General features: G+C 42.3%; 107 protein-coding genes and 1 riboswitch. Of the genes, 68 read left to right on the plus strand and 39 right to left on the minus strand.

The genetic code is table 11. The annotated features are described in order from the left end of the window. The 3 genes from AC6RV6_RS12305 to pirA form a co-directional block, all read left to right on the plus strand. A partial coding sequence (locus AC6RV6_RS12305; RefSeq protein WP_500241139.1) for a GNAT family N-acetyltransferase occupies positions 1-343 on the plus strand: 343 nt, incomplete at its 5' end. A 70-nt stretch (positions 344-413) separates the two neighbouring features. Beyond that, positions 414-1,160 carry a HEAT repeat domain-containing protein gene (locus tag AC6RV6_RS12310; RefSeq protein WP_500241140.1) on the plus strand — a complete coding sequence of 249 codons (747 nt, stop codon included), beginning with the start codon at positions 414-416 and terminating at the stop codon, positions 1,158-1,160. 231 nt (positions 1,161-1,391) lie between these two features. Then, entirely contained in the window at positions 1,392-1,796 is a 405-nt protein-coding gene (gene pirA / locus AC6RV6_RS12315) for an arginine synthesis PII-interacting regulator PirA (protein ID WP_500241141.1), read from the plus strand. 79 nt (positions 1,797-1,875) lie between these two features. Here pirA and AC6RV6_RS12320 read toward each other — a convergent pair whose 3' ends face one another. Further along, a complete protein-coding gene (locus AC6RV6_RS12320) occupies positions 1,876-2,382 on the minus strand; it encodes a DUF6653 family protein (RefSeq protein WP_500241142.1) in 507 nt (168 codons plus the stop codon). A 92-nt stretch (positions 2,383-2,474) separates the two neighbouring features. Between AC6RV6_RS12320 and AC6RV6_RS12325 the strand changes: the two genes are divergently transcribed. From AC6RV6_RS12325 to AC6RV6_RS12340, 4 genes are all read left to right on the plus strand, one after another. Continuing rightward, positions 2,475-3,830, plus strand: a complete 1,356-nt coding sequence (locus AC6RV6_RS12325) for a 16S rRNA (cytosine(967)-C(5))-methyltransferase (protein WP_500241143.1) — start codon at positions 2,475-2,477, stop codon at positions 3,828-3,830. A gap of 82 nt (positions 3,831-3,912) precedes the next feature. Further along, positions 3,913-4,347, plus strand: a complete 435-nt coding sequence (locus tag AC6RV6_RS12330; RefSeq protein ID WP_500241144.1) for a tellurite resistance TerB family protein — start codon at positions 3,913-3,915, stop codon at positions 4,345-4,347. A gap of 30 nt (positions 4,348-4,377) precedes the next feature. After that, positions 4,378-5,229, plus strand: coding sequence for a prohibitin family protein (locus AC6RV6_RS12335; RefSeq protein ID WP_500241145.1), 852 nt, complete (start codon positions 4,378-4,380; stop codon positions 5,227-5,229). 188 nt (positions 5,230-5,417) lie between these two features. After that, entirely contained in the window at positions 5,418-5,747 is a 330-nt protein-coding gene (locus tag AC6RV6_RS12340) for a cupin domain-containing protein (RefSeq protein ID WP_500241146.1), read from the plus strand. Here AC6RV6_RS12340 and AC6RV6_RS12345 read toward each other — a convergent pair. From AC6RV6_RS12345 to AC6RV6_RS12355, 3 genes are all read right to left on the minus strand, one after another. Next, complete coding sequence (locus tag AC6RV6_RS12345; RefSeq protein ID WP_500241147.1) at positions 5,719-7,101, minus strand: sensor histidine kinase; 1,383 nt, start codon at positions 7,099-7,101, stop codon at positions 5,719-5,721. The two genes, AC6RV6_RS12340 and AC6RV6_RS12345, sit on opposite strands and share 29 nt — an antisense overlap. Next, a complete protein-coding gene (locus AC6RV6_RS12350) occupies positions 7,098-9,857 on the minus strand; it encodes a hybrid sensor histidine kinase/response regulator (protein ID WP_500241148.1) in 2,760 nt (919 codons plus the stop codon). The genes AC6RV6_RS12345 and AC6RV6_RS12350 overlap by 4 nt, the downstream gene beginning before the upstream one ends. A 375-nt stretch (positions 9,858-10,232) precedes the next feature. Next, complete coding sequence (locus AC6RV6_RS12355) at positions 10,233-11,234, minus strand: C-terminal binding protein (RefSeq protein ID WP_500241149.1); 1,002 nt, start codon at positions 11,232-11,234, stop codon at positions 10,233-10,235. Between the two features lie 433 nt (positions 11,235-11,667). Between AC6RV6_RS12355 and AC6RV6_RS12360 the strand changes: the two genes are divergently transcribed. Further along, on the plus strand, positions 11,668-12,588 hold the full coding sequence (locus AC6RV6_RS12360; protein WP_500241150.1) for an alpha/beta fold hydrolase: 921 nt from the start codon (positions 11,668-11,670) through the stop codon (positions 12,586-12,588). Between the two features lie 82 nt (positions 12,589-12,670). On the opposite strand, the gene AC6RV6_RS12365 is transcribed toward AC6RV6_RS12360, so the two are convergent. Continuing rightward, entirely contained in the window at positions 12,671-14,467 is a 1,797-nt protein-coding gene (locus AC6RV6_RS12365; protein ID WP_500241151.1) for a BamA/TamA family outer membrane protein, read from the minus strand. A gap of 198 nt (positions 14,468-14,665) precedes the next feature. Between AC6RV6_RS12365 and AC6RV6_RS12370 the strand changes: the two genes are divergently transcribed. Continuing rightward, positions 14,666-15,916, plus strand: coding sequence for a nickel/cobalt transporter (locus AC6RV6_RS12370; protein ID WP_500241152.1), 1,251 nt, complete (start codon positions 14,666-14,668; stop codon positions 15,914-15,916). A 134-nt stretch (positions 15,917-16,050) separates the two neighbouring features. Here the strand turns inward: AC6RV6_RS12370 and AC6RV6_RS12375 are convergent, their stop codons facing one another. Then, complete coding sequence (locus AC6RV6_RS12375; protein WP_500241153.1) at positions 16,051-16,257, minus strand: replication restart DNA helicase PriA; 207 nt, start codon at positions 16,255-16,257, stop codon at positions 16,051-16,053. Between the two features lie 330 nt (positions 16,258-16,587). Here AC6RV6_RS12375 and menB point away from each other — a divergent pair, with 330 nt between their 5' ends. After that, positions 16,588-17,421, plus strand: coding sequence for a 1,4-dihydroxy-2-naphthoyl-CoA synthase (gene menB / locus AC6RV6_RS12380; RefSeq protein WP_500241244.1), 834 nt, complete (start codon positions 16,588-16,590; stop codon positions 17,419-17,421). Between the two features lie 36 nt (positions 17,422-17,457). Here menB and AC6RV6_RS12385 read toward each other — a convergent pair whose 3' ends face one another. Further along, positions 17,458-17,745: a hypothetical protein gene (locus AC6RV6_RS12385; RefSeq protein WP_500241154.1), complete on the minus strand. Its 288-nt coding sequence runs from the start codon at positions 17,743-17,745 to the stop codon at positions 17,458-17,460. A gap of 532 nt (positions 17,746-18,277) precedes the next feature. On the opposite strand from AC6RV6_RS12385, the gene AC6RV6_RS12390 reads away from it, so the two are divergent. Further along, entirely contained in the window at positions 18,278-19,483 is a 1,206-nt protein-coding gene (locus AC6RV6_RS12390) for an SPOR domain-containing protein (RefSeq protein WP_500241155.1), read from the plus strand. A 162-nt stretch (positions 19,484-19,645) separates the two neighbouring features. Here the strand turns inward: AC6RV6_RS12390 and tnpA are convergent, their stop codons facing one another. Next, positions 19,646-20,041 carry an IS200/IS605 family transposase gene (gene tnpA / locus AC6RV6_RS12395; protein WP_500241156.1) on the minus strand — a complete coding sequence of 132 codons (396 nt, stop codon included), beginning with the start codon at positions 20,039-20,041 and terminating at the stop codon, positions 19,646-19,648. Positions 20,042-20,086: 45 nt separating this feature from the next. On the opposite strand from tnpA, the gene AC6RV6_RS12400 reads away from it, so the two are divergent. Beyond that, positions 20,087-21,271 carry an RNA-guided endonuclease InsQ/TnpB family protein gene (locus AC6RV6_RS12400; protein ID WP_500241157.1) on the plus strand — a complete coding sequence of 395 codons (1,185 nt, stop codon included), beginning with the start codon at positions 20,087-20,089 and terminating at the stop codon, positions 21,269-21,271. Between the two features lie 72 nt (positions 21,272-21,343). Here AC6RV6_RS12400 and AC6RV6_RS12405 read toward each other — a convergent pair whose 3' ends face one another. Beyond that, entirely contained in the window at positions 21,344-22,111 is a 768-nt protein-coding gene (locus AC6RV6_RS12405; RefSeq protein WP_500241158.1) for a creatininase family protein, read from the minus strand. 128 nt (positions 22,112-22,239) lie between these two features. Between AC6RV6_RS12405 and AC6RV6_RS12410 the strand changes: the two genes are divergently transcribed. Further along, positions 22,240-22,989: a winged helix-turn-helix domain-containing protein gene (locus AC6RV6_RS12410; protein WP_500241159.1), complete on the plus strand. Its 750-nt coding sequence runs from the start codon at positions 22,240-22,242 to the stop codon at positions 22,987-22,989. 25 nt (positions 22,990-23,014) lie between these two features. Here AC6RV6_RS12410 and AC6RV6_RS12415 read toward each other — a convergent pair whose 3' ends face one another. Further along, positions 23,015-23,167 carry a hypothetical protein gene (locus tag AC6RV6_RS12415; protein ID WP_500241160.1) on the minus strand — a complete coding sequence of 51 codons (153 nt, stop codon included), beginning with the start codon at positions 23,165-23,167 and terminating at the stop codon, positions 23,015-23,017. A gap of 295 nt (positions 23,168-23,462) precedes the next feature. On the opposite strand from AC6RV6_RS12415, the gene AC6RV6_RS12420 reads away from it, so the two are divergent. The 4 genes from AC6RV6_RS12420 (at position 23,463) to AC6RV6_RS12435 (ending at position 26,852) form a co-directional block, all read left to right on the plus strand. Further along, positions 23,463-24,818, plus strand: coding sequence for a sensor histidine kinase (locus AC6RV6_RS12420; protein ID WP_500241161.1), 1,356 nt, complete (start codon positions 23,463-23,465; stop codon positions 24,816-24,818). A gap of 114 nt (positions 24,819-24,932) precedes the next feature. After that, a complete protein-coding gene (gene phoU, locus AC6RV6_RS12425) occupies positions 24,933-25,595 on the plus strand; it encodes a phosphate signaling complex protein PhoU (protein ID WP_500241162.1) in 663 nt (220 codons plus the stop codon). A 38-nt stretch (positions 25,596-25,633) separates the two neighbouring features. Continuing rightward, positions 25,634-26,377: a cation diffusion facilitator family transporter gene (locus AC6RV6_RS12430; RefSeq protein ID WP_500241163.1), complete on the plus strand. Its 744-nt coding sequence runs from the start codon at positions 25,634-25,636 to the stop codon at positions 26,375-26,377. Positions 26,378-26,426: 49 nt separating this feature from the next. Then, a complete protein-coding gene (locus tag AC6RV6_RS12435; protein WP_500241164.1) occupies positions 26,427-26,852 on the plus strand; it encodes a C6orf136 family protein in 426 nt (141 codons plus the stop codon). Between the two features lie 6 nt (positions 26,853-26,858). Here the strand turns inward: AC6RV6_RS12435 and AC6RV6_RS12440 are convergent, their stop codons facing one another. Beyond that, positions 26,859-28,118, minus strand: a complete 1,260-nt coding sequence (locus AC6RV6_RS12440; protein WP_500241165.1) for a sensor histidine kinase — start codon at positions 28,116-28,118, stop codon at positions 26,859-26,861. Between the two features lie 28 nt (positions 28,119-28,146). Between AC6RV6_RS12440 and AC6RV6_RS12445 the strand changes: the two genes are divergently transcribed. The 3 genes from AC6RV6_RS12445 to AC6RV6_RS12455 all read left to right on the plus strand — a co-directional run bounded on the left by AC6RV6_RS12445 (position 28,147) and on the right by AC6RV6_RS12455 (position 29,440). Next, complete coding sequence (locus AC6RV6_RS12445) at positions 28,147-28,416, plus strand: hypothetical protein (RefSeq protein ID WP_500241166.1); 270 nt, start codon at positions 28,147-28,149, stop codon at positions 28,414-28,416. A gap of 207 nt (positions 28,417-28,623) precedes the next feature. Further along, a complete protein-coding gene (locus AC6RV6_RS12450; RefSeq protein ID WP_500241167.1) occupies positions 28,624-29,127 on the plus strand; it encodes a Spy/CpxP family protein refolding chaperone in 504 nt (167 codons plus the stop codon). Between the two features lie 172 nt (positions 29,128-29,299). Continuing rightward, positions 29,300-29,440 (plus strand): hypothetical protein, encoded by a 141-nt coding sequence (locus tag AC6RV6_RS12455; protein WP_500241168.1) that lies wholly within the window; start codon positions 29,300-29,302, stop codon positions 29,438-29,440. A 221-nt stretch (positions 29,441-29,661) separates the two neighbouring features. Here the strand turns inward: AC6RV6_RS12455 and AC6RV6_RS12460 are convergent, their stop codons facing one another. From AC6RV6_RS12460 to AC6RV6_RS12470, 3 genes are read right to left on the minus strand one after another with little or no spacing between them, the layout of a single operon-like run. Beyond that, a complete protein-coding gene (locus AC6RV6_RS12460) occupies positions 29,662-32,427 on the minus strand; it encodes a carboxypeptidase-like regulatory domain-containing protein (protein ID WP_500241169.1) in 2,766 nt (921 codons plus the stop codon). A 45-nt stretch (positions 32,428-32,472) separates the two neighbouring features. Further along, positions 32,473-33,294 carry a fimbrial biogenesis chaperone gene (locus AC6RV6_RS12465; protein WP_500241170.1) on the minus strand — a complete coding sequence of 274 codons (822 nt, stop codon included), beginning with the start codon at positions 33,292-33,294 and terminating at the stop codon, positions 32,473-32,475. Between the two features lie 25 nt (positions 33,295-33,319). After that, positions 33,320-33,790, minus strand: a complete 471-nt coding sequence (locus AC6RV6_RS12470; RefSeq protein WP_500241171.1) for a hypothetical protein — start codon at positions 33,788-33,790, stop codon at positions 33,320-33,322. Positions 33,791-34,151: 361 nt separating this feature from the next. On the opposite strand from AC6RV6_RS12470, the gene arsS reads away from it, so the two are divergent. The 4 genes from arsS to AC6RV6_RS12490 all read left to right on the plus strand — a co-directional run bounded on the left by arsS (position 34,152) and on the right by AC6RV6_RS12490 (position 38,550). Beyond that, entirely contained in the window at positions 34,152-35,165 is a 1,014-nt protein-coding gene (gene arsS / locus AC6RV6_RS12475) for an arsenosugar biosynthesis radical SAM (seleno)protein ArsS (RefSeq protein WP_500241172.1), read from the plus strand. A gap of 96 nt (positions 35,166-35,261) precedes the next feature. Next, positions 35,262-36,038 carry a TVP38/TMEM64 family protein gene (locus AC6RV6_RS12480; RefSeq protein ID WP_500241173.1) on the plus strand — a complete coding sequence of 259 codons (777 nt, stop codon included), beginning with the start codon at positions 35,262-35,264 and terminating at the stop codon, positions 36,036-36,038. 96 nt (positions 36,039-36,134) lie between these two features. Beyond that, on the plus strand, positions 36,135-36,821 hold the full coding sequence (locus tag AC6RV6_RS12485) for a TVP38/TMEM64 family protein (protein ID WP_500241174.1): 687 nt from the start codon (positions 36,135-36,137) through the stop codon (positions 36,819-36,821). A 127-nt stretch (positions 36,822-36,948) separates the two neighbouring features. Continuing rightward, complete coding sequence (locus AC6RV6_RS12490; RefSeq protein ID WP_500241175.1) at positions 36,949-38,550, plus strand: Sll1247 family protein; 1,602 nt, start codon at positions 36,949-36,951, stop codon at positions 38,548-38,550. 90 nt (positions 38,551-38,640) lie between these two features. On the opposite strand, the gene tatA is transcribed toward AC6RV6_RS12490, so the two are convergent. Together tatA and AC6RV6_RS12500 are read right to left on the minus strand one after the other, a co-directional pair. Then, positions 38,641-38,811 (minus strand): twin-arginine translocase TatA/TatE family subunit, encoded by a 171-nt coding sequence (gene tatA, locus AC6RV6_RS12495; protein WP_500241176.1) that lies wholly within the window; start codon positions 38,809-38,811, stop codon positions 38,641-38,643. Between the two features lie 234 nt (positions 38,812-39,045). Next, the gene (locus AC6RV6_RS12500) at positions 39,046-41,091 is read right to left on the minus strand and encodes a prolyl oligopeptidase family serine peptidase (RefSeq protein ID WP_500241177.1); all 2,046 of its coding nucleotides are present in this window, start codon (positions 41,089-41,091) and stop codon (positions 39,046-39,048) included. Between the two features lie 163 nt (positions 41,092-41,254). On the opposite strand from AC6RV6_RS12500, the gene AC6RV6_RS12505 reads away from it, so the two are divergent. Beyond that, positions 41,255-41,842: a Uma2 family endonuclease gene (locus tag AC6RV6_RS12505; RefSeq protein WP_500241178.1), complete on the plus strand. Its 588-nt coding sequence runs from the start codon at positions 41,255-41,257 to the stop codon at positions 41,840-41,842. Positions 41,843-41,874: 32 nt separating this feature from the next. Here AC6RV6_RS12505 and AC6RV6_RS12510 read toward each other — a convergent pair whose 3' ends face one another. Then, positions 41,875-42,477, minus strand: a complete 603-nt coding sequence (locus AC6RV6_RS12510; RefSeq protein ID WP_500241179.1) for a hypothetical protein — start codon at positions 42,475-42,477, stop codon at positions 41,875-41,877. A 102-nt stretch (positions 42,478-42,579) separates the two neighbouring features. Further along, positions 42,580-42,749, plus strand: a riboswitch (cobalamin riboswitch). 32 nt (positions 42,750-42,781) lie between these two features. On the opposite strand from AC6RV6_RS12510, the gene AC6RV6_RS12515 reads away from it, so the two are divergent. The 8 genes from AC6RV6_RS12515 (at position 42,782) to AC6RV6_RS12550 (ending at position 47,613) form a co-directional block, all read left to right on the plus strand. Continuing rightward, positions 42,782-43,450 (plus strand): HupE/UreJ family protein, encoded by a 669-nt coding sequence (locus tag AC6RV6_RS12515; protein WP_500241180.1) that lies wholly within the window; start codon positions 42,782-42,784, stop codon positions 43,448-43,450. Positions 43,451-43,656: 206 nt separating this feature from the next. Then, positions 43,657-44,169 (plus strand): hypothetical protein, encoded by a 513-nt coding sequence (locus AC6RV6_RS12520; RefSeq protein WP_500241181.1) that lies wholly within the window; start codon positions 43,657-43,659, stop codon positions 44,167-44,169. 107 nt (positions 44,170-44,276) lie between these two features. After that, entirely contained in the window at positions 44,277-45,317 is a 1,041-nt protein-coding gene (gene cobW, locus AC6RV6_RS12525) for a cobalamin biosynthesis protein CobW (protein WP_500241182.1), read from the plus strand. A gap of 173 nt (positions 45,318-45,490) precedes the next feature. Beyond that, positions 45,491-45,643 (plus strand): hypothetical protein, encoded by a 153-nt coding sequence (locus AC6RV6_RS12530; protein ID WP_500241183.1) that lies wholly within the window; start codon positions 45,491-45,493, stop codon positions 45,641-45,643. A 24-nt stretch (positions 45,644-45,667) separates the two neighbouring features. Then, a complete protein-coding gene (locus AC6RV6_RS12535; RefSeq protein ID WP_500241184.1) occupies positions 45,668-45,934 on the plus strand; it encodes a hypothetical protein in 267 nt (88 codons plus the stop codon). Positions 45,935-45,990: 56 nt separating this feature from the next. Beyond that, positions 45,991-46,308 (plus strand): DUF760 domain-containing protein, encoded by a 318-nt coding sequence (locus AC6RV6_RS12540; RefSeq protein WP_500241185.1) that lies wholly within the window; start codon positions 45,991-45,993, stop codon positions 46,306-46,308. Positions 46,309-46,355: 47 nt separating this feature from the next. Further along, positions 46,356-47,021 (plus strand): peptide-methionine (S)-S-oxide reductase MsrA, encoded by a 666-nt coding sequence (msrA, locus tag AC6RV6_RS12545; protein WP_500241186.1) that lies wholly within the window; start codon positions 46,356-46,358, stop codon positions 47,019-47,021. A 118-nt stretch (positions 47,022-47,139) separates the two neighbouring features. After that, positions 47,140-47,613 (plus strand): hypothetical protein, encoded by a 474-nt coding sequence (locus AC6RV6_RS12550; RefSeq protein ID WP_500241187.1) that lies wholly within the window; start codon positions 47,140-47,142, stop codon positions 47,611-47,613. Positions 47,614-47,709: 96 nt separating this feature from the next. On the opposite strand, the gene AC6RV6_RS12555 is transcribed toward AC6RV6_RS12550, so the two are convergent. Next, complete coding sequence (locus AC6RV6_RS12555) at positions 47,710-48,438, minus strand: 2-phosphosulfolactate phosphatase family protein (protein WP_500241188.1); 729 nt, start codon at positions 48,436-48,438, stop codon at positions 47,710-47,712. A gap of 357 nt (positions 48,439-48,795) precedes the next feature. Here AC6RV6_RS12555 and AC6RV6_RS12560 point away from each other — a divergent pair, with 357 nt between their 5' ends. The 4 genes from AC6RV6_RS12560 to AC6RV6_RS12575 all read left to right on the plus strand — a co-directional run bounded on the left by AC6RV6_RS12560 (position 48,796) and on the right by AC6RV6_RS12575 (position 53,388). Further along, positions 48,796-50,994: a GH116 family glycosyl-hydrolase gene (locus tag AC6RV6_RS12560; RefSeq protein WP_500241189.1), complete on the plus strand. Its 2,199-nt coding sequence runs from the start codon at positions 48,796-48,798 to the stop codon at positions 50,992-50,994. 77 nt (positions 50,995-51,071) lie between these two features. Further along, the gene (locus AC6RV6_RS12565) at positions 51,072-52,154 is read left to right on the plus strand and encodes a WD40 repeat domain-containing protein (protein ID WP_500241190.1); all 1,083 of its coding nucleotides are present in this window, start codon (positions 51,072-51,074) and stop codon (positions 52,152-52,154) included. A gap of 38 nt (positions 52,155-52,192) precedes the next feature. Next, a complete protein-coding gene (locus AC6RV6_RS12570; protein ID WP_500241191.1) occupies positions 52,193-52,477 on the plus strand; it encodes a DUF3288 family protein in 285 nt (94 codons plus the stop codon). 8 nt (positions 52,478-52,485) lie between these two features. Further along, positions 52,486-53,388 (plus strand): esterase/lipase family protein, encoded by a 903-nt coding sequence (locus AC6RV6_RS12575; RefSeq protein WP_500241192.1) that lies wholly within the window; start codon positions 52,486-52,488, stop codon positions 53,386-53,388. Positions 53,389-53,521: 133 nt separating this feature from the next. On the opposite strand, the gene AC6RV6_RS12580 is transcribed toward AC6RV6_RS12575, so the two are convergent. Beyond that, positions 53,522-56,092 (minus strand): M1 family aminopeptidase, encoded by a 2,571-nt coding sequence (locus tag AC6RV6_RS12580; RefSeq protein ID WP_500241193.1) that lies wholly within the window; start codon positions 56,090-56,092, stop codon positions 53,522-53,524. A gap of 467 nt (positions 56,093-56,559) precedes the next feature. Here AC6RV6_RS12580 and AC6RV6_RS12585 point away from each other — a divergent pair, with 467 nt between their 5' ends. Further along, positions 56,560-57,654, plus strand: a complete 1,095-nt coding sequence (locus tag AC6RV6_RS12585; protein WP_500241194.1) for a hybrid sensor histidine kinase/response regulator — start codon at positions 56,560-56,562, stop codon at positions 57,652-57,654. Here the strand turns inward: AC6RV6_RS12585 and AC6RV6_RS12590 are convergent. From AC6RV6_RS12590 to AC6RV6_RS12600, 3 genes are all read right to left on the minus strand, one after another. Further along, complete coding sequence (locus AC6RV6_RS12590; protein ID WP_500241195.1) at positions 57,651-58,232, minus strand: ExbD/TolR family protein; 582 nt, start codon at positions 58,230-58,232, stop codon at positions 57,651-57,653. The two genes, AC6RV6_RS12585 and AC6RV6_RS12590, sit on opposite strands and share 4 nt — an antisense overlap. Before the next feature lie 126 nt (positions 58,233-58,358). Continuing rightward, complete coding sequence (locus tag AC6RV6_RS12595; protein ID WP_500241196.1) at positions 58,359-59,033, minus strand: MotA/TolQ/ExbB proton channel family protein; 675 nt, start codon at positions 59,031-59,033, stop codon at positions 58,359-58,361. Between the two features lie 39 nt (positions 59,034-59,072). Next, positions 59,073-59,765 (minus strand): glutathione S-transferase family protein, encoded by a 693-nt coding sequence (locus AC6RV6_RS12600; protein ID WP_500241197.1) that lies wholly within the window; start codon positions 59,763-59,765, stop codon positions 59,073-59,075. Between the two features lie 87 nt (positions 59,766-59,852). Between AC6RV6_RS12600 and AC6RV6_RS12605 the strand changes: the two genes are divergently transcribed. Together AC6RV6_RS12605 and AC6RV6_RS12610 are read left to right on the plus strand one after the other, a co-directional pair. Then, positions 59,853-60,761, plus strand: coding sequence for an Rpn family recombination-promoting nuclease/putative transposase (locus AC6RV6_RS12605; protein WP_500241198.1), 909 nt, complete (start codon positions 59,853-59,855; stop codon positions 60,759-60,761). 57 nt (positions 60,762-60,818) lie between these two features. Then, complete coding sequence (locus AC6RV6_RS12610) at positions 60,819-61,955, plus strand: CapA family protein (RefSeq protein ID WP_500241199.1); 1,137 nt, start codon at positions 60,819-60,821, stop codon at positions 61,953-61,955. Between the two features lie 10 nt (positions 61,956-61,965). Here the strand turns inward: AC6RV6_RS12610 and AC6RV6_RS12615 are convergent, their stop codons facing one another. After that, positions 61,966-63,141, minus strand: coding sequence for an acyltransferase family protein (locus AC6RV6_RS12615; RefSeq protein ID WP_500241200.1), 1,176 nt, complete (start codon positions 63,139-63,141; stop codon positions 61,966-61,968). 19 nt (positions 63,142-63,160) lie between these two features. Next, complete coding sequence (locus tag AC6RV6_RS12620) at positions 63,161-64,480, minus strand: aminopeptidase P N-terminal domain-containing protein (protein ID WP_500241201.1); 1,320 nt, start codon at positions 64,478-64,480, stop codon at positions 63,161-63,163. A 146-nt stretch (positions 64,481-64,626) separates the two neighbouring features. On the opposite strand from AC6RV6_RS12620, the gene AC6RV6_RS12625 reads away from it, so the two are divergent. Next, on the plus strand, positions 64,627-64,845 hold the full coding sequence (locus tag AC6RV6_RS12625) for a CAB/ELIP/HLIP family chlorophyll-binding protein (RefSeq protein WP_500241202.1): 219 nt from the start codon (positions 64,627-64,629) through the stop codon (positions 64,843-64,845). Between the two features lie 93 nt (positions 64,846-64,938). On the opposite strand, the gene AC6RV6_RS12630 is transcribed toward AC6RV6_RS12625, so the two are convergent. Further along, positions 64,939-65,178 carry a 2Fe-2S iron-sulfur cluster-binding protein gene (locus AC6RV6_RS12630; protein WP_500241203.1) on the minus strand — a complete coding sequence of 80 codons (240 nt, stop codon included), beginning with the start codon at positions 65,176-65,178 and terminating at the stop codon, positions 64,939-64,941. A gap of 239 nt (positions 65,179-65,417) precedes the next feature. On the opposite strand from AC6RV6_RS12630, the gene AC6RV6_RS12635 reads away from it, so the two are divergent. Then, positions 65,418-65,693, plus strand: a complete 276-nt coding sequence (locus tag AC6RV6_RS12635; RefSeq protein ID WP_500241204.1) for a hypothetical protein — start codon at positions 65,418-65,420, stop codon at positions 65,691-65,693. 112 nt (positions 65,694-65,805) lie between these two features. Here AC6RV6_RS12635 and murJ read toward each other — a convergent pair whose 3' ends face one another. Continuing rightward, the gene (gene murJ, locus AC6RV6_RS12640; RefSeq protein WP_500241205.1) at positions 65,806-67,398 is read right to left on the minus strand and encodes a murein biosynthesis integral membrane protein MurJ; all 1,593 of its coding nucleotides are present in this window, start codon (positions 67,396-67,398) and stop codon (positions 65,806-65,808) included. Positions 67,399-67,456: 58 nt separating this feature from the next. After that, positions 67,457-67,945: a TolB family protein gene (locus AC6RV6_RS12645; RefSeq protein ID WP_500241206.1), complete on the minus strand. Its 489-nt coding sequence runs from the start codon at positions 67,943-67,945 to the stop codon at positions 67,457-67,459. A gap of 407 nt (positions 67,946-68,352) precedes the next feature. Here AC6RV6_RS12645 and tcmP point away from each other — a divergent pair, with 407 nt between their 5' ends. Further along, the gene (gene tcmP, locus AC6RV6_RS12650; protein ID WP_500241245.1) at positions 68,353-69,357 is read left to right on the plus strand and encodes a three-Cys-motif partner protein TcmP; all 1,005 of its coding nucleotides are present in this window, start codon (positions 68,353-68,355) and stop codon (positions 69,355-69,357) included. On the opposite strand, the gene AC6RV6_RS12655 is transcribed toward tcmP, so the two are convergent. The 3 genes from AC6RV6_RS12655 to AC6RV6_RS12665 all read right to left on the minus strand — a co-directional run bounded on the left by AC6RV6_RS12655 (position 69,349) and on the right by AC6RV6_RS12665 (position 72,660). Continuing rightward, on the minus strand, positions 69,349-70,125 hold the full coding sequence (locus tag AC6RV6_RS12655; protein WP_500241207.1) for a DUF5131 family protein: 777 nt from the start codon (positions 70,123-70,125) through the stop codon (positions 69,349-69,351). The two genes, tcmP and AC6RV6_RS12655, sit on opposite strands and share 9 nt — an antisense overlap. 613 nt (positions 70,126-70,738) lie before the next feature. After that, complete coding sequence (locus AC6RV6_RS12660) at positions 70,739-71,614, minus strand: polysaccharide deacetylase family protein (RefSeq protein ID WP_500241208.1); 876 nt, start codon at positions 71,612-71,614, stop codon at positions 70,739-70,741. An 8-nt stretch (positions 71,615-71,622) separates the two neighbouring features. Then, positions 71,623-72,660: an acyltransferase family protein gene (locus AC6RV6_RS12665; RefSeq protein ID WP_500241209.1), complete on the minus strand. Its 1,038-nt coding sequence runs from the start codon at positions 72,658-72,660 to the stop codon at positions 71,623-71,625. A gap of 237 nt (positions 72,661-72,897) precedes the next feature. Between AC6RV6_RS12665 and AC6RV6_RS12670 the strand changes: the two genes are divergently transcribed. From AC6RV6_RS12670 to AC6RV6_RS12685, 4 genes are read left to right on the plus strand one after another with little or no spacing between them, the layout of a single operon-like run. Further along, complete coding sequence (locus AC6RV6_RS12670) at positions 72,898-73,248, plus strand: YtxH domain-containing protein (RefSeq protein ID WP_500241210.1); 351 nt, start codon at positions 72,898-72,900, stop codon at positions 73,246-73,248. 30 nt (positions 73,249-73,278) lie between these two features. Next, positions 73,279-73,728, plus strand: a complete 450-nt coding sequence (locus AC6RV6_RS12675; RefSeq protein ID WP_500241211.1) for a DUF948 domain-containing protein — start codon at positions 73,279-73,281, stop codon at positions 73,726-73,728. A gap of 25 nt (positions 73,729-73,753) precedes the next feature. Beyond that, positions 73,754-74,500 carry a hypothetical protein gene (locus AC6RV6_RS12680; RefSeq protein WP_500241212.1) on the plus strand — a complete coding sequence of 249 codons (747 nt, stop codon included), beginning with the start codon at positions 73,754-73,756 and terminating at the stop codon, positions 74,498-74,500. A gap of 39 nt (positions 74,501-74,539) precedes the next feature. Beyond that, on the plus strand, positions 74,540-75,448 hold the full coding sequence (locus tag AC6RV6_RS12685; protein WP_500241213.1) for a DUF1822 family protein: 909 nt from the start codon (positions 74,540-74,542) through the stop codon (positions 75,446-75,448). 10 nt (positions 75,449-75,458) lie between these two features. Here the strand turns inward: AC6RV6_RS12685 and AC6RV6_RS12690 are convergent, their stop codons facing one another. From AC6RV6_RS12690 to AC6RV6_RS12700, 3 genes are all read right to left on the minus strand, one after another. Next, the gene (locus AC6RV6_RS12690) at positions 75,459-75,677 is read right to left on the minus strand and encodes a HEPN domain-containing protein (protein ID WP_500241214.1); all 219 of its coding nucleotides are present in this window, start codon (positions 75,675-75,677) and stop codon (positions 75,459-75,461) included. A gap of 250 nt (positions 75,678-75,927) precedes the next feature. Beyond that, positions 75,928-76,956, minus strand: coding sequence for a DUF262 domain-containing protein (locus AC6RV6_RS12695; protein ID WP_500241215.1), 1,029 nt, complete (start codon positions 76,954-76,956; stop codon positions 75,928-75,930). A gap of 133 nt (positions 76,957-77,089) precedes the next feature. Next, positions 77,090-77,998, minus strand: a complete 909-nt coding sequence (locus AC6RV6_RS12700) for an alpha/beta fold hydrolase (RefSeq protein WP_500241216.1) — start codon at positions 77,996-77,998, stop codon at positions 77,090-77,092. A 78-nt stretch (positions 77,999-78,076) separates the two neighbouring features. On the opposite strand from AC6RV6_RS12700, the gene AC6RV6_RS12705 reads away from it, so the two are divergent. The 7 genes from AC6RV6_RS12705 (at position 78,077) to AC6RV6_RS12735 (ending at position 91,846) form a co-directional block, all read left to right on the plus strand. Then, positions 78,077-78,811, plus strand: a complete 735-nt coding sequence (locus tag AC6RV6_RS12705) for a Uma2 family endonuclease (protein WP_500241217.1) — start codon at positions 78,077-78,079, stop codon at positions 78,809-78,811. Further along, positions 78,811-79,767, plus strand: coding sequence for a threo-3-hydroxy-L-aspartate ammonia-lyase (locus tag AC6RV6_RS12710; protein WP_500241218.1), 957 nt, complete (start codon positions 78,811-78,813; stop codon positions 79,765-79,767). Before AC6RV6_RS12705 ends, AC6RV6_RS12710 begins: the two co-directional genes overlap by 1 nt. Positions 79,768-79,870: 103 nt before the next feature. Beyond that, entirely contained in the window at positions 79,871-82,252 is a 2,382-nt protein-coding gene (locus AC6RV6_RS12715; RefSeq protein WP_500241219.1) for a hybrid sensor histidine kinase/response regulator, read from the plus strand. A gap of 68 nt (positions 82,253-82,320) precedes the next feature. Continuing rightward, complete coding sequence (locus tag AC6RV6_RS12720) at positions 82,321-84,309, plus strand: response regulator (protein ID WP_500241220.1); 1,989 nt, start codon at positions 82,321-82,323, stop codon at positions 84,307-84,309. A 22-nt stretch (positions 84,310-84,331) separates the two neighbouring features. Continuing rightward, the gene (locus AC6RV6_RS12725; protein WP_500241221.1) at positions 84,332-88,732 is read left to right on the plus strand and encodes a PAS domain S-box protein; all 4,401 of its coding nucleotides are present in this window, start codon (positions 84,332-84,334) and stop codon (positions 88,730-88,732) included. Positions 88,733-88,769: 37 nt separating this feature from the next. Continuing rightward, the gene (locus AC6RV6_RS12730) at positions 88,770-90,554 is read left to right on the plus strand and encodes a putative bifunctional diguanylate cyclase/phosphodiesterase (protein ID WP_500241222.1); all 1,785 of its coding nucleotides are present in this window, start codon (positions 88,770-88,772) and stop codon (positions 90,552-90,554) included. 35 nt (positions 90,555-90,589) lie between these two features. Then, on the plus strand, positions 90,590-91,846 hold the full coding sequence (locus AC6RV6_RS12735) for a hybrid sensor histidine kinase/response regulator (RefSeq protein WP_500241223.1): 1,257 nt from the start codon (positions 90,590-90,592) through the stop codon (positions 91,844-91,846). Positions 91,847-91,873: 27 nt separating this feature from the next. Here the strand turns inward: AC6RV6_RS12735 and AC6RV6_RS12740 are convergent, their stop codons facing one another. Then, on the minus strand, positions 91,874-92,824 hold the full coding sequence (locus tag AC6RV6_RS12740) for a ribonuclease Z (protein ID WP_500241224.1): 951 nt from the start codon (positions 92,822-92,824) through the stop codon (positions 91,874-91,876). Between the two features lie 181 nt (positions 92,825-93,005). Here AC6RV6_RS12740 and cysE point away from each other — a divergent pair, with 181 nt between their 5' ends. The 4 genes from cysE (at position 93,006) to AC6RV6_RS12760 (ending at position 96,527) form a co-directional block, all read left to right on the plus strand. Beyond that, the gene (cysE, locus tag AC6RV6_RS12745) at positions 93,006-93,770 is read left to right on the plus strand and encodes a serine O-acetyltransferase (protein ID WP_500241225.1); all 765 of its coding nucleotides are present in this window, start codon (positions 93,006-93,008) and stop codon (positions 93,768-93,770) included. A gap of 165 nt (positions 93,771-93,935) precedes the next feature. Beyond that, positions 93,936-95,021 carry a Gfo/Idh/MocA family protein gene (locus AC6RV6_RS12750; RefSeq protein ID WP_500241226.1) on the plus strand — a complete coding sequence of 362 codons (1,086 nt, stop codon included), beginning with the start codon at positions 93,936-93,938 and terminating at the stop codon, positions 95,019-95,021. Positions 95,022-95,388: 367 nt separating this feature from the next. After that, the gene (locus AC6RV6_RS12755; RefSeq protein ID WP_500241227.1) at positions 95,389-95,712 is read left to right on the plus strand and encodes a hypothetical protein; all 324 of its coding nucleotides are present in this window, start codon (positions 95,389-95,391) and stop codon (positions 95,710-95,712) included. 254 nt (positions 95,713-95,966) lie between these two features. Next, positions 95,967-96,527, plus strand: a complete 561-nt coding sequence (locus AC6RV6_RS12760; RefSeq protein WP_500241228.1) for a Uma2 family endonuclease — start codon at positions 95,967-95,969, stop codon at positions 96,525-96,527. A 143-nt stretch (positions 96,528-96,670) separates the two neighbouring features. On the opposite strand, the gene AC6RV6_RS12765 is transcribed toward AC6RV6_RS12760, so the two are convergent. Continuing rightward, positions 96,671-97,249, minus strand: coding sequence for a hypothetical protein (locus AC6RV6_RS12765; RefSeq protein WP_500241229.1), 579 nt, complete (start codon positions 97,247-97,249; stop codon positions 96,671-96,673). Between the two features lie 239 nt (positions 97,250-97,488). Here AC6RV6_RS12765 and AC6RV6_RS12770 point away from each other — a divergent pair, with 239 nt between their 5' ends. Together AC6RV6_RS12770 and AC6RV6_RS12775 are read left to right on the plus strand one after the other, a co-directional pair. Beyond that, positions 97,489-97,656 (plus strand): hypothetical protein, encoded by a 168-nt coding sequence (locus AC6RV6_RS12770; RefSeq protein WP_500241230.1) that lies wholly within the window; start codon positions 97,489-97,491, stop codon positions 97,654-97,656. 73 nt (positions 97,657-97,729) lie between these two features. After that, positions 97,730-98,491 carry a class I SAM-dependent methyltransferase gene (locus AC6RV6_RS12775; protein WP_500241231.1) on the plus strand — a complete coding sequence of 254 codons (762 nt, stop codon included), beginning with the start codon at positions 97,730-97,732 and terminating at the stop codon, positions 98,489-98,491. An 83-nt stretch (positions 98,492-98,574) separates the two neighbouring features. Here AC6RV6_RS12775 and AC6RV6_RS12780 read toward each other — a convergent pair whose 3' ends face one another. Further along, positions 98,575-99,015 carry an Lrp/AsnC family transcriptional regulator gene (locus tag AC6RV6_RS12780; RefSeq protein ID WP_500241232.1) on the minus strand — a complete coding sequence of 147 codons (441 nt, stop codon included), beginning with the start codon at positions 99,013-99,015 and terminating at the stop codon, positions 98,575-98,577. 143 nt (positions 99,016-99,158) lie between these two features. Here AC6RV6_RS12780 and AC6RV6_RS12785 point away from each other — a divergent pair, with 143 nt between their 5' ends. Further along, positions 99,159-99,791, plus strand: coding sequence for a LysE family translocator (locus AC6RV6_RS12785; RefSeq protein WP_500241233.1), 633 nt, complete (start codon positions 99,159-99,161; stop codon positions 99,789-99,791). Positions 99,792-99,912: 121 nt separating this feature from the next. Continuing rightward, positions 99,913-100,902, plus strand: coding sequence for a pentapeptide repeat-containing protein (locus AC6RV6_RS12790; protein WP_500241234.1), 990 nt, complete (start codon positions 99,913-99,915; stop codon positions 100,900-100,902). Between the two features lie 43 nt (positions 100,903-100,945). Here AC6RV6_RS12790 and AC6RV6_RS12795 read toward each other — a convergent pair whose 3' ends face one another. After that, entirely contained in the window at positions 100,946-102,109 is a 1,164-nt protein-coding gene (locus AC6RV6_RS12795; RefSeq protein ID WP_500241235.1) for a GuaB3 family IMP dehydrogenase-related protein, read from the minus strand. A 204-nt stretch (positions 102,110-102,313) separates the two neighbouring features. Here AC6RV6_RS12795 and purH point away from each other — a divergent pair, with 204 nt between their 5' ends. The 6 genes from purH (at position 102,314) to AC6RV6_RS12825 (ending at position 110,368) form a co-directional block, all read left to right on the plus strand. Further along, positions 102,314-103,840: a bifunctional phosphoribosylaminoimidazolecarboxamide formyltransferase/IMP cyclohydrolase gene (purH, locus tag AC6RV6_RS12800; protein WP_500241236.1), complete on the plus strand. Its 1,527-nt coding sequence runs from the start codon at positions 102,314-102,316 to the stop codon at positions 103,838-103,840. Between the two features lie 102 nt (positions 103,841-103,942). Next, positions 103,943-104,842, plus strand: coding sequence for a CPBP family intramembrane glutamic endopeptidase (locus AC6RV6_RS12805; RefSeq protein ID WP_500241237.1), 900 nt, complete (start codon positions 103,943-103,945; stop codon positions 104,840-104,842). Positions 104,843-104,907: 65 nt separating this feature from the next. Further along, positions 104,908-105,360: a hypothetical protein gene (locus AC6RV6_RS12810; protein ID WP_500241238.1), complete on the plus strand. Its 453-nt coding sequence runs from the start codon at positions 104,908-104,910 to the stop codon at positions 105,358-105,360. Between the two features lie 272 nt (positions 105,361-105,632). Continuing rightward, positions 105,633-107,003 carry a hypothetical protein gene (locus tag AC6RV6_RS12815; protein ID WP_500241239.1) on the plus strand — a complete coding sequence of 457 codons (1,371 nt, stop codon included), beginning with the start codon at positions 105,633-105,635 and terminating at the stop codon, positions 107,001-107,003. Between the two features lie 175 nt (positions 107,004-107,178). Then, positions 107,179-108,723 (plus strand): HAMP domain-containing protein, encoded by a 1,545-nt coding sequence (locus AC6RV6_RS12820; protein WP_500241240.1) that lies wholly within the window; start codon positions 107,179-107,181, stop codon positions 108,721-108,723. Positions 108,724-108,922: 199 nt separating this feature from the next. Continuing rightward, positions 108,923-110,368: an ATP-binding protein gene (locus AC6RV6_RS12825; RefSeq protein ID WP_500241241.1), complete on the plus strand. Its 1,446-nt coding sequence runs from the start codon at positions 108,923-108,925 to the stop codon at positions 110,366-110,368. 84 nt (positions 110,369-110,452) lie between these two features. Here AC6RV6_RS12825 and AC6RV6_RS12830 read toward each other — a convergent pair whose 3' ends face one another. Next, positions 110,453-110,791: a 7(1) septoil knot domain-containing protein gene (locus AC6RV6_RS12830; RefSeq protein ID WP_500241242.1), complete on the minus strand. Its 339-nt coding sequence runs from the start codon at positions 110,789-110,791 to the stop codon at positions 110,453-110,455. Positions 110,792-110,834: 43 nt separating this feature from the next. Continuing rightward, entirely contained in the window at positions 110,835-112,124 is a 1,290-nt protein-coding gene (locus tag AC6RV6_RS12835) for a YcjF family protein (RefSeq protein WP_500241243.1), read from the minus strand. Between the last annotated feature and the right edge of the window lie 81 nt (positions 112,125-112,205).

Genomic DNA, 112,205 nt, shown 5'->3' on the forward strand with positions numbered 1-112,205 from the left:
AGTCACCAGTCACCAGTCACCAGTCACCAGTCACCAGTCACCAGTCACCAGTTACCAAAACCCAAAAATTGCCTGTTTGTGGCTGGGAAATGGCATCGATCAGGTGAACGGCGATCGCTATACTTATATTTTTCTGCTTTCCGTCCATCCCGAACATCGTAAACGCGGTATTGGTTCAGCATTAATACAGTACGCTCATACCTTTGCCCGAGAGCGCGGCGATCGTCAAATTGGCTTGCATGTTTTCAGTCGCAATCGCCCTGCCTTAAACTTGTACCAACACTTCGGTTATGAATCGCAATCCCTTTTAATGGTAAAAAAACTTATAGAGCCAAAACAGTAAGCCGTTATTGGTTGGTGGAGAATGGAGACAAGACCCCATGACAGTAACCAATAACCCATCACGATAACCAATGAATGAAGACAATCTCAGCACTTTTGATATTGAGAGCGAGCTAGAAAGCCCTCTCGACGAAAAAACCGGCCAAGAAGCAGCCGCAACCCCCAATGTTGAGGAAATGCTATCCTTGCTCGAATCTCCCGATCCCCCTCAACGGACGATCGCAGCACGAGCATTTAGCGAAATTCAGGACGAACGAGCTATTCCTCATTTAATTCACCTCTTAACCGATATTTGTCCTCTCGTGCGAGTGAGCGCTGCTTACGGACTGGGGCGAAATACGAGTGCTGATGCTGTCGAACCCTTAATCGAACAATATTATCAAGATTGGAATGGGTATGTCCGCAAAGGAATTGTTTGGGCTTTGGGCAACTGTCGCGATCGCCGTTCTGTTGGACTCCTTGTCAAAGCCCTCAGAACCGATATTTCTGCCGTGCGTCTCTGGGCAGCAAGCGGACTGGCACAAATTGCTCATTTAGCCTATGAAGATGTTATCGTGACGATCGCTCCTCTCATTGAAGGGTTGCGTCGAGATCCCGTGCCTGCGGTACGAAGTAATTGTGCGTGGGCTTTAGGACAACTCGCTCGAGAATTACCCTCTAATGTCGTCTATGCCACGACGATCGATGCCCTCCTCGAAGCTCTCGTAGAAGATGAAGAATTTGGGGTCACAGAAGATGCTAAAGATGCCCTCCTTCGCGTTGGCGATCCCCGAGGGCTGCAAACCATCGAAGAACTCGAACTTGAAGGATTGATTTAGGTAAAAAATGAGGGAGCAATTTATCGATTGCTCACATAGTTTTTTCCAGATTTTATCAAAATTTCATCAAGATTTCTTAATCTGGGCTGATTTTTATGCCAAAAATTGTCAAAATAGATACAGAATTAAATATTTGGTTCTGAAAATGCGTCTCGAATATCTGACGAGGAGCTTGCCGCAAAATTTAAAACGTTTAATAAATAAGCATTTTAAGCAATCCGAGGAAATAAAATGAAACTTTGCTATCGTGGCATTAATTACAATCGCGAACCTTTATCCTTAGAAGTCTCTGAAAGCGAGATTGTGGGCAAATATCGGGGACAAGAATATCACCGTTGCTATCCCAGACACGTCCCCAAACTTAACCCCAAACCTCCCTTGCAATATCGAGGTTTAGCGTATCAAACTTGCCCGTTAATTCAAACCGAAGCAAGTTTAAATGCTCAACTTGCTGCGATCGCTAAAGCCTGCGGACAAATTTCCTCAATAGAGGACGAGCAAACTGAAAAGGCTGCGGATGTTCATCGGGCCAACTTGCGCCATAATCTCGATCGCCGCTTAGAAATTGCCAGAAATAAAGGCGATCGCAACTTAGTCAGTTTATTAGAGAAAGAGTGCGAACAATTGGCAATATAAAAGTATAGACTTCGATCTCGTAAAATTTTGAGTTTTGCGATCGCTACTAGCAAACAGTGCGATCGCATTTTTTTTGAGATTAATATAACCAATCGCGATAGTGAGGATGTTGCTCTTTCATCTCCTCATAAAGCCATACCATGCGATCGAGAAACCAAGTTTTTCCGAGAATCACCCAAGACAATCCTAAAAAAGTCGGCCAAACATGGAGTGCGACCAGTCCCCAAATGCACATCAAAAATCCGATCGCATTAACCAGATTGGTAAAAATGATGACAGGATTGTGATGTTCGGGAATGGGAACTTGCTGGCGATCGAGCCAAACTCGTTCCCCAAAAACAGCTTTAGAAGTCCAATTGTGCGTCGTGCGCGGTTTGGGAAATAAACGCGGATTGAGCCAAATCCACAATAAAATGATTGCGGTCGGTGCGATCGCCCCCCATCCCCACCAAACTCGACTCCAAATCGCCACAATGAGAAGAGGGAGGGAAAAATATCGCGTCCAGACGCTCCAAGGGTTGGCGTGACGTTCCCAGACCTCATCGGTCATCTGGAAAAAATTGGCCAGATCTCGAGCATAATTCATGGTCAAGCGATCGATTTTGTTAATTGAAAAAACTTTAATTTTAATCCTATTCTAAGATATGTCAAAATCAATTGAGTTCTCGGTCTTCACTGATGCCCAATTCTCGCCAACTTGCCTTTAATGCCCTCAAACAAATTTACGCGAAAGGCGCATATACTGATATTGCTCTCGATCGCGCCCTGAGAGATCCGGAAATTAAACCCACCGATCGGGGACTCACCACAGAATTAGTCTATGGTATCGTTCGCAGACAAAGAACCCTCGATACTCTCATCGACCAATTGGGAAAAAAGTCAGCCAAGCAACAACCTCTCGATTTACGCATCATCCTGCAAATTGGCTTATACCAATTGCGCTATCTCTCCCAAATTCCCGATTCTGCTGCGGTGAATACTGCCGTTGAATTAGCCAAAGACAATGGCTTTAAGCGTCTTGCTGGAGTCGTTAACGGCATTTTACGTCAATATTTGCGCCTTACCGCCCGAGAAGCCGATCCCTTAAAACTTCCAGAAGATCCGGTGCAATCTTTGGGAATTTTACATAGTTTTCCCAATTGGATGATTGAAAGCTGGATTCCTCAATTTGGCCGGGAAGAAACCGAAAAACTTTGTCAATGGTTTAACCAAACCCCCACGATCGATCTGCGAATTAATCCCCTCAAAATAACCCGCGAAGAAATGCGATCGCGTCTCGAAGATGCAGGCATTGCCACAACAATTTTACCCTTACTTCCCCAAGCCTTGCGCCTACAAGGAAAGAGCGGCAATATCTCTCAATTACCGGGCTTCACAGAAGGATTTTGGAGCGTCCAAGAAAGTAGCGCACAACTCGTAACTTACCTCCTCGATCCCCAACCCGGCGAAACAATTATTGATGCCTGTGCCGCACCCGGGGGCAAAACAACCCATATCGCCGAATTAATGGGCGATCGCGGCACAATATTTGCTCTCGATCGCCTTGCTAGTCGCCTGAGAAAAGTTCAACAAAACACCCAACGCTTGCAATTAAATTCTATTGAAATTCGCGAAGGAGATAGCTGTAATCTTCCCGAATTTGTTGGCCGTTGCGATCGGGTCTTATTAGATGCTCCTTGCTCGGGTTTGGGAACTTTACACCGCCATCCCGATATCCGTTGGCGACAAACTCCAGACAAAATCCCTCAACTGGTTGCTTTGCAACAAAACCTATTAGCAAGTGCCGCAACTTGGCTGAAACCGGGAGGTATTTTAGTTTACGCGACCTGCACCCTCAACCCTCAAGAAAACGAAGAAATTCTCGAGAATTTTCTGCAATCTCATCCCCAATGGTGCATTAAAAAACCCGCGATCGATTCTCCTTTTTCTGCCTTGATTTCTCCTCGGGGTTGGCTGAAAATCTTACCCACTCAACAGGCAATGGATGGATTTTTTATGGTTAAACTCATCAAGCCAGAAAAATACGAATCTTGATTTTATTAAGAAAAAGCGCGATCGCAAAAACAAAAATGTTAAAATAATCTAATCGAGAAAAATGCTTTGCAGGTAAAGAAATATGAAAACCGCAACCGCAAATCCCCATAAAACTAAAGAATTGTTTAAACTTCTCATGGCAGCCGCTTGGCTGGATGGCGAAATTCAAGTCGAAGAACGGGAATACTTGCATAAAATGGCAGAAGAGAACGCACTTTCCAACGATACCGACATTAAAGCCTTGCTCTCAGAAGCCAAACAAATCCCGATTTCCGATTGTTACGAGTGGGCTAAGGCTTATTTGGGAGAGAATCCCGGCCAAACCGACTACGAAGAATTACTCGAGAATCTGAGCGCCCTCATCTATAGCGATGGTGACGTACATACTGAAGAAGCCAAATTTTTAGTAGAATTGCAACAACTCGATCCCGCGATGGCTGCCCCACACTCAATTTTTGATGGTATTCTAAAAACCGTGCAAAAAGTATATCGAGCCGCCCTCAAAAAGCAGTCGTAACTCATTTCAAGACAACACAAGGAGAGCGTTTTGAGAAATCAACCCACCCCCAGCTTGCAACCCCTCATTGGAGGACTGATTGCCGCACTACTCGTTTTTATTGCCTTTAATTCTTTTGTGATTATTAACCCCGGTCAAGCCGGCGTTTTGAGCATTTTAGGAAAAGCTCAAGATTCAGCATTATTGGAAGGACTGCATTTTAAACCGCCTTTAATTTCTCAAGCAGATATCTATGATGTCACGGTACAAAAATTTGAAGTTCCCGCTCAAAGTTCAACCAAAGATTTACAGGAATTATCCGCAAGTTTTGCCATTAACTTTGCTCTCGATCCCATTCAAGTCGTTAAAATTCGCCGAGAACAAGGAACATTGCAAAATGTGGTTGCTAAAATCATTGCACCGCAAACTCAAGAAGCCTTTAAAATTGCTGCAGCTAAACGCACAGTAGAAGAATCCATCACCAAACGACCGGAACTTAAAGAAGACTTTGATAATGCTTTAACCGATCGCCTAGTAAAATATGGCATTCTTGTTCTCGATACCAGTGTTATCGATCTGAATTTCTCGAAAGAGTTTGCCCGAGCGGTAGAAGACAAGCAAATTGCCGAACAGAAAGCGCAACGAGCAATCTATGTTGCCCAAGAAGCAGAACAAGAAGCACAAGCAGATATTAACCGTGCTAAAGGTAAAGCTGAAGCACAACGCTTGCTTGCAGAAACCTTAAAAGCCCAAGGTGGGGAATTAGTCCTCCAAAAAGAAGCGATCGAAGCATGGCGACAAGGAGGCGCACAGATGCCCAAAGTTCTCGTTCTGGGAGATTCAAATTCAAGCGTTCCTTTCCTCTTTAATTTGAATTCTCCAGATGCTCAAGATAATGCTTAATCTTAACCCGATACAGATACGCCAGCCTTGAAAAAATAACATTTCGGCTCTCTCCAACTTTTCAAAGGAGAGAGCTTTTTCTTTGAAACCATGTATGACAAAATATTAAGAAATAGAATTGTAATCCAAAAAATACAATAATCTGCGATACCTATAGGTTTATACTTCGAGAATTGAATTGAAAAGCCATGAATAATTCCCAATTACCAAATTTTTCGATAGAAAGCATAGCAAACAAATGGAAAAAAAAAGGGTTTACTGTTGAGATTTATCAGAGTTCTCCCGGAACAGTATGGTCGAGCGAAGGGCATGAAACCGAGGAAATTTTCATTCCTTTAGAAGGGGAATTAGAAGTATCGTTTGGAGGGAATACGTATTGTCCTACGATTGGTGAAGAATGTATTATTCCCGCTTGCGAATCTCACACATTTAAAAGTAAAACAGTCAGTCGTTACTACTGGATTGCAGGCTATGAATTTGAGGAAGGTGTTAGCGGGAGTCGGATATCGCAGTTTTGATATTTAATGTATTATTTTGGGGTTCTTGAATTGCTTCCCCACTACTGAGTTTTCCCTCTACTAAGTCTTGTTGAATCGGAATTTCTATAACAAATTTTGTACCCTTTCCTAATTTTGAGTCAAAGGTTAGCTCGCCTTGATGTTTTTCTACAATTGTTTGATAACTGGTAAATAAACCTAAGCCTACACCTCGACCTAGAGGTTTCGTTGTAAAGAAAGGCTCGAATATTCGCGTTGCAATTGTCTTTTCGATTCCTATTCCATTATCTGCAATTGCAATTTTAACAGTTTCGCGATCGGTTAATTCTGTCTCGATCCGAATCCATAATTTTTCTTCTTCTCGATCGCTTTTTTGTTTTATTTTCTCATCTAAAGAATCGATCGCATTATCTAATATACTTAAAAACACCTGATTGATAGCTCTGACATAACAGGTGACATCGGGCAAGTTTTGGTAATCGGTGATAATTTCAATGAGAGATTGTCTTTTCGGATCGTTGAGTTTGCATCCTAAAATCATCAAACTGCCTTCAATTCCGTCATTAATATTCACCTCTTTAATTTCGGTTTCATCGAGACGTGAAAAATTTCTTAATTGATTAACAATCTTAGTGATGCGTTCTGCTCCTATTGTAACGGATTGTAGTAATTCTGGCAAATCTTGTATAATATAATTAATATTTTCTTCTTCTCGCAATTCTTTCTCGCTAGGTGTAATATGGGATAGTTTCAGATTTTTGTTTTGGACAAATAATAATAAATCTTCAAAATACGACTTAGCAATCTTAACATTACCAGAAATAAAATTAATTGGATTATTTATTTCATGAGCAATACCGGAAACAATTTTGAGCAATCCAGACATTGTTTGATTTTGAATAAGTTGTGCTTGTATTCGTTTTAAGCGTTGCAATGTTTCTTGTAAAATGGAGTTTTTTTGTTGTAGTTCAAGTTGTAGCGATCGCAATTTTAATTGATGTTTAATGCGAGCGAGAACTTCAACAGTTTCAAAAGGTTTGGTGATATAATCAGAGCCACCAAATTCAAAGGCTTTGACTTTGTTTAACACTTCATCTAAAGCACTAATAAAAATAATGGGAATATCGCAAGTTTGAGGATTATCTTTTAATTTTTCACAGACTTCATAGCCATCCATGTCTGGCATCATAATATCCAAAAGAATGAGATCGGGTAAAATAGCTTGACAAGACTTGAGAGCAAATCTACCATTAGAGGCAACTCGAACTTCATAACCTTCTTGTGATAACATTTGAGTTAGTACGCCTAAATTGGCAGGTATATCATCAACAACGAGGATACTAATAGATTCAGAAGGAGACGATTTAACATTCATGAATTTTTTCCTTGTTCAATTAACTGTAATAATTTATCAAGTTCGTAGCGATCGACGAGATTTCTTAAGGCAGTTGCAATTTCTGAGTGTTGTGGTTGAATTTCTGCAATTAAGCTTTGTATTTTTTTTACATTTCCTGTCAGGGTGATTTGATGCAGCGCTTGTAACCATTGTTCTGGTAAGATATTCAAATCATTTGGCGTTAATTTTGGAGCGACAGAAGAAGATGAGGTTTTGTCTAATTCTTCATAAATAAAAACAATATTCAAATGTTGTTCTAAGGTAAAAAAGATATCTTCTTCTCGAAATGGTTTGCGAATAAACTCATCAAACCCTGATGCCAGAACGGCTGCTCTTTCTTCTTCTAAAGCACTGGCAGTAATTGCAACAATTATGATACTTTTATTTTGAGAATCAGCTCGGATTTTTTGAGTTGCTTCATAACCATCCATGACAGGCATTCGTAAGTCCATTAAAATCAAATCTGGTTGCCACTGTTGCCAAATCTCAAAGGCTTTTTGACCATTTTCAGCTTCTTTTATTTCAAAGCCAAAAGATCTGAGTAATTTAATCAAAAGCTGACGATTAATAGGCTTATCATCCACTACTAAAATACGGAAAATTGGTTGATTGGGAGCCAGAGCGATCGCTCGCCGCTTTATTTTTCCAATAGTAAGATCTCCATTTTTAGCCAGACTGACTTGCATATTAAATTGAACTTTTGTTCCTTGCTCGAATTGACTTGTGACGCTAATATCTCCTCCCATTAACTGTATGAATTTACGAGAAATTGACAATCCCAAACCCGTTCCTTCTTGAGAATTTAAACCGCTTTGAGTTTGTCCAAAGGCTTCAAAAAGGCGATCGAGTTCTTCTGGTGCAATCCCCATGCCTGTATCTTCAATTTCAAATTGGATTATTGTTGGTTGTTTCTCGTTTGACGTGACGCGGAGAATAACTCCCCCTGTTTCGGTAAACTTAATCGCATTATTAATCAAATTAATTAAAACTTGACGTAGTTTTAATTCATCTGCATGAATAAAGCGCGGCAAATCGTCGCTCCGCTCAAAATAGAGTTGCAAGCGTTTTCCTTCGGCTTTGAGAAAAAACATATCCTCAAGATCGTCTAAGAGCCGATACAGGTCAAAATCTGAAGGAGATAGGGTCGTTTTTCCGGCTTCAATTTTAGATAAATTTAAAACATTATTAATGAGCGTTAATAAATACTCGCCACTACGATTGATGAGATTAACATTTTCTTGTTGTTCTGAGTCTAGTTTTTGCGATCGCGTGAGAATTTGCGAAAAACCGAGAATGGCATTGAGGGGAGTTCGTAATTCATGGCTCATATTCGCTAAAAATCTACTTTTGGCTCGATTGGCTGCATCAGCTTTTTCTTTAGCAATTTCTAATTGTTGGTTCGATTCTTCGAGTTCTGCGGTGCGTTCTTCCACGCGTTGCTCTAAAGTGGCAAAAGAATTTTGTAACTGTGCTGCCATACTATCAAAAGATTTGGCCAATTCTCCCAGTTCATCCTCTCGTTCCGTGGCTGCAATTTTCTGCCATTGACCCCGAGCGAGATCTTTGGCAGATTGATTGAGATGCAAGATTGGTTCTGTTACCCATCGTGCGGTTAAAATACCAACGATTGTGGCGATAATTAAAGCGAGGGTGCATAAAATGATGGTATTGCGAGTATTGGCTTGGATTTGTTCCATAAAATCGCTTTCGGGAATAACGACGACGATCAGCCATTCCAAACCAAATTCGTCGGTAAAGGGATCGAGCCAAACCAATTGTCGTTTTCCTTCGATTTGAAACTCGAGAGAGAGGGCTTCTTCGACTTGGGCAAGATCGCCAACAGATTGCTGAAGATATTTTCCCGTGGCACTCAGGAGAGCATTGGTGCTATTAAGGGGTGATATCCGTTCTATTTTTTCTCCTCGAACCTCAAAAGGTTGTTCTTCTGTAGAGGTTGCAATCAAATTGCCTTCGCGATCGATAATAAAGCTATAACCGGAACGACCGATGGGGAATGTTTTCAGGAAAGCGTTAATATGATCTAACGTAAAATCCACCGAAGTTACGCCTAATAAGCGATTGTCAGAATCGTAGATAGGATTGGCAATACTGAGATAAAGTGCTTGTAGCGTCGCACCGGAATAAATGTTGCCCCAACTCATCTGTTCGGCAACAATAGCATTTTTATACCAAGGCCGACTTTTCAAGTCGTAAGGTTTTCCTTCTGTTAGAGGTTGAGTTTTTCTTATTCCATTAAAATGAGTTCCATAGTAGGTTAAATAGTAATTATTAGCGCGATCGGCAATGGCAAACTGGAGGTTTCGATCTTTTGCTTGCTGGGTAATCCCCATATAAGCGCCGCTATCCTCGGCACCTAAACCACTCCACGAAACAGACTCGAAAAGACGAATTTGTTGCCAAAGGTAGCGCTCGTTACTTTTTGCTGACTCGGGGGAGTTTAAATCAAAACTCAGTTCGCCACGCTCGATCGCATTGGCATTAAGACGATTAATCAGTTTGGGGACGGCTAGATAGTTATCTAAATGCACGGCAATGCGATCGCCGATCTCTTCCTGTAGTTGCAGTGCTAAATCATTAGTTGCTTCTCGTCCGCTTTTAAAAGAAAGATAGCCTACTATTCCCACTGTGCCAAAGATTTGCACGACGAAGGGAAAAACTAAAACAATTCGTAATGGGAGCTTCGTTAGAATCCGATGAAAAAGTAGAGAAGACATCGCTAAGATGTGGATAAGATAGTATCTCTATAAGGATAGCTTTATTATAACTACATAGAATTATTTTTGTTAAGAAATTATTTTTATTTCATTTTTTTGAATATAATTACCTAATTGTAATTACCTAATCTACAATTTTCTATTATTTTTTGTTTGTATGAAAATCAAAGGCTAGCAATGTAAAGAAAAAAATCTCGCTAGAGTTTTGACATTTCTTTCTTGTATCACTAAAATAGCAGTCCAAAATAAATTTATTCTCTGGGTTTCTGTGGTGAATTCTCTTTTTATCCTCATATATTCACATAGTGTTATAAAAGCGAAAAATGGCAGCATCTACGATCGGAAAAAAAGCACAATTTTAAAAATATACTTTTATCAGCTATCAAAGTTAACAACAGTGTCTACTCTTTTATCAAGCAAAAAATATTTGGCAAAAGTTGCGGCTTTCAAACGAAGTTCTGTTAAAGCAGCATCAGCATAGAAGGCTGAATGTGCTGTTAAGAGAACTCTTTCAGAAGTTCTTAACTCATCAGGGATATTGGGTTCATCACTGAGAACATCTAGTCCTACAAAGCCAAGGGAATCTGCAAGAATGCTCTCAATGAGTGCTTCTTGCGCGATAACTTTTCCACGGGAAGTATTAATAAGTATTGTTTCTGGAGTCATGCGCTGCAATTCTTCTCGACCGATTAGATGTCGTGTTTCTTCAGTCAAAGCAACATGAAGCGTGATGATTTGAGCCAAGTCTATTAATTCTTCTAGTGTTTCACAGCGAGCTACACCATGCGCTTTTTCGATTCCTCTCGGCACGTAGGGATCGTAAAAGGTAACATTGAGACCAAAGGCGATCGCGCGTCTGGCAACAGCACTACCAATTCGCCCAAATCCAACGATCCCCAAAGTCATCCCTCGTAGTCGAGGGACGCTCCCGATCGCTCGCCAATTCCATTCTCGATTGCGAACATAGCGATCGACGATGAGCAGTTTACGGACTAAAGCTAGAATTAGGCCGAGGGTGTGATCGGCGACTTCTTCTGTGCCGTAATCGGGAACATTACACACAGGAATCCCTTGCCGGGCAGCAAAAGCCAGATCGATGTTATCGAATCCCACTGCTGCTCGAACAATACCTCGACAACACCGCAATCTGGCGAGAATATCTGCCTGAAGTGGGATCGGATGCCACGATACGATCGCATCAATATCTTCAATGCGGCCGATCAGTTCTTCTGCTTGATTGACTCGATGGACGATAACAGTAGCTTCGGGTTGGAGAACTTTTTGCTCAATGTCTGGTGTCTGAAGATAATCTCCGGGATCGGAATCGATGATGGCGACACGGAATTGATTCTGCTTGTCTCTGTATTTTTCTATCAATGTCAATACACTCTATCAATAACTGTATTTGTTTGTACTTTTAATAGCGAGCACGGGAATTTTTTTAAAATACCATACCAAGGCTTTCGCTACCAATGCACGTCAAGCCAAGAAAGAAATTTTTAATATTCTAGCTCTGAGCTTTTGCGATCGCTGCTCGTTTTCTCCATTAGAGTATTATAGTAAAAAATTGGCGCAAAAATGTCAAAAATTCTTATTCTGGAAGAGCCAAATTCAAGCCAGCCTTTCCTCTTTAATTTAAATCCTCAAAACGATTGAAATAATGTTTGAGTTGGATACGGCACGTCTCTACGATGCCGACCTTATATTGCTTCAAGTTTTAGGCAACCACTCTTTCCAACTTAAAAAATGAGAGAGTTTCTTTTTTGTAGTAAAATCGAATTTACAAGAATCACTGCTTTTCTTTTTGTTTATGTTTGCTAGTTCTCTACCTGCTGATGTTGTTAATCTCAGCGAAGACACCTCGATCGCACTCGCGCAAAAAATTGTTGTTCACCCGATAGAAACCCCTTTAAGCGATCGCGCCATTTCTACAGCTTATGCTCGTTATGGGGAAGGAAACGCGCCGATTGTATTCTTACATGGCTTTGATAGCTCTATTTTTGAATTTCGCCGCTTGCTCCCGTTACTCGCAAGCGATCGCCAAGAATCTAGAACAACTTTTGCGGTAGATCTTTTGGGATTTGGGTTTACCGAACGTCGTTTAGAAATTCCTTTCGATACAGATGCCATTAAAATTCATCTCCATGCCTTTTGGAAAACGATAATCAAGCAACCGATCGTATTAGTTGGGGCATCAATGGGAGGTGCAACAGCTATCGATTTTACCTTAACTTATCCAGAAGCAGTCGAGAAGTTGATACTGCTTGATAGTGCGGGAATTGCTCAACCTCCCGCCCTTTGGAAGTTATTATTTTCTCCTCTCGATCGCTGGGCGACCAACTTTTTATCCAATCCTAAAGTGAGAGAAAATATTAGTAAAGCTGCCTATTTCGATCGACGTTTCGTAACCAATGATGCCAATTTATGCGCCAATTTACACTTACAATGTACCTATTGGCAGGAAGCCTTAATGGCCTTTACCAAAAGTGGCGGCTACGGTTCATTTTTACAGCATTTACCCGCGATCGCGCCACCGACCTTAACTATTTGGGGACGCAATGACAAAATTTTAGGCACGAAAGATGCCGAAATATTTCAGCAACATATTCCCAATAATAAATTAGTGTGGGTCGATCGCTGCGGTCACGTCCCTCATTTAGAACAGCCGCAAAAGACAGCAGCAGCGATCGCTCAGTTTGTTTGCGATCGTCACACTTCTGAGGTTTTATAAAAGAATTCTCCTGCAAATTTGCAAACGAAGACCTAAAGAATGATAAAAGCCATAAGTTCTGTTTACTGATAACTGATAACTGTTAAAAACGTTCGCCAATATTAAAGTAAACGGCACTATCGCCATTATCGCTAAAACTCAATTCAAAACGAAATAATCCAATCGAAGTTTTAGTCAATAATCCTATGCCAAACCCAAACCCATCACCGGGTTTTTGTCGTACTTCACCGGGTTGGCCGAGAATATTATCCCCCGTTCCTAACACGGAACCATAATCAACAAAGATACTCCCTACCAGATCTAAAGGTTCGTTAAATAACTTGATAGAAGAGACAGGAAAACGGTATTCAGCCGTCGCCAAAAGAAAACTGCGACCCGTACCAATATCTCCAACATCATAACCGCGAATCGAGCCTCCTCCTCCTAAAGTAAACCCTTCATAAGGAGGGACTTCACCCAAAATTGTTCCTCCTTGCAAATTCAAAACCAAAGTTCTCGGACCTTCAGTAAAACCAAACAGATCCACAGGAATAAACTGTGTTAAATTTCCACTCAAGCGATTAAAAGCAATATTCGCATCTCCTATAGGAATCGCTTGATCTAAACCCAAACGAATGCGAGTTCCTTGACTGGGAAATTGAGAATCATCAACATTATTGTATAAAGCAGAAATATTTAGCGTTAACAGATCGTCTTGTCCGCGATCGCTAACAGTTAATCGATTGCCCAACTCATCGATAGGCTCTAGACTCGACGAAAACAAATCATCTCGAATAGAGACTTTATGATAGTTTGCACCAAAAGCAACGCTCCATTCCGGACTAAAGATTTGCAAGTATTCTACTCCAGCCCCGAGGCTATCAAAAATAGGCTTATTGCCATTCGGTAAATTAACCTCGCGATCGCCACCATTAAAGGCGGGGTATTCTGTTTGGATATTGGCAATATTGAAAGATATTCTTGAGGTTTCATCATCGTGAAAATAACTGAGATCGAAACCAAAAGATTTCGGATCGAGAACCCAAAGATCTCCACCTAAAATTAATAGTAAATTATTGGTCGTGCCAAATTTTTGACGAAAGTAAGCAGTTGCAGGTAAGTTAGCAGAAGTCCGCGTTCCTCTGAGAACAGGTCTAGCTCGAACTTGTCCTTGTAATGCTGTCGGTTCGCCGATAAAAACCCCTAAACCAAAGTCACTCGAAAAAGGAATATTCAGATCGCCGCCTAATACTTCTTGTTCGACTTCTATTTCATTTTCTGTACCGGAATTTTCTGTTTCGTTCTCTTCTTGTGCGATGAGATCTGTAGCTTCAAAACTCACTGTCCCTAAAGAAGGTAAATAATTATCTTCTTCTATATCTGATGAGTTTATTGCTGGAGAAGGAAGCAATTCTTGTTCTTGTTTATCTTCTGCGATCGCATTATTTTTTTGCTTTTTTTTAATCAATGCTCTTGCAGTCTCAAAACTTAACTCATCTAACGAATCAAAATCACGATCGCGTTCTTCTCTCAAAGATTCCCATAACAATGACACGAAAAAATCAACCGAGTCATCTTGACCGGAAAATTCGGGGTTTTCTGCAATTAAATTTTTCTGTTCCTCTTCTAAAATCGATATATTGGCTGTCTCGATATCAAACTCTTCTAATTGTTGTTTTTCTACAACAAAAGGCGCAACTGAAGAAGATGAAACAGATTGAATACTTTTGCTTTTAGGGGAATCGGTGTGCAATCCTTCTGCGATCGCCATATCTGACCCACGATCGATATTGGGATTCATATTTTGTCCCCAAGTCTTTCCCGCAGATAAATTCACGGTCGTCGAACCAAGCAATATAATACCGAGACGAAAAATCGAAGCAGTCGATAATGTTGACATAGAAAAATCTTGACTTAATAAGTTTTGTAAAGATTTCAAGCGCAATCTCACGCTAGACAATAACAAACACCGAATAACATTCGGATCGGCTAAAAAGCGGATTGAATTGTTCTCGGAGGATTGCGATCGCTGGCAAAATTATACAACTTAAAATTACGGTATTATCGATGAAATCAAGACAATGGCTCTCAACGAAATATGAATAAAAGTTTGTGTTTGCTTGTTTCAGGGGTGATAACTTTTTTCTCAGCACTGTTGCTCTCAATTCTTTTTTCGCTTCCGAGCTACGCTCACTCAGAAGATCTGACTGTAGCAGAAATTACCGTTACCGAGACCCAAGCAGCAGTGACGCTAACTTTTCCGACCTTCTTCATTTCCGCTCTGGATGACGATCGCAGCGGCCAGCTTTCCCCGCCAGAAATTCGCAAGCATGACAACGCTCTCATTTCTTATTTAAGCGATCGCTTTGTTTTGAGCGATCGTCAAGGTCGCACGGGAAAGATTACCGTACAATCTGCCAATAACCCCCCATTGGCCGCTCATACGAATACGACCCTCTACCTCAATTACACTTGGTTGGAACCTCTGCAACGCCTGAACATTGACTATCGTCTTTTTACCCCTGAAACGCCCTCTGCTCACTGTCTTGCCACCATTCACCACGCCGGGCAATCTCAAAGCATTATTCTCAGCACCACCGATCGCAACTTTTCTCTCACTTTAAATAGTCAAGACCCGACAGATTTGCTGCATCGAGGCGGGTTGCTCGCGATCGCGGCGGCTTTTGTTTGGGGAGGCACTCACGCCCTTTCTCCCGGTCACGGTAAAACCCTATTAGGGGCGTATTTAATGGGAACGAAGGCAACCTCTCGTCATGCTCTATTTCTGGGGCTGACCGTGACTCTCACCCATACGATCGGCGTGTTTGCAATGGGTTTGATTGCGCTTTTTGCCTCTCGCTATATTCTCCCCGAGCAGCTTTACCCGTGGTTGAGTTTGACCTCTGGGATCGCCGTCGGTGCGATCGGGTTGAAATTGGTGATACAACGCGGACGAAGAGAGAAACATCATCACCATTCTCACCCTCATTCTCACTCCGATGCAGAAGTCTTAGCGACAGATAATACTTCTGTAACTTGGAAAAATCTGATTGCTTTGGGTGTTTCTGGCGGTCTCGTCCCTTGTCCTGCAGCTTTAGTTCTTCTGTTGAGCGCGATCGCTTGGGGTCAAATTGCTTTTGGTTTAGCATTGGTAATATTTTTTAGCATCGGTTTGGCGATTACTTTAACCAGTTTGGGATTATTCCTTGTGAATGCCAAACAACAGGTTGAAAAATTGCCCGGAATGCCCCATTTTTTGGAAAGATTGCCAATTTTAAGTGCTGTTGCGATCGCGATCGTCGGTTTGGGAATTTGCCTGCGAGCAGCTATCCAAATTGAAGGATTTTGAGGCTTATTGTTATGTTTTAGTGCAATTATTGCGAGAGCCATAACAACCCGCAAATCTTACTCTTTTTAACACAAAAATTGAATGCGATCGCAAAAACAAATCGCATTCAATTCTCTTGAATATTATCTTGAATGTCAACTCATGGTAATCCCCGGAGCATAGGCTTCAACGACCGAACCCGTGCGAGAACAGTTAATCATGAGATAATCGCAGGAAGGGCATTGGGTTTGTACAATTTGATGTTTGAGCAAGTAATGGCGTTCGGCATGACTTCCACAGTTCGGACATCTTACTTTTTCAATTTTCGTTGTTTCTATTTTCGTGGCTTCTATTTTTGACATTTTAAAATTTTCCTTGTTAATGAAATTGACAAATTTATCAAACTGATATTCTCAAAAAAATTGCTTGTTTTATTATTATTATTTTCATTATCTCAACAAAAAGTAAGATTGTCAATTTATTTTATCTCCTAATTTGCTTACGATTTTGGCGATCGCTAATATTGGTTAAAAGCCTGACTTGAAAAAACTCCTCGATCAATTTTTCTATTGAATAGAAAACGATGTGACTTCAATACACTTATCAAACGCGATCGCTTTAATTCATACCTTGATAGAGGAAATCATCAGCTTGTATTGTAGAAGATGAAGTTAAAACAAGGATTAAAATTAATGGCAGTTGAATGGCAAGTCGTCAAAACTTACGAAGACATTCTGTATCATAAATTAGCTGGAATTGCGAAAATCACAATTAATCGCCCTCACAAACGCAATGCCTTTCGTCCGAAAACAGTTTTTGAACTCTACGATGCCTTTTGTGATGCACGAGAAGACAACCAAATCGGCGTGATTCTATTGACAGGTGCCGGACCTCATACTGATGGAAAATATGCGTTTTGTTCCGGGGGCGACCAAAGCGTCAGAGGAGAAGCCGGGTATGTCGATGATAGTGGTGTTCCTCGCTTGAATGTTTTGGACTTACAACGTCTCATTCGATCGCTCCCCAAAGTTTCGATCGCTCTTGTTGCCGGGTATGCGATCGGTGGCGGTCACGTGCTGCATTTAATTTGCGACCTAACCATCGCTGCCGATAATGCCATTTTCGGGCAAACGGGTCCGAAAGTGGGCAGTTTTGACGGTGGTTTTGGAGCTTCTTATCTCGCTCGCATTGTCGGTCACAAGAAGGCTCGCGAAATTTGGTTTTTATGCCGTCAATACAGCGCTCGAGATGCCTTAGAGATGGGTTTGGTAAATTGTGTCGTTCCGGTAGACCAATTGGAAGCAGAAGGCATTGGTTGGGCTACGGAAATTCTTGAAAAGAGTCCGATCGCTATTCGCTGTCTCAAAGCTGCATTTAATGCCGACTGCGACGGACAGGCTGGGTTACAAGAACTTGCCGGGAATGCCACGATGCTCTACTACATGACCGAGGAAGGCAGCGAAGGCAAACAAGCCTTTTTAGAAAAACGAAAGCCTAATTTTCGTCAATATCCTTGGCGGCCCTGAACAATGAACAATAAGCAATGAACAATTGAAAATCTTTTAAGCGGTTTGGGTTTGGGTTTGAGGGGTGACGGGAAGGTGAGGATGGGATTGCGATTCGTTACTTTCCTCCGAGCAACTCAAACTCAATGAATGTTCGAGATGAACGATTTCGGCATCCCAATCTTGCCAAGATGACTGGGCAAAAGGATGAGCAGCGAGGCTACAGGCTTTCCAACATCCTTTCACGGGAACGCTCAGTTGTTGGCAGGTTCCTCCTCGTCTTCCTTCGGGAGAATAAAAAATACAGCAGCGACAGGTAGATGTAAAAATTTTTTCAGTATTCATGGGGATTATTCGGAGTATTAAAACGGGATTTATCGAGGCTTTATATGTTTCTATTGTGGTTCGCTTTCCGGAAGAACGCATCATTATGTAATAAATAGATACATATTTTGCTCGCCCTGACGAAGGAATGTGAACTTTGGTTACTAAAACCGGAGCGGCATTAAGCTAAAACTATCGGGGATCAAGCAAAAAACCATGTTAAAACACCTTGTTTGCAGAATTTAGACTTAAGCATTAAGGCTAGGATAACCCGTGAGTCAGTGCTGAAGAGTTTTTTTAATATTTTCTTTACGGTGTGTTTTGATAAACCGTGCTATCCGCAATATCACTCAATCTGAAGCAGCCCTACTCGTCGTGGTTTTTGTTAAGATTTAGCGAGGCATCGATCGCACTTTTACTGAGAGCATTTGTAGCGATCTATACAGTTATACCGAGAAAAATTTCCCCCTCTCGAGAGAAAAAATCGCAGCGAGACAGAAAGGGCAATGTATGATGTTGAAGTGAGAGTCTGTCACCGATTCGAGAGTGCGTTATGAGTCAAAATTCTACTGCTGAATCCCCCAATCCATCCAACCTTAATCCCTTATTAGAAGAGGCTTTGGGCTGTTTGGACGTACAGATTGAAGATGAACTGGCACGCTATCGAAAAGCGAGATCGCTGCAACAGCCGGAAGGAGGGCGTGTCAACCCGCAAATTACGTATCCTCAGCCCCCACCCCCGGGAACTACGGTGCTACCGTTACCGAATTTAGGACAGGAAACGATTTCAGATTCCCCAACAACTACCCACAAAGCGATCGATAATCAGATTGCTGATTTTACGCGGGAATCTACGACAGAAGGTGCAGATTCCTCAAAAAGTAGTGTTTCTCAAGAAGCAGAGACAGAAGCCCCCCAAGAATATTTGGCCTCCTCAGAACAACTTTTGCGAAATGTCGCGGCCTCGGAAGAAAAAGAACCTGTAGAGAAAAAGAAAGGGTTGAGCGATCGCCTTTTAACGCCGATGGGTGTGGGGGCAGTGTTAATGTTCGGCATCGCTATGACACTGTTAGGAACAACGTTATTTTATCCCGAGCTATTGATGCAGTTGGCTGGAGAAGAAAATAATGAGGATGTAGAAACGGCAAGTCAACCCGAAACCCCAGATTCGTCACCGACAGCACCCCCCGAATCTTCTCCTCTCAGCCTCACGGGTCCGAATTTAGCCACGGATGAATTTGCCCCAGTGAATCCAGATTCTCTCAGTACCGTGGAAACCAATCCCAATTCCTCCGCTTCTCCTGCATTACCGACTCCCGATATCGCGCTACCTTCACCGACTCCCGCACCTCCATCCCCACCCACAACGGCTTCAGACCTCACGACGGCATTATTGCCCCCCAATCTCTCTCAGTCGAACCAACCTCCTGTACCACCAGTCATTACACCTTCTCCGACCTTTTCACCGACTCCTGCACCGGAGTCCTCCCCAGAATCTTCAGCTACTCCCGATCCCTTGGTGGAAAACGCACCGACGGCTCCTGGTCGCGGCGATCGCTTTTATTATGTGGTCGTGGATTATGCTGGGGGGGCATCTCTGCAACAAGCCCGCAGGATCGTACCTGAATCCTACGTTCGTAATTTCCCTCAAGGGGCGCAGATTCAAATGGGGGCATTTTCGTTAGAACGGGATGCCCAAACCCTGATGACTCGTCTCGAACAACAGGGAATTAAGGCAACAATCTATCGTCGTCAGTAGAGAATTGAGTCTCTCGACGTTATGAGAGAGTGAAGCCCCTCATCATCCTTCGGATAGATGAGGGGGTGTATTCACGCAATTTATTTATAGATGATTCGCACAAAACCCACCAGCGAAGCGTTCTTTAGAGGTGGGATGTAGTGCGGCACCCTTTAGGGTGCGTTAGGTTTTCCCTTGCGCTTCGATATAACGTTGAATGGTAACACTCGAAACATTTCCGGCAGTAGAAACAAAATAACTACGAGTCCACATTGAAGGCATCTTTTTCAGTTTGGGAAATTCCTTTCTCAAGATATAAGAAGAGTAGCCTTTGATACGGTGCATAATTTGTTTGGGAGCAAGACCGGGAGGACAATTAAGGAATAGATGAACATGGTCAGGTTCAATTGCTAAACTTACGACAACACATTCTAGCTCTCTAGCTTTTTCTGTAATGAGAGCGGACAAACGAGCTTTAATCTCTCCAACCAAAACTTTCCGTCTTCGTCTGGGAATCCAAACAAAGTGGTAATTGATAAGAGATACTGATGTATTTTGGTGTCGATAAGGTTGATTCATAGACAGTATTGTGTCATAGTTAAACCAGATAGTCAAGTTTTTCTCATGCTCGTTCTTGAAGCCAAACTCAAAGGTAAAACTGAACAATATCAAGCGCTGGATGAAGCCATAAGAACGGCTAATTTTATCCGTAACAAAGCGCTGCGGTATTGGATGGATAATCGAGGAGTGAAGCAATTTGATTTAAACAAATATTGTGCTGTTTTAGCCAAAGAATATGAATGGGCGAAAAAACTCAATTCAATGGCAAGGCAAGCTAGTGCAGAACGAGCATGGTTTGCAATTTCTCGCTTTTTTGATAACTGCAAAAACTCAAATATCAAAAATAAGGGCTATCCCAAATTCAAAAAGTGCGGTCATTCAGTAGAGTATAAAACTTCGGGTTGGAAACTTTCAGATGACCGCAAAAAACTAGCTCTAACCGATGGCTTCAAAGCAGGCATATTTAAACTCATCGGCACTCGAGATATAAACTTCTACAACCAGAAGCAAATTAAACGAGTTCGTATTGTTAGACGCGCCGATGGTTACTATGCTCAGTTTGTCATCAAAGTTGACCGAAAAGAACAACGTGAACTCACAGGTAAATCTTTGGGGATTGATGTTGGGTTAGAGTCTTTCTACACTGATAGCGAAGGAAATCAAGTTGAAAATCCACGCTATTTAAGGAAGTCTGAAAAAGCACTCAAACGCGCTCAAAAACGAGTGAGTCGTAAGAAAAAAGGGAGTAAAAATCGACGCAAATCTATTAATAAATTAGCCAGAAAGCACCTTAAAGTTCACAGGCAACGTAAAGACTTTGCTGTTAAGACAGCAAGGGCGTTAATCCAGTCTAGCGACTTGGTAGCGTATGAAGATTTAAAAGTGCGAAACTTAGTTAAAAACCATTGTTTGGCTAAATCAATTAGCGATGCGTCGTGGCGAATGTTTCTTGAATGGGTTGAATATTTCGGGGCAATTTTTGGGATAGAAATCAGGTCGGTTCAACCTCATTTCACGAGCCAAGATTGTTCTCAATGCGGACATCGCCAGAAGAAAAGTCTGAGTCAGAGAACTCACCAGTGCGCGAAATGTGGGTTAGAGTTGCATCGCGACCATAACGCAGCACTGAACATCTTGCTAAAGGCTTTAGGAATCGAAACAAATAGCGGTGCGACCCCGGTGAATCACATTCACCAAGGGAACGCGCACCAAGATACCGTGGGGCGCACGGAAATCAACGCCCGATGACAGAACGACCTCTGCTCTATGAGTGCAAACTTGTCGAGTAAGTTGGCTGGATGATCCGGGAATCCCACCTTTTTAGCGAAGCGGAAAGGTGGGAGCGTCAATACCGAGAAATTCTAAATAGCGATCGCTTAATTCCTTCACGGCTAATTCATAAAGTTTTTTGCCATGTTCTGGGGTGGCTAAAGCAGGATTCGATCCCATGCGTCCATCGGGATAAGAACGGCGAAAATCTGCCGCGCTATAAATGCCATGACCTGAAGCCACTTCTGGGGATAAAGGGGCAATTTTAATGGAGTCAGGATAGATATATTGCGTCAAAGCCACTTCGCTAGGAGTCGCGTGAGACCCCTCCTCTTTGCCGTAGAGATCCTTGGCAAGTTTGTAAACCGAACTGCACATAAACCAATTTCCGACCCGACAGCGCACGCGATCGCTATTGGGAATCTGCAAATTAGCCAAATGATAATAAGTTTCGGAAAAAGCCGCTTTGAGGGTTGCAATATTGCCCCCGTGACCATTGATAAAAAAGAAATGGGTAAATCCGTATCGCGCCAAACAAGTCACATAATCATTAATGACTTGAACGAGAGTACTCGGACGTAGACTGATCGATCCCGGAAAGGCCGTATGATGCAATGCCATCCCGACATTAATCGTCGGTGCAATTAATGCTTGCGTCGCCTCTCCGACCCCTTTGGCGATCGCTTCAGCACAAATCGCATCCGTGCCGATCAAGCCTGTCGGACCGTGTTGTTCCGTCGAGCCAATAGGAAAAATAATTCCTTGCGATCGGGTTAAATAACTTTCAACCTCCGGCCAAGTACTTAAATGTAACAGCATAACTATTTATTTTTTGTCAAGAAAGAAGATACGAACAAAAGGAAAAAATTACATTTTCCACATGGAAAAATTTCACCTTATCCCGATATAGTGTATATGTTGCCAAGAACCCCATATTTTCTTATTTTATGCTGTCGCTAGATATACCAAAGAGCGCCACCAAACCAGAATTATCTAACCCTCCCCACATTCTGGTCGTGGAAGATGAAGAACTCATTCGCGAAATGGTCGTACTGGCTCTCAAAGAGCAAGGTTATGAAGTCGTCACGGCGATCGACGGGCGCACGGCATTAAACTTATTGCAAGAATCTGAATCCCCTTCTAAGTCCTCATTCGATTTGATCGTTCTCGATTTGATGTTACCGCAGTTCAATGGTCTCGATCTGTGTCGTCTGTTGCGCTATCAAGGCAATATTATTCCCATCTTAATTCTCAGCGCCAAAGCCAGCGAAACCGATCGCGTCTTGGGGTTAGAAGTTGGAGCCGATGATTATCTCACTAAACCGTTTAGCATGAGAGAATTGGTGGCTCGCTGTCGCGCTTTATTGCGCCGTCAAAGCTTTAGCACCACCGCCAAACCCTCAGTTTTGCAATTTAAAGATGTGACGCTTTTTCCTGAAGAGTGTCGCGTGATGATAAACCAAAAAGAAATTTCCTTATCTCCGAAAGAATTTCGCCTGTTGGAATTATTTATGAGCTACCCTCGACGGGTATGGTCTCGAGAGCAACTCATCGATCGCATTTGGGGTTTAGATTTCCTTGGGGATACAAAAACCGTAGATGTTCACATTCGCTGGCTGCGGGAAAAATTAGAAGCAGATCCCAGCAAACCCCAATATATTATTACTGTCCGGGGATTTGGCTACCGCTTCGGATAAATTCTCGTACTGAATTGTTCACTGTTCAGACCCATCGACAATAGAGATGTCCGGTTTGAGGATCTTTAAGCCATATTGCCGTCAAACGATGTTTTGGTGTCGGTGTGGGTTTGTTCGGATATGAGTAAAGAGTGGGTTTCGTGATGGGTTTGGCTATAGGTTTCGCGATCGTTTGCATAATTCTCCTTGAATATATTGAGATGTTGAAAACATAAGGATGATTGATGTTTAAACACTTCAATTAATCTTCTCTTAACTCAATCTTAACCTGATAGCTTGCAGAGAATGTGATGCAGATCTCTCTGCAACAGAATGTTAAGGAGTCTGATGTAAGAATTGCAATGAGTGTAAAGAAAATCCCATCATAATATTGTCGAGATAAGGCATGCCTTGTCTCGACTTAAAATGAAATCTGTCTACTTTTCCTTCTTCCCTTGCATTTCGATCGCTTCTATCGTTGAAATAGGAATATCTTGATTGAGTGGGAATATTTTGTCTTGGAAATTGCCTTAGCATTTATTTTGGGACTGGTCCTTGGGTTGGGGATCTGTGGGTTTAAGCAATATGAATTTAATCGTAGAGTTACACATCTCCTTGCCTTATTCCCTCATCCGGCGGACTTTGAATCGTCTCTCCCTATTTTGTCTCGCTTGCGCGGGGCAATGAGTCTGCTGGCGCGATCGCATCAGCAGCTTACAGAGCAACTACAACAACTGCAAGAAGTCATCAATACTGCCCCAGTCGGTTATCTACAAATCGATCGCTTTAATCAATTACTTTGGTGTAATGAATATTCTCGGCAACTTTTGCGGATCGATCGCTGGGATCCAGAACGTCAACGCTTGTTATTAGAATTAGTCCGTTCTTACGAATTGGATCGACTCATCGAACAAACCCGTAGAGAACAAACGCCTCAACAACAAGAATGGGTGTATCAGATCGTTCCTTTTTCGGGAGACAAGCCTTCATTTCAGTTTTCTCCAGAGCGATCGCGCGATTATTCCGTCACCTTACGTGCCTCGAGTTTGCCTCTCCCGGAAGGACAGGTGGGGGTTTTTCTCGAAAATCGGCAACCAGTCCTTGATGCGATCGCCTCTCGCGATCGGGTTTTTTCCGATTTGACCCACGAACTGCGAACCCCTCTCACTTCTATCTATCTTGTCGCAGAAGCCTTGCAAACTCGCGTCGATCCGTCCTTGAAAACATGGGTCGATCGCATCGTGGGAGAACTCGATCGCTTAATTTCCCTCATTAAAGACGCTTTAGAGGTCACCCAACTTCAACAACAAGCCAAGATCGATCTCGATCTTCAGCCTTTGAATTTAAAAGAGTTATTATTCTCAGTTTGGCAAACCTTAGAGCCTCTCGCCAGACAAAAAGCGCTAACATTAACTTACTCGGGGGAAGAATCCTTGCAACTCCTCGGCGATCGCGATCGTCTCGTGCAGGTTTTTCTCAATATTTTCGATAACAGTATCAAATATAGTCCCGATCGCAATTCGATCCAAGTTGAAGTCACGCAGGAGGAATCAGCAGAAACACCAACCGAGCCAAAATCTTGGATTACAATTGATGTCATCGATTCGGGTTGCGGCTTTCGCGAGTCGGACTTAGAGCGAGTATTTGAACGCCTGTATCGAGGGGATGCTTCTCGGCAACGAAATATTAATTCCTCTAGTTTAGATACAGCTTCTCTGCGTCGGGGGAGTGGGTTGGGACTGACAATTGCCAAAAAGATTGTTATGGCTCACGGCGGTGCGATCGCTGCCCAAAACCATCCAGAAACAGGTGGAGCATGGTTACGCATTCAATTACCAAATTTTCATTAAATCTTAACATTTAGTTGTTATTACTGTTTTATATTTACACTTTTGAGGTCTCTCTATTAGCCAGAATTTTTCCTCAATTTTGCGATCGCTCTCGTTTACTATTATTTTTTTAAAATGACACTTTCCTCTTATATTACACCTACCACAAAACTCGAACGTTCTCTCAAACAAGTCGATCAAGATGTCTTACGAATGGGAACATTAGTCGAACAGTCATTTCGCTTAAGCCATCAAGCCTTATTTGCTCGGGATTTAGATGCGATCGCGCAAATCGATGCGATCGAGAAACAAATCGATACCTATTATCGTCAAATTGAACTCGACTGTGCAAAGCTCATTACTTTGCAGCGTCCCGTAGCTTTAGATTTACGCTTATTAAATGCTTTTATGCACCTCGTGCGAGACTTAGAACGAATTGGCGATTATGCTCAAGATTTGGCAGAATTAGCCATGAAATTAGCGACCTATTCTCCTCATCCTTGCTTGCCAGAAATTGAGGAAATGTCTCGTAATGCTCAAATTATGTTAGCCACCAGTTTAGTCGCCTTAACTGAATTGGATGCCAAGGCTGGACGGCGAATTAAAGTGATGGATGACCTCGTTGACGATGCTTACGATCGCCTTTATCAAACTCTTGCAGAAGCAAAAGATATTAAGGGATCTGTAGAACCCATTTTATTAATGGTCTTGGCAATTCGCCATTTGGAACGCATGGCCGATCATGCCACTAATATCGGTCAGCGCGTCGCTTATATTGTTACGGGACAGAGACAGTGAACAGTTATCAGTTATCAGTTATCAGTTATCAGTTATCAGTGAACAAGAAACAATTACTGAGTGAAATGCGATCGAAAACTAAACTTGTACAGTTAGCCTTGCTCCTTTTAAGTTGCTTTTTTGTGGCGGAATTATTGGCAGCTACATTCAGTCATAGTTTATCGTTGGTGGCGGATGCAGGTCATGTTTTTTCCGATATTGCAGCCTTGGGAATTACTTTAACAGCAACTTGGTTAACTTCTCATTTTGAGGAACGGGGATCGCGATCGCTCATTGCCCGAGTTCCTTCTAAAATTGAAGCGATCGCAGCCTTAGTTAACGGTTTAAGTTTATTGGGGGTGGCAATTTGGGTGGGGTGGGAAGCAATTCTTCGCCTCAGTTCCCCTCACCCAGAAGTTCACGGATTACCCATGTTATTATTAGCAATTCTCGGACTGATGGTAAATGGGATTAATGCGATAAGTTTGTATCGCTGTAGTTGTGGCGATCTCAATCTTAAAAGTGCCTTTTTTCACGTTGTTGCCGATGTTGTTTCATCTGTCGGGGTAATTTTGGCCGCGATCGCCGTCATGTGGCTGCATTGGTTTTGGGCGGATGGTGTTGTGAGTTTGTTGGTTTGTGGCGCGATCGCATTATTAGCATTCCCGTTATTGGTACAAAGTTTGCAAAGATTGTTCAGTGGTAAGGTAGAGTCATTTTCTCCTCTTTGCGATCTCGAACCTGAAGCGATCGAAAAAATTCTCTATCCTTCTCTAGAAGATTTACTTAATCCAGAAAAATAGCCCTCAAATTTTGATTTACAATACTGATAACTGATAACTGATAACTGAAATGACTTCAGAAGAATACGATCGCCAAATCGAACGTGTTATTAAAATCCTCCATCACGATTTACCAACTCTATTCGAGCAAGATATTTCCTATGATATTTATACCTCAGATATAGAATTTCGCGATCCCGTCAATCAATTTAAAGGAAAATTCAACTATCGCATTATTTTTTGGACATTACGCTTTCATGCCGGACTATTTTTTAGCGAGATTTATTTTGATGTCCATGAGATTAAAACTACTCAAAAAAACTGTATTCTCGTTGATTGGACGGTGAGGGGAAGATTGCGCATACCGTGGCAAGCCAAGGTGTTTTTTAATGGTACTTCAACCTATAAACTAACAGAAAAAGCACTCATTTACGACCATTGCGATCGCTGGGATCGTTCCCCTTGGGAGATTTTAAAACAATTTGTTAATCGGTAAAGTGCTTTAAACCAGTGCAGGAATAACAATGTGAATTTGACAACCCAAACCGGGTTGAGACTGGAGAGAAAAATTTCCCCCCAAGGCTTCTACTCGTTCTCGCATTCCTTGTAAACCAAAGCCTGTCGTATTTTCTTGTGGCGCAAAGCCTTTGCCATTGTCTTGAATCTCCAAATCTATTCCCGTGAGACTCGAAGCGATCGCCAAATCTACCCGATCGGCTTGGCTGTGTTTGGTAATATTAGTGAGGGCTTCTTGAACGACGCGATAGAGAACGGTTTGAATATCTGAGTTGAGGGAGTCTTGCAGGCGAATTTGTGAGGTTACTTTGATTTGAGTAGTTTGTTGGAATTCTTGTAGTAATTTTTTTAACGCTAAATTAAGCGATCGCCCTTGTAACGGCGGGTTTCTCAAACTGGCCACAGACTGGCGCACGTCTTTGAGGGCTTCTTTACCCAAACGTTGCGCTTCTTTGAGATGATAGCGAGATTTATCCGGATTTTGGGCAAAATAGACAGAGGCGTTTTCGAGTTGGATGCTTTGGGCGGTGAGAGAATGACCGACAGAATCGTGCATTTCTCGGGCGATGCGGGTTCTTTCTTGCAATGTGGCTTGATTTTCAATCAGCAGGGCATATTTGCGGAGGCGATCGTGCGCTTGGGTTAAGGCTTGGCGGCTTTGACGTTCGGAAAGTAATGCTCCCACTAATAATAAAACAAAGGCCAAAACCAGACCAAAAAGTAAGGCAGAATTAATGGCAAAACCGAAAGCAATTCGCAACCATTCCGAGGCGATTTCTCCCGGTCTGATGGTATTGTGGCGTTGAATAGCCAGATAAATTCTCAACATGAGGCGCAGGAGAAAGAATCCGTAAGCGCAAAAGGCAACCATTAAGCGTCCAGGCCAAGGGAAGAGAATGCAGGCGCGAATAACGACAATTAATAAGAGGGCAAAAAAGAGAGATTCTCGACGACCGCCAAGAAATACGGCCAGCCAACATAACCCAAACCCTAAAGCTGTGTAAAGAACTTGTTGCAACCGCGATCGCATAGGCAAACGCAATCCCAATAACCCTAATAAGCCAATACAGCCGATCGCGCCGGTGGGGAATGGTCGCGATCGCCAACGCGGAGGGTGTACGGGAAAACGATGAGGAGGTGGCAAACCTTGGGGGGAAAGAGTGGCAATGAGAGCAACCCCCAAGAGAATCCATTCGAGGTAAAGTAAGAGACGAAAAGAGCGATCGCGCCAAAGTTCATTTTTCATTTAAAAATACCGATAATTAATAACCAAGATGACAACTGGAAAAGTCTGGCAGAATGCAATTCTTTTAAGCGGTGGTATTGCCTTAATCCTCTGCGGAGGTTGTTTTCTCATTGGGATTATGATTCTCATTAGTCCAATGAATTTGGTTGGGTCGGGATGTTCTTCTCAAGCAATAGAATATACTCCCGAACTCAAGACTTTTCTTAATGTTCTTTATTTCGGTGCTTTTGGTTGCTTTGGGGTTGCGTTTTTTTTCATCGCAACATCGGCCATCCGGTTGCTAAGCAGCAAAGAGTAAATTTACCAAAGCGAACCGTATCTTAACATTGCACGATTTTGTTTCGTTCATCTACGGGCGATCGCACCTTGCCACTCGGGTCAAAAGTCACAGAAAAACTTCACCCTCGAGTCATAGAGAACTCGAGTCCTTGGATCGAGGTTGAAAGGAAGGGATTTTTTTTAGGATAGAAGCGTAAACAAAATCAAGGTATTCGGAGCCACTTCAATGATGAAACTTCCTAAATTCTTTCTCCTCGCTGCTTCTCCTCTCGTTTTGACCCTTGGTGGTGCTGTTGCTTTGGTGGGTGCAGATGCGTTGTACTCTCAATTCGATGCTCCAGCGATCGCTCAAGAATCACCGAATGGCGATCGCGGCGGTCGCGGTCGCGGCGATCGCGGAATGCGGATGTTAGAACAACTCGACCTCAGCGAAGATCAAAAGCAACAAATTCAAGCCATTCGCGAACAAGCTAAAGCCAATTCTGAAGGATTGCGGGAACAAATGCAAAATGCGCGAGAACAAATGCGCTCTTTAATGAGCAGTAATGCTTCAGAAAGCGAGTTACGCCAACAACATCAAGTCATGGAAAATTTGCGCGACCAAAAAAGCGATCGCCGCTTTGAGACCATGCTGCAAATTCGCGAAGTTCTCACCCCAGCACAACGCGCTCAACTCGCAGAAATGGAGCCGCCTCAACGTGGAGGTCGCGGGGGTGGCAATCGCCGCTAGATTTGGTGCGATCGGGGTGCGCGTAAATCGGTATGAGGAGAGCAAAACCAGTTCTCCTCTTTAGCTTTATCTCAAATTGAGAGAAGTTTATCTCATTCGTGCGATCGCTTCTTTCTACAACCAGACAGAATCGGACGTATTAACATGGTTTTAGTGACAATATGCGCCAAAGATGACAGATTGGACGACTTATTTAGATTCGGTTTGCGAGGAATATGCCCAATGGTGGGATGATTTTACGGTAACGGATGCGCTGCTCGATTTGGAGGTAGAGCGGATCGAGGAGGTGCGATCGTATAATTTGACCAGATAAACGCGATCGCTCTCAAAATGGCAAAACTTCCAATTGAAACTACAAATCTGCTCGGTCAATTAAAACAAAAATCTCTATATATCGTTCGCAACTCCGAATTCCCGCGATTGTTTGCGTCAAGGCAATCGCCCAACAATATAGAGAAATTTTGCAGGAATGCGATCGCAGACCAGTAAAAAAAGAGACTCCAGCCCAATAATAGAATTGATAGTGAATTATTGTCACTCGATCGCTAAATTTAACTCTTGAAAACGCTCTGATGCTGACTCAAAAATAATTTCTTCGGGTCGTGCCGCCCGAGTATTAACCTTTAATTGATAAACTCCCTCTTGTAAACCTTCAATATAATAAACGCCGGCGGTATTTGTGACAGAAAAACCGCGATCGCCATTCGCTGAATTATATGCCTCTACTGTTGCCCCTGATATAGGATTTCCCTCATCATCTGTCACCACACCCGATAAACTATAAGCAGGCACAAAAGGCACATAAAGGGGTGTATAACTCCCCTCCACAACCTCGATCGCATAAGCCGATTCTAAGGGCTGCCAATCAATAGGATAACCTGCCGGATCCAAGTCGAGTCGATAGATTCCGGGAGGAAGGCGCAAGAGAACTTGTTGATTTTCAATAGTGGGACGAAAAGTTGAAATCGGTTGATTGTTGAGAATTAAAAGATATTCTGTTCCTTTGGAAAAAAAGGTTTCTCTTGCTCCTTTTTTACCATTACTATTCTCATCAAAAAAGGGTAAAATAGCAAGCCCTCCTTGGGTTCTCAATAAATCCGAACGGCGATCGCCTTCTGCCAGCCTTGGGTGTAAATTGACGCTGGAGAGAAGTTCCAAGCGGTAGGAGTCGCGATCGCTGGTGACGGAAATTCCCTGATAAATTGCCCGCACTAAAAACCCCGGAATGACAGTGGTTTGAGCCGTCGCCACCCATCCCGATCCCAAAGAGCCAAACCCGTAACCTACCTCGACTTCATAAAGATAACGCCCATCCCGCGCCCTTTCTGGGGAACGATAGCGCCATGCTAGAGTTGCTAACTCGTTATTACCCTGTAAATTGCGGGTTTCATAGCCTACTAAAAAAGAATGTCCCCAATCAAAAACAGGATTGCCAGAAAGATTAAAATCCAGTTGCGAAGTTGAGCCAATTTCAGTCCCTTGCTGAGTAAATTCTAATACTCCCAAGCGCTGGATTATATTCCAGCGTAAATTACTTTCTTCGTCTAAGATGGCGCGAACAAAACTCAAATAATTATTCCCTCCGGAAACGGTTTGAATCCCTCCTGCTAAACCATTAATATTGTCATAAATTCCCAAAAGGGAAACAGTGGGTAAAATCTGCCAATCTACATTGAGACGACGAGAAAAGCGATCGCTATTAAATCGTGCTAATAATTCTGGGAAAGGACGAAAGTAAACATCGGCATTAATATCCCAAGTTTCGTTGCGATCGGGGGTCAAAATACTCGCCCCGAGTTGAAAGTTCATCCCCGTCGGACTGAAAAAGATTTCCCCTAAACCGCGAAAGTCATTGTCAACGACAGCCCCCACACCAAAGGTAAAATTTTCGCTAATTCCCCATCTTTGTCCCACTCCGACGGCAATATTCTCGAATTTTCCTAAAATCCCATTCTCCTGCGTACCCGTTACCCGTCGAGCTCCCACAGAAGCGATCGTTGCGGAAGTTCCCGCTTCTAATTGTCCCGCAACATTGGCAAAAGTCGGCGATCGCACTTCTGGCTGTGCGGAAAGTCGTCCTTCGGGATAGAGAAACAGACGATATCCCCCGCGATAAAAGGAATTTTGCCCGACGGGAATCTCTTCAAAGCGATAAATTCCCGAAGAATCTACCAAAACTTCATCGATTAAGTTACTCGATCCGACTACGAGCTGCACTAAAGTTCCCGGATCTGCCCGTCCAACGATGGTGCGCCCGATTTGTTGTCCTCGCAATCGTTCCTCGGGATTGAATCCTCCTCGGCGAGGATAAGTCGGTGGGTTAAATCCTTGCCGTTGAATAGTGGTAAAGCCGACAAAATCCCCTCGTTCGCCACTATTCCAAAAGGTCGCTTGAGACCCTAAAACGTAATCGGCGCGATCGCTTTGCCGCAAGTATTGTCCTTCTGTGAGACTCCATGTTCGCGAATCGCTTAAGTTATTTTGATTGAGGCGAAAAAAGTAGCTCCCTCTCGCTACAGTGCCGACGATCGCGAGATCCCCTCGGGTGTTACTGGAGTTTCCTCGCACTCCCGCCGTATCGATGCGCTGTTCGATCGCAGATAAGGTAAAGTCATCGGGTTTAATTTTGTCGAGTCCTTCTATTTCTACGGGAGGGGGTTCAATTCCGATGCGAAAATCTGGCGTGATGCGGGGGGTTTGAAAATTCAGGGCGTAGTTTTCGAGGTCAAATTCTACGGAAATGCCGAAAAGTTCTTCAATTTGAGCCACAGAAAAGACTTGTCCTAATTCTGAATCTTGTTGCAAGCGATCGCGATCGATCTGAGTCACAAAGTAACGCGATCGCACTTCTAAAATTCCTGTTTCTAAGGGCGTAATTTCCAAATTTAATGCCTCGCGCACGACATCAAAAGGAATCAACCAATGGGATAAATTAATCGCTTGTGTCCCATCTTCTTGACCTCTAACTAAAGTTCCTGCGATCGCGGCTCTACGATTGATATCAATGCCGACAATAATGGTACTAAAACTAGAATTAATGGGAAAGGAAGGGATCTTATTTTCTTCTAAAAAAGGGGTCTCTGCATTGGGCTTATCTTTGTCTAGTAAGGAAGAGGGGGAAATGGGAATTTGTGGTAAATTTCCCTGCTCTGCGATCGCATCTATTGCAGGTTTATTTTTATCGAGAAGCGTGTTGGGGGAAGTTTCTAGAGAAATTTGAGAAAATGCAGATCTCGCTTTTCCTCCTGTTAAAGCGATCGTTAAACCACATAGCACAATAGATCTGATGCTGGCACGCAAAATTCAGTTCTCCCCAACAACAAATAACCAACAACCAATAATAAATTATTCGATGATAAATTCAACCTGAAAAGATTCTGTTTTCTGTTGACGATAATTATCTTCGTGCCAAATCAATTCACCCTGAAGCTGATAGGTTCCCGGGGGTGGAATTTCTGCGCCTTCGGGATAGGTAATCATCAAATTGCGATCGCTTTCGGCTAACACAATTTCTGGTGAAACTTTGCCGCGATCGATTTCCGTGTCTGCTTGCAACAAACGCCACTCAATTCCCGGTCTTGCCGATGCTCCTCCTACATTCTGCACCAAAATGGTAATCTGTTGAGTTTGAGAATTCCATGTTGCGCGATCGGCGACTAATTCGGCTTCTAACTCGCCATTTCGCACAAAAACCGTCACGGCAACTTGCTGCACGATTTTAACTGTATTTCCCGCTTCATCAACGAGGGTAAGAGGATCTAATCCTTCGACAATTAAAGCCGTGCGATACTCTCCTTCGGTTAAACTGGGAGGAAAACGACCGATCAAGCGTACTCGGCGATTTTGTCCGGGTTGAACGACTAACTCCCGAGGGGTAAATTGTAAGTAAGGACTTAAATCGAGAGGAGTGGTGGGGAGAGCTTGGAAGCCGCGATCGCGATCGTAAGTAAAGGGTTGTGTATAAACCCGAGCGCGATACGGCTCATCCCCATTATTGTAGACGCTAATAAACCCCTGACTTTGCCCGCGACGCGCTTGAATTTCGAGGACGATGGGGGAGACACCTAACTGAGCGAGAGCAAGGCTATTTCCCAACCAAGCGGATAAACCGAGAAGAAATCCACCTAGATATCGCACTAATGTTTGCTTTTTTGGGATATAAACCATTGCTCGAGTTGTTTTCACTAAGAAACTAAGGTGCTGCTGTTAGTGTTACTGTATAGGAGTATGGTCCGGGGGCAAGAGTTGCTGGTACGCTAATTGCTTCCATGTGAACATCGAGAACCTCCGCAATGGGTGAATCATCAATTGTTAAAGTTCCTCCTCCACCGGTTGGCGAGTTGATCGTTCCAGTGGCACCAATCACCCAAGCTCTGTTATTTGTTGGCACTTGAACTACTCCTGGAACGGGATCCGCAACAGTAACAGTTCCTCCACTTGGACAAGTGATTTCAATTGTTGCAGGAAATGGAGGTAGTCCATCACTCGTTAAAAGATTGGGAGTAGCCGGATTATATTGTAACTGCCCATCTGTAGCAACTCCCCAAGTACAAGAATCGGGAACAATTCCAGAAAAGTTAACGGTTTGTGCTTTGACACTCGATGTTAAGGTACAAATCCCTGCGATCGCTAAAGCAGGAATGAGAAATAAGCGGCGAAGCATTTCCTAGACTCCTATGGTAGATTTATCAATCAAGTTGACTCTATGATAACAAGGGATCTTTAAGGATAGGGAAAGTTTTACAAGTTTTTATGCGATCGCGATCGTTTTTTTCGTCAACCGACATTCTACGGATCTTGGTGTGGCTAAATTTTGGAAGAAAGCGATCGAGCCTCTCTACAGGCAAATCAATATCATTGTTGAGCGAAAAATATTCTCTGCATCTATCCAGTTCAATCTCAGGGAAATTTCAGTTAGATCCGATTGAATGGAATTCAAGTTAGAAAGCGCAACTCCGCGATATCTCATCCTCGCTATCCGTGCTATAGTTTATCCAAATTTTATTTTTCAGAACAATTCAATTATGGTAACATCCCCTCTGCAAACCAAACAATCGAACGCTCGAATTACCCCTTTCTCGCAAAAAATTAACGCCCCACTCAACAAGCAACAAATTACAGTTTTACAAATTAATTTAGGACGGCGGTGCAATTTAGCTTGCACTCATTGTCATGTCGAAGCCGGTCCCAAGCGAACAGAAGAATTATCCCCAGAAGTTTGCGACCAACTTATCGAAACGATCCAACGCTTTGAGCAAATCCAAACAGTTGATTTAACTGGAGGTGCGCCGGAAATGAACTATGGTTTTAAACCCATTGTTGAAGCTGCCAGAAAACAAGGAAAAGAAGTTATTGTTCGTTCTAATTTAACCATCTTTTTTGAACCCGGTTTTGAGGATTTGCCCGCATATTTTGCCAAGCACAAACTAAGAATTATTGCCTCGCTTCCCTGTTATCTAGAAGCCAATGTCGATCGCCAGCGAGGAGCAGGAGTTTATAATAGTTCAATTCATGCAATCAAACACTTAAACCAATTAGGCTATGGAACCAATCCCGAACTCATCCTCGATCTGGTTTATAATCCCACGTTACCAAAAAATGAGGAGTTTTCCTTAACACCCGATCAACAAAAGTTAGAAAAGGATTACAAGGTATATTTAGATGAACATTTCGGCGTTCGTTTCAATCATTTATTCACCATTACCAATTTACCTGTCGGTCGCACAAAACAATATTTACAACGTCAAGGAATTCTGCATTCTTATGTTAAATTTTTAGAAAATCACTATAATGCGAATACTCTTGAGAGCCTAATGTGTTTAAACGAACTCTCAATTGATTATTTAGGAAATATTTATGACTGCGATTTTAATCAGATGGAAGGATTACCGGCAAAAATGCCCAATGGAGAAACATTTACTGTCGCGAAATTACTCGAATTGAATAGTTTAGATATAATTCGGAACGTACAAACTGCAAAATATTGTTACGGTTGTACGGCAGGATGCGGTTCTAGTTGCGGTGGTGCTTTGGTTTAAATCAGTTACCAGTTATCAATTCACCGCAATTGAGTTGGGGAATGTTTGCCCGACAAATCACACAAATTTTGTACAGTTATTCGGAGCATTCTCAAAATGGTTGAAGCCCAGAAAAGCAACAAATTCAAATCAATTTTCAAATTTATCGCGATCGCAGTCGTCGTAGCAGGTTTAATTGTGGTAGCTAAGGTTTTAGGCATTACAGACTATATCAATACCGTTTTGCAAAATACATTAACTTGGATTGACGGTCTCGGGATATGGGGTCCAATTGTTTTTGCTGGTATCTATATTGCGGCTTCGGCAGCTTTAATTTCTGGGGCAGTTTTAACCTTGGGTGCAGGGGTTATTTTTGGAGTCGTACAAGGGTCAATTTATGTCTCCGTTGCCTCAACTTTAGCTGCAACAGTTTCCTTTCTTATCGGACGCTATTTTCTCCGGGGCTGGGTCTCCAAACAGATTGAAAGCCAACCAAAATTTAAAGCGATCGATAAAGCCGTTGCCCAAGAAGGTTGGAAAATTGTTGGACTGACTCGACTTTCTCCTATTTTTCCTTTTGTCTTTTTAAATTACGCTTTTGGCGTGACGCAAGTTTCTTTAAAAGACTATGTTATCGCTTCTTGGATTGGCATGATGCCGGGTACGGTAATGTATGTTTATCTCGGTTCTCTAGCTGGAGATTTAGCAACTTTAGGAGCCGGAGGTGGTGAAGGGAATAGTACGATAACATGGATTATTCGCATTGTCGGTTTTATTGCAACGGCTGCGGTGACAATTTTTGTCACCAAAATTGCCAAGAAAGCCCTTGACGAACAATTGGTAGAAAAAACGGATTCATCCTCTCAATTGGCGGCGGATGGTAGCGAAAATTGATAAATTTGAGGTGTCTTGTCTGTCACCTTTAAACTTAGGCAACTGGATTACTAAGCGGAGCATCCACTACTGAAAAATATAAATTAATTTCAATTTATGCGACACCGATTCCCATTTTTATGTTCTTCCTCAACCCGTAAAGTTTATCGGTTTGGGTTCTTTCTTTTGGGAATTTTCTTGTTGTTATGCGCGATCGCTCCCTTAAAAACCATTCTTCTCGATCGCGAATTTTGGCTCGCTACATTCCATCATTGCGAAGAATGGGCAGTTTGTGCTTTTATCGGTGCTTATATCGTTTTAACGGTTTTGGGCATCCCCGGAACGATTTTGACAGTAACGGGGGGTTTAGTTTTTGGCTTGATATGGGGAACGATTTGGTCGGTTTTCGGGGCAACTTTAGGCGCGATCGCGGCATTTTGTGCGGCTCGTTATTGTTTGCGGAATTGGGCAAAAAACAAGTTTCAGCAGCACCATCGCCTCAAATGTTTTCAAGAAGCTGTCGAAAAAATGCCCCTTCATTTTGTTTTAGCAGTCCGTTTTGCTCCTATTTCACCTTTCAATATTGTTAACTTTTTATTTGGACTCACTCCCATCGATCTAAAAACTTATTCTTTGGGAACATTTATTGGTATTATCCCCGGCACTCTCGCTTATACATGGTTGGGAGTGACGGGGAAAACTGCCTTAGATCGCGGTGAATATTTACCCTTGTTTATTGCTTTAGGGATTTTAACGCTCCTTTCTCTACTTCCTTTATTGGCGAATAAAAAGAGTGGCAATTAGCGAAGAACCTATAACTAATAACGAAATAATAATTTTTTCTACAAAAAAGGGAAAATCCTATCTTTATCGGTTAAGACAGGGTTAGGGGGTAGCGATCGCATCAGAAACGATCGCCAAGTAGTCAATCATGAAAGATACAGGCCATCAAATGATTTGGGAATTAGTTTCTCCACTCACGATTGAAGAAATTAATGCTCAAAGACGAGGAATGATGCAACGGTTAAAACAACTTGCCGACGATCGCCACCTCCAATTATTGGCCATTCGCCCCGAACACGAAATTTCTATCCTCAAATTCCAAAGTGACGCTCACAGTTACAGGCGCGTGAGAACTCTCTTTAAAACCTCGCAATTAGCGAACATTCTCGGGATGTTGATTAAAGATGTCAGACCGATGGAAATCGGCGATCGCCCCGCCCCTAACCCCGCCTTTCCGATACTAGAACAAATGCTTCTGAAATCGGATCGACCTTCTATCGACTTCAAGGCATTAGAGAATCATATTTTGGAGCATTTATCAGCTTGTTTGCTAGAAGATTCCCCAGAACAAATATTAAAGCGCTTTCGTCACCTGTTTATTGATGTTAACGATTACAGTGATGTTAGCGTTCAAGCCGCCCTCGAAAAAATTGCGATCGCGAAACGAGAGGAGAGCAAGTTTTACGATTTTCTCAATCGTTGTTGCTATCTTCTTATTGACACTTGGATCGTGAAGTCCAAAAATCGTCTAGCGATCGTCAAGATAATTGAACTGTTTGAGCATTTACCTGCCCCCGGATTCAAACAGGCACGAGGAGTCCGACGCTTGCGCCAATTGGTGCGGGAGTTCGTTGAAAGCAGCGAAAAGTACCAACAACTCAAGCACTTTGTGAAGGCTATTTGTCCTCAATCTGAAGAAACGCCGACTATTGGGAGTTTAATTCATCGCTACCCTTTCTTGTACCAACACTATTTACTTAATGAAGAAAGTTCTTCCGAACAAATGCAAACCCTGCGAAATTGGCAAGAAAAAAGCGAACATTATTTTGAATTTCGCCTCGTCCGTTTTCTCAATTATCAACTTCGCTTGGCCCAAGTTGCCCGCGCTAGACAGCTATCTCAAGGGGCAGGGCGCATTCTGCAACGGGAAAAAAACCCGACATTATTGAGCGATCGCGAATTGGGGAGAATCTTAAGCAAATTTTCCAGCAAAGTTTTCGATCGTTCCCGACATCCCAATGTCGCCGAACGTTTTTTGGAACATAGCTATCAATTACCGACCTATCAAGACTTTAAAGAACATCTTTATGCTTATTTGGTTGTTGCCTTCGATTCCGACTATGCGATCGAGCAATTCAACCCTCAATTAAAAGAATATCTCGATGGACTCCTCGATCGCTATAACCCACAAAAAATGAATGAATCATTATTGTTGCGAACGGCTAAAAAACTACTCAATTTTTTAACCGTAGAGAGTGCCAAACAACCCGATCATTACATCTTAATCGAGGCAATAGAAGGATTGGGAATTAATGGCATACTCGATGTTTTATTGAGAGTCATTTTATTATGTCCGTCTCTGCGATCGGAATTTGACAAACGTTTAGCCATTCTTTTCAAAAATTATGAAGTCTTTCCTCCTAATGAGGCTCTGTGGCTGATTAAACTCTTGGAAGCATATCACGTCATTTGTAGTATTCACTTTGGTTCTGCCGATCTGACTCCTTTAAAAAAATTGCGACGGCGATAGTATCAGTCACCAGTCACCAGTCACCAGTCACCAGTCACCAGTCACCAGTTTGGGAAGAGGTGACAAAAGTTCGATTCATTTCATTCTTTCCTATTCGTCTTCTAATTCCTCTTCGCGATCGCTGGGTTTCTTGACTTCATCCTGAAACCCGCGCAGGGTTTTTCCTAATGCACTACCTAATTGAGGAATCTTTTTCGGTCCAAAAATTGCCAGACCAATCACGATGATAATAATGACTTCTGCCCAACCTAAACCAAACATAATATTTTTCCTAGAGTTTTTTGTTTGACCATCGCGATCGATATTTTAACTCTACCAAAGTAATTGTTCCCAAGAGAATAATTTTTCCAATGGCAAATGCTCGACCTGCTGCAATGTGAGTTCCGTCTGCAAATTCACTTTAATTTATTTCGGACAAAAAAACAACCTCCTCGTTTTTAGAGAAGGTTTGGTAAAACTTTTGAGTTTCATCTCGAAACAAGAATCGCCTATTTTTTAACCCAAAAGCGCTTTTAAAAATGCCCAGCGATCGCTAACTTCTTCAATGATTTTAGTCGTCGGTTTTCCTGCACCGTGTCCCGCTTTGGTTTCGATGCGAATGAAAACCGGGCGATCGCCGACATGGGATGCTTGCAAAGCGGCGGCAAATTTAAAACTATGAGCAGGAACCACGCGATCGTCGCGATCGGCAGTGGTAATTAAAGTGGCGGGATAATTTGTTCCAGGTGTTAAATTATGCAGGGGAGAATAGGCATATAATGCCTTAAATTCCTCCTCATTTTCCGGCGAACCATAATCCGAACACCATGCCCAACCAATGGTAAATTGAGGAAAGCGCAACATATCCATGACTCCAACCGCAGGTAATGCTGCTGCGAATAAATCCGGGCGTTGAGTCATGCAAGCACCCACTAATAAACCGCCGTTACTTCCTCCACCGATCGCGAGTTTTTCTGGGGTAGTATATTGATTTTCAATTAACCATTCTGCGGCAGCAATGAAGTCATCAAACACATTTTGTTTATTTAATTTCATTCCTGCTTGATGCCATTCTTTTCCGTATTCGCCACCTCCGCGCAAATTTGGCATCGCATAAATTCCTCCCATCTCCATCCAGACCAGATTTTTAACGGAAAAGATAGGAGTCAGAAAAACATTAAAACCGCCATAACCATACAAGTAAGTTGGATTTTTGTCATCTCGTTTTATGCCTTTTTTATGAGTAACAAACATGGGGATTTTTGTGCCATCTTTGCTTGTATAAAAAATCTGTTCTACGATATATTCATCGGGATTAAAGTCAACTTTTGGTTGGCGAAAAAGTGTACTTTTTCCGGTTTCTATGTTATAATGAAAAATTGTTGTTGGAGTTGTAAAACTGGAAAAAGCATAAAACGTTTCTGTATCATTACGCTTACCCAGAAAACCTCCCGCAGAACCAATTTCAGGTAATGCAACTTCCTTGACAAAGGTTCCATCAAGGGTAAAAATCTTGATGATTGTATGAGCATCTTGAAGATAGTTAACGATAAAACGATCGCCCAAAACACCCACATTTTTTAAAGATTCTTCACTTTCTGGAATAATTTCTCGCCAATTCTCTTGGGCAGGATTATTAATATCGATCGCAATTAAACGACCTCGAGGGGCATCGAGATCGGTACTTAACCAAAAAAGTGAATCTTCATTATCAATAAAACCATAATTCGCCTCAAATTCAGAAATCAGTTCAATAACTTGTCCTTCTGGATCGCGTAAATCTTTATAAAAAATCAACTTGCGCGGATCGGTTCCCAAGCGGACATTAATAATTAAATATGCCCCATCATCCGTGACATGGCCGTAAAACCCCCATTCTTTGCGATCGGGACGATGATAAACCAGAATATCTTCGGATTGTTCGGTTCCGAGGCGATGGTAGTAGAGTTTTTGGAAATAATTAACATCCTCAAATTTTGTTTTTTCATTCGGTTCGTCATAGCGACTGTAAAAGAATCCTTGAGAATCGTTTGTCCACCACGCACCAGAAAATTTAACCCATTTGAGAAAATCGGGTAAGTTTTCTTTTGTTTCTATATTTTTGACCTTCCATTCTTGCCAATCCGATCCCGATCGCGAGATACTATAAGCGACAAACTTGCCATTTTCACTAATGGAAAGACCGGATAATGCGATCGTGCCATCTTCAGAGAATTGATTGGGATCGAGTAAAATTTCTGGCTCGTCTTCTAAACCTTTTAATGTATAGAGAACATTTTGGTTTTGCAATCCATCATTTTTATAAAAAAAATAGCGATCGCCTTGTTTCCAAGGAGCACTATATTTCTCATAATTCCAAAGTTGAGTTAGGCGATTTTTGATTGTGTCGCGATTGGGAATATTTTCTAAATAAGCAAAGGTTACTTTATTTTGCGCTTCGATCCATGCTTGAGTTTCTTCGCTATTAGAATCTTCTAACCAGCGATACGGATCTTTGACTTCAATGCCGTGATAAATATCAATTTGGTCGGATTGGCGAGTAATTGGATATTGAATCATCATTGTTAGTTGCTTACACTGTTTGTTTGCGTCTCTGTCGGCAGTAGTGAAGGCGAAATATCGAAAAAATCCGAAGGTATTAATCTATTATAAAAGGTTTCCAGCTATATTGTGCGATCGCATCTTTTTAAACTACAATGAAGATCATTGTGTTTTTTTTAAAACCATGATAGTAACGACTCAACGATTTACTCTTGAAGAATATCTCAGTTATGACGACGGAACAGACAATCGTTATGAATTGGTTAATGGAGAATTAGTCAAAATGGCGCTTCCTAGCGGACGACACGGTGAAATCGCCGATTTGTTGAATTTCCAATTCCGTCAAGAAATTGGACGACTCGATCGCAACTGGGTCTCTAAACAAATGGCGATTGGAATCCAATCCCCCCGAGGCGATCGCTGGGATACCTTTCGTATTCCCGATGTTACAATTATCCCTCGAGAACAATGGCAAGGTTTACAAAATCGAGAAGCTATTATCAGATTTAATGAACCCGCACCTTTTTTAGTCGTTGAAATTGTCAGTCCTTCCACAAAAAGCACCGATCGCCGAGCTAAACGTGCTGAATATAGCGTTTTAAATATTCCTGAATATTGGATAGTCGATCCTCTCGAATCCCAAGTGATTATTTGTTCTTGGGTAGAAGGATTGTACGACTCAGAAGAATTTACGGGTAGCGATCGCATTATTACCCCAACCTTCCCAGAACTTGACTTAACCGCCGAACAAATTTTGCAAGGTAATAGTTAAGGGTTTTTCTTTATCGTGAATTGCTAATGATTTTATAGATTCAATTCATTCGCCAATTTTTGCAGATCTTCTTTCAAGAGTATGGTTATTTGTCCGCTATGAGAACTGCCATCTTCATTCTTCGTTAATTCCAACCAATACGCAAAACGAATTCCCAAGCGCAATTGCCCGTCTCTTCCTCCCAATCCTGGTAAATTTAAACGCCGAGACATCTCCAAAGTTTCCGCAGAAGGATAAACGCGCAGGATTTGTGCATTTTGATAATCCGTATAAATATCCAGTCCATAAATAACGCGTAAAGCTTCTTCTAATCTCGGAATCGAAACCCCATTAATTAAGTCGTAAAGAGAAAAATTTTCGCTGCGAATAATTCCCGGATTTGCCAAAAAACTAATGCGTCCCGGTGGAAAAACAGAGGCGCGAAACTCGAAGCGTTGGGCAGCCGTATCGGTGCGCCGTACCGTCAAACCGTCGCTATCTACAGGCTGTAACGTTGGATTTCCGGCGATCCATGCGGCCACCGTTTCCGTGCGTTGACCGGGCAAACTCCATACTGGAGTCGCGATCGCACCGAAAACCAAGCCCCATAACCCCAATGCAGACAAACTGCGTAAAATCATTTTAAAATCTGCCAACTCATATCTCCCATTTTAGAAACTCCTGCTCAATTGTCTATCGAACGGATGGCGGGAGAAAAAATATATTTCTCAATATTTTGTCGCGATCGCAACGTGCTATGTTAATAACTCTGAGTTGGTTTTGATGGGGAACAGCCATCAGATGCGAAGGGGAAAGACCAGTGCAAATCTGGCGCTGTCCCGCAACTGTGATGAAATCGAAGTCTTGAAAAGCATCGTTTCAAGCCTCGTTTCTCAGTCAGGATACCCACCGACTCGAGGCAACTCAACAGAAAAATAACGTATTTGCGAGGTACAAATCGTGTTTGCAGACATTTTATTAAAAGTTAAGAATTCTCGCGAGATCCAGCGCATTTCGGTAATAGTTGGCGCGATCGCACTCTTTCTCTTCGCCGCCCAACCCGCGATCGCCCATCATCCATTTGGCGGCCAAACTCCCGCCAATTTTTTTGAAGGTATTTTATCGGGAATGGGGCACCCGGTCATCGGACCCGATCATTTTGCCTTTGTCGTCGCGATCGGCTTATTGGCAGCCCTGAAAGGCAAACAAGGTATTTTTCTCCCCATTGCCTTTGTTGTCGCTACCGTAGGAGGAACCGTCGTTCATCTCCTAGCGATCGACCTTCCCGCCCCAGAATTGATAATTTCTGCCTCAGTGTTAGCGTTTGGTGTCTTCCTTGCCCTTAAAGAAAGTCCGAATTTAACTTGGCTTTCTGGAAGTGCCGCGATCGCCGGACTTTTTCACGGCTATGCTTACGGAGAAGCGATCGTCGGGGCAGAAATGACCCCCTTAATCGCCTATTTAGCCGGATTTGCCCTCATTCAACTAGCGATCGCCCTTGCCGCCTTTAAAATTGCCCAACGTGCCCTCACAAAAGCTGCCGAACACCCCAATCTTGCCCTGCGTTTTGCCGGATTTACCATTTCTGGGATCGGTGCAGCATTCCTCTCTAGCGTCATTCTGGGTTGACAGCCACGCACCGAAAATTGCATTGTAACGATCGCGTCTTCGGCTTCATGGTGGAAGTTCCGAAAACTCCAGAAACTGCTTTTGTATGAGTCAGACTCAGCCTCCTTGGTAGAATCCAAACACTTGAAATAGATTTAAAAGAAAACAAAAGTTAAGGTTTTTTTCTGCTACTTTATGAAAAAGACTTAATATCGGGAGATTTTCTCATGTTCTTTCAAGTACCAGATTTTGAGGCTCTTGTCATTAACTTTCCCCAACCTTGGGCATGGGCTGTAACTTGGTTGGGAAAGGATGCCGAATATCAACCCAGTTACCCCCCAAAATTAGGATGGGCAGCGATTCGTGCAGGTTCTACTTGCGAAGAAGTAGGGTGCGATTGGATTGAGAAACAATTCGAGATTTCTGTTCCTAAATGCGAGGAATTGACTTACAATTCAATTGTCGGGTTTGTCTACATTTCAGAGGTCAAGTCTTATCTCGAAAAAGATGATTCTGCTTGGGGAATGCCTTATTTCAATCGATGGGAATTTCGCGAAATTCAGCGCCTCAAAAAGCCCATCAAGTTTTCAACTGAAACCGATCTAATTGTTGCTCCTTTTGCCAAAGACCTGTTTGAAGGGGATGCAACAGAAGAAGTAAAATTATCTCATACCAATCAACAAGTTACCGAGAATTTCTCTTTCTGGACAACCTACCAGAATTCTCAACCTCGACAATAACTTGTTTGGGAACGACTCGAATAAAGTAGCAAAAGCCTTGATTGCCTTTGCCGATCTCTAATTCAGATCGGCCTTATTTTTCTCTTTAACCTTCTGGGAGTAAAGCCATGCACAAAATACCCGTTACCGTTATTACTGGCTTTCTCGGAGCCGGGAAAACTACCCTCCTTCGCAATTTATTGCAAAATAATCAAGGACGCAGAATCGCCGTTCTCGTCAATGAATTTGGTGAAGTGGGCATTGATGGCGACTTATTGCGGTCTTGCCAAATCTGCGATGAAGACGAGACCCCCGAAGCCAACATTGTCGAACTGACTAACGGCTGTCTCTGTTGCACCGTCCAAGAAGAATTTTATCCCACCATGCAGGAACTTCTCAAACGTCGGGAGAATATTGATTGTATCCTCGTGGAAACCTCCGGTCTTGCCTTGCCCAAACCCCTCGTACAAGCCTTTCGCTGGCATGAAATCCGCAATGGTGCAACCGTAGATGGCGTGATTACCGTGGTAGATTGTCAGGCATTAGCTGCAGGAACGTTAGTCGGAGATTTAGAGGCTTTAGAGGCACAGCGACAAGCCGATCCCAATCTCGAACACGAAACCCCTATCGAAGAGTTATTTGAGGATCAATTGGCTTGTGCGGATTTGGTGTTATTGACGAAAACCGATCTCGTTGATGCCACCACCTTAGCGAAAGTGCAGAACTGGCTGCGGGATGAAATTCCTGAAGGAGTCAAAATTGTACCTTGTCGGGATGGCGAAATTGCTGCCGAAGTCTTATTAGGGTTTAATGCCGCAGTAGAAGACGATCTGGAAAATCGTCACAGCCACCATGACCATGAAGAAGAACACGACCACGACGACGAGATTAACTCCGTTCAGGTGATTTGCGATCGCGCCTTCGACCCCAAAACACTCACAGAAACCCTACAAACATTAGTACAAGAACAAGAAATCTATCGTATCAAAGGCTTCGTCAATGTTCCCAAGAAACCCATGCGAATGGTCTTGCAAGGGGTAGGAACTCGTTTTGATTCCTTCTACGATCGCCCTTGGTCAACAGAAGAAACCCGTCAAACCCGCCTCGTTTTCATCGGTCGCCAACTCAACCAAGCTGTTATCAACGAAAAATTAGCGATCGATAATTAACCAAGAAAAGGAAAAAATTGTCAGATTCAGTGAGTTTTATTTTCTATCTATCGATAGACTTTTTGCTGTAAGATTCATGTATATGTCAACAAATAATTCGGTTTTAATGGGAAGCAGCCATTAGACGCAAGGGGGAAAGTTTGGTGAAAATCCAACGCTGTCCCGCAACTGTAATGAGATTAATAACGATCGTCAATCGAAATTTTGCCATTTTAGCGACGATTTTGTTAGGCATTGGCTTTGGTAACGGTTGGATATTAGGAGGCGATCGCACGATTCGAGAGGGTGAAATTGCGTCTCAGCCCGTGCGAATGTTGTTAAGATGAGTCGGTAATTCACCTTTACTTTTCGTGAACTGGAGTGCAGAAGTCACAGCAGACAATAGTAAAAGCGAACTCATTGCTACCCCTCCTGCGATGATTGAAAATCAAGTCGCAAAAGTTGAGCAAATTGTTTTATTTCACCTGCATTTTTGCAGTAGGATTACTGACAGGATTCTGGAAACGGAATCGCAAAACCAAGCCGATTCTCCTCAATCTCAGCCAAGGAAATTTCTCTTGATTGGAGAATGGGCAGCTATTAATTGCTTGTTCGGTTTCACGTATAAACGTTCTTAAAAAAAGAGGCTAAAGTATAAGTAACCGCAAACATCGAAGAGTTACCTATTTTAACAATGAACGATTTATCCTCGCAAACTCCAGAGTTTTTCAATAGCTCTACCCAAGACAGAAACATACTTTGGCAATACGTCCAAGGATTAGACCAGGAACAGGCTTCTCGTCTCTCCCAACCAACTCAAGAAGCCGTACAAATCATGGAACGTAACATCATTGGCTTGTTGGGAGGATTGCCGAGCGAGCATTTTGATGTCAGTATTAATACGAACCGAGAACAATTAGGGCGCTTGTTGGCTTCGGCAATGGTTAGCGGCTATTTTCTCCACAATGCCGAACAGCGCATGGGTTTTGAAAAGCAGCTAATCAACGAATAACGAGTTACCCAGCAACAAATAACCAATAACCAACAACAAATAATAATATGTCATTACTCGGATTATTTGGCAAAAAAGCAGAAATGCCTTCAAGGGAAGACGCATTACCGGGGCGATCGCAATCCATGGCGGTTCCCGATAAACATTTTGTGAATGGCAATCCCCTTAAATCTCCTTTCCCAGAAGGTTTAGAAACTGCGATGTTTGGGTTGGGTTGTTTCTGGGGTGCAGAACGCAAATTTTGGCAGCAAGACGGGGTTTTTACAACAGCCGTGGGTTATGCGGCGGGTTATACCCCCAATCCTACTTATCACGAAGTTTGTTCGGGAAGGACGGGACACAATGAAGTTGTTTATGTAGTCTTCGATCCTCAAGTTATTAGTTACGAACAAATCCTCAAAGTCTTTTGGGAAAGCCACGATCCTACTCAAGGAATGCGCCAAGGGAATGATGCAGGTACCCAATATCGTTCTGGTGTTTACACGTATTCCGAAGAACAGAAAAAACTGGCAGAAGCCTCTCGCAAAATGTATCAAGAGGCTTTAAATAAAGCTGGGTATGGAGAGATTACCACAGAAATTATCGGCGCACCAGAATTCTACTACGCAGAGGATTATCACCAACAATATTTGGCTAAAAATCCCGGTGGTTATTGCGGTTTAGGCGGAACGTCGGTTGCTTGTCCGATCGGAAAAGCTTCCCTTCCTTCCTAAACGAGTTTTCTCGCTATTTTTTAACTGTAGGGTGTCGTTAGCGAGCGCGTAACGCACCCTTAACTTTTGCATGAGAGAGGTGCATTAGTTTCATTTTTAAATCGGCATTTTACGACTCATGTTAGATCGAATTTATGATAACATCAATCCATCTAGAGAAGAGTTGAGAGAGTTTGCTTATAATCCTGACTATTATATTGAACAAGATTGGGAAATCTGTATCGTTGACTTTGAGCATCGAAATCTCTATCTAGAATTCGCTTTAGATGAAAATTGTCCAAATCAAGAACTATTTTTAAATCTCTTGTATATTTTGGCCGGTTCTTTGGTTTACGATATCATTTCATCACAGATGACTTATGATTTTGCTACGGATAAGATTGTTTATCTAGAACCGATCGCAAAAAAAGGAGAGCCAATTCCAAAAACTGTTCAAGATAAAATTTTGACGATGCTCAGCGAGTTAAAAAGAGTAGATAATGATACAGTTCAAAATCTTTGTCAAGCGATAGAAACTAAAATCATTGAGGCAGATCGTTTTGATTATAATTTCTGGTTTAATGATGGGTGGCGATCGCACGCAAAACAATAAATCCTAAAAAACATCTTCATGCAATTAAACAAAAGAGAATGATGCGATCGCTCAATTTTTAATTGTTGTTAGAAAAGCGATCGCTTTACTCTTTCCTCAACTCGCTTGAGCTTTGATCGTGCCTTTTTCAGTTTGCATGGGGAGAATATCGAGGATATCAGTCTGGGCGCAATATTCAATATCTGCGAGCAAATTCAGCCCCAATAATCGTTTCCCATGACTCGCTTGGCAGAATAAATCCACTAATCGATCTTGCCAGCGATCGTAAAGAGCGATCGCACCCAATACTTCATCATTGCCGACAATCTCTGCATTCTCTTCATAAAATGGTAGAGCGATCGCCCCGGCACAAACCGTATCTTCGAGGGAATAATCGCCTTGCCATCCCGATCCTACTAGCCACACGGTTTCCGGCTGCTGTTGGCGTAAATATTCCACCGCCGCACGACGGTTTACCTGTGCGGCAGTGAGAACGATGGGAGAATTTTCAATCCTCTGTAATGCTCGTGTTCCGTTAGTTGTAGTGAGAAATAAACGCTTATCTTGAACTGTTTCTGGAGTACAAAAAAGAGGAGAATTGCCCATGTCGCATCCTTCGACTTGTTTTCCTCCCCTTTCTCCTGCTCGCAGGCGCTTTTCTGCCGGCCATTCGTCACTGGCAGCCATTAACCTATTAATATCGCTGAAGGCTTGCACGGCTTCAGCCCCAGCATTTAAAGCGGTCGCAATGGTTGTCGTTGCTCGCAGCACGTCGATCGCGATCGCGCAGTCGGGCAGGGAATCCGTGGGGGTTAATTCTGGGGTATGGTAAACAAAAAACTGCACGTCAATCCTTCATCTCTGCTGAAAATTTCACCATCTATCTTACAGGGGAGAGGCAAAATTTACACAGAATGATGTTCGCGATCGTGAGATTTTGGGAAATAATTGTTGTATCCGTCGCGATGGGATTTTGAGAACGATTAAATTTTGAGAACGATTAATCTATTTTAGACTGACAAAGGCATCATAATCATTAGGGTTAACCCGATCAATTTATAGTAGGGATGAGTAAGTTCCGATGCCCAAAATCCCACCGGCTAAACTGTTGTTGTTGAAAATAAATTAACTTTCATCCCCGAATCTCATCTACAATTTTAAATTGTATAATTTGGCACTCCTCGATCTTTTACCCTCTCAGCAATGAAATTTGCAATCCCTCGCCCCCAAATTCCCCCTTGTGCTTGGCAGCGACCCATCGGCCTCGGCTGGGATCGTCCTTACACTGCCCGCAACAACGATGATGGGGTATGGCACGGAATGCCTCTCGGCGGTTTGGGGGCAGGGTGTATCGGGCGATCGCACAACGGGAATTTTAATCTCTGGCACCTCGACGGGGGCGAACATATTTTTCATCATTTGCCAGCCTGTCAATTTAGCATTTACGAACAGATAGAAGGGGAAACCCCCAAAGTTTATGCCCTATCGACCCACCCCCCCCGAGATGGCAGCCTCTCCCGATGGGCGTGGTATCCCGAGGGAGGCGGCACTTATCACGCCCTTTACCCTCGCAGTTGGTTTAAGTACGAGGGAATTTTTGAGAGTGAGATTATTTGCGAGCAGTTTTCTCCGGTTTGGGCGGACTGCTATCAAGAATCTAGCTATCCCGTGGCAATTTTTGACTGGACGGTACACAATCCCACCGATCGCCCTCTCACTCTGAGTATTATGCTAACTTGGCAAAATATCGTGGGATGGTTTGCCAATGCCAATAAAACACCAGTCGGAGGCGATCGCCCTCTCTCCGAATATCAATCTAAATGGCGAGAAAGTACGGGAAATTTTAATCAGTGGATACAAGATCATCATCGCATTGGTTGTTTGTTTAACCGCGTGCGTCTCTACGATGAATTGCAAGAAGGAGAAGGACAAATAGCGATCGCGAGTATTATTAATCCCGCGATCGAAGGCTTTTATACGGCACGCTGGAACCCCGAAGGAGATGGGGGAGAGGTGTGGGACTATTTCGCGATGGATGGCAGTTTACCAGACCTACAAAATGAAACTCCCGCATCCCCCGGAGAGCAAATTGCCGCGGCCATGGCTTCTCGCTTCACTATTCGTCCCGGAAAAACTCGCAAAATCCCTTTTATCCTTGCTTGGGATTTCCCCGTGACCGAATTTGCCGAAAATATCACCTATTTTCGCCGTCACAGCGATTTTTTTGGCAGGACAGGGAAAAATGCTTGGACGGTGGTTCGCACTGCCCTCAAACATGGGGATATTTGGAAAGAGAAGATCGAAACATGGCAAAAACCCACTCTCGATCGCGCAGATATTCCCAACTGGTTTAAAATGGCACTCTTTAATGAGCTCTATTTATTAACCGATGGCGGGACTTTGTGGACGGCAGCCACAGAAACAGATCCTGTAGGACAATTTGCCATTTGGGAGAGCTTGGATTCTCGTTTTTATGAGGGTTTGTGGCAACGTTTGTATGGTTCTTTTGCCACATTAAAGCTCTTTCCCCGTTTGGAAAAAGCAGTATTAGAAGCCTTTGCGAGAGCTATTCCCGTTGAAGATGGAGAAGGGGAAACTATTCGTAAAATTGCAGGGGAAATGCCTCGAGACTTGGGCGCATCCCATGAACATCCTTGGGTTAAAACCAACTCTAATCGCAGCTTTAATCCCAATTTAGCCTCTATTTTTGTTTTACAAGTCTATCGAGATTATCTTTTAACCGGGGCGACGGATACCGAATTTCTCTGGGAGTGTTGGTCGGCGATCGCGTTTACTTTTGCCTATGAGAAAAAACAGGATCGGGAAACAAACAGAAAATTATGGCGGCTGGGATTAGAAGCTGCGATCGCGATCGGCATAATTCTCCTTGAAAATCCCTCCGCTAATCCTCATTTGCAAACGCCGCACTATCCTGAAGATATGGAAAATCTGCTCGGGACTTATCAATCTTGGTTCGAGGCAATACCTGTTTTAGCAGGAGATGATTCTGAGGTCATTTGCGAGTCTTTGTACGGTCAATTATTGGGATTGTCAAATGCTGGCGATCGCGTTCATTTCCCAACTTCATTAAAAACACTTTCCGAAAATTATTTCCTCTCATTTCGCGAGAGAAAATCCGATCCGGGTAATGAAGAAAATTCCCTTGTACCAGAAATTAATGTGGGGATCGGCTTTGCTTTGGCAACAACTTTATTAGGAACGGGTATGAAAGAAGAAGCCATGCAGATTGCAGAAATACTCGTGCAGCAAATCTACGATCGCGGTCTGCAATTTCGGACTCCTGAGATTTTAAACCCGACAGGAACATTTCAGGGGAGTCATTCTCTTTCTGGAATGACAATTTGGGCAATGTACGAAATTTTAATTAAAATAAAAACATAGATCGGTAAGTGCTATTAACGACCAGATAACACACTACAGTCTTTCAACAATTTTTCCCGATCGAATTATAAATTTTCATGAAGATTTTTCTATTTTTATCGGTTGTATGCTTTTCGACCTTTGCCGCAGCGAGACTGGTTCTTGCTGATTCAATTATACCAGAAATTGAGGCGATTTCGCCCGATTTAGAAATTATTGAGCCTAACACCATTCCACTTAAAGAAAACCCGATTATCAAACAATGGCGCAATGTTAACCTCTTGCGGGCTTTAACCGGTCATAAAGCGGCAATTATGTCTTTAGCATTCAGTTCAGATGGTCAAATTTTAGCCAGTGGCGGCAGCGAGAATGATGGTAGTATTTATCTTTGGAATCCCAATTCCGGACGCAGAATCAGACGAAATCGCATTCAAAATGGGCGGGTCACGGCGATCGCGATCGCGGCAGACGGAGAAATTATTGCTAGCAGTAGCGATGTCGCCGGCGTGTCATTATGGGAATGGCAAAATCGGAGAAGAAGACAAAACGAACGCTGGATTTTAGGACACGAACACAATATTCTTGCCCTCACCGTGACACCGGATAGTCAAGTGTTAATTAGTGGTGGCTTGGATGGTATTCGCCTCTGGAATGTACGGGCGAGGAAGCCTCTTTATACCTTAATTCGTTTTGAGTTAGTAACGGCTTTAGCGATGCACTCTAATGGCTATATTTTAGCCAGTGGTACCCAAGAGGGAATTCTAAGATTCTGGAATTTAAGAACTGGGGAAGTTTTAAGCGAAATTGAGGCTCACGAAGACACAATTAATAGTTTAGCTTTTACTCCCGATGGTCAAACTCTCATTTCTGGCAGCAGCGATCGCACGATTAAACTCTGGCGATCGGCGACGGGTCAATTACTCAATACTTTAGAAGATGGAGGAAATATTAATGCGATCGCCGTGCATCCGAGTGGGGTTTTATTTGCCAGTGGGAGTCGGCAAGGAATGCGACTCTGGGATATTGAAACAGGAGAAATGATTAATACTTTTGTTGGCTATTCAGACTGGATTGAAACCTTAGCATTTAGTCCGGATGGTCGGATGCTCGCCAGTGGAGGATTTGATAAAGAGGTTAAACTTTGGCAGCCAATCTTACCAGAGTTTCTCGATGAAAATTGATGAAATTCCGCTCTTTTTTAATCATCTTAGTACTAACTATGAAAAACTCAGATCAAAGACATCCTCGAGAAAAATTAGATACAATCGTCATCGAACAAATCAAAAAAGGGAAAGACGATCGTAATATCGTTGAATTAGCTCGTCTTCGTATTCGCTATCATAACTTTCCGGGAGCTAGACAACTACAAAAGGAACTCGATCGCATCTTACACGATTGGGGTTTAACCGAAGAAGAATTATTTGCCCGCTCTCGAGAGATTCACAGTCAAGGCAATATCTATCGACGCACTCGCAATGGCGAAGAAGAACAAGATTGGAGCTAAACAGAGCCATGAACAGCGAGCAATTATCTACACCAGAGTTTATCTTATTTGCTCAACATGGTTGGGCGGATACCGATCGCAAAATTCAATCTTTAGCTCGATCTCTCGCCCCTTCAGAATGGGTAATTGCGCCGAATTTGGGCTGGTTTAAAACATGGTGGAGAATTGAACCTCTCATTCAAACTGTTGAAAAGATTGCGATCGCTACCCGACAGAATTATCCCGATACACCTTGGCGCATTATCGGTCATTCTATGGGTGGGCTAATTTGGGTAGAATTGCTGCACCGTCATCCCGAATGGCGAGCGACGGTTCATTCTTTAATTTTACTGGCTTCTCCTATTGGTGGCTCTGATTTAGGACGCTTATTTGATGCGTCTTTTATGGGACTGGGAATTGCTCGAGATTTAAGCAAAAATCGTCGCAAAATGGTCGCAGAAATCGCAACAGAAATTCCCACTTTTGCGATCGCAGGAGATATTGATGGCGGCAGCGATGGGACAATTGTTACGGGAACAACGCAATGCGATCGCGTACAATTTATTACGATTCCTGTCGCTCATCCCGAACTTAAAAATCATCCCAGTTTAGTCCCTCTCATTCAAACATTTTGGTCAAATCCCAGCATCACTTCTCCTCCAGAATCGACCCTTGAAGTTGAGTTAATCGGGAAATTAAGACAAATTCCGGGAGTGTTTGACGCTCATCCGCGAGATTTTTACCGCGCCCGAGTGACGGTTAATTTACCAGAAGGAATGACCCTACGAACTTGGAAAAATCCTCTCAATCAACTGCACCATATTTTTTTAGGCGATCGCGACAATCAATGTATTTATAGCGCCTTTATCACTTGGCAAAAATATGCCGAGTTTCAGCAAAAACTCGCCCAAATTCTGGAGCAATACTCATAAAATTTCTGAGAATAAAGTATAGAGGTAATAAAAGTTTGCGTTCCTTTAAATGGCGCGATCTTTCTAAACTAAACAATTACAAATTCTAGAGTGAGGAAAAAAAGGAGTATTGGCACAGCCAATACTCCTTTTTCTAATTCTTAGCTTCTAATTTAGCCAAACGAGATTTCAGGTCTCGATTTTCCTTTTTGAGCTTTTCAAATTCCTCTCGTAATTGTTTGACAGCCTTATCCGATCCCAAATTTTTCTGGACTTTTTTAACGGCTTCCTCCGCCATGCGACGGACGCGACCATCGGGCGTTTGGCCGGCTAAAGTGTTGAGGATCGCGATCGCCGCCGATGTTTGCATTTGTCCCAAAGCATTCGTAACCGCAACTTGAGTGAGAAAGAAAGTTTCTCCCGATAGCGCTTCTAATTGTTCCGCGATCGCTTCGATGCGATCGGGAGTCTGACCGACAGAAACAGCACCGAGGGCGCGGATAGCTGCCAAACGCAAGGCTTGTGGCGTTCCGAGTTTGGTGTATTCGGCAATAATTTCCGCCGCTTCTGGGGATGTTTTCATCTGGCTCAACCCCGCGATCGCCCCCGATCGCACGACTTCATTCCAACCCGATCGCTCTTGTAACACTTGTTGGTATAAAGCCAAAACTGGCTCTTGTTTCTCCTTCAATATTCCGGCAACCATACTCCCCAACTTCCGCAACGCAGCCGCTTCTGTGTAATAACTGGCATCGCCACGGGCTGCAATTTGTTCGATCGCCCGATAGCTTTCTTCGGTTTTAAATTGGCTTAAAGCCTCAATAACTGCGCGGCGAACTCGAGGATCGCGATCGCTCAAACCCGATCGCAATGCTTCTTCTCCTTGGCTTAATTTGACTTTTGCGAGTTGTTTGGCAACTTCGACGCGAACTCCCCAAAAACCATCTGATTTCAAGGCTTTTTCTAAGATTTTAACAACCTCTAAACTGCCTTTTTTCGCCAAAGCTGTTGCTGCATAAATTCGTGAAATCGGATCGGCATCATATTGTAATTGTGCCTTGAGTTCTGCAATAGGATATTCGAGAACAACAGTTTTGAGAAAATAATTTCCGACATCAAAACTAAAAAACTGAGGTTTTTTTGCTAAAGGAAAATAGAATGTTTGTTCGAGTAAATTAACTCGCACGGTCATAGTTTGTTGCGAAACCTTTTCTTGTGCATCGACATAACCAAAAGCAATGGGGATTTTCAGATCGAATAATTTGCGATCGCTACCGGTAGAGTCATTTTTAGTTTGGGTTTGTTTAACTGTAACTTTGGCTAAGTTATTTTCCCGATCCCAACTATAAGATACTTTAAAATCGGGATGCCCACCGCGAAAAACATAAGCATCAAATAAAAAGGCTAAATTTCGTCCCGTTGCCTTTTCGATAGCTCGCAGCAAGTCGATTGTTTCTACAGTATTATGGGCATTATCACGAATAAAAGTGTGCACGGCGCGATCGAAAAGTTCGTCCCCCAAAATCCCGCGAATCATGTGATAAACGCAGGCACCTTTTTCATATAAATGGCGATCGTATAACTCAATTGCTTCTCGATAAATATTGGTCACAATAGGGCGGCGATAGCGGGATTTATCTTCGCTTAAATAACTTCTCGCTTCTTTTAATAAATAATAAGCTCCTTCTTCGCTGCCGTATTCATGTTCGACCCATTGAACCTCTGAATAAGAAGCTGCACCTTCTTTAATCCACGCATGAGACCAATGTTTAATCACTACCAAATCGCCAAACCATTGATGCGCGAGTTCGTGAACGACTAAACTTTCCGTGCGAGCATTATCTAAAGCGGCTCGTTCGTCTAATAAACAGCGATCGGTTAATAAGGTCGTGGATGTGTTTTCCATGCCACCAAAAATAAAGTCAGCGACGCAAACTTGTGCGTATTTCGGAAAAGGATAAGTATAACCATATTTCTGAGAGAGAAACTCCATCATTTTTGGCGTTTTTCCCATACTGCGATCGCCATCTTCTTCCCGACCTTTTTCCATATAATACAAGACGGGAATGCCATTCCATTCAGCTTTGATTTCGGCAAAATCTCCCACAGCAAGGGTAATTAAATAGGAGGGATGAATGTGTTTTTGCTGCCAGTGATAAATGCTTTCTTCGCCAACATTTTCGGTGGCGACAAGCTCCCCATTAGAAATTGCCATTAAAGGTTGAGGGACGCGAACGCGAATTTCTGAGGAGGCCAGTTGTCCGGGATAGTCAAAACAAGGAAACCAGAAGCGAGAATCTTCATCTTCTCCTTGGGTCCAAACTTGCGGAGATTTATCTTCGGGAATAATAAAATAAAGACCGCGTTGCGGCTCTTCCAAACGGTAAGCGATCGCTAGTTTTATGACGGCTTCCCCTGTTGGTTCAACTAATTCAATATTGAGTCGTTCGCCATCATAATCAAAGGTTTGAGCAATTTCTCCAATTTTAACCGATTCGATTTTCATATCCATCGCATCGAGGGTTAAAGAACGAATTCCTCGATGAACGGGTTTTAAGGTTATCGTACAAATACCCTTAACACATTTTTGAGATATGTCAACCGCCAAATCGAGGAAAATATGTTCGACTCGTCCGGGGCGATCGGGATTATAGTGAGGCTTTGCTCCGGGTAGTTCAAAAGATTTGCGATCGTTTTCTTCAGAATCGAAATAAAAATATTGCATTCTTAACAAAATCAAAAAACAGTGTACATGAGGCTTGCTGCCCGGTTAACTCTATAGAGTAGCGCGGATCGCCTCCAAGAGGTAACTCTTGCGATCGCTTCGATTTGGAGATATTCAAGATTTGCGATCGCGTCTATGCTCTGGCCAAATTATCCTCTCAAGAACGTGCATGTTTACGTTCACAAAAATTGAATCCCGTATATATACTCTTGCTTGTTTTTGTAGAAAATCGTTAAAATCAAGTAGTTTTACAGCCAAAATGTCAGCGAAATAGCTCAGTATTTTTCTCGAAGGAAACAATTGAGCCATAATTAAGGGAAGCGAGTCACAAAATGGCTGTCACTATGAAATAAGAGTTCTTTGTTTAACCGAATTGAATCTAGAGCAAATAACAGGCAAGACATCAATACCCAACAGTCGAGACGGCTTGGTTTATTGACGATCGTGGCATCTATTGGGAGAAAAACATGACGACGATTTTAATAATTGACGATCAAAAAGCAATCCGCGCTAAGATTGTGGCGATTCTCCGATTAGAACAATATGAAATCCTGAATGCAGAACATGGAGAAGCCGGCATCGAATTGGCAACTCGAAAGTGTCCCGATCTGATTCTGTGCGATGTGATGATGCCCGGACTAAATGGTTATGAAGTGTTGGATCGGTTGCGAAGGAATCCCAAAACAGCAACTATTCCTTTTATTTTTATGACCGCACTAACTGATAAAGAAAGCAATCGTAAAGGAATGGAACTCGGGGCGGATGATTATCTCGCAAAGCCTTTTACAGCCGACGAATTATTGAGAGCAATCAAAACGCGTTTAAAAAGACAAGAAGTGTTTGCTCGCTTGGCCCGACAAGAATTAGATGAATTGCGAGAAAATATTCGCAGCGCCCTTCCTCACGAATTGCGAACTCCTCTCAATAGTATTCTCGGATTTTCCGATCTTTTGCTCTGTGACTTGGAAGAATTGGAGCAAGCCGATATTCGCGAAATGCTCGAACAGATTTATCATTCCGGCCAGCGTTTGTATCGAACTATTCAGAATTTTCTCCTTTATGCAGAATTGGAATTGGCGTTGCGCGATCGCTCTGCTTTCCTCCAAGATTGTTCGGCCACCTTAGTCGAAGGTACGATCTCAGATCGGGCGAAAGTACAAACCCTCAAACTCGGCCGCCTACCAGATTTGGAGTTAGATTTACAGGATGGTGCGATCGAAATTTCCTTGGAACTGCTGGCTAAACTGATCGAAGAATTGATCGATAATGCCGTTAAATTTTCTGCCCCCGGTACTCCTGTTATCGTTTCTACAACCATTCACAGCGATCGCTTTATTTTATCGGTACGAGACAACGGCCGGGGCATGACCCCAGAACAGATTGACAAAATTGGCGCATATTTGCAATTCGAGCGCAAAATGTACGAACAGCAAGGCTCGGGTTTGGGCTTAACCATTGCTCAGCGTATTGCTCGATTGCATGGCGGACAATTAAGTATTGAAAGCGTTCCCCATCATTACACAATCGTGCGAGTTTCTTTTCCTCTTGCCCGCGAAAGTTAATTTTCTTCTAGAAGAGGTGCTGTAAGAGATTCGGTTTCTTCTTCCTCTAGAGGTTCGGGTAGGGAAGGAATTCCCGGTATATCTGCAGGGAAAGAAGAGGGTAAATCCTCGTCAGTCGCGCGCGTTTTGGGTAAAGTCGCTAAAGCAACGCGATCGCCTCCCACTTCCCGCAGAATGTCCAAAACCTGTACGAAGTCGTCATAGCGAGTTTCTTTAGAAACAGATAGCACCATTAAGCCTTCAGGTTTAGTGAGGATATAATTCTCAACTGCTTGATAAAGTTGTCCTTTGGTTGCCATCGGCTGCTGTTCCACATAAATTTGACCGAACTCATCCAAGCTAATTAACAGAATTTCTCGTCTTTGTGTCGTTCCTGTTGTCGCTTTCGGCAAATCCAAACTAATGGCTTGTTGGCGCGAGACATCGACAGCCGCCAGAATAAAAAAGGTCAAAATACAGAAGATAACATCAATGAGAGGAACGATCTCGATACGAACTTCCTGCATAAAACGCTCGTCTTGCCAGAGTTTCAGAGGACGAACTCGAACGGGAGCGGGACTGGGACGTTTTTTGGCCATGTTAGTTATGGGTGATTAGTTATTGGTTATTGGTTATTGGTTGTTCGGAATCCAAAAAGCAATAACCCTTTGACTTATTTCAATTGCGCTACTCTCTGCGGGAACGCAAGCGAGCCATAAATAACCTTATTCAATAAACTTTTTCGGTGTTGCTTCAATGGTATAAGGAGGCGTTTCCACATCTAACCACCTTTGGCGATAAAGAACTTCCAGATCGCTGCCTGCTTTACGAAACACGCGAATCTGACCGAATAAAAAGGCTTGAAAAAGGCGGTAAAATGCCAAACTCACGATCGCGACCACCAATCCCGCCGCCGTGGAAATTAGAGATTCGCCAATCCCGAGGGTAACTCCCGCCGTTGCCGCCGTTCCCAAATCGCTGATGCGAATTTCCCCCAAGGAATTAATCAACCCCAAGACCGTTCCCAATAATCCCAACAAAGGTGCGAGCGCAATGACAGCTTCAAGAATTTTGTCACCCCGCCGCATCAAAGCCAATTCATCATCGGCGGCGGCTTCCATCGCTAAATGAAAAACATCGGGTTCGGGATTCATTAATTGTAAAGGGGTGTAGAGAAAACGCCCCATGGGATGATCGCGATAATCTTTGGCAATTTCCACCGCCGCATCCCAGTTTCGATAGGCCGCTTCCATAACACTGGAAAGAATTTGACGTTCTTGCAGGAGAACACGACCCCAAAACCAGAGACGGTCAAAAATTGCCCCCATCGCTAAAATCGAGAGAAATAAGAGCGGCCAGATGGCGACTCCACCTTTATCGATAATGTCTTCAAAGGTCACGGTTGTTCTTTCCTCCTAGCCACGCATTCAGTATAATCTTTAATCTTCTCGCATTTCTTGCGCGGTGATGCCCATTGCTGTCCCGTCCGCATATTTCTCATAATCTCGCAAATAGAGGCGATCGGGATTGGCGATCGCTTGAACGCTTTCTCGTTCTGCCATTTTCCGCCGCCAGCCCTCGATTTGAGGACAAGTTGAAGGAAATTGCAACCCGCGATATTCTTGGAGAACAATCCACCGCTCGAACCACGGATAAAAAGTGATATCTACTAAAGAGAATTCTCCGAGCCAATAATTGTCATTGTTTCTCAGTTTTCCGATTCCTTCTCGTTCCATAAACTGCAAGCAGTCTTTGAGTTCATCTTTCCAGTGCTGTTGTTTGGCGGGATTCTGTGCCAACAATAACTTGTAAAATGCCGGAATTAAGCGCGTATTGGCAAAATCGATCCACAGTCTCGCGATCGCTTTTCTCCCCGGTTTCTGAGGCAAGAGAGGCGGATCGGGAAAGGTCTCCTCAAGATATTCATTAATAATGGCTGACTCCCAAACGCGATCGCTTCCATAAAGGAGAACGGGAACTTTTAGATAAGGGGAGATTTGCGCGAAATTAGCGGGTTTATTAGCCAGATCAATTTCTTTGAGGGTGAATTCGATTCCTTTTTCCAATAAGGTCAAGCGGGTACGATGGGCAAAGGGGCAAACCTTAGCGCTATACAGTTCTAATACAGTCATGGAAATACGCAAATTTTGTTAAACTAGAACTACAAACCAATTGTAGAATAACCAGCGATCGCCTAATATTCAATCGAACGCATCCCCATGAGATTTATTAGTCCTAAGACTGATTTTGCCTTTAAGAAAATCTTTGGCTCGAACGAGAGTAAAGATATCTTGATTAGTTTCCTCAATGCTTTGGTTTATGAAGGGCGATCTCATATCCAAGATTTAGATATTCTCGATCCCTATGCCGGCGGTAGTAATGTTGATTTAAAAGATAGCTATTTGGATGTTAAAGCCATTCTTGTCGATGGAACGACGGTAATTATTGAAATGCAGGTTTTAAATGTAGCAGCTTTTGAAAAGCGAATTGTTTATAATTTGGCGAAAACCTATACCAACCAATTAGAATCCGGTCAAGGTTACTCTTATCTTAAACCTGTTATTGCTTTAACATTAACTGATTTTAAGTTGTTTAATAATACTGAAAAAGTGATTACGCGGTTCAGTTTTCAAGAAGATGAAATAGGCTTTCCTTATCGCGATCGCGATTTGGCTATGATTTTTGTCGAGTTACCCAAATTCAAGAAGAAACTAGAAGAACTCCAAAACCTAACCGAAAAATGGATATTTTTTATGAAGGAAGCGCCTTCTTTAAAACTTATCCCTCCTGTACTCGGTGAAATCCCCGAAGTTGAGAAAGCACTTAATATTGCCAACCAAGCCAATTTAAGCGTTAAAGAATTAGAGAGAATTGACAAACAAGTCATGTTTGTTGAAGATCAACGGGGTTCTATTATTCTCGCTCGACAAGAAGGACTTGCAGCAGGACGCAGAGAAGGACAATTAAAAGTGATTTTTCGGATTCTCAGACGGTTAGGCTCTCTCTCAAGCGAACTTGAGGATGAGATCGCACAACGCCCTCTCTTGGACTTAGATAAATTGATAGAAGCCAGTTTGGATTTTTCAAGTTTAGAAGACTTATCAAATTGGCTGAAAAATCGAAATTAATTGCCTGGCGATCGCTAAAAATGATAAACTATTAAACTAACATAACTGCGGATTCTTATGATTTCAGTTAATCGCGATCGCACTCTTTTTGAAATTGGCAAAAAAGCACTCTTTCTTATTTTTATTTCCTTTTTCAGTTGGGGAAATAGCGCGGCGATCGCTCAAGTAGACATTAATTTACCTTTATCCGAACCCCCACAGCCACCGCCGCCTCAATTTATTTTTCCTGAAGCAGAAACGGTCACAATTAAAGCTGTTGGAGATACAATTCTCGGCACGAATTTTCCCAGCAACCAACTTCCTGCTAATCCTGCTAGTTTATTTAATAACGTACAATCTCTCTTGATGGGATCGGATTTCCTCTTTGGGAATTTTGAAAGTACGATTACTACCTATCCTAATAGTGCCAAAGTTCCGGTATCCGGGCGAGTTTATGCCTTTCGCAGTCCTCCCAGTCATGCGAGAATTTTACAAGAGGCAGGATTTCACGTTCTCAGTATTGCAAATAATCATTCCCATGATTTCACACAGCAAGGTTTCCGCGATACAATTCGCTACATTCAAGCCGAAGGAATGAAAGCTGTTGGTGCGAAAGGGCAAATTGTTTATACAGAAGCGAATGGGATTAAAGTCGCTTGGATTGGGTTTAGTTATTTAGGCTATCATAATTCCTTAAACAATCTCGGACAAGCTGCTGAATTAGTGAAACAAGCCGATATAAATGCCGATGTTATTATTATTTCCGTTCATGCTGGAGCAGAAGGAAGCAATGCGCTTCATGTCAGAAATCAAACGGAAACATTTTATAATGAAAATCGGGGTAATATGGTACAGTTTTCCCGTGCGATGATTAATAATGGTGCAGATTTAATTTTAGGTCACGGTCCCCACGTACCGAGGGCAATCGAACTTTATCAAGGACGGCTGGTTGCTTATTCTTTGGGTAATTTTATCGGCTATCGCACCTTAAGTTCGAGTGGAGAAAAGGGCTATTCTTTAATTCTAGAAGTGCAATTGGATAAAGACGGAAAATTTGTGCAGGGAAATATCATTCCCCTGCGTTTAAATGGAGAAGCCGTTCCTTTTCCAGACCCAGAAAAACGCACGATCGCATTGATGCAACGCTTAACTCAAAGCGATTTCCCTAATACCCCGATCGCGATTGATGCTGAGGGGAATATTCTCTTGAAATAGCGATCGCAATTTAGAGAACTTGTCGAAAAAACTTGATTTTTCTCAAAAGAACTGTTAAAAGAATCGAGAACAAGAGCCAATTCAAACATAAAATAGAACTCATTAAAGCGATATTTTCGCTTAAGTTGTAGTTAAATAGAGACATTGCGATCGCATTTACTCCTATACCCAAAAAATTAGGTAAGAACTTATGAAAACAGTAGATTCCCAAAGAACAACTCGATAGTAAGCGAACAATAGAGATCGGTTTTAAAGGGAGCAATATAAATAAATAAACCAATGCTGTCGAGCCAAATACTAGAGAAGGTCGAGCATAAAGAGGCATAATGCCATCAATGAAAAGATCGGGACGATAGAAATATTTCCACTCGAAAATAACACAAACGATAAAGGCGATCGCTAAGGGAATAACAACTCGATTTATTTCTTTTTGGATACTATATCTTTGCTGCTGAGAAAGATAAGAGACTCTTTGGCAAATGAGATCGGCAGAAAAAATATACGGCAGAAAATTAAGCGGATTATCATAAGCAGTCCAAATATATTGGTAACGAAAGAGGCTAATTGTAGAGATAGCGATTAAGTAAAAACAAGCTAAAATGAACCCAATATTTTCATAGAAAAGCCATCGTTTTACAGGAATTTTAAATTTCTCTTCCATCGCGACACTCAGATCGGCTAAAAAACTAATAAACAAGAGAGAAAAGAAAAAATAGAATAAACCTTTCCCTCCCGTGATAATTGTCCCTAGGATATGAGGAAATGTCCCGAAGCGATCGTAAAAATTGAGATCGCCAATGACAATTTTGGCAAGCATAAATAAGCACGTCCAGAAAAGATAAAGACGTAAAATTTTTGGCAATCTTTTTTTAAAAAAATAATTCTCTGTTTGCCTTCTTTTAACATAGAATAAATAAAGAGAAACTTGAAAAAATATCGGCACCGCGAGCAAGCCAATACTGGTATAATAAAAAAGAAGAACTTGAGAAATAGTCTTGTTAATTGCTAAGATTCTCAAACCATCGCTATGAGCAATAACAACCATTAAACAACCGATCGCTCGCAAGTAATCAAAGCCGATAATATTAGTTGTGGGTTGTTGATTTGTTCCTTCGTGTCCTCCCTTGGTAAGCGGAGAATTAAAAGAGTTTTGGTTTTTGGTTTTTGGTTTTTGAATATCGCTCATAAATAGGAGAAGCAACAACTCATATTTTTTGCATTTCTGCAACAGATTTTGGCACATCAGAAGTTAAGACTTCACAGCCATTCTCTGTGACTAAAACATCATCCTCAATCCGAATGCCAATTCCTCGCCAGCGATCGGGAATTTCTGGCTGTTCTTCTGCGGGTTTAATATGAGGAGAAATATAAATTCCGGGTTCAACAGTGAGAATATGTCCGGGTTGAAGTATCACCGATTGCTCTTCTCCATGTTGATAAATTCCCGCATCGTGAACGTCTAAACCCAACCAATGTCCCGTGCGGTGCATATAAAAAGGCTTGTATTTTTCTTCTTCAATAATCTGCTCAAAATCTCCTTTTAATAATCCTAAATCGAGCAATCCTCCGACTAAAACACAAACTGCTGTATCGTGAATCGTTTTATAATCATTCCCGGGTTTAACTTGTGAAATTGCTTGCAGTTGTGCTTCCAAGACCAATTCATAAATAATTTGTTGTTCTTTATTAAAAGGCGTACCAACAGCAAATGTGCGCGTAATATCGCTGTTATAATAATGATAAGAACAACCGGCATCTATTAAGAGTAAATCGCTGTTTTGAACCTGACGATTGTTGTCAATATAATGCAAAATACAAGCATTTTCCCCGGAAGCCACAATGGAAGGATAAGCAATATCCATGCCATAAGAGCCAAAAGTATGTTCAATTTCCGCTTGAATTTGATATTCATAAACTCCTGGCTTCGCAAATTCTCGAGCGCGATTGTGAGCTTCTGAAGCAACTTTTGCGGCTTGGCGAACAAGTTCGATCTCGGTGGCACTTTTAATTTGGCGCAAAGGATGCAGAGTTGGATTGCTATCTTCGATCGCAATGGGACCTTTGCCTCGTTTGGGATATTGTCGAATGAAACTTTTCCAATGTCGAATTATCTTGTTATTAAAAGCTTCATCTCGTCCTAAATGATAATAAATGCGATCGGCATTTTTGAGATATTCCGGGAGTTTTTCGTTGAGTTCGTTAATCGGAAAAACCTCATCTGCACCATATTCTGCTTTGGCTTTTTCCACGCCCACGCGGTACCCCGTCCAAGTTTCTTTTTCCAGATCTTTGGGCTGGACGAAAAGAACAAATCGATGTTTTTCGTGATGCGGGGCTAAGACAACCACTGCTCCCGGTTCGTCAAATCCAGTTAAATAGAAAAAATCGCTTTCTTGGCGAAAAGGATATTCGACATCGTGGTGCATGACGGATAGGGGCGCACTGCCAAAAATAGCGGTGCCATTGCCGATCTTGTCCATGAAGCGATCGCGCCTGCGACGATATTCTGCTGCGTCTATGGTCATTTTGGTTGCAAAAGGGCATCAATCTCAATTAAGCATCTTTTATTGTATGCGTTCTTTGCGATCGCGCCCAAATCTCACCGCGATCGAGAATTCTGTCTTAGAATAGTAAAGAATTGTAAACATTTCCTCACCAAGGACGATTGGCAATGACAACTTCCGAAGCCCCCAAATCCGAAGCTCCCAAATCCGAAGCCCCTCAAACCCCCGAACCCACCGTCACCCCGGATTTAATCGAACCCAAATTCGGCTTCAATGACTATGCAGAGCGCTTAAACGGTCGTGCAGCCATGATCGGTTTTTTTCTCGCCATTCTCATTGAAGTGCTGACAGGTCAAGGTTTATTAGCTTGGTTGGGCTTACAGTAAAGCGATCGCAATATTATTTAATATTTTTCAGTAAGGGCGTTGTCAGTAGCGTCCTTTTATTCAATTTCTTCTTTTTCATCCAGCGATCGCGTTTTACCATAAGGGATCGGAATAGAGATTGAGTATTAACTCTTTTTCTCCGGCAGGGATAGCGCTGATGCAGGCACAGATTGCCGTACCATCTGCCAACTCGACTTCACAAGCGTGACAAGATCCCATCAAGCATCCTGTCGGAATAGTAATTCCCGCTCGATCCGCCACCTCGAGTATGGGTTCTCCCACTTCGGCTTGTATCGTTACATTATCGGGTAAGAATTGTACGCAAACGCTCATTGTTTTTTTCCGGAGGATATAATCTTAATTTAACATTTCTTTCGGTCTCTTCTCGGCATACAAATTCTCTCTCGATAAGGAAATATAGCGAGAAAACCGTCCCGATCTTCGAGTTTTCTACACCTCATTCATTCCACGAGAGCCAAGCTTCTAATCTTTAGCGAGAAATTTAGAAATTCATCCCGATCTCGCTAAGAAAATCCGTATCAGGTAATAGCACCTGACACGGATGTTAGATTATGTTCAACAACACTACCTTACTGCTCATTTTGAGCTTTGTCGCTATTTTTCCTTTGCAAAAAGCGAATGCGATCGATACCCATTCGATCGCGGCGACGCAAAATACCGTTGAGTTTTCTACCTCGAATGGTACGGCAAATGCAGAACCCCAATGCGATCGCGGTAGCGGGCGATTCACTTGCTATAAAACGGAAATTCAACAATTCAACAAGGAGCGGGGAAGTGGACGGATTGAAACCGATGAACAAACCTATAAAAAAGGCCTGCATCACTAATATCAGTTCATAACTCCAATCATCAGGGACACGAGCAAGTGTCCCTTCTTTATATCGTGAAAAACCCATAAAGTAAATATTATCTTTATTGGCTTATTGTTATACTCGATCGCTATTTTTGGCGGAATAATTTTTGACGCACGCGAGAACTCAGCATCTCTAATTCAGTTAATTTTAGCAGCATTGCCAACAAGAAAAATACGACTAAAGCAATCAATGTGCATAATCCCAGTTGACCTAAAAGCAAGAAAAAATTTCCCGATCCGAGCCATTGATTCCAAAGATAACTCGTTCCTAGGCTCGCAAATCCAGATACTAGACTACATCCGATTAATCCCAGTAAAATCCCACTCCATTCCCATAAAGGTAAGCCATGCAAACGATGATTTAAAATCCCCAAAAAGATAGCCATTGAAATAATATTAACACCAATTGTTGCCATAACCAATCCGGGAGTTTTAAAAGCATTAACGAGGAAGTAATCGAGAACGACATTGACAAAAATATTGATAATGCTAATCCGAAACGGAGTTTCTCCATCTCCGAGAGCATAAAAAACTCGAACGAGAACATCTCTGGCTAAATAGAAAAACATCCCAAAGCCATAAGCCATAAGCACAGGAGCAACTAACCTCGACGCATCTTCATCAAAAGCAAGACGCTTATAAATGACATCAACAATTGTTCCTGAAACAGACAGAAAAATCGCAGTTAAAGGTAACATTGTTAAGGCTGATAAAATCAATCCTTGACGAATACGAGTTTTCAATTCCGGCCAATTTTCCGGAGCAGAAAGGCGAGAAAATACTGGCAAAAAAGGAACGAGAATCATATTAGAAATAATTCCCAAAGGCGTGAGAACGATAAAGTTCCCATAGCGCATTGCTGCGGCTGCTCCTTCAATACTAGAGGCAAAGAAAAGGTCAGTATACACATTAATATGCAGCATTCCCGAAGAAAATGTTGCCGGAGCCATTACCTTTATCACATCTCTGACCCCGGAATTTTGCCAATTAAAGCGCAAGCGAAATGTTCCCATTCCCGATCGCATTTGAGCAAAAAGTTGCGCCAACCATTGCAAAACTCCTCCAACCAATGTTCCCCCGGCAAGCACAATCCCTCCGATTTGAACGTATTCTGGGGCGCTAATTTGCTCGCCGATCCGCCAAACTAACAAGCCAATTCCTGAAATTACCGCAACGCTGGAAAAAAGAGGGCTAATACCGGGCAACCAATATTGATCGGCAGCATTTAAAGTTCCAAACCCAATGCCAATTAATCCGGCTAAAATGGCTAATGGTGCCATAATTTGCAATTGGAGAATGGCGAGATCGCGAGTGGTTTCATTCAACCCCGGAGCGAGAAGATCGATAAAAACATTGGCGAAAACAATTAATACGATCGCGACACCAATTAATAACAGACTAACAAGAGTACTAACGGTTTCGACAATAGGGGCAGCTTGAGATTTTTCTCGTTTGGAAAGAACGCTGACTAAGGCACTATGAAAGGGTCCGTTAATGCCTCCGAGGAGAATGAGGAGAAAACCCGGTATAACATAGGCGTAAGCGTAAGCATTCACCACGGGACCGACCCCAAAAGCTGCCGCGATCGCCTGTTCGCGAAAGAGTCCGAAAATTTTACTAATTAAGGTCGCAAGGGCAACAATACCCGCAATGCCAGCTAGAGAACGCGATTTTTTCACAATGAACGATGAGCAATTATCAATGAACAATTATCAGCGATCGCCGAACAATTACCAATTAATTATTGATTTCCACGATCGCGATGTTCCATTGTCCAAGTTGACTGGTTTGGAAGGCGACGGAACTCCCATCACCGCTAATGGTGGGGTTGCGAGAAGATCCGCGTACATTCGCCGTTAATAGCTGCGATCGCGAGGTTTGGCGATCGTAGACGTAAACATCGCTTCTGCCCCGTTCTGTGGAAATATAGGCCAGATAGCGACCGTCGGCACTGAGGGAGGGCTGATCTTGGACGGCGTTGCGGCGGTTGAGGTTGGGAAGAGGAATGAGGGTACTTTGTTGGCGATCGTAAAGGTAAATATTGCGCCGTCCGTTGCGATCGGAGGTAAAGGCTAAATAACGTCCGTCGCCACTGTAAGCAGGGTTTTCTTCGGGAGAATTACTATTGAGTCCACCCGTAGGAATTTGCGGACGAATAAATAAACCTCCGCAACTGTTCAAGAGAAAAGCAAGAAAAATAAGCTGAATAATTCGTTCTTTTTTCATGATTTCTTTGTAGTAAGTGTCTAGACAAAATCAAAGTAGTCATTGATAACTAGATCAAAAATATTATTTTCTCTCAAGAATATGTCCGATCTTTTACCTTGAAGTTAAAAGCGAAACAATTGCTACTGTGTGAATATTCTTAATATTTTTTATACTTAAACCACAAAGAAGGATAGTATATAATAGATTTTAGTTCAGTTTTACATTCACTAGAACCAAGAGAGGTAAATTGTGATGCCAAAACAATTATCTTTGTTTCCAGATGATTCAGATAAAGTAGGAAAATTTTTTAATCGCAAGCGCATTTGGTCTGCTGCCAAACACAGAATTTTACTAAGATATATACAAGCACACTGTTATAACAAAAATATAAACATAATATTGAAGATACAGATGGTTCTCCATTAATTGCATTAAAATGTGCAAAAGTTTTTAGTGAAGAAAAACGGGTCAATTTGCGCTGTTTTTTTGTAGAGCAATCTAAAAAAAATAATCAACAACTTCAACAAAATTGCCAAATATTTTCAGAAGATTTAACTTACAAAATTTATGAACCAAAGCCATTTTCAGATGCACTTCCTGAAATTCTAGCAGATTTACGACAAGATAATTATCCTACATTATTTTTCTTAGATACTTTTGCAGTAAAAGGATTAACATTTGAACATATTTGTGAAATCGGTAATTATATTAGCTCTAGTAAAGGGGAATTGTTTTTTTTATTTCATAACCGACAGATAGCACGCAATGCAGGTCAATCTACAACAACTTCATCAGAAAATCGAATGCAAAAAGCAGCAATTACATATAATCAACACTTAACTGCATTACTGGGTTTAGATTCGGAAGAATTATGGAAAAGAAAATGGAATGAACTCAAAAATCAACCACAAGAATTTGAAAAATGGGCGCTTGAATATTTTAAAAAACGAATACGAAAACAAACTCAATTTAGAGGAGTTACAAGTTTTGAAATCAAGGAAATATATAATGATAGCAGACCTCAATATAGTATTATTGTTTGTAGCAACCATCCTGAGAGAGCATTTGGAACTTTTTTAAATGAATTTGTGTGGGATGAAGAAAGATTACTATTTTTTCAAGAAGATAAAGCAAAACAATTTGCACGACCTCTACAAAAAGCATGGGACAATGAAAATGCAAGGAGAATTGCCAAGATAGAATCTAAATCGATTGAATTGTTAAAAACTATCAATAAAAGTAACCAATGGATATCTTTAGATAAAGCTGTTACAAGAATAATATTAGAAATTCCAGAGCTTGGATTTCTCAAAAGATCGCATTATCGGGATATATTAATCAAGCTATGGAAAAATGGAATCTTGGATTTAAGAAAACCCGGTAAGAAACAGCCTTATACATGGAATAGTGAAATTAAATTTTTAGAATAATGTTGGAGTAAGTATTTTTTTGTTTCGCTTACTAGCTATACTCTGTTTCCACTTCTTTTGATGTTGTTCCCATGCTGCCGGCATTTCATCCCATATTTGTTGGTCTAATGTCCTTCCTCCAGATTTAGGCGTTCTTCCTCCCCATTGTTTAAAGAAAAAAGCAACATTACTAGCTTGACATTGTTCGCGTATATTGCTTGCCCATTCTGCCTTCATTAAACGGTGTTTATTGCCAGATTCCCCACCCACAATAACCCAATGAATCCCCGTCAAATCAAGGTCTAAATCACCCAAAAGAGGTTCGCAAGATAAAAATCTAACTTTTGCTGGAACTTCTCGCAAACAATCAACGCGCTTCACATAATCTTGATTTTCAACTGAAACTCCTAACCAAATATTTTCATACCATTCTAGTTCATTAGCTAATTGAACAATGCGTTCGTGTCGTTTCGTTAAAATTTGATAAATATGCCAAGGCGTTTCTCGCATTACATCAAAAACTTGTTTCAGGAAAGATAGAGGAACTTCTTCATGAAAAAGATCGCTCATCGAATTGACAAAAATTCGACTGGGTTTGCGCCAGCGTTTGGGTTCTTGCAAGCGTTCTTCATGAAATTGTAGTTCAAAACCTTTAGGGAAATTATGGGTAAAACGTTGTGTAATTGCTTCTGCATAACAATGAAGACAACCCGGACTAACCTTATTACAGCCTGTTGTTGGATTCCAAGTTCTGTCTGTCCATTCAATTCCTGTATGCGTACTAACCATCGTTTTATTTTTTACCTTGCTGGTAGTCGTTTTACTATTAATTCTTTGATGAGTTTAGAGCATTTTTATCCATTCTCCTACAAAGATATTTACAAATGCTAGAAAATCCTTAAGAATTCTATCTTAACTCAAATTGAATACCAATTCAATACAAAAGTTCTGTAAAAATTGACAACGCGATCGCAATTCTCTGCACATGATAGGATCGGGCGATCGAGCAGTTGAAAAGGTTGTAGCGTAGGGAGCTATCAAATTACAAGGGCTACTGAAATTGGCGCGATCGCATTCCCATCAGAAATTGCACCCCAACATTCAGAGAGACAAAAATATTCTAGCGTTGGGGTTGCGATCGCTCAACAAATCCAATATAATTGAACTAACATCGAGAGCTTTGTTCTAACCTTGCAATCTGGGCAGTGGATCGCTGTCCTTGCGCTAAGCCAGACCAAGCATCACTAGCCCGGTCGTTACTGTACGGTCATTCACCACTATACGTCTCGCCCGGTTTGACTTCACCAGAAGTGTAGGAGACGTATAGTGGTGAGACCGCTTGAGTTGACCGATCTAGTCCCGAGGGGTTTACGAAGGGGAAAACGAACTCTTGGTGTTTTTATTAGAGACGAATTTTTGAGGCTTGACGGGCGCGATCGATCAGTTTTTGTGGTGGATCGCGACGAGAAATTCCCACACGAGAGATTCGGTAATCATTGTGAAACCGATTGATTCTATGTATTTTATCGTTATATAAATATCCCGATCGGTAGTATTGAGCAGTATAAACGGTAACTCGACTATTGACGCGATTATAAGGATAGGCAAAATGTAAAGCGACTGTGTTGGTCGTCGTTTCTGCAATACATTTTTGTAGTTTACTTTGAGACTCTTGAAGCTCAAATTCTAACTCTGAAATGGGAATTTTTGTTAAATTCACATGATTAACTCCGGCAGATTGGACATCATAAAAGCCTTTGCTAAATCCATCTTTGATGCGATCGCAGTTGAGATATTCTACATTACTCTTAGATTTTTTTCGTTCCATAAAAGCTGGATTTAAAAATAAAACAATCGGGATTTTGAGATTGTACTTTTCTTCCAGTTTTTCTAAAAGTGGCAAAACAAACGCATTGATATTTTCATAACCATCATCAAAAGTCAGCATCACCGGACGCTGACCAATATATTTTTCTGGAATTGTTTTCGCTTTAACTAAAAAATAATCATAAAGATCTTGAGAGGATAAAAACCAGTATTTCTCTTGGATTAAATATTCAAGAACTTCTTCTAAATCTTGCAGTGAATAATCGAGATAAGCTGCCCGAGAAGGTAAGCGATCGGGATCGGTGCGATCGACGATACTATGAAAGCCAAAAATAGGGATTTTGAAAGATCTTGTCTCAATCGTACAAAAAACAATTGCGATCGCTAAAAGTATGGTAAAGGAAAAACCGCAATATTTTTGTGTTCGATTCAGTAATTTTAATGTTTTCATGTTATCCTTTATTTGAGATAATAATTAATAATAGGTTGTAACTTGATCTCAACAAGGTAAGATAAACTCAAAAGAAGAGTGATTTTAATCAGAGAAATAAGCCAAAAATTGTCAAGATAAGTATCGAGTTTCCATTGCATTAAAATCGGATAGTGAAAGATATATAAAGCATAAGAAATAGGAGCGATTATTGTAAATATACCAAATATTCTGTCGAAAAATATCATTTTATAATTGTACCAAATTAACGCAATTACTAAGATAAGAAATGCGATCAAAAAGTGACGGAATATCAAAAAAGGGTAAAATCCAAGTTCGATCTTTCCTGCCGAAAACACAGGAGTTGCTGTTAGAATACACATGAAAAAAAGACAGAAAAAGATTGGTTTTATTTTTGCTAAAGGCAAGCGATTATAACGAATAAAAATATCAGCAATTTCCACTCCAGACCACCAAATTATAAAATAAGAAAGAATCAAGGAGATTTGATTGGGAACAATTAAATAAAAACAGTAAGAAAATATAGACAATCCCAGAACTAAATAGATTCTTTTTGCATTTTTAAATATAGTATTATATATCAAAAAGAACAACATATAAAACCACCACTCATAACTTAAACTCCATAATGGGAGATTTCCTAGAAAAGGATCGAACCATGTTCCGGGTTTTAAAAAAGCGATATCTTGTAACATTACTAAATTACCTAAAAACTCAAACCATGAAAAATTATTTTTTAATTTATGGTTAAACAAAAAAATCAATATTGAAATCAAAAAAGCGATAAAAACTGGAAAATATATTCGTCTAAATCGCCGAACAAAATAATACCTTAAACTTAATACATTTTGTTTGTGACAAGATAAATAAACAACAAAACCACTCAAGAGAAAAAAGACCATTACAGCCTCTTGCCCAAAAGAGAAAAATACTGTTTTGAATGTCTCTGGCAGAAAATCAAAGTCTTCTATCCAATGATAAATTACAACATACAGAGCGGCAAACCCGCGCAAGCTATCGAGCTTTCGGATATGTTTTTTTACCATCAAAACTCCTCAATAAAACTATTTTTTTGATTCAAAAATTGACAATGCAGACTTGTCAAGATGCCCTCATGATTATTTCTGACCCGTGTTAATGCGACTGGCTTTACGATCGCTAACCTTAGTATTAATTGGAATTTTCTGCAAATTCAATGGTAGGTTTGAGGTAGTAAGTTGAGAGATCGCGCGATCGCAATAGCTTACCTTATTTGTGCAGCTTGTTTTTTACCCCTTTAACCCATGTCCAACAACAATACAGGCTCGTTTATCGGCGGCGTGCTGATCGGTAGCGCGATCGGCACGGTCATCGGTGTTTTAATTGCGCCGCGCTCTGGTCGAGAAACGCGACAAATCCTGAAAAAATCTGCCGATGCTCTACCGGAATTAGCTGAAGATTTATCGGCGACAATTCAATTACAAACCGATCGCCTGTCAGAGTCAGCCGTGCAAAGCTGGGAGGAAACCCTCATTCGCTTGCAAGAAGCGATCGCAGCAGGGATGGAAGCCAGCCAGATGAAAAGCCAAGAATTAACCCAGCCGCGTAATGTTACGATAGAGTCTTCTTCTGCGAATTCTAATAACCCCCTGTAAACCTTAATGGCGAAGGGATAATTGACATCAATGCTCGATCCTTTATTTTGGCTCGGCCTCTCCCTTTTATTGGTCGCTGTCAGTTTAACCGCAGTTTTAATCGCCGCACTCCCCGCATTTCGAGAAATTGCCAGAGCCGCGCGAAGTGCAGAAAAGTTATTTGATACCTTACGGCGAGAGTTTCCTCCGACTTTAGATGCCATTCGCTTGACAGGTTTGGAAATTAGTGAATTGACTGATGATATTAATGATGGGGTCAACAGCGCCACAGGGGTAGTTAAACAGGTTGATGAGAGCTTGACTTCGGTACGACAAAACGCAAAAAAAGTGGGAGTCGGGACAAAAAGCGCGATCGCAGGAGTGCAGGCCGCTTGGCAAACCCTGAATGGTTCTAATGCTAGAGTACCGAGCGATCGCTTGCTACCTTCTCCCAAACCTGCTTTAGAGCCGCGCGATCGCCAAGAGAACAGTGACCAGTGAACAGCAAACGGTGAACTGAGAAAAGATGCAGGAAGAGCACCTCAAACACCTGATTGATACGGTATGTCAATCTCCTAAAAATAGTTTGATTTGGCGCAAGGCAATGAATCGGCTTTTGCTGGAAATTCAAAATCTTCCCGGTTTGACCCGCTCGACTCATCCTGATTATCCCACAGTTTTAAACGATATTCTCCTGCGATTAGCGGAGGAAATTCACGAGTTTGCACCTCAACAGTCTTCTTTAACGGCAAGTTTAGTGACATGGATCGAGCTTAAATTGCGGCTTAAGTATGCAGTACGAGATTTGCATCTCTCGGGGCGATCGCGATCGCGCAAAACGCCTACAACCATCAAAGAGGAATTTCGCGAGCAAAGCCGCAAAACTCCCCTCTCGTTAGATACTCCAGTAACATTAGAAGCAAAAGAAACTTTTAGCGATCGCCTTTCTTCTCCTCTGGCCAACTTTTGGGAATTACAAGCAGAAATCGAACGAGAGCAACAACAGCAAAAAAATGTCAGAATTGGAGTGAAGTTACAAGACTATATCGATCGCGATCCCGAGAAAAAGCTGCAAGGCTGTCATCCCAAAGCCCATCCTCGCTGTCATTGCCAAATATTAGCTCAACGCTTGTTACTCAAACAACCTCCCGATCGCTTAGTACAAATTGCACAAGAGTTTGAGGTCAAATATCACACTTTAAACTGGCATTGGCACAATAAAGCATTACCCTTGTTGCGTTCTCTTGCGATTGAACTTGGCTATAAACAGTGAATAGTGAACAGTTATCAGTAAATAGTTATCAGAGAAACAATGAGTCAACAACCAATAACCAATAATCAACAACTATTAAAAATTCCTTTATTGCCAAGCGATCGCGATCTTGCTAAGCAATTTGCAGCCGAGCAAGCAACACCGGAAAAAGGCTTGCAAGTCTATTTGAATACACTTTCTGTATTGGCAGTATATCGTTATTTAAACTGGCTACAAATTGAAACGGATGTGACCCGAGGAGATTGCTGGAATGCGGGTTTGAGGGCAATGTTTGATGTGGCGGATTTACTGTTACCCAATGGTGAAAAAATCGAATGTCGTTGGCTGCGATCGCCAACTGAGAACATTACGATCCCTACGGAAGTGCGCCGCGATCGCTTAGGAGTTATGGGTTTAGAATTGGGAAACACCCTTGATGAAGTTAAGTTATTGGGCTTTTTTCCGACTGACTCAGAACTACCCGCAGAAATTAACCCGAACAATCTGCAAAGTTTAGATGTCTTTTTAGAAGCTTTAGAAAGTACCTTTAAAGATACCTCTCTTGTTTATTTGAGAGAATGGTTGCAGGGGATTTTTACAGAAGGATGGGATGCGATCGGCAATTTTGCTTGGCCTCAAATCCCTGCTTTAGCTTTTCGACAAGATATAATTCAACGTGCCAAAATTCTCGATTTTGAGATGCCGATTATGCTTTCTATTTCGTTGCGATCGGAAATAGAGAATAAATTAACTATTACTGTGCAGTTATGTCCTAGCGATCGCGATCGCGATTTACCCTCACAACTTAAATTACAGGTTTTTACGGGAGAAGGAGAATTATTTCGGGAAATTATTGCTCGCGATCGCGATCGGTTGATTCAGTACGAATTTCGCGGTAATTTTGGCGAAGAATTTAATATTCAAGTCATATCAAATGATAGAAATTTTACAGAAATTTTTAAAATCTAAAGGATAAGTTCTAGCAAATAATAGATTCCAAAATTGTGATTGCTTTTTTGACATTGTTATAGTGTTTTTGAATCTGTGTGTAAGTTATGCCAACACTTTTACCATGAGCTATTTTATGGCGATTTGCGATTACCGTATCTATTGAATTTTTAATTTCATCAACTATAGAACTTTGGGCTGCAATTCGATCGTTGAAATTCGTTGCCCATTGACGATCGAAGCTCTCCAATATTGTATTTATTTTACTCGTCTTACAATTAGTTATTTTTTTATGTGTCCTGCCAAAAATTTTTGTATTTTAGGGGAAGATGTATTGCTTGCGTAGTCTTCTAACAGTACCCTCAAAGAGGCTTCTATAAAACCTGAAACTAAGATGCAAAGATATCTAGACCATTCACTTTGATCTTGTGGATCTGAAAATCGAGAAACTCTCTGAAATAAGTTATCTAGCTTTTGTTTATGAGTATGTATATCACGCTTCATTTGCTAGTGTTTTTATAAATATTTTTTGCTAATTCAAGTCTCTCTTTGAGATTCTTTGTAGTAGTAGTAGAAGCCCGAGAGAGTGATTGAAAATCCTCATTACTGATTAAAGATTCCCAGAATTTTTTAAAATGCAAACCATCTGATTGACTTAAAACCTCTTGAGCAACCACAAGCATAATACTCTCAAAAAGGGGTATATTGAAATTTTTATCTCTCAGGAATGTTGTCTCTCCAGTACACTCAATAATGAAATCGATTACCTCAAGAAATAGACTTTTCATCTCATCCAATGAAATAGTTTCACCATCTTTATTTTCGAGCATGAAGTCATTCAAGAAGTTGACCATTTTTCCATTATATTTATCTAGATTATAATGCAGCGCGAAGAATCTTAAAATAAGCTCTTGCAAAGTAACTGACTGACCAGCTTTCTGACATAAGTTTTGCCATTCTTTACGGTCTGATAACTCTTGAAGAAGTTTACTAAATTTTCCACGATATATCGCATTTCGGATCTCTTGAGGCTCGAGTTTTATATTCGTTGTATTAAGCCTTTCAAATAAGTGATAGATTCCTCGTAGATCGTAGTTCTCAGAAATTATTATACAGTGTACAATCGAATTATCTAACGCACGTCGTTGTGAAATCGATAGAGTAGAATAGTTTAAGCCTTGGAGTTCAGTTACAACATCCTTTAATTTAAAAGGTTTGCCATTAGTAGGAAAAATCCCCTTATAAAATGCCTGCAATGTTTTGAGCCTTTGTTGACCATCAATAACTAAATATTGATTAGAAAATTTGTCTTTTGCCAAGAAAAGAGAAGGTGTTGGCAATCCAAGAAGTAAAGATTCTATAAATCGACAAGCCTCTGTTTCTTTCCAAACATATCCTCTCTGAAAATTTGGGATTACAAAGTCCTCAGAATTCATCCTTTGGACAAGTACATCCACAGGGAAATCTGCTCCATAGTATTCTACTTCGAGTCGGCCTTCTTTATTTTCTGTGATTTTATGGTCTGTCATATTTGTGATGTTGACGTGCTTATCCAGCCAAAGCATCCAAGAGCAATAAACTTTTAGAGTTGTCTACAAGCTATACTTCTCCCATTGTACTCCTTGATAAACAAAAAAATATTTTTTGAGTCTGAGGACTTACCTAGCGGCGATCGCTCGCATATTGCTCGATCCACTCCCGTAAAATTGGATTGACAATTTCCGGGGCTTCATCTTGAGGACAATGCCCCAATCCTTCCAAAGAAATAAACTGTTGAATAGTTGGAAACTCGGCGAATTTTTGCCCTAACTCAATCGGTTCCCACGGGTCTTCCGTTCCCCATAAAACGATCGCGGGACAAGGTAAAATCGGAATCAAATCCTCGGGCAAGGGTCCGCGAGAATAGTTAGTAAAGGCAATAAAAACATCCGCAGCCCCCGGATCGGCAGCAGGCTTCATTAAAATATCGATTAATTCATCGGTCACGGCTTCCTTGCGATGATATGCCTGCAAAAGAATATTTTTAACAATATTGGGTTTGGCTAACTGTTGAAAAAAGAAATGTCCAAACCATTTTTGTTTGAGTAATTGCTGCATTATCGGTGCAGAGAGTTGTTGATACCAAGGTAATTCTTGACGCTTGCGATCGTGCAGCAAACGCAAGGAAAAATTAATGGCAGCCACCCCTAAAACCCAATCGGAATGAGAAACTGCTGTTTGCATGGCAACAATACAGCCAATCGAATTTCCCACTAAAAAAGCGGGAGACCCGATAACTTCTCGACAAAAATCGGCGATTTGTTGCGCCCAAGTATCAAACGTATAATCAATTTCTCTCTCGGGTTGGGGTTTTGCCGAACCGCCAAAACCAATTAAATCGATCGCATAACAACGCATAGTTTGACCCAAAACGGGGAGATTGTTGCGCCAGTGTCCCCAAGATGCCCCAAAACCGTGAATGAGAACGACTGCAGCCCCTTCTGTACCGCAACTTTGATAGCAAATATCGAACCCTTTCCATTGCCAGACTTTCGGAATTGTATTGTTTTGCATAGTTTCTGCTGTTGTCATGGCGATCGCTCCCGATTTTTTCCCCGTTCGATCTTGTAGAATAACAGAAAAGCATTGAATCTTTCCTCAATCCTCGGCATGATAGCAATAACAACCGTTCCTCTCGAGATCGAGTGGGAAAAATTACCCGAAGACTACATTCTCCCCGATGACCCCGTGGATAACATCAACCAACCCCTCCTAGCCGAAGCCCTAAGCGAAAGCCTCGAATTGGCAGGAAGAATCTCAGAAAATGTCCTGACTGGCACGAATTACGGCATCTGTGCCACCGTTAATAGCAAAATGGTCGTAAAAGCCCCCGATTGGTTCTACGTTCCCTCAATCCGCGTGCCGAGAGTAGAAATCGATCGCAGTTATACCCCCCAACTACAAGGCGAAGTTCCCGCGATCGTGATGGAATTTCTCTCAGAAACCGAAGGAACAGAATATTCCACCAAACCGACCTATCCCCCCGGCAAATGGTTCTTCTACGAACAGGTTTTGCGCGTTCCGACTTATGCGATTTTTAATCTCGCCGAGGGCATTTTGGAAGTGTATCGCCTCGATTCCTCGGGACGCTATCGTGAAGAAACCCCTAATGCAGAAAATCTCTATTGGATTCCCGAAATTTCTCTATTTCTGGGACTCTGGCAGGGAACGCGACGCAATCGAACTGGAGATTGGTTACGCTGGTGGGATGAAAATGACACCCTGTTACCGTGGGGATCGGAATTAGTTCAACAGGAACGAGAACGCGCCGAACAAGAGCGAGAACGCGCCGATCGCCTTCTCGCCCAACTGCGAGCAGCTAACATCGAACCCAATCTAGAGTAATGGTGACCTACGCAGACATCCAAGCCGCCGCCGATCGCCTTGCTGGAGTTGCCCATCGCACTCCCATCATGACCTCTCGGCAATTTAACGACAAAACCCACAGTCAAGTTTTTTTCAAGTGCGAAAACTTTCAGCGCATCGGTGCGTTTAAATTTCGCGGTGCTTATAATGCCCTATCTCAACTGTCTTCAGATGACAAACAAAAAGGAGTTGTCACTTATTCTTCTGGAAATCACGCCCAAGCGGTGGCTTTATCCGGCAAACTTCTCGATATTCCTACCACAATTGTGATGCCGAGAGATGCCCCAGAGGTGAAAATAGCAGCAACAAGAAGCTATGGAGCCGAGATTATCCTCTACGATCGCGCCGAAGCCGTTCGGGAAACAGTTGCTCGAGAACTCTGCCAAGAACGCGGTGCAACCCTTATTCCGCCGTACAATCATCCTCATATTATTGCTGGACAGGGAACGACAGCCAAAGAACTTATTGAAGCGGTGGGAGAGCTAGATTTATTATTAGTTTGTTGTGGAGGTGGAGGGCTACTTTCCGGTTGTGCGATCGCGACAAAAACGCTCTTACCCAATTGTCGCGTTATCGGTGTAGAACCAGAAGCAGGAGACGACGCAAAGCGATCGTTTTACAGCAAAATTTTGCAAAGAATAGAAAACCCCGACACTATTGCCGATGGGGCGCGAACTCCCTCCCTCGGCTCTCTAACCTTTCCCCTTATTTTAGAGTATGTTGATGATATGGTAACGGTTAGCGATCGCGACCTCTTACAAACGATGTTTTTCCTCTGGGAACGTTTAAAAATTGTCGTCGAACCCACGGGAGCATTAGCGGCAGCAGCCTTATTCAATCAAAGCCTGCACGCTCCGGGAAAACGAATTGGCGTAACAATTAGCGGTGGTAATATCGAACTCAAAAAATTAGTAACTTTTCTCAACTTAACTTAACATGTAATCCGGATTTAGAGCAATCGATTGCTGAGTTCATTGTTATTAATAAGTATTGTTTTCGTGTTGGCGTAAAAAGAGAATCATTATTAAGTAAAGACGAATGAGCAAACAAACCATTATCTGCATAAATGAAAAGAGCGAAATTTTGATTGCTTTGCAAGAACAATTGCAGGCAGGATTACAAGATGATTGTCCCTCTTCCAAGGAACGCCTCGCGAGACTCCCCTTTAAGGAACGTTATACGATTGAAGTGGCAGAAAGTGGAGAACAAGCCCTAGAAATTTTACGGGAGTTACAAGTAAAAGGTGAAGAAATTCCCTTTATTATTTGCGATCGCATTCTGTTCGGAAAGCAAAAAGAAGAATTGCTTGTGAAACTGCACGAGATCGCCCCTCAAATCTTGAAAATTTTGTTAACCGGAGAAACAGAGGCCAAAATCATCGGCAATCTCGTTAACAAAGCCAATATCTATCGCTATCTCGCTAAACCTTGGAATCCCCAAGAGTTGCGAGACATCATTCGCGAAACTCTTGAATATTACGAACAACAAAAACAACTCGCCGAACAAAATCACCTTTTGCAGAACTTAAACGTAACCCTAGAACGTAGTGCGATCGAACGAACCCTCGAATTGACGGCAACTAATCAAAAACTGCAAGAACAAATCAGCGAACGTAATGCCCTCACTGAAAAATTACGGGCATCCGAACAAAAAATTCGCGCAATTTTCGAGGCAATGACCGATATCGTTCTGATTGTAGACGAAGTAGGCAATATTGATATTGCCCCGACGAATACTCACTATAACGGAATTACTCATAAAAACCCCCTCGATCTCACTGTAGAGCGCTTTTTGCGCCACGACAATATTCAAGCTTGGCTCGAGCGAGTACAGCAAGTCGTGAGAGAACAAGAAACTCTCAATCTTGATTACAGTTTGCCCATTGGCGATCGCGAACTCTGGTTTTCTGCCAGTATCTCCCCATTACCAGAGCGATCGGCCATTTGGGTCGCCCGAGACATTACCCAACGCAAACAAGCCGAGGCCGCCCTCCAAGAGGCAAAAGAAGCTGCTGAACAGGCCAACACCGCCAAAAGCGCTTTTCTTGCCAATATGAGCCACGAATTGCGAACTCCTCTCAATGCCATTCTCGGATTTGCTCAATTATTGGTGAATGACAACACCATATCGAGCGATCGCCGCGAACAATTACAAATTGTCAAGCGCAGTGGCGAGCATTTACTCACCTTGATTAACGATATTCTCGAAATGGCCAAAATTGAGGCCGGACGGGTCACTCTCGATGAAACCGATTTTGATTTATATGTTTTACTCGATTCCCTCGAAGCCATGCTGCAATTCAAAGCAACCTCGAAAGATTTACGGTTGCTTTTCGAGATTGCCGAAGATGTACCTCAATACGTGCGAGCCGACCAACGGAAATTGCGTCAAGTTCTCATTAATTTACTCAGCAATGCTCTCAAATTTACCGAATTGGGATTTGTACAACTATCAGTAAACAGCGAACAGTTATCAACCCATAACCAACTTTACTTTGAAGTTCAAGATACGGGGGCAGGAATTGCGACTGAAGAACTCGAACTTCTCTTTGAACCTTTCGTGCAAACCGAAACCGGCCGACAATCTCAGGAAGGGACAGGATTGGGATTGCCTCTCAGCCGCCAATTCGTACAACTGATGGGAGGAAAGATCGGCGTGCGAAGTACCTTGGGAGAAGGCAGTACTTTTTTCTTCAATATTGATATCGGGATTTTAGATGCTGCTTCCATCCAAAACGATCGCCCCAATCAACGTATCATTGGATTAGCTGATGAGGAAACCGTTTATCGCATTCTCATTGCCGACGATCGCAGAGAAAGCCGTCAGCTGCTCGGGAATATTCTTTCGCCTTTGGGGTTTGACCTGCGCGAGGCTGTCAATGGCGTAGATGCGATCGCGCAATGGCAAGCATGGAAACCCCATCTTATTTTAATGGATATGCGAATGCCCGTCATGAATGGTTATGAAGCAACTCAGCAAATTAAATCTCACATTGAAGGCCAAGCAACTGCCATTATTGCCTTGACTGCAAGCGTTTTCGATCGCGATCGCACCGTCACCCTCGCTGCTGGATGCGATGATTTTATTTGTAAGCCCTTCCAAACGGAAGAACTCCTACAAAAAATGGCAACTCACTTGGGAGTGCGTTATCTTTATGAAAAAACGCCAACTCTCTCACACCCCAAATCTACCCAGAAACAAAGCAATTTTTCTCTAACTTCAGATAAATTAGTTTCTTTGTCTCCAAAATGGTTGCACCAATTGTACCGGGCAGCGGAGGTGGCCGATGACGAACAAATTTTGCGTCTCATTGCCGAACTTCCCGATCCTCATAGCGCGATCGGTGAAAGTTTGGCTGAATTGGCCAAGCAATTTCGCTGCGATCGAATTATCGAACTCCTCGACGCAATTGAATTTTAATGATTAGTTGTTGACGATCGCTGCTGGGTTATTTGGTTTTGTACAACAAGCAACGAATAACAAAATTAATGAAAGGTAATATTCTCATTGTTGACGATACACCCGAAAATCTTCAAGTGTTATCTGCCACCTTATCCCGAGAAGGTTATAAGGTACGTGGGGTGGTGAATGGGTTTATGTCTTTGAGAGTGGCAAAGTCTGGCGCGATCGATCTGATTTTACTCGATATCAAAATGCCAGACATGGATGGTTATGAAGTTTGCGAAAAATTAAAATCCAATCCCGTAACTTCAGAAATTCCCGTTATTTTTATTAGTGCCTTAGATGCTGCTTTAGACAAAGTTCGTGCGTTTCAAGTCGGCGGTAGCGATTATATTACCAAACCTTTTCAAGTCCCTGAAGTTTTAGCCAGAGTTAAAAATCAGTTAACCATCCGACGATTGCAACAAGAACGACAACAACACAATCAAAAACTACAACAAGAAATAGAAGAACGCAAAAAGGCAGAACTGGCTGCCGATCGCGCCTTACAGGCAAAAAGCGAATTTTTAACCAATATGAGTCACGAACTCCGCACGCCTCTCAATGTTATTTTGGGATTTACTCAACTGATGAGTCGAGATATAACAATTGAAAAAGAACAACAAGAAAACTTAAACATTATTAATCGCAGTGGAGAACATTTGCTGAGTTTAATTAATGATATTTTAGATCTATCAAAAATTGAATCTGGGGCAATTATTTTTCAAGAGAATGCTTTCGATCTATACCAATTACTCGATAATTTAGAAGCGATGTTTTTACTGGCAGCAGAACGTAAAGGAATCCGACTCCGTTTTGCGATCGCAGCCGATGTTCCTCATTATATTAAAACCGACGAAAAGAAACTCCGTGGTTGTTTGATTAATCTTTTAAATAATGCGATTAAATTTACCAATTCAGGTTCGGTAACGCTACGAGTCTTTTTAATGAATCATGAAGAACAAGCAACCACAAATAACCAGCCTCAAATAACTCACTCTTTGACTTCTCTCGGGGCAAGTCAGAAAATCTATTTTGCAATTGAAGATACGGGATGCGGGATTGCCTCAGAAGAAATCGATCGCTTATTTGAGGCATTCGTACAAGCTGAAGCTGGACGAAAAGCAGTAGAAGGGACGGGTTTGGGGTTAACCATTACTCGTCAATTTATTACATTAATGGGCGGAAAAATTTCTGTTCGGAGCAATTTGGGTCGAGGCAGTATCTTTGAGTTTTATATTACGCCTACGATTACCGAGACCTTACCTGTAGATAAAACTCCCACTCAGCGTGTTATTGGACTGAAAGACCCCAATATCGCTTATCGGATTTTAGTGGTTGACGATACGCGAGAAAACTGTCTGCTTTTAAAGAAATTACTGCAACCCATCGGCTTTAATGTACGAGAAGCGATGAATGGGAGAGAGGCGATCGCCATTTGGGAAACATGGTATCCTCATTTAATTCTTATGGATACGCGCATGCCTATTGTCAATGGCTATGAAGCAACTCGGGAAATTCGGAAACGAGAGAAACTGTCGTTAAGGATTCGGGATTCGGATTTAGAAATGAACTCCCCAACCCAATCCCTCAAACCCAACCCAACTATTATTATCGCTTTAACCGCAAGTATTTTTGAAGAACAGCGAGGAACAATGTTAGAAGCTGGATGTAATGATTTTATTCATAAACCGTTTCAAGAAGCGACTTTACTGGACAAAATCGCAACATATCTGAGCCTGTCTTACCGTTTTGACGATCGCTCTACCCGTGAAACTTTTTATCGGACTGCAGGTATCTCAGAGCGATCGGATCGTTTTTTTCTCTCAGAGCTTAAAAAAATCCCGCGAACTTGGGTTAAAAATCTTTATCGCTATGCCAATGAAATTAATGAAGAATCGACACTACAATTAATTGAGGAAATTCGCGATCGCGCTCCGGCTTTAGCTGAAGAATTACAAGATTTATATGACGATTCTCGATTTGATATTATGGTTCGTATAGCCCAAAAAGTTATCAAGAACCTTAAAAATTAATTAATATTAATATAAACCAATTATGATTAACGAAAAAATTACAATTCTCATTGTTGACGATCAACCCAGCAATCTAAAATTTTTAGCGCGATTATTACAGAAACAAGGGTATCGCGTTCGTCGGGCTATTTCTGGGGAGTTAGCCTTAAATGCAGCTTTCGCTTCGCCACCCGATTTGATTTTACTCGATATTCTCATGCCCGAAATCAACGGCTATGAAGTTTGCGAACGACTCAAGAAAGATCGGCGAACTCAAGAAATTCCCATTATTTTTATTAGCGTCATCGATCGCGCCGATGAAAAAGTGAGAGCCTTTGAAGTCGGCGGTGTAGATTATATCACCAAGCCGTTTCAAGCTAATGAAGTCTTGGCTCGTATTAATCATCAATTGACGATTCGGGCATTACAACAGCAGATCGAGGCGCAAAATACTCAACTTAAAACCGAAATTCACGAGCGCACGATCGCCCAAAAAGAAACGCAACTCCTCCTTGAATTAAGTCGTTCTTTTGCGAGTTGTCCGAATTTTGAAACAGCTTTAGAAGAAGCCTTGCGTCGTTTGGGTCAAACCATCGATGCAGCTTATGCTGAAGCTTGGCTCGAGGGAGACGAGAATTCTCTGCGCTGCGCTCGCACTTGGTCGAGAAACAATCCGTCAGATCGACTCGCAGCGATCGCTAATTTTCAACAAAACAGTCAAGAAATAACCTTACAAAAAGCACAAGGATTAATCGGCAGAGTCTGGGAACGATGTCAACCCGAATGGCTGCACGATATGACCAACCTTTCCCCAGAAGTATTTACCCGCGCTCGCCTCGCCCGAGAGAGCGACTTTCATACGGTTTTAGCCGTTCCGGTTCTCCTTGTTAATCCTTTAGATGTTAATCCTGTAGACCATCGCGATCGCCCCTCAGACCAACCCTTGAAGCGAGGACGGAAATCCCCAAAAAAAGTGCTAGCGGTGTTAGCCTTTTTTAGCCCCTTAGGAGAGCGCGATCGTCGTTGGTTTGAACTCGTTGTCACCATCGCCGCCCAACTCGGGACGATCGTACAGCAAAAACAAGCTGAAGAAAAACTCCGCATTTCGGAAGAAAAATTCGCGAAAGCTTTTCGCTCCAGTCCTCATGCCATTGCTTTGAAAACCTTTCCCGAGGGACGCTATCTTGATGCCAATGAAAGTTTTTTCGAGTTATTAGAATACGATCGCCAAGACATTATCGGCTCGAAGGCCGAAGATTTAGAGATTTGGGTTCATGCTCAACAACGCGATCGCTTTCAGCGCCAACTCAATTCCCACAATGGCATTCTTCGCAACCTCGAAGTCAAATTTCGCACCAAATCCGGACGGATCAAAACCCTTTTACTTTCCGCCGAATTAATTGATTTACAAGGCCAAACCTGCGTCACGTTGGTCACAAACGATATCAGCGATCGCAAGCAATTAGAAGAAGAAGTCGCCCAACAAAAACGCTTTCTCAACGCCATTATCGACTATCTTCCCGTAGGGGTATTTGTGAAAAATGCGAACGACGAAATGCGCTATGCGATCTGGAATCAATTTAGCGAACGTGCTTTAGGAATCTCGCGAGAAGAATTATTAGGTCGCCACAATTGGGAAGTCTTTCCCGAAGAACTGGCTCGCGCTTGGCAAGAAGAAGATAGACAAATGTTGCAAACCAAACAAGCGATTGTTTATCCAGAACAAGAAGTCAACAATCCCGAGCGCGGCGTTAAGATGTGGTTGCAAACCACAAAAGCACCTATTACTGACGAATCGGGAGAAATAACCCATGTTCTCGGCATTTTTAACGATATCAGCGATCGCCGACGGGCAGAAATTGCCCTGCGTAAAAGCGAAAAAAAATATCGAGATTTAGTCGAAACCTCTCGAGATATTATCTGGTCAATGGATCGCGAAGGGTGCTATACCTTCATCAACCCTGCTATGACGCGGATCTGCGGCTACGAACCCGAAGAAGTTATCAATCGTTCTTTTTGGGATTTTATCCCCACCTCAGAACGCCAAGCCAATGCCTTTAAGTTTTTGCGCGTGTTGCAAGGAAAACCGCTCATGCAGCACGAACAAAAGTATCGCGCTAAAGACGATCGCTGGATTTACCTGCAAGTTAATGCGATCGCCGTGCGGGACGAACTGGGGCGAGTTATCGGCATAACGGGAACGGCTACGGATATTACCGAGCGCAAGCAAGTTGAAGAGGCTTTAAGGAAGAGTGTCAAACGAGAAGTCGCGATCGCCACCATCATCGAACGAATGCGCCGTACCCTCGAGATGGAAACGATTTTTAGCATCACAACGCGGGAATTGCGTCGGGTTTTGAATTGCGATCGCGTCATTATCTACCGCTTTAATCCCGATTGGGGTGGAGAAGTCGTCGCCGAGGATGTTGGCGCAGAATGGACTCCTTTACTCCATACAGAAGGAGAGCGATTGACCATGACCCTCGATACAGCTGCTCCCGAACACTGTTCCCTGCAAACATTAAACAAAACCCTTATTCTCGAAGATACTTATTTGCAAAATACTCAAGGAGGAGCTTACAGTCGAGGCTCGCGTTATCTCTGCGTTGAAGATATTTATAAAGCAGGATTTACACCGTGTTATGTAGAAATGCTCGAAAACTGTCAGGCTCGCACCTATCTCACCGTGCCGATTTTTACGAGCGTACAGGGAAAAGAGAATGAAGACTCGCAACCCAAATTGTGGGGACTTCTGGCTTCCTATCAGAATTCGGCTCCCCGTCATTGGCAAGAAGAAGAAATTAATATGGCCATTCACATTGGCACACAAATGGGGATTGCCTTACAACAAGCCGAATTGCTCGCTCAAACACAACAACAATCCGCCGCCTTGAAAATTGCCAAAGAAGCTGCCGATGCCGCCAACCGCGCGAAAAGTGAGTTTTTAGCGAGTATGAGTCACGAATTGCGAACCCCCCTCAATGCCATTTTGGGATTTACGCAATTGATGGTACGAGATGACAATCTCGATCGCGAACAACAAGAGAATCTGAATATTATCAATCGCAGTGGCGAACATTTACTCGCCCTAATTAATGACGTGCTGGAAATGTCCAAAATTGAGGCGGGACGGGCAACATTTAACGAAGATACCTTCAATCTCTATCGCCTGTTGGATAGCTTAGAAGATATGTTTAGATTAAAAGCCAGTAGCAGAAAAATTGAGTTAATTGGCGATCGCGATCGTGACCTCCCGCAATACATTCGCACAGACTTACAAAAACTGCGTCAGATCCTCATTAATTTACTCGGAAATGCGATTAAGTTTACCGATACGGGTTTTATTACCCTGCGAGTCAAATCAATCACCGATCGCCAACCACCAATCGGCGATCGCCAACTTTACTTTGAAATTGAAGATACAGGGTGCGGAATTGCTCCAGAAGAAATAGAGAAAATTTTTGAAGCCTTCGGGCAAACCAAACAAGGAAGCCAAGCCTCTAACGGAACGGGACTGGGACTACCCATCAGTCAACAATTCGTGCGCTTGATGGGAGGAGAGTTGCATCTAGAAAGCATCGTCGGACAAGGTTCAAAATTCTTTTTTACCATTCCGATTAATATTTCCCAAGACCGTATTATCGAGACCGAAGCGAGTCAAAAAACGATCGTTCGCGCGATCGCCCCTCCCGATTGTACCGAGGAAAGTTATCGCATTTTAGTCGTTGAGGATCGCCACAATAATCGTTTGTTGTTATTAAATCTGCTGAACGCTTTAGGCTTTGAGGTGCAAACCGCAGAAAATGGAGTCGAAGCGATCGCCCTGTGGGAATCGTGGCATCCTCATTTTATCTGGATGGACATCCAAATGCCCGTGATGGACGGTTACGAAGCAACAAGACAAATTCGCCAGCAAGAGAAAGCACGAGCGAAGGTTCGAGAAGGTGATATTCTTCCCATTAACCCTTCTTCATTTTCTCTTCCCGAGTCTAGAGTTCCCATTGTAGCTCTGACAGCCAGTGCTTTTGCTGAAGATCGGCAAAAGGCATTGGCAGCCGGATGCGATGATTTTTTGAGCAAGCCTTTTCAAGAAGAAGAATTACTGGCAAAAATGGAAAAATATATCGGGGTACAATATCTTTACGAGCGGAAAACAACCTCACAAAATACTTTAGAAGAATTGGCAGCCGAGGATTTGCCCGAAAAGATTTGCGACGTCGAGGATGCTTTATCTCTTGAACCTTCTGTATTGCAAGTGATGTCGGAAAATTGGAGAAAACAACTTTATGAAGCATCGCTTCAATGCAGCGATCGTCTTATTCATGAAATGATCGCCGAAATGCCCGAAGAGCATTCTCATTTAGCGATCGCCTTAATTGCTCTGGTTGAAGAGTTTCGCTTTGATATTCTCATGGATCTTGCACAACCCGATAGAGAACAATGAACAATAAACAATCACCTATTTTAATTAAACCTTGGAGATGAAAACCCGCCCCCCGATCGCCGATATTCTCATTGTGGACGATACGCCAGAAAATCTCCGCTTGCTTTCCGTTATGCTGGCGCAAGAAGGGTATAAAGTGCGTCAGGCTATTAATGGCACGATTGCCTTGAATGCGGTACGCCGACTAGCTCCCGATTTGATTTTACTCGATATTATGATGCCAGAAATCGACGGCTATGAAGTTTGTCTGGCCTTAAAAGCCGATCCGAAAACCACGCAAATTCCAGTGATTTTCTTGAGCGCCCTCGATGATATCGTTGATAAAGTGAAAGCCTTTTCCGTTGGTGGTGTTGACTTTATTAATAAACCGTTCCAAGTGCAAGAAGTTCTCATCCGCATTAAAAGTCAACTGGAACTGAAACTCGCCAAGCAAAAAATTTTACAACTGAATACCGAGTTAGAAAAACGAGTGCAACAGCGCACGCAAGAGTTGGAAGTTGCCAATGCTCGACTCAAAAAAATGGCAATGCAAGATACGCTCACTAAATTGCCCAACCGAGTATTTTTTATGCAGAAACTCAAGCATCTGCTCAATGAATTGCATCGGGGTTCAGGGACAAAATTTGCACTCTTATTTCTTGACTGCGATCGCTTTAAAGTCGTGAATGACTCCCTCGGTCATCCCGTTGGAGACGAACTCTTGATCGCTCTCGCTTGTCACTTAGAGGGTTTTCTCAAACCAAGCGATACTTTAGCGCGTCTGGGTGGGGATGAATTCGCCATTCTCGTTACAGAAACCCCAGACATTGAAGATGCAGTTCGCATGGCGAAAACGATTTTAAATTCCTTTGCCCTGCCCTTTAAAATACAAGGACGAGAAATTTTTCTCAGTGCCAGTATCGGCATTGCCAGTGGTAATGCTGAATATACCCAGCCCGAATATTTGCTGCGAGATGCCGATAGCGCCATGTATCGCGCGAAAGCGTTAGGAAAATCTCGCTATCATATCTTCGATCCCTCTCTCCACGAGGCAGCCCTGTCTTTTTTGCAAGTCGAAACCGATCTCCGTCGAGCGATCGCGAGGGACGAATTCGTCGTCTACTATCAACCCATTATCGCTCTTGCCTCGGGCAAAATCTCGGGATTTGAAGCGCTTTTACGTTGGCAGCATCCCACTCGCGGTTTACTCGCCCCCGGATGTTTTATTGACATTGCAGAAGAAACCGGCGCGATCGCACCCATTGGGGCTTATGTACTCCGTCAAGCCTGCCAGCAACTGCGACAGTGGCAAGATTGCAGTTTGGTCGATTCAACCCTATCCATGAATGTCAATCTTTCCGTCAGGCAATTTGCCAACAACAATTTAATTCAACAGATCGATCTCGTCCTCGCAGAGACTCATCTCGATCCCTGTTGCCTCAAACTAGAAATTACCGAAAGTGTCATCATGGACAATCAAACCGCGCTGAATGTGTTAAGACAACTACGCGATCGCAGTATCAAAATTTGTTTGGATGACTTCGGAACGGGATATTCTTCTTTAAATTACCTCCATCGCTTTCCCATCAATGCTCTCAAAATTGATAAATCATTTATTAGCAGTTGGAACGACTCCAGTTCTTCCCTCGGCCTCGTTCCTGTTATTATTAATATTGCTCGCACAATGGGACTCGATATCGTAGCAGAAGGCATTGAAACGCCCAAACAACTTGAAAGACTCAAAAATCTCGATTGTCACTTTGGACAAGGTTATTTCTTTGCTCATCCCTTGAACGAAACTCAAGCTACAGAGTTACTTAAATCATCTCCCCAATGGCATTAAAGTTCCTTGTTGATAATTGATAATTTATAATTGAAATGACCGACCCCGACCAAGCTGATATTTTAATTGTCGATGATACCCCCGACAATATTCGCTTGCTTTCTACGATGTTATCCAAACGCGGATATCGCGTGCGTCCTGCTATTAATGGAAAAATGGCAATTCTGGCAGCAAAGGCGGTACAACCAGACCTAATCTTATTAGATATTAATATGCCGGAAATGAATGGCTATGAGGTCTGTCAAAAATTAAAAATTGATGAAAGAACCAAAGAAATCCCCATCATTTTTTTAAGCGCTTTAGATAACGTTGAAGATAAAGTTAAAGCCTTTGAAGTCGGCGGAATTGATTATATTACGAAACCTTTTCAATTTGCAGAAGTCCTCGTTCGCATTCAAAATCAATTAACCATATGTAAGCTACAAAAAACGCTGCAAAGGCAAAACGATCGCTTAAAACAAGTCATGACGCAATTGGTACAAAATGAAAAAATGACGGGTTTAGGTCAACTGGTTGCCGGAATTGCTCACGAAATCAACAATCCGATTAATTTTATTTACGGAAATCTCAATCCCGCTCGCGAATATATTCAAGATCTCTTTAATTTACTCGCGCTTTATCAACAAGAATATCCTCACCCCAAAACCAAGATTCAAGACACGATTAATGAAATTGACTTAGAGTTTTTACAAACCGATCTGCAACATTCGATCGCATCAATGCAAACGGGAGCAAATCGCATTCGGACAATTATTCTCAATTTGCGAAATTTTGCTCGCCTTGACGAAGCCGAAATCAAACGAGTTAATCTTCACGAAGGTCTCGATAGTACCCTCGGTATTTTACAACATCGCTTGCAATCTCAAGACACTCGTCCGGAAATTTTAATTGAGAAAAATTATAGCGAGATTCCTCAAATTACCTGTTATCCCGGACAGTTAAATCAAGTCTTTTTTCATCTTTTAAATAATGCGATCGATGCGTTTGATGAATGGGAAGAAGAGAAACCACAAATTAAAATTTCAACGGCTATTGTCGATCGCGATCGCGTCCAGATTTGCATTCGCGATAATGGCAAAGGGATTGCTGAAGAGTTACAAACACGTCTTTTTGACCCATTTTTTACTACCAAATCTGTTGGTAAAGGCGTAGGTTTGGGATTGGCAATTAGCTATCAAATTGTCGTCGAGAAACACGCCGGTCAGATTTTTTGCGAGTCTTCCCCCACAAAAGGGACGACATTTACTTTAGAGCTTCCCATTACTTCAGCATTGGAAGCAGAAAACAGGTAATGAGTAGCAAAAAGGCATACCTCATCTTTACTCATTATTATCGAGCAAGCGATGTCGCGGAATTTCGTAATTGAAAAAATCCTTCGCCAAACAAGTATTAGGAAAAATGGCCTTCGCTTCCTCGAGTAAATGTTCGACTTGCAGGGAATTTCCGGGGGCGTAACGAGGACTAAAATGAGTCATAATTAATTGCTTCACTCCTGCTAATAAAGCCACCTGTGCTGCCATAGTTGAAGTTGAATGCAGGCGATCGAACGCCATCTCGGAATCTTGATGGGCAAACGTTGCTTCGTGAATCAAAACATCGGCATTTTGTGCTAGTTCTACCGCCGCATCGCAAAACACCGTATCCGTACAATAAACTGCTTTGCGTCCCGATTCTGGGGGTTCGCAGAGATCGACTCCGCGAATGGTACGACCGTCAGGAAGGGCGATCGTTTTTCCACGTTTGAGGTCGCCATAAACCGGACCGAAAGGAATACCCAACGCTTTCGCTTTTTCTACCTTGAAGCGTCCGGGGCGATCTTTTTCGACAATGCGATAACCATAAGCGGGAACGCGATGTTTTAATAAGATACAACTGACGCTAAATTCCTTATCTTCGTAAACCAAACCCGGTTGGACGCGATGAATTCTCAAGCGTCGAGATAAATCCATATAGGAATATTTGGAACAGGCGCGGATGTATTCTTCTAAACCTCCGGGTCCGTAAATATCGATCGCGTGACCCGTCCCAGCCAAACCAATGGTCGCCAACAATCCCATTAAGCCAAAGGTATGATCGCCGTGCATGTGGGTGACAAAAATACGACGAATTTGCGAGCTTTTCAAGGGGCTACGCAGGAATTGATGTTGGGTTCCTTCTCCACAGTCAAACAGCCAAATTTCCGCCCGTTGAGGGAGTCTCAAAGCTACGCTAGAGACATTGCGCGATCGCGTCGGCACCCCGGAACTGGTGCCTAAAAAGGTGATTTCCACGAGCAGAGAGGGTTAAAGTGCAAACAACAGCGAAGAGATTTACTGCTTCAACTAGCCTAACGCACAATAATTCCCTAGAGGGGAAACCCTTCTCGGGGAATTCGGCATTTTCATCCTCCTCTCATTACCGTAGGACGATAATATAGTCATTAATTGTTGAACTAAAAGAGACAAAATTCTCGTGCTATCCACACTCATCGCTGATTTTAAGATTATCTTCGATCGCGACCCTGCCGCCCGCAATTGGCTAGAAGTTCTCTTTTGCTATCCGGGGTTGCAAGTTCTCTTATTCCATCGCGTGGCACATTGGCTGCATCATGTAGGCTTGCCTTTTCTACCGCGTTTTCTCTCCCATATCGCCCGTTTTCTCACCGGAATTGAAATCCACCCGGGGGCGACGATCGGGAAGGGAGTTTGTATCGATCACGGTATGGGCATCGTCATTGGCGAAACTGCCATTATCGGCGATTATTGTCTGATTTATCAAGGAGTTACCCTCGGCGGGACGGGCAAAGAAACGGGTAAGCGCCATCCCACTCTCGGTGAAAATGTTGTCGTCGGTGCGGGTGCCAAAGTTTTAGGCAATCTGCAAATTGGCAACAACGTCCGCATTGGTGCCGGCTCTGTGTTGTTGCGTGATGTCCCTTCTAATTGTACGGTGGTAGGCATTCCGGGGCGTGTGGTCTATCAATCTGGGGTGCGGGTCAATCCTTTGGAACATGGAAAATTACCGGACTCGGAAGCCGCAGTGATTCGCAGTTTGGTCGATCGCCTCGAAGTTCTCGAACAAGAATTAGAAACCTTGAAAGCACAACAACAGGGCACTCATTCTCTCGTGAGAGCAGTAATTCCTGATGATTGCGAGAAAGAATTAGTCGCAGTGGGAAAAAGCTGTCAGTTACGCGATCGCGAAATTCGCAAGTTTTTAGATGGTTCGGGAATCTAAAAACGATTGATTATTCAGTTATCAGGGATGGGTTACAACGTCGATCGCTGGGGTTAAAATCCCACAGGATGCACCTGATAACTGTTCGCTATTAATGATTTGCCGATTTAAAATCGATCGCTTTTCGAGTTAAAATACCCGCATGGTAGCTTGGGAATTTAGTGCATGAGTATAGGCGTTGCCGTTGTCGGTACCGGGTTCGGTCAAAAAATTCATCTCCCCGGATTTCAACATCACCCCGATACAGATGTTGTTGCGGTGTGGAATCGGGATTTAGGCAAAGCCAAAGCGATCGCGGACTCTAACCAAATTCCTTACGCTTTCAATCGTTTGGATAAGTTACTGGCTCTCCCGGAAGTTGAAGCCGTTAGCGTCTCTACCCCACCTTTTCTGCACTATGAGATGGCCAAACAAGTGTTAGAAGCCGGAAAGCACTTGTTATTGGAAAAACCCATGACACTACGGGTGAACGAAACAAGAGAACTTTATCAATTGGCGCAACAAAAAGGTTTAATTGCGATCGCAGATTTTGAGTATCGCTTCGTCCCCGCATGGCAAAGGTTATCAGAATTGCTACAAGATGGCTATGTCGGTCAAACTCGCTTGATTAAAATCGATTGGTTAGCCGTCAGCCGTGCCAACCCCGATCGCCCTTGGAATTGGTATTCTCGCAAGGATAAAGGCGGTGGGGCATTGGGTGCGATCGGCTCTCACGCTTTCGATTACATTCACTGGCTATTCGGTCCGGCGAAACGCTTGTGCGCTCATTTAAGTTGTGCAATTCCCGAACGCCCCGATCCTACTGATGGTAATAAACTCAAGCCTGTCGATGCTGACGATACTTGCACGATCTTGTTAGAGTTGGCAGATGGTACGCCCTGTCAGGTTTCTCTCAGTTCTGTCACGTATCAGGGGCGAGGGCATTGGGTTGAGGTGTATGGCGATCGCGGTACTCTCGTTCTCGGCAGCGATAATCTCAAGGATTACGTTCACGGCTTTCACTTATATGCAGCACCTGCCGGACAAAATTTATCAGAGCAAGAAATCCCCAAACGCCTAGCTTTTCCTCAAGTTTTTACCGACGGACGCTTAGCGCCTTTCATTCGCGTCGCCGACCATTGGGTAAATTGCATTAAATCCAGACAAAATACCGCACCTTCATTAAAAGAGGGGATTTATTCGCAACTGCTGATGGATTTAACCCACGAATCCCATGAAAAGAAATGTTGGGTTGATGTAAGCGATCGGTGAGCAGAATGGAAGGTGAAATGCCGAGTAGTCTTAATTCTGGAAATCTTATTTTACAAGGTTTTGGGCGATCGCTTTACCCAAAAAATCAAGCAGGTGTGCTACTGCGGAGATAAAGATATGAGGATAATTTGAGTAACACTGCGAGCGAGGGTAAGCGATCGATACATTAAATGCTGTTGAACAAAGCTAGGCAGTCATGTATGATGATTCAGACAACAATAAAAATCTCACTTCGTCAACTTTTGTAGTTAGATTCCCATCTTTCGCAAAAACGAGATTTTAATTACCCATCTACCAAAACTCAAACATGATGTTAAGCAAAACAATTAACAGACTGATACTTGGTTTGATAATTCTGCTCTCTACCGTGGTCTTGTCAAGCGCAAATTCTTCTGCCTTAGCGGAAGGGATAGATCCCGCTACCTTAGATGCAACCATAGAAAACCTACATGGATTTCAGTTGACAGAGAACACAGCCACCATTTTAGTAACGAGTACGGGTTGCACCGCGAAAGAGGATTTTGTCGCCGTTTTGCAACAATCTCAACCACTAGCCGCCACCTTTATTCGTCTGAAACCCGACCTCTGTCGTGCTGCACCTCGCCTCTATCCTATTAAATTTGCATTACAGGAAGTCGGGGCGAAAGAGTTTACAGTCACCAATCTCATCACACCTGCTCCTGGATTCTAAACAATTATTGACGGTTGACATTCTCCCTTCCCTACTTCATTTATGGTACTGTCAGGTTTACCTCAGTTCTATAACCAATTAGGGAAGGGATTATTGAGTAGCAGTTTATAGCGATCGCGGCATCTCGTTATCAGCAGCGACAATCTCCAAGATTATAGATTTAACCCACGAATCAAATGAGAAGCAATGTTGGGTTGATGTAAGCGATCGCTGAGTAAAATAGGAAGGAAATACAATATTTTCAGGCAGCCACAATGGTACAAAGCCTCTCTCAAACGCTGACACTACAAGAATTTCTGGCGCAACCCGAAACTAAACCTGCCAGTGAATATATTAGTGGGAAAATCATTCAGAAGCCTATGCCAAAGGGACGACACAGCCGCTTGCAAGGCAAACTTTGTGCCGCAATTAATCAAGTCTCAGAGGATGCAAAAATTGCCTATGCTTTTCCAGAATTAAGATGCAGTTTTGGCGTGCGATCGATCGTCCCAGATATATCGGTTTTTCTTTGGGAGCATATACCCTTTACATCAGATGGTAATGTTCCAGATCGTTTTAATCTCCCTCCAGATTGGACAATTGAAATTCTTTCTCCCGAACAGCACCCCAATAAGGTATTGGGCAATATTCTCTATTGCCTTGAAAATGGCAGTCGTCTCGGTTGGTTTATCGATCCAAATGACTCGAGCATTTTGTTTTTATTGCCTCAGCAACAACCCGTATTATGTCACGGAGAGCAAGTTATTCCTGTTTTGCCCGAGCTAGAATTGACTCTTACGGTTAATGAGGTGTTTGGTTGGCTGAAAATGGCATAAATCATAAAAAAAATACTGGGTTGGCACAAGAAAACCCAGCCTACGGTGATAAGCAATTGTACTAAATCGATTGTTGCGAGAAGGTATAGACGAGAGTCTTTGAGTGCTTCAGTACAACATCGAGATCGCCAACTTGTTAGTTGCTAGTATCTATTCACATTGACGATCGCAGATTCCAAGGTTGTAATCTTGTACTTCCAGTACTTTATTTTTGTCGCCTGAGCTGCACCAACTTGACCAAAGTAATTTTGCCAAGCCTGACCCTTGGTCAACAAGTCCGAAAACATTGTCGAGAGTTGGCTTACCGACCATTCCGTCTTATAGCCTGTCCCGCCGAGATTTGGAGCGGGAGGCGTACCCCGAACATACTCCCCTAACGAATACTGGTTTTCATAAGCCATGAACACCGTATAGACTTGCCCCTGCGGAATATCTTGCTTGTACCACGGTACAACAACGAAGTGATGGATCATGGGACCTCCTTCTAGAAGGAAATGCCAGACTGCTGTCTCTGAATTCGCGCCACCGAACCCAACTGCGACGTTGATCTGGTTTTGCATATTAGACCCGGGTTCGATAAGCGTGCCTGGCCCAGAATCATCTTGGACAGAACCATAAACGGCAATGCCCATTTGAACCGGTACTCCAGGACAGTTGTCTATTGCCATGAGTCGCGCATTTCCGACAATGGCATTTATCAAATCGAGGCCTGTATTCGCCATTCTAACTTTTCTCCTGTATCAAATTTGAATCAATGTTTGTCGTTCCTGAACTAGCCGCGTAAATATTTTCTGTTATCTGATAGACGCGCTATAACTCCTCGAATTGGAGACTTTTATCACACCTAGGATTGCATTAATACTGCCTATCCTAAAATTCATTGCTCACTTTTAAGAGTTTTTAGTGCTTAACTACTTATAGCAGATCTAATTCGATCGTAAAAAAAACTTTGCAAAATGTAATGATTTTTTTTGCACACTGCAATCTCATAGAAGAATTGTCCCCTCAACCAATATCTGTTAGTGGGAGCGATCGCACAAAACTATTTTACCAGTATCGAGTTTTTAAAAACTGGGTCGGAGAGAACAATCGCTGTACTGGTTTGTCCGTCGTCGCGATCGCTAATTAAATTATGCTATAATTGGGGATTAAGAGTGTTCTGTATAATTACCCGTGTAGCCTGAAAATATAAGGATAAGACCATGAAACAATGGTACGAAGAATTATTCAAAAACTACGCTAAAAGTTATGACAATGAAGAATTCACCAAAGGCACAATCGGTGAATGCGATTTTATAGAAAAAGAGATCGATTATGACAAAACGATAAAAATACTTGATGTTGGCTGTGGAACGGGTAGACATTCAATAGAATTATCGACAAGAGGTTATTCTGTTACCGGCATCGATCTATCTGAAGCACAATTACAACGAGCAAAAGAGAAAGCATCTGCGCGATCGCTTAAAATTGATTTTCAACAGCATGATGCCAGAACTCCTTATTCTTTAAATACATTTGATTTAGTCATAATGTTGTGTGAGGGTGGTTTCTCCTTAATGGAAACAGATGAGATGAATTTTCAAATTCTTCAAAATGCTGCCAATGCTTTAAAATCAAAAGGAAAATTGATATTTACAACGCTAAATGGGCTATTCCCTCTCTTCCATTCCGTCAAAGAATTTATGGACGCAGCAACAAAGGAAGGTGGGGCGACATATAACGATAATACTTTTGATTTGATGACATTCCGCGATCGCAATACCATCGAATTTGTTGATGACTCTGGGAATAAAAAATCTCTGAGTTGTAACGAAAGATACTATGTTCCCTCAGAGATAACTTGGCTTTTGAAATCATTAGATTTTAAAACGATAGATATATTTGGCGCAAAACTGGGTGCTTTCAGTCGCAATGATACATTAACAACTGAAGACTTTGAAATGTTAGTAATAGCAGAAAAATAATATAATGCTAACAAATCAATGTAGCGGACGCTGACCATAAAAACTTAATCAGTTTTTTAAGAGTCAAAAGCGATCGCACAATACTATTTTGCCAGTATCGAGTTTTTAAAAACCGGGTTGGAGAGTACGATCGCCGTGCTGGTTTGTCCGTATTGGCTTAACCGACCGAGAATATCTTCAAGATGAGACATAGATGAGACGATCGCTTCGATGACAAAAGAAGAATTTCCCGTGACGTGATAGCCCCGTAAGATTTCCGGTAAGGCTTCCATTGTCGCGATCGCTTCGGGATAGCGATCGGGAGTCGTAGTGAGTTGAATAAAGACTTTTAACGGTAATCCCAACACCTCTGCATTCACTCGGGCGCAATATCCCGTAATAATGCCTGCATCTTCCAATTTTCGCACCCGTTCCGTCGCAGCAGGAGAAGAAAGTCCTACTCTGCGCCCCAACTCTGAAAAAGAGAGCCTTCCCTCCAGTTGTAATGCTTGTAGGATTTGCCAATCTGTCTCGTCTAATTGCATTTTGTAAATTTAAAGCGATCGTTATCTTTTTCCTTAATTTTCTCTACTAACACAACAAAATAACTTAAATTTCTGCTTTAATTTAACAATTTTTATTTGTAAATTAAAAATTAGGACAATTAATTATAAATTCTCTCTTAGTTATGGCTATTTCCCTGTTATTGAAAGGCATTTCCATTGGCTTAGCCGTTGCTGCTCCCGTGGGGGCGATCGGCGTTTTGTGTATTCATCGAACTTTAACTTATGGTCGCTTAATTGGCTTAATTTCTGGACTCGGAGCCGCAACAGCCGATGGGTTTTATGGTTGTATCGCAGGCTTTGGTTTAGCAGCCTTATCTAATTTTTTAGTCGATCGCGCTTTTTGGTTTCAATCCATTGGTGGGATATTTCTCATTTACCTCGGGGTGAAAACTTTTTGTACGAAACCCAAACGAGAAGCGATCGCAGACAAGCGATCGAGCCTTTCAAATGCTTATTTTTCTACCTTTTTACTCACTCTAACTAATCCTACGACCATTCTCTCATTTATTGGCATTTTTGCCGGCTTGGGCTTGGTTAACTCTGGAGGTAATTATCAAGAAGCATTCCTCCTCGTTTTCGGGGTTTTTACCGGATCTGCGCTCTGGTGGTTATTTTTGAGTTTTGGGATCGATCGCTTACAAAGATTCTTTCATTTGGGAGATTTACGCTGGTTGAATCGCGTTTCGGGAATTGGTATTATTACCTATGGAATTTTAGCCTTATCTCCTTTAATTAAAGCGATCGCTCACTCCTAAAAATCAACCTGTTGCCCAAATTAAAGAAAATTAACAAAAATATCTTCCACTATCGGTAACACTAGAGAGTAGGGGAATTATAAAAAAAATCTAAAATTAGAGAGCCAGAGGAGAGAAAAATATGGATGGGAATGAATTACTCAAGCGCTACGCCGCAGGAGAACGAGATTTTACTCGGGTAAATCTCATGGGAGCAAACTTAGAGAGAGCGCAACTTCCCGATATTGATTTAACCGATGCCTATTTAGGTGCGGTGAACTTCAGTCGTGCGAACCTCAAAGGAGCAAACTTAACGAGAGCATTTCTATTTCGTGCTGATTTGAGCTTTGCTAAAGTTCAAGAAACCAGCCTCACGGATGCCGATTTAACCAAGGCGAATTTAACAGGTGCAGAATTTGTTAAATCCATCCTCAAAGGGGCAAAATTAAGCGGTGCTATTCTCAAACACGTTAATTTACATCTTGCGAATTTAGAAGGCGTAAATTTGTGCGGTGCAAATTTAGAAGAGATTAATTTTCGCTCGGCGAATTTAAAAAATGTCAACTTTAGCTGGGCGAATTTGTCTGGTGCGAGATTAAGTGGTGCCAATTTGCGCGGGGCAATTTTGAATGGGATTAAATTCAGCGAGGCTTATCTCAACGGAGTCGATCTGCATGGAGCCGATCTCGATGGGGTCGATCTTAGAGGGGCAAGATTGAGCGGTGCGAATTTAAGTGAAGCGAATTTGAGCGTGGCAAATCTCAGTAATGCCCAAATTCGCATGGCATTTATGGCTCGTGCCAATCTCCAAGCAGCAAATTTAGAACAAGCGAATTTATTGCGATCGGATTTATGCGACGTTAATTTAAGTAAAGCGAATTTAACCGATACAAATTTGCAAGAAGCCGATCTAACGGGTGCGAATCTGAATAAAGCCAATTTGAGCGAAGCCAACTTGCAGCAAGCTAGTTTGCGAAATGCCTATTTATGGAGTGCAAATTTACAAACAGCAGATTTGCGGGAAACCAATTTAAGCGGTGCAAATTTACGGGGGGCGCGATCGCAGGATATTAATTGGCAACAGGCGATTTTATCGAAAACAACCATGCCCGACGGTGCGATCGCAGGATAACTGTAGGGACTGTAGGGACTTAGCATGCTACGTCCCTATGTCTCTATTTACCCATGCCCAACTGTTGTGCTTTTTGGTAAACCTTACCTTCGGTAAGCAAAGAAGGAGCAATCACCACTTCAACTTGCTGCATTTCTTTAATGTCTTTTGCACCCAAAGTTCCCATCGAGGTTTTTAACGCCCCGAGTAAGTTGTGAGTACCATCATCTAATTTAGCCGGACCCGTGAGAATTTGTTCGATTGTTCCCGTCGTTCCCACTTTAATGCGCGTCCCGCGAGGCAGGACAGGGCTAGGAGTTGCCATACCCCAATGATAATCGGTACCCGGAGCTTCCTGCGCCCGGGCGATCGGGGAACCGATCATCACTGCATCGGCACCGCAAGCAATACATTTACAAATATCTCCCCCCGTAACAATGCCACCATCGGCAATGACGGGAATATACTGCCCGGTTTCCTGTTGATAGTCGTCCCGTGCTGCCGCACAGTCTGCTACCGCCGTCGCTTGAGGGACTCCTACTCCTAACACGCCGCGAGAGGTACAAGCCGCACCGGGTCCAATGCCCACCAAAATTGCTGCGGCCCCTGCTTTCATGAGCTTTAAAGCCACCTCATAAGTCACGCAATTGCCTAACATCACGGGCATCGGCATTTCTTGACAAAATTGTGCTAACTCTAAAGGTGTAATTGCGGCGGGGGAAAGATGATCCGTAGAAACGACCGTCGCTTGAATACAACAAAGATCGGCTTGAGCTTCGGCAACAGTTTTGCCATATTTCACGGCACCGGCTGGGGTTAAACTGACTGCCGCGATCGCGCCGCGATCTTTGACTTCTTTGATGCGTTGGCTAATCAGTTCGGGTTTAATAGGTTCGGCGTAGAGTTCCTGCATTAACCCGACAAATTCCTCTTTTCCCACCGAAGTGATGCGATCTAAAACGGGATAGGGGTCTTCGTAGCGGGTTTGAATGCCTTCGAGGTTGAGTACCCCCATCGCGCCCAATTCCGAAAGTAATACTGCCATATTGACATCCACGACTCCATCCATTGCACTAGCAAGAATGGGAATTTCTCGTTCAATATTACCAATGGTGACGCGGGTATCCGCCAAACTCGGGTCTAGCGTCCTCTGTCCGGGGACAAGGGCAATTTCGTCAAATCCGTAAGCTCGTCGAGCGGTTTTACCTCGACCGATTAAAATATCCACGCTCTTTTTTCGTTCCCAAAGCTAATTTAGCCTAGGCTATCAAATTTTGTGGAGTCTTGGGGATAGGGCAGGGGGAATTTCTTGGGGTGGGAGGTTGAGGAAGATTTTGAGCAATGCGATCGCTTTATCTCTAGATTTTGTTTATAAGAATTGGTATGAAGGTACGAGATAATAGAATATTGATGAAGATTGGAGAGCCTTTTCATGGGAAAACTAGCACTGCTGAGCGTTTCTGATAAAACTGGAATTGTTGATTTTGCCCGTCAGTTGGTAGAAGAATTTGCGTTTGAACTCCTCAGCAGTGGAGGCACGGCAAAAGTGCTACAAGATGCCGGTATTCCTGTAACTAAAGTTAGCGACTATACGCGATCGCCGGAAATCTTGGGAGGACGAGTTAAAACATTACATCCTCGCATTCACGGAGGAATTTTGGCACGTCGCAATGTTTCCCAAGATTTGCAGGAATTAGAGGAAAATGAGATTCGTCCTTTCGATTTGGTCGTAGTCAATCTTTATCCTTTTGAAGCAACTATTGCTCAACCCAATGTTACCGTTGCAGAAGCCATCGAAAAAATTGATATTGGCGGTCCGACTTTACTGCGGGCGGCGGCGAAAAACCATGCACATTTAACCGTTTTGTGCAACCCCGATCGCTACAAAGATTATCTTCAAGAACTCCGAGATTCAGATGGAGAAATCTCTCTCGAATTTCGCCAACAAAGGTCAATGGAAGGGTTTATGCTGACAGCAGCTTACGATCGCGCTATCTCAACTTATTTTGCCAAATTAAACGACACGGAAGCACCTTTTTCCCTTTGGGGCAAACCGTTACAAACTCTGCGTTACGGCGAAAATCCTCACCAAAACGCAACGTGGTATCAAACCGCCGAAGAAGGCTGGACGAGTGCAGAAAAATTACAAGGAAAAGAACTCAGTTACAACAATTTAGTTGATTTAGAAGCGGCTCGGCGCATTATTAAAGAATTTACCGACGAACCTACCGCCGCCGTTTTAAAACATACGAACCCTTGCGGAGTCGCGATCGCAGCAACTTTAGCAGAAGCCTATGAAAAAGCATTTAACGCCGACTCTATCTCTGCTTTTGGTGGCATTGTTGCCCTCAATCAACCTATCGATGTTCCCACAGCAAAAGCCTTAAAAACAACATTTTTAGAATGCGTTATCGCTCCCGGTTGCGAAGAAGAAGCCAAGGTAATTCTCGCCAAGAAATCTAAATTACGAGTATTAATTTTACCGAATTTTAACGAAGGGGCATTAACAACCGCTAAAGTGATTGCTGGAGGGATTTTAGTGCAAGCCGCCGATGAAATTGAAGATACACAAGAAAGCTGGACGATCGCCACAGAAAAACAACCCAATGAAGCCGAATTAGCAGAAATGCTCTTTGCGTGGAAAGTCGCCAAGCACGTTAAATCTAATGCCATTGTCGTCACTCGCGATCGCATTACTGTAGGAGTGGGTGCCGGACAAATGAATCGCGTTGGTGCAGCTAAAATTGCGCTAGAACAAGCCGGAGAAGCAACGCAAGGGGCTTGTTTGGCGAGCGACGGTTTCTTTCCTTTTGATGATAGCGTCAGGATAGCGGCAGCAGCCGGAATTAAAACCATTATTCAACCCGGTGGCTCGATTCGCGATAAAGACTCCATCGCCGCCGCCAATGAGTTAGGATTAGTCATGGTTCTTACTGGAACTCGCCACTTTTTGCATTAAATTGGCAAGGAGGAATAGGTAATCGGTGATTATCTGTTTACGATTACCAACTTTCTCATCAGGAGGAATTTGCATTAATAATTGTTCATTAATAATTGTTCATTGATAAGCGTTCTTTCTGCCAATCGTTTTCTTTTGGGGATGTTGCTATTAGTGCTAACCGTGCTTATCTTAGCAACACCTTTTGGCGAAGCCGGACAGTGTTTGGCAACTTTCAGCACGATCGTATTATTGGGGATTATTTTTCCCGATACCGTCCGCAAATTTCGCCAAGATTCCCGCTTTAAAACACCTCCTCGCCTAAAAACTGCGATCGCATTAACAGCATTAGATTTAACGGTCACATTTGGCTTAATTTTCTTCTGGATAACATTAATTGCACTATATTTTCCTGATTATTTGGCAAAATTAGAAGAATTTTCTCCAGAAACAACACCGGGAACAATCGAACAAGTTTTTGCAGTTATCGGGGGAGCAATTTTTGTTCCTTTGTATGAAGAATTTGCCTTTCGCGGTGTAGCTTTACGCGCTTACGAGCGAGCGCGATCGCCAATTTATGCAGCACTTTTAACCTCATTTATTTTTGCGCTGGTTCACGGAACTTTGATTCAATTGTTAGCATTTATTCCGGGATCGTTTCTCGTTGCTCGAGCGGTACAAAATCGTGAGAGTTGGTGGTTGGCAGTTATTCCTCATATTGTCAATAACGGGCTGATTTTCGGGCTTTTTCCTTTTCTTCCCCCAGAAAGTGAAACAGAATCTCCTCAGTTAATTTTGGGAGTCATTGCTCTAATGATTGCCATCTCCGCATTTGCGATCGCGGCACATTGGTTAAAGATTTTTGCGGAGAAAGAATCCGAGATAAGATGGGAACAATATGAAAAAATTTGGACTCCAGCTTTAATGAGCGTGGTTCTATTTGGTCTCAGCTTAGTCATTTTGACAACATTTGCACCTCTGGATTCCGAATCTATTTCTGGGTTAATTAAAATATTCGGATAGAATGAACCACAGAGTCACAGAGAAGCACAGAGAGAAGAATATTAATCAGTCATCGTACCTTCTCAATGAATCATTCTCAAAAAACAATCACGAATCAACAACTTCCTCATTCTCTCCAGATTTGGAATAATAAAGCCAGACTTTCTCTTCCGCTCCTCCTCAAAATCTGGCTGAGCGTACTTGTTTTGACGTTTCTCAGTTCAATAATTTTCGTTAGCCAACACCGTCCCCCTCGTTGGGTTATTGGTGGCTTCATTCTCAGTCATTTGCTTGTTTTCTTGTGGCCGATCGCTACAACAGTTACCCTAAGAATTGGCATGGTGTCCCTCGCTCATGTCATTTGCTGGAGTCCGGGATATATTTTCACAATTATTGAAGTTTGGCAAGGCTCTGCAAGAGGAAACTATCAAATCTGGTCATGGGCAATTATTGCCACGATCTCGATCGCATTTATCTTTGATTTGCGAGATAGTGTTAGTTATATCTATTTTGGGTTAAAAGGAAAGATTCCGGCTTAGAATTATTTGCGATCGCCAGTTTTCTGTTTGAAGATTAGGCAAATTTGCTTCAAATCCGCCAGTTTTTTGTAGAAATAATAAAACTAAAAGAAAGTTTAACATAATCCTCAGCAAACTGCAAGATCGATTGGAGATCTCTGAAAACTTGCTGAGAATATCCTGAGAGCGCACCCATGCCGATCCGATCGCGATCTTGTTGAAACCCTATCAAATCGAGGATTCTAGAAATGTAAGCAACAAACAGAGTTTCTCATTTCTCAGGAGTCGTCATTATGTTTCGCGTATCTGCCTTTTCCACAAAAATTGTTCGGGGATTAACCAATTGGAAAACCACAGGAATTATTTTAAGTTTGCTTTTAGCCAGTGCGGGAACTTACCAAATACGTTACGGCAATACTAACTTAGAGAAAATTGCTATAAGCTACGAAGAAGTACAAGAGGCCGGCTATTCTGCAAACAATGTTTCCTTACAATCCACCGATGAAGAAAATCTGCACTACAATTTTGCATTTAAACTGCAAAAAGACGACAAAGAAATCGCGATCGCATTAAATGATATTGACTTGAGTTTAATGATTCCTTCTGCTCCTGAATCGGCACAAGGCAATGCAGAATTGGTAAAATGGTTTATTATGGAACGGGAATTTAACCGCCAGCGTGTTACCTTTAAATCCGACTCTCCTCATTTACAAATTAAAGGCGACGGACAATTCAATGCTAAAAATATTTCTGTTCATTTAACGAACAATTGTTTGGGTGCGGGTTATTGGGAATTAGCAGTTTTTGCCGAAGAAGATGGCGTAAATAAGAAAATCTATCAAGGATTCTTTGATTTTCCTCGGGGTAGCTATAAAGACCTCGTAGCAACGGTTAATAATGATTCTTATTGGAAATACGCACAAGGAATTGAAGCATGGTATCCCGGAACGACTTTCTTTAAAGGTCAAACTCTTGATTATTCTAACATGCGAGAAGTTAAAAACGAACGTCAAGTCAATGTCCGTGACTTAAAAGATGAAACAATTTTCACCGTTTCAGAACAAGAAAAGAAAGCCAAATTAATCGTAGACGATACGCAAAAGTATTGGCAAACATGGGATGATATCCGCCATTCTGAAGCACAATTTCAAAGTTTTGTCACTCCCGGTATTTACAATCCCGATAAATTATGGTCGAGCAACTATAGCGAAATTGCCAATCTGACTGATGCAGTCGTCAAAGATATTGAATCTCCTCTCTTAGAACAATCATTAAATGAGATTGATTTCTATTTCCAAAGCGAAGCCGGAAAAACTCGCAAATTAGTTGTCAGTGGTGTAGATTTAAAAGCATTACCGCAATTGTCTTCTGAAGAGTATTCTCAAGGCTTGTATATGCCTCTCGGGTACGGTACGCCTTTTACACAAGATTATGAGGAATTAAAACAAAATCCTCCCATTCAAAGTCCTCTCTTTAGTATGCTTTTTGATGAAAGCGATCGCATTATCGATTATCGTCACGATGTAGGAATTAATGGTATGGTCATGCACCGCGATGCGGTTAATCCAGATTTAGTTCACTTTTATTTACTCTCTTACGAACGCATTTCAATTGTCGGTCATTACACTATTGATTTAAATAATGGCAATGTAGAGATGATTTAAGAGAAAATTAACTTTACTTTATTAGCGATCGCTACAACCCGAGCGATCGCTAATTATTTATTGGCAATACTGCACAACAAAATCAAGCATTTTTAGAATCTGTAAGGTACAACAGAGATAGAGGTAAAAAGTATTTTGCCCAACTCTTGCTTTTTGAAAGTTTTTCGCTTGCAAAATGAAAACTCTTTTCCGTCGTCTTCGTCAGCCGCAATTCCCTCTACGGGTTGTTTTTATTGTTCCTTTCTTATTGGAAATTGGCTTTACAGTTGGGATTGTTGGTTATCTTTCCTTTAAAAACGGACAAAAAGTGGTAGGGAATCTCGCTCATGAATTAATCGAAGAGACCGGCGATCGCATTGAAAATAATATTAGTTCGTTTCTTGCAGTTCCTCCTGCAATCGTTCTCAATCATCAACATCTGATCGATACCAACCTTCTCGATCTAGAACAAATGGATTTGTGGCTACCTTATCTATGGAAACAATATCATAATCACCATTCTGATTTTATTACAGTCATTCAAATTTCTAATCAACAAGATGAATATCGCTCTCATGGAGAGATATATCACCAAAATAGATTAGTTGCTGGAGCAGGAATTTCTGGACAAAAAACTAATTTACAAATGCAAATTTATTACGATCTAAAACAACTTCAAGACTTCATCAATCCTTTTCTAAAACTCGATAATTTTCAAGCCACTCAGCGTCCTTGGTATCAACAAGCAATAATAAAAAATAAAGCCGTATGGACTGATATTTATCTTCGGATCCCAGCCCAATCTTTAACGTTAGCTTTTGCTCGTCCTTTATATATCTCTGGAGAAAAAGATCCTCAAGGAGTCACTTCTGTGCTTCTCGATCTGAGCTATATCAGTCAATTTTTGCAATCTTTGAAAATTGGTAAAACTGGACAAGCCGTAATTTTAGAAAAGTCTGGCGATTTGATTGCGACTTCAATCGATGAAGATCCTGTTATGCTAAAAGATGAAAAAAAATTGAGATTAAAAGCAAGAGAGAGTCGCGATCTTGTCACTCAAGCGATCGCTAAAAATCTCGAACAAAAAAAAGATAATTTTTTTGATATTGAAAATTCAAAAATTCATACATTTTTCGTCAAAAACAAGAAGTATTTCTTACAAACAATTCCTCTCAAAGATGAATATGGATTGGACTGGACAATCGCGATCGCAATTCCAGAATCTGATTTTATTGCCGAAATTCATGCTAATACTCGTCAAACTGTTCTTCTGTCTTTATTCGCTTTAGGGGTTGCTGCGATCATCGGTCTTTTAACTTCTCGCTGGATCATTCAACCTATTCTGCAATTAAATACTGCTGCTAAAAATATTGCTCGCGGAGATTGGGATACTCAGGTTAAAATTACTAGAAATGATGAGTTAGGACAACTCGGGTTAGCTTTTAATATAATGGCAGCACAAGTGCAGCAATCCTTTCAAGAATTATCCCAAAGTAAACATCAATTGAGTCAATTTCTCGAATCTTTACCTGTTGGAGTTTCAGTACACAATCTTGATGGTAGCATTTCCTATCTCAATCAAACCGCTAAAATTTTATTAGTACAAGATATAAGTACAAAAATAAAAGCAGAAGAATTGACCTCAGTTTATCAAATTTACCATAGCCCAACTCACAAACTTTATCCTACAGAAAAATTGCCGATTATCCAAGCAATACAAGGTAAAAAAAATTGTTGCTGACGACTTAGAAATTCACCTCGACGATCGCATCATCCCTCTCGAAGTCAGTGCGACTCCAATTTATGATGAAAATGAGGAGATTGTACAAGCGATCGCAGTTTTTCAAGATATTACCTCACGGAAACAAGCAGAAAAAATCCTTAAAGAATATAGTGAAAATTTAGAATTACAAGTCAAACAGCGAACAATAGAATTAGAAATGGCGAAGGAAAAAGCAGAAGTTGCCAATCATGCTAAAAGCACTTTTCTTGCGAATATGAGTCACGAATTGCGTTCTCCTTTGAATGCAGTTCTCGGGTTTTCACAATTAATGATGCGATCGCAAACATTATCAGCAGAACAGAAAGAAAATATTGGCATTATTAATCGCAGTGGAGAATACCTTTTAAACCTCATTAATAATGTTTTAGATTTATCCAAAATAGAGGCTGGAAAGATCGCACTCAATTCTCAGAATTTTGACCTATATCGCCTTTTAAATGAAATTGAAGACCTGTTCTCTCTCAGAGCAGCAAATAAACAGTTACAATTGATTTTTGACTGCGATCGCAATGTACCGCAATATATCAAAACTGATGGGGTTAAATTACGTCAAGTTTTAATTAATCTTCTCAATAATGCTTTAAAGTTCACCTCAGAAGGCGTTGTTTCAGTCCGAATTATTCAGTTACCAGCGAACCAAGTCACAAACATTGACCAACAACAAATTCATTTTGAAATTGAAGATACAGGAGCAGGAATTGCCGAAAATGAAATCGAGAAACTTTTTGAAGCCTTTGGACAAACTCAAACTGGAAAAAATGCTCAAGAAGGGACGGGTTTGGGTTTACCAATTAGCCGTAGATTTGTCCAATTAATGGGAGGAAATATTCACGTCAGCAGTCAAGTCGGCAGAGGAACAACATTTTCTTTTGATATTCAAGTTCAACTCGTGCAAGCCAGTGATGTTGAACAAAATAAACAAAAATCTCGCGTTATTGCTTTAGAATCAAATCAACCTCGTTATAAGATTTTAATAGTTGATGATAAGGAAATCAATCGTCAACTATTAATTAAACTTTTGCAACCGCTAGGATTTGAAATTCAAGAGGCTGCCAATGGTCGAGAAGCAATTGATATTTGGGAAAATTGGCAACCTCATTTAATTTGGATGGATATGAGAATGCCAGTCATGGATGGCTATGAAGCCGTACAATATATAAAAGGAACAATTCAAGGTCAAGCGACTGCTGTTATTGCTTTAACTGCTAGCGTTTTAGAAGAAGAAAAAGCAGTAACGCTTTCAGCCGGTTGCGATGATTTTATCCGCAAGCCATTTCGAGAAGCAATTATCTTTGAAACGATGGCGAAACATTTAGGAGTGCGTTACATTTACGAACAAAATTCATTATCTGAGGATCGTGAAAAACCCTATTCGTTAACAACAGAAAATTTACAGGTGATGCCTATAGATTGGTTGACTCGCATTTATCAAGCTGCACTCGATCTTGAAGATGATTTACTGTTAAATCTAGTGACAGAGATTCCCGAAACGCATCAACCTTTAGCAACAGCATTAACCGATTTAGTGAATCAATTTCGTTGCGATACGATCGCCTCTGCGATCGAACCTTTGTTAAAGCGATCGGATTTGAATTTAAGATGAAGTCAAAGAAATAAATCGGTAAGTCAATTCTCTGTCTTGCTCAAATCCGTCAGAGAGTGAAAATCCCCAGCGAATTCGAGTCAATTAATCTACTCCTGGAAACGATTCTACAAACTTAATTTCAATATCGGGAAAAGATTCTACAAACTTAATTTTAAAATCGGGAAAACTACTCACAAACTGCCACTCTCCACAATCATCAGGAAATGACGTAACTGTTTTAACTTTGAGATCGGGAAAGGATGAGACGACCTTAACCTCAAAATCGGGAAAACTCTCAACAATTTGCACTTTCCCGTAAAGTTTTGTCCCGCGATAGGTACAGCTTTCCTCATCAATCTCGGCATCTGCCAGGGCAGAAGGTGTAAAAAGAGCAATTGATGCGATCGCACTAATTCCAAGGCTTCTCAGGATGTTTTTCATGGCTATTTTAGATCAATAGATGATAGTATAATACAAACATTACTCATTGTTCTTTGTTCATTGAAAAGCGTTCTTTTGCTTTTTGAAACGACTCTCCCATCACGGCTTGAATTCGCGCAGGATCGGGCTTTTTTCCTCCCATCAAATCGCCAAAATAAACACACGCTCCCTCACCTAAAGCAAAAGTATAAGCTGCTGCCCAAGATGCGGCAATAACGCTACCAAATCCCGGCACAAACTTAATTAACTCTCGCCCGATCGCTTGCGCCAAAAATCCCCCCGCGATCGCACTAACAATGCCTCCGGCTTGAGAAGGGGTCAAGGTTTGCCCGTATAACTTCCCCAAAACTCCGACCATTGATACTTGTAAGGCCGTTAAAACAGGCATGGTTGCAAAAGGCAGAGGTACCGCCGCTAAAGTCGCCGCGATCGCGGCAAATGCGCCAATATAACGCCGTCCCACATCTCGATATAAATGCCCCAACTCCTTTCCTCCCGTCTCATCTAATAACTGGTAGATCGTGCGAGCTTCTGCTTCCGGTAATAAATCCCCAAGAGCATCTCGTAATGCTTCCAATCCATAAAATACGGGAGTATAGCCGTCTTCTTCTAAGGTAAAATCGATCGCGACAGTGCGATCGCACAATCCCTCAAAGGCTTCTTGTAAGGCAGTATAAGGGCGATCGCAGGTTTTTAAAGCAGAAGAATAGTCAGGATGATCGGTGACTTCAGGAGGATAGACTTCATGGAGACAAGTAACAACCAACAAACAAGGAATGTGAGAGTATTTCTGTCGCAATTTCTCTGTAATGTGTCGCAAGGTCGCGATCGCAAAATCATTAATTTTAACGGTTAAAATCAGAATTCTCGCGTGACAGCTTTCCTGTTGCAGATCCTCGCTCAATTCTGCCACAATCGCATCAGTATCTTGCCCGATATCCCCCAGTCCCACAGTATCCGTAAAAACCAGTAACGGCAAATCGTCAGAAGGATAAGCATACCGTTGGGTATTTTGAGTATGAGGGCGAAACCCTTGACCGATAATTTCCGCCGAAACCCCCGTCAGTCCTCGCACAATTGAACTTTTTCCCGCTTGAGGTTTACCAATGAGTAGGGCTTCTGTGGTGGGAAGCCGCGATCGCACCTCCGCTAAAATTTCAGCAACGCGATCGTCACTAACGCTAAACAAGGCAACAACTTTTTTAGTAGCGCGATCGATCGGGAAAAGACTCGTTAAGCGATTTTGAGTGGCTTGCAAAACCCCAACGAGTCGGTTGGGACGATCTCGAGATAGAGAATCTGTGGTTGGGTTGTCTGCATCCGATTCAGTCATCAGCTTGTCTCATACGAGAAAAGAGTGGGAGATTGATAGCCCCGTCTCTTTAGAGCGGGGTGGAAAATCGACACGGCGAAT

It is taken from the genome of Spirulina sp. LEGE 11439, from assembly GCF_059821285.1.

What these genes read in the sequence shown, in the direction of transcription:
- AC6RV6_RS12310 (WP_500241140.1), top strand. Translation starts at nt 414, where the DNA reads ATGAATGAAGACAATCTCAGCACTTTTGATATTGAGAGCGAGCTAGAA.
- pirA (WP_500241141.1), top strand. Translation starts at nt 1,392, where the DNA reads ATGAAACTTTGCTATCGTGGCATTAATTACAATCGCGAACCTTTATCC.
- AC6RV6_RS12320 (WP_500241142.1), bottom strand. Translation starts at nt 2,382, where the DNA reads ATGAATTATGCTCGAGATCTGGCCAATTTTTTCCAGATGACCGATGAG.
- AC6RV6_RS12325 (WP_500241143.1), top strand. Translation starts at nt 2,475, where the DNA reads ATGCCCAATTCTCGCCAACTTGCCTTTAATGCCCTCAAACAAATTTAC.
- AC6RV6_RS12330 (WP_500241144.1), top strand. Translation starts at nt 3,913, where the DNA reads ATGAAAACCGCAACCGCAAATCCCCATAAAACTAAAGAATTGTTTAAA.
- AC6RV6_RS12340 (WP_500241146.1), top strand. Translation starts at nt 5,418, where the DNA reads ATGAATAATTCCCAATTACCAAATTTTTCGATAGAAAGCATAGCAAAC.
- AC6RV6_RS12345 (WP_500241147.1), bottom strand. Translation starts at nt 7,101, where the DNA reads ATGAATGTTAAATCGTCTCCTTCTGAATCTATTAGTATCCTCGTTGTT.
- AC6RV6_RS12350 (WP_500241148.1), bottom strand. Translation starts at nt 9,857, where the DNA reads ATGTCTTCTCTACTTTTTCATCGGATTCTAACGAAGCTCCCATTACGA.
- AC6RV6_RS12360 (WP_500241150.1), top strand. Translation starts at nt 11,668, where the DNA reads ATGTTTGCTAGTTCTCTACCTGCTGATGTTGTTAATCTCAGCGAAGAC.
- AC6RV6_RS12365 (WP_500241151.1), bottom strand. Translation starts at nt 14,467, where the DNA reads ATGTCAACATTATCGACTGCTTCGATTTTTCGTCTCGGTATTATATTG.
- AC6RV6_RS12370 (WP_500241152.1), top strand. Translation starts at nt 14,666, where the DNA reads ATGAATAAAAGTTTGTGTTTGCTTGTTTCAGGGGTGATAACTTTTTTC.
- AC6RV6_RS12375 (WP_500241153.1), bottom strand. Translation starts at nt 16,257, where the DNA reads ATGTCAAAAATAGAAGCCACGAAAATAGAAACAACGAAAATTGAAAAA.
- menB (WP_500241244.1), top strand. Translation starts at nt 16,588, where the DNA reads ATGGCAGTTGAATGGCAAGTCGTCAAAACTTACGAAGACATTCTGTAT.
- AC6RV6_RS12385 (WP_500241154.1), bottom strand. Translation starts at nt 17,745, where the DNA reads ATGAATACTGAAAAAATTTTTACATCTACCTGTCGCTGCTGTATTTTT.
- AC6RV6_RS12390 (WP_500241155.1), top strand. Translation starts at nt 18,278, where the DNA reads ATGAGTCAAAATTCTACTGCTGAATCCCCCAATCCATCCAACCTTAAT.
- tnpA (WP_500241156.1), bottom strand. Translation starts at nt 20,041, where the DNA reads ATGAATCAACCTTATCGACACCAAAATACATCAGTATCTCTTATCAAT.
- AC6RV6_RS12400 (WP_500241157.1), top strand. Translation starts at nt 20,087, where the DNA reads ATGCTCGTTCTTGAAGCCAAACTCAAAGGTAAAACTGAACAATATCAA.
- AC6RV6_RS12405 (WP_500241158.1), bottom strand. Translation starts at nt 22,111, where the DNA reads ATGCTGTTACATTTAAGTACTTGGCCGGAGGTTGAAAGTTATTTAACC.
- AC6RV6_RS12410 (WP_500241159.1), top strand. Translation starts at nt 22,240, where the DNA reads ATGCTGTCGCTAGATATACCAAAGAGCGCCACCAAACCAGAATTATCT.
- AC6RV6_RS12415 (WP_500241160.1), bottom strand. Translation starts at nt 23,167, where the DNA reads ATGCAAACGATCGCGAAACCTATAGCCAAACCCATCACGAAACCCACT.
- phoU (WP_500241162.1), top strand. Translation starts at nt 24,933, where the DNA reads ATGACACTTTCCTCTTATATTACACCTACCACAAAACTCGAACGTTCT.
- AC6RV6_RS12435 (WP_500241164.1), top strand. Translation starts at nt 26,427, where the DNA reads ATGACTTCAGAAGAATACGATCGCCAAATCGAACGTGTTATTAAAATC.
- AC6RV6_RS12440 (WP_500241165.1), bottom strand. Translation starts at nt 28,118, where the DNA reads ATGAAAAATGAACTTTGGCGCGATCGCTCTTTTCGTCTCTTACTTTAC.
- AC6RV6_RS12445 (WP_500241166.1), top strand. Translation starts at nt 28,147, where the DNA reads ATGACAACTGGAAAAGTCTGGCAGAATGCAATTCTTTTAAGCGGTGGT.
- AC6RV6_RS12450 (WP_500241167.1), top strand. Translation starts at nt 28,624, where the DNA reads ATGATGAAACTTCCTAAATTCTTTCTCCTCGCTGCTTCTCCTCTCGTT.
- AC6RV6_RS12455 (WP_500241168.1), top strand. Translation starts at nt 29,300, where the DNA reads ATGACAGATTGGACGACTTATTTAGATTCGGTTTGCGAGGAATATGCC.
- AC6RV6_RS12465 (WP_500241170.1), bottom strand. Translation starts at nt 33,294, where the DNA reads ATGGTTTATATCCCAAAAAAGCAAACATTAGTGCGATATCTAGGTGGA.
- AC6RV6_RS12470 (WP_500241171.1), bottom strand. Translation starts at nt 33,790, where the DNA reads ATGCTTCGCCGCTTATTTCTCATTCCTGCTTTAGCGATCGCAGGGATT.
- arsS (WP_500241172.1), top strand. Translation starts at nt 34,152, where the DNA reads ATGGTAACATCCCCTCTGCAAACCAAACAATCGAACGCTCGAATTACC.
- AC6RV6_RS12480 (WP_500241173.1), top strand. Translation starts at nt 35,262, where the DNA reads ATGGTTGAAGCCCAGAAAAGCAACAAATTCAAATCAATTTTCAAATTT.
- AC6RV6_RS12485 (WP_500241174.1), top strand. Translation starts at nt 36,135, where the DNA reads ATGCGACACCGATTCCCATTTTTATGTTCTTCCTCAACCCGTAAAGTT.
- AC6RV6_RS12490 (WP_500241175.1), top strand. Translation starts at nt 36,949, where the DNA reads ATGAAAGATACAGGCCATCAAATGATTTGGGAATTAGTTTCTCCACTC.
- tatA (WP_500241176.1), bottom strand. Translation starts at nt 38,811, where the DNA reads ATGTTTGGTTTAGGTTGGGCAGAAGTCATTATTATCATCGTGATTGGT.
- AC6RV6_RS12500 (WP_500241177.1), bottom strand. Translation starts at nt 41,091, where the DNA reads ATGATGATTCAATATCCAATTACTCGCCAATCCGACCAAATTGATATT.
- AC6RV6_RS12505 (WP_500241178.1), top strand. Translation starts at nt 41,255, where the DNA reads ATGATAGTAACGACTCAACGATTTACTCTTGAAGAATATCTCAGTTAT.
- AC6RV6_RS12520 (WP_500241181.1), top strand. Translation starts at nt 43,657, where the DNA reads ATGTTCTTTCAAGTACCAGATTTTGAGGCTCTTGTCATTAACTTTCCC.
- cobW (WP_500241182.1), top strand. Translation starts at nt 44,277, where the DNA reads ATGCACAAAATACCCGTTACCGTTATTACTGGCTTTCTCGGAGCCGGG.
- AC6RV6_RS12530 (WP_500241183.1), top strand. Translation starts at nt 45,491, where the DNA reads ATGAGATTAATAACGATCGTCAATCGAAATTTTGCCATTTTAGCGACG.
- AC6RV6_RS12540 (WP_500241185.1), top strand. Translation starts at nt 45,991, where the DNA reads ATGAACGATTTATCCTCGCAAACTCCAGAGTTTTTCAATAGCTCTACC.
- msrA (WP_500241186.1), top strand. Translation starts at nt 46,356, where the DNA reads ATGTCATTACTCGGATTATTTGGCAAAAAAGCAGAAATGCCTTCAAGG.
- AC6RV6_RS12550 (WP_500241187.1), top strand. Translation starts at nt 47,140, where the DNA reads ATGTTAGATCGAATTTATGATAACATCAATCCATCTAGAGAAGAGTTG.
- AC6RV6_RS12560 (WP_500241189.1), top strand. Translation starts at nt 48,796, where the DNA reads ATGAAATTTGCAATCCCTCGCCCCCAAATTCCCCCTTGTGCTTGGCAG.
- AC6RV6_RS12565 (WP_500241190.1), top strand. Translation starts at nt 51,072, where the DNA reads ATGAAGATTTTTCTATTTTTATCGGTTGTATGCTTTTCGACCTTTGCC.
- AC6RV6_RS12570 (WP_500241191.1), top strand. Translation starts at nt 52,193, where the DNA reads ATGAAAAACTCAGATCAAAGACATCCTCGAGAAAAATTAGATACAATC.
- AC6RV6_RS12575 (WP_500241192.1), top strand. Translation starts at nt 52,486, where the DNA reads ATGAACAGCGAGCAATTATCTACACCAGAGTTTATCTTATTTGCTCAA.
- AC6RV6_RS12580 (WP_500241193.1), bottom strand. Translation starts at nt 56,092, where the DNA reads ATGCAATATTTTTATTTCGATTCTGAAGAAAACGATCGCAAATCTTTT.
- AC6RV6_RS12585 (WP_500241194.1), top strand. Translation starts at nt 56,560, where the DNA reads ATGACGACGATTTTAATAATTGACGATCAAAAAGCAATCCGCGCTAAG.
- AC6RV6_RS12590 (WP_500241195.1), bottom strand. Translation starts at nt 58,232, where the DNA reads ATGGCCAAAAAACGTCCCAGTCCCGCTCCCGTTCGAGTTCGTCCTCTG.
- AC6RV6_RS12600 (WP_500241197.1), bottom strand. Translation starts at nt 59,765, where the DNA reads ATGACTGTATTAGAACTGTATAGCGCTAAGGTTTGCCCCTTTGCCCAT.
- AC6RV6_RS12605 (WP_500241198.1), top strand. Translation starts at nt 59,853, where the DNA reads ATGAGATTTATTAGTCCTAAGACTGATTTTGCCTTTAAGAAAATCTTT.
- AC6RV6_RS12610 (WP_500241199.1), top strand. Translation starts at nt 60,819, where the DNA reads ATGATTTCAGTTAATCGCGATCGCACTCTTTTTGAAATTGGCAAAAAA.
- AC6RV6_RS12615 (WP_500241200.1), bottom strand. Translation starts at nt 63,141, where the DNA reads ATGAGCGATATTCAAAAACCAAAAACCAAAAACCAAAACTCTTTTAAT.
- AC6RV6_RS12620 (WP_500241201.1), bottom strand. Translation starts at nt 64,480, where the DNA reads ATGACCATAGACGCAGCAGAATATCGTCGCAGGCGCGATCGCTTCATG.
- AC6RV6_RS12625 (WP_500241202.1), top strand. Translation starts at nt 64,627, where the DNA reads ATGACAACTTCCGAAGCCCCCAAATCCGAAGCTCCCAAATCCGAAGCC.
- AC6RV6_RS12630 (WP_500241203.1), bottom strand. Translation starts at nt 65,178, where the DNA reads ATGAGCGTTTGCGTACAATTCTTACCCGATAATGTAACGATACAAGCC.
- AC6RV6_RS12635 (WP_500241204.1), top strand. Translation starts at nt 65,418, where the DNA reads ATGTTCAACAACACTACCTTACTGCTCATTTTGAGCTTTGTCGCTATT.
- AC6RV6_RS12645 (WP_500241206.1), bottom strand. Translation starts at nt 67,945, where the DNA reads ATGAAAAAAGAACGAATTATTCAGCTTATTTTTCTTGCTTTTCTCTTG.
- AC6RV6_RS12655 (WP_500241207.1), bottom strand. Translation starts at nt 70,125, where the DNA reads ATGGTTAGTACGCATACAGGAATTGAATGGACAGACAGAACTTGGAAT.
- AC6RV6_RS12660 (WP_500241208.1), bottom strand. Translation starts at nt 71,614, where the DNA reads ATGAAAACATTAAAATTACTGAATCGAACACAAAAATATTGCGGTTTT.
- AC6RV6_RS12665 (WP_500241209.1), bottom strand. Translation starts at nt 72,660, where the DNA reads ATGGTAAAAAAACATATCCGAAAGCTCGATAGCTTGCGCGGGTTTGCC.
- AC6RV6_RS12670 (WP_500241210.1), top strand. Translation starts at nt 72,898, where the DNA reads ATGTCCAACAACAATACAGGCTCGTTTATCGGCGGCGTGCTGATCGGT.
- AC6RV6_RS12675 (WP_500241211.1), top strand. Translation starts at nt 73,279, where the DNA reads ATGCTCGATCCTTTATTTTGGCTCGGCCTCTCCCTTTTATTGGTCGCT.
- AC6RV6_RS12680 (WP_500241212.1), top strand. Translation starts at nt 73,754, where the DNA reads ATGCAGGAAGAGCACCTCAAACACCTGATTGATACGGTATGTCAATCT.
- AC6RV6_RS12685 (WP_500241213.1), top strand. Translation starts at nt 74,540, where the DNA reads ATGAGTCAACAACCAATAACCAATAATCAACAACTATTAAAAATTCCT.
- AC6RV6_RS12695 (WP_500241215.1), bottom strand. Translation starts at nt 76,956, where the DNA reads ATGACAGACCATAAAATCACAGAAAATAAAGAAGGCCGACTCGAAGTA.
- AC6RV6_RS12700 (WP_500241216.1), bottom strand. Translation starts at nt 77,998, where the DNA reads ATGACAACAGCAGAAACTATGCAAAACAATACAATTCCGAAAGTCTGG.
- AC6RV6_RS12705 (WP_500241217.1), top strand. Translation starts at nt 78,077, where the DNA reads ATGATAGCAATAACAACCGTTCCTCTCGAGATCGAGTGGGAAAAATTA.
- AC6RV6_RS12710 (WP_500241218.1), top strand. Translation starts at nt 78,811, where the DNA reads ATGGTGACCTACGCAGACATCCAAGCCGCCGCCGATCGCCTTGCTGGA.
- AC6RV6_RS12715 (WP_500241219.1), top strand. Translation starts at nt 79,871, where the DNA reads ATGAGCAAACAAACCATTATCTGCATAAATGAAAAGAGCGAAATTTTG.
- AC6RV6_RS12720 (WP_500241220.1), top strand. Translation starts at nt 82,321, where the DNA reads ATGAAAGGTAATATTCTCATTGTTGACGATACACCCGAAAATCTTCAA.
- AC6RV6_RS12725 (WP_500241221.1), top strand. Translation starts at nt 84,332, where the DNA reads ATGATTAACGAAAAAATTACAATTCTCATTGTTGACGATCAACCCAGC.
- AC6RV6_RS12730 (WP_500241222.1), top strand. Translation starts at nt 88,770, where the DNA reads ATGAAAACCCGCCCCCCGATCGCCGATATTCTCATTGTGGACGATACG.
- AC6RV6_RS12735 (WP_500241223.1), top strand. Translation starts at nt 90,590, where the DNA reads ATGACCGACCCCGACCAAGCTGATATTTTAATTGTCGATGATACCCCC.
- AC6RV6_RS12750 (WP_500241226.1), top strand. Translation starts at nt 93,936, where the DNA reads ATGAGTATAGGCGTTGCCGTTGTCGGTACCGGGTTCGGTCAAAAAATT.
- AC6RV6_RS12760 (WP_500241228.1), top strand. Translation starts at nt 95,967, where the DNA reads ATGGTACAAAGCCTCTCTCAAACGCTGACACTACAAGAATTTCTGGCG.
- AC6RV6_RS12765 (WP_500241229.1), bottom strand. Translation starts at nt 97,249, where the DNA reads ATGGCGAATACAGGCCTCGATTTGATAAATGCCATTGTCGGAAATGCG.
- AC6RV6_RS12770 (WP_500241230.1), top strand. Translation starts at nt 97,489, where the DNA reads ATGATTTTTTTTGCACACTGCAATCTCATAGAAGAATTGTCCCCTCAA.
- AC6RV6_RS12775 (WP_500241231.1), top strand. Translation starts at nt 97,730, where the DNA reads ATGAAACAATGGTACGAAGAATTATTCAAAAACTACGCTAAAAGTTAT.
- AC6RV6_RS12780 (WP_500241232.1), bottom strand. Translation starts at nt 99,015, where the DNA reads ATGCAATTAGACGAGACAGATTGGCAAATCCTACAAGCATTACAACTG.
- AC6RV6_RS12785 (WP_500241233.1), top strand. Translation starts at nt 99,159, where the DNA reads ATGGCTATTTCCCTGTTATTGAAAGGCATTTCCATTGGCTTAGCCGTT.
- AC6RV6_RS12790 (WP_500241234.1), top strand. Translation starts at nt 99,913, where the DNA reads ATGGATGGGAATGAATTACTCAAGCGCTACGCCGCAGGAGAACGAGAT.
- purH (WP_500241236.1), top strand. Translation starts at nt 102,314, where the DNA reads ATGGGAAAACTAGCACTGCTGAGCGTTTCTGATAAAACTGGAATTGTT.
- AC6RV6_RS12810 (WP_500241238.1), top strand. Translation starts at nt 104,908, where the DNA reads ATGAATCATTCTCAAAAAACAATCACGAATCAACAACTTCCTCATTCT.
- AC6RV6_RS12815 (WP_500241239.1), top strand. Translation starts at nt 105,633, where the DNA reads ATGTTTCGCGTATCTGCCTTTTCCACAAAAATTGTTCGGGGATTAACC.
- AC6RV6_RS12820 (WP_500241240.1), top strand. Translation starts at nt 107,179, where the DNA reads ATGAAAACTCTTTTCCGTCGTCTTCGTCAGCCGCAATTCCCTCTACGG.
- AC6RV6_RS12825 (WP_500241241.1), top strand. Translation starts at nt 108,923, where the DNA reads ATGGCGAAGGAAAAAGCAGAAGTTGCCAATCATGCTAAAAGCACTTTT.
- AC6RV6_RS12830 (WP_500241242.1), bottom strand. Translation starts at nt 110,791, where the DNA reads ATGAAAAACATCCTGAGAAGCCTTGGAATTAGTGCGATCGCATCAATT.
- AC6RV6_RS12835 (WP_500241243.1), bottom strand. Translation starts at nt 112,124, where the DNA reads ATGACTGAATCGGATGCAGACAACCCAACCACAGATTCTCTATCTCGA.